General features: G+C 72.4%; 89 protein-coding genes and 5 pseudogenes (1 of these 94 cut by a window edge). 48 read left to right on the forward strand and 46 right to left on the reverse strand.

The window, feature by feature from the left end; genetic code table 11:
* On the forward strand, nt 1-1,050 hold the 3' portion of the coding sequence (locus ACZ4Z3_RS20185) for a family 43 glycosylhydrolase (protein WP_468502265.1). 69 nt of this gene lie to the left of the window's left edge; only the last 1,050 of its 1,119 coding nucleotides appear in the window; its start codon lies beyond the left edge, outside the window; its stop codon occupies nt 1,048-1,050.
* A gap of 1 nt (nt 1,051) precedes the next feature.
* Nucleotides 1,052-2,464, forward strand: coding sequence for an RICIN domain-containing protein (locus ACZ4Z3_RS20190; protein ID WP_468502266.1), 1,413 nt, complete (start codon nt 1,052-1,054; stop codon nt 2,462-2,464).
* Nucleotides 2,465-2,471: 7 nt separating this feature from the next.
* Here the strand turns inward: ACZ4Z3_RS20190 and ACZ4Z3_RS20195 are convergent, their stop codons facing one another.
* Nucleotides 2,472-4,154, reverse strand: coding sequence for a rhamnogalacturonan lyase B N-terminal domain-containing protein (locus ACZ4Z3_RS20195; protein ID WP_468502267.1), 1,683 nt, complete (start codon nt 4,152-4,154; stop codon nt 2,472-2,474).
* A gap of 188 nt (nt 4,155-4,342) precedes the next feature.
* Here ACZ4Z3_RS20195 and ACZ4Z3_RS20200 point away from each other — a divergent pair, with 188 nt between their 5' ends.
* The 3 genes from ACZ4Z3_RS20200 to ACZ4Z3_RS20210 all read left to right on the forward strand — a co-directional run bounded on the left by ACZ4Z3_RS20200 (nt 4,343) and on the right by ACZ4Z3_RS20210 (nt 7,702).
* Nucleotides 4,343-5,425, forward strand: coding sequence for a rhamnogalacturonan acetylesterase (locus tag ACZ4Z3_RS20200; protein ID WP_468502268.1), 1,083 nt, complete (start codon nt 4,343-4,345; stop codon nt 5,423-5,425).
* A gap of 76 nt (nt 5,426-5,501) precedes the next feature.
* The gene (locus ACZ4Z3_RS20205) at nt 5,502-7,292 is read left to right on the forward strand and encodes a DUF2264 domain-containing protein (protein WP_468502269.1); all 1,791 of its coding nucleotides are present in this window, start codon (nt 5,502-5,504) and stop codon (nt 7,290-7,292) included.
* A gap of 53 nt (nt 7,293-7,345) precedes the next feature.
* Entirely contained in the window at nt 7,346-7,702 is a 357-nt protein-coding gene (locus ACZ4Z3_RS20210) for a hypothetical protein (RefSeq protein ID WP_468502270.1), read from the forward strand.
* 49 nt (nt 7,703-7,751) lie between these two features.
* On the opposite strand, the gene ACZ4Z3_RS20215 is transcribed toward ACZ4Z3_RS20210, so the two are convergent.
* The 3 genes from ACZ4Z3_RS20215 to ACZ4Z3_RS20225 all read right to left on the reverse strand — a co-directional run bounded on the left by ACZ4Z3_RS20215 (nt 7,752) and on the right by ACZ4Z3_RS20225 (nt 10,493).
* A complete protein-coding gene (locus tag ACZ4Z3_RS20215; protein ID WP_468502271.1) occupies nt 7,752-8,366 on the reverse strand; it encodes a dihydrofolate reductase family protein in 615 nt (204 codons plus the stop codon).
* Nucleotides 8,367-8,476: 110 nt separating this feature from the next.
* Nucleotides 8,477-9,076 carry a TetR-like C-terminal domain-containing protein gene (locus ACZ4Z3_RS20220; RefSeq protein ID WP_468502272.1) on the reverse strand — a complete coding sequence of 200 codons (600 nt, stop codon included), beginning with the start codon at nt 9,074-9,076 and terminating at the stop codon, nt 8,477-8,479.
* Nucleotides 9,077-9,173: 97 nt separating this feature from the next.
* Nucleotides 9,174-10,493, reverse strand: coding sequence for a jacalin-like lectin (locus ACZ4Z3_RS20225; protein WP_468502273.1), 1,320 nt, complete (start codon nt 10,491-10,493; stop codon nt 9,174-9,176).
* Nucleotides 10,494-10,731: 238 nt separating this feature from the next.
* Between ACZ4Z3_RS20225 and ACZ4Z3_RS20230 the strand changes: the two genes are divergently transcribed.
* Complete coding sequence (locus ACZ4Z3_RS20230; RefSeq protein WP_468502274.1) at nt 10,732-12,438, forward strand: PHP domain-containing protein; 1,707 nt, start codon at nt 10,732-10,734, stop codon at nt 12,436-12,438.
* Nucleotides 12,435-12,947: a hypothetical protein gene (locus tag ACZ4Z3_RS20235; protein WP_468502275.1), complete on the forward strand. Its 513-nt coding sequence runs from the start codon at nt 12,435-12,437 to the stop codon at nt 12,945-12,947. Before ACZ4Z3_RS20230 ends, ACZ4Z3_RS20235 begins: the two co-directional genes overlap by 4 nt.
* A 77-nt stretch (nt 12,948-13,024) precedes the next feature.
* On the opposite strand, the gene ACZ4Z3_RS20240 is transcribed toward ACZ4Z3_RS20235, so the two are convergent.
* The 6 genes from ACZ4Z3_RS20240 to ACZ4Z3_RS20265 all read right to left on the reverse strand — a co-directional run bounded on the left by ACZ4Z3_RS20240 (nt 13,025) and on the right by ACZ4Z3_RS20265 (nt 22,065).
* Entirely contained in the window at nt 13,025-15,907 is a 2,883-nt protein-coding gene (locus ACZ4Z3_RS20240) for a glycoside hydrolase family 2 TIM barrel-domain containing protein (protein ID WP_468502276.1), read from the reverse strand.
* A 12-nt stretch (nt 15,908-15,919) separates the two neighbouring features.
* Nucleotides 15,920-16,813: a carbohydrate ABC transporter permease gene (locus ACZ4Z3_RS20245; RefSeq protein ID WP_468502277.1), complete on the reverse strand. Its 894-nt coding sequence runs from the start codon at nt 16,811-16,813 to the stop codon at nt 15,920-15,922.
* Nucleotides 16,810-17,775: a carbohydrate ABC transporter permease gene (locus tag ACZ4Z3_RS20250; RefSeq protein ID WP_468502278.1), complete on the reverse strand. Its 966-nt coding sequence runs from the start codon at nt 17,773-17,775 to the stop codon at nt 16,810-16,812. Before ACZ4Z3_RS20250 ends, ACZ4Z3_RS20245 begins: the two co-directional genes overlap by 4 nt.
* A gap of 23 nt (nt 17,776-17,798) precedes the next feature.
* Nucleotides 17,799-19,055: an ABC transporter substrate-binding protein gene (locus ACZ4Z3_RS20255; RefSeq protein ID WP_468502279.1), complete on the reverse strand. Its 1,257-nt coding sequence runs from the start codon at nt 19,053-19,055 to the stop codon at nt 17,799-17,801.
* Between the two features lie 318 nt (nt 19,056-19,373).
* Nucleotides 19,374-20,627 (reverse strand): ROK family transcriptional regulator, encoded by a 1,254-nt coding sequence (locus tag ACZ4Z3_RS20260; RefSeq protein WP_468502280.1) that lies wholly within the window; start codon nt 20,625-20,627, stop codon nt 19,374-19,376.
* 190 nt (nt 20,628-20,817) lie between these two features.
* Nucleotides 20,818-22,065 (reverse strand): FAD-binding protein, encoded by a 1,248-nt coding sequence (locus ACZ4Z3_RS20265; RefSeq protein WP_468502281.1) that lies wholly within the window; start codon nt 22,063-22,065, stop codon nt 20,818-20,820.
* Nucleotides 22,066-22,221: 156 nt separating this feature from the next.
* Here ACZ4Z3_RS20265 and ACZ4Z3_RS20270 point away from each other — a divergent pair, with 156 nt between their 5' ends.
* Nucleotides 22,222-23,238, forward strand: a complete 1,017-nt coding sequence (locus ACZ4Z3_RS20270; protein ID WP_468502282.1) for a hydroxyacid dehydrogenase — start codon at nt 22,222-22,224, stop codon at nt 23,236-23,238.
* A 292-nt stretch (nt 23,239-23,530) separates the two neighbouring features.
* Here ACZ4Z3_RS20270 and ACZ4Z3_RS20275 read toward each other — a convergent pair.
* Nucleotides 23,531-23,854 (reverse strand): annotated as a pseudogene (locus tag ACZ4Z3_RS20275) (alpha/beta hydrolase); the annotation flags it as partial.
* A gap of 420 nt (nt 23,855-24,274) precedes the next feature.
* Here ACZ4Z3_RS20275 and ACZ4Z3_RS20280 point away from each other — a divergent pair.
* The 5 genes from ACZ4Z3_RS20280 (at nt 24,275) to ACZ4Z3_RS20300 (ending at nt 31,412) form a co-directional block, all read left to right on the forward strand.
* Complete coding sequence (locus ACZ4Z3_RS20280) at nt 24,275-25,609, forward strand: radical SAM protein (protein WP_468502358.1); 1,335 nt, start codon at nt 24,275-24,277, stop codon at nt 25,607-25,609.
* A 214-nt stretch (nt 25,610-25,823) separates the two neighbouring features.
* On the forward strand, nt 25,824-27,338 hold the full coding sequence (locus tag ACZ4Z3_RS20285) for a cellulose binding domain-containing protein (protein ID WP_468502283.1): 1,515 nt from the start codon (nt 25,824-25,826) through the stop codon (nt 27,336-27,338).
* Between the two features lie 671 nt (nt 27,339-28,009).
* Nucleotides 28,010-29,122 carry a ribosome small subunit-dependent GTPase A gene (gene rsgA / locus ACZ4Z3_RS20290; RefSeq protein ID WP_468502284.1) on the forward strand — a complete coding sequence of 371 codons (1,113 nt, stop codon included), beginning with the start codon at nt 28,010-28,012 and terminating at the stop codon, nt 29,120-29,122.
* Nucleotides 29,123-29,334: 212 nt separating this feature from the next.
* Complete coding sequence (locus ACZ4Z3_RS20295; protein ID WP_468502285.1) at nt 29,335-30,831, forward strand: DNA-3-methyladenine glycosylase 2 family protein; 1,497 nt, start codon at nt 29,335-29,337, stop codon at nt 30,829-30,831.
* Nucleotides 30,832-30,884: 53 nt separating this feature from the next.
* The gene (locus ACZ4Z3_RS20300; RefSeq protein WP_468502286.1) at nt 30,885-31,412 is read left to right on the forward strand and encodes a methylated-DNA--[protein]-cysteine S-methyltransferase; all 528 of its coding nucleotides are present in this window, start codon (nt 30,885-30,887) and stop codon (nt 31,410-31,412) included.
* Between the two features lie 85 nt (nt 31,413-31,497).
* Here ACZ4Z3_RS20300 and ACZ4Z3_RS20305 read toward each other — a convergent pair whose 3' ends face one another.
* Nucleotides 31,498-31,980: a DUF456 domain-containing protein gene (locus tag ACZ4Z3_RS20305; protein ID WP_468502287.1), complete on the reverse strand. Its 483-nt coding sequence runs from the start codon at nt 31,978-31,980 to the stop codon at nt 31,498-31,500.
* Nucleotides 31,981-33,141: 1,161 nt separating this feature from the next.
* Here ACZ4Z3_RS20305 and ACZ4Z3_RS20310 point away from each other — a divergent pair.
* Nucleotides 33,142-34,641, forward strand: coding sequence for a protein phosphatase 2C domain-containing protein (locus ACZ4Z3_RS20310; RefSeq protein WP_468502359.1), 1,500 nt, complete (start codon nt 33,142-33,144; stop codon nt 34,639-34,641).
* A 539-nt stretch (nt 34,642-35,180) separates the two neighbouring features.
* Nucleotides 35,181-35,663 (forward strand): ATP-binding protein, encoded by a 483-nt coding sequence (locus ACZ4Z3_RS20315; protein ID WP_468502360.1) that lies wholly within the window; start codon nt 35,181-35,183, stop codon nt 35,661-35,663.
* 83 nt (nt 35,664-35,746) lie between these two features.
* Here ACZ4Z3_RS20315 and ACZ4Z3_RS20320 read toward each other — a convergent pair whose 3' ends face one another.
* Both ACZ4Z3_RS20320 and ACZ4Z3_RS20325 read right to left on the reverse strand, forming a co-directional pair.
* Entirely contained in the window at nt 35,747-36,808 is a 1,062-nt protein-coding gene (locus tag ACZ4Z3_RS20320) for a DUF2637 domain-containing protein (RefSeq protein ID WP_468502288.1), read from the reverse strand.
* A gap of 326 nt (nt 36,809-37,134) precedes the next feature.
* The gene (locus ACZ4Z3_RS20325; protein WP_468502361.1) at nt 37,135-37,953 is read right to left on the reverse strand and encodes a (2Fe-2S)-binding protein; all 819 of its coding nucleotides are present in this window, start codon (nt 37,951-37,953) and stop codon (nt 37,135-37,137) included.
* A 278-nt stretch (nt 37,954-38,231) separates the two neighbouring features.
* On the opposite strand from ACZ4Z3_RS20325, the gene ACZ4Z3_RS20330 reads away from it, so the two are divergent.
* Nucleotides 38,232-39,239 (forward strand): GntR family transcriptional regulator, encoded by a 1,008-nt coding sequence (locus ACZ4Z3_RS20330; protein ID WP_468502289.1) that lies wholly within the window; start codon nt 38,232-38,234, stop codon nt 39,237-39,239.
* A 133-nt stretch (nt 39,240-39,372) separates the two neighbouring features.
* Here ACZ4Z3_RS20330 and ACZ4Z3_RS20335 read toward each other — a convergent pair whose 3' ends face one another.
* Together ACZ4Z3_RS20335 and ACZ4Z3_RS20340 are read right to left on the reverse strand one after the other, a co-directional pair.
* On the reverse strand, nt 39,373-40,146 hold the full coding sequence (locus tag ACZ4Z3_RS20335) for a hypothetical protein (RefSeq protein ID WP_468502290.1): 774 nt from the start codon (nt 40,144-40,146) through the stop codon (nt 39,373-39,375).
* A gap of 186 nt (nt 40,147-40,332) precedes the next feature.
* Complete coding sequence (locus ACZ4Z3_RS20340; protein ID WP_468502291.1) at nt 40,333-42,048, reverse strand: PucR family transcriptional regulator; 1,716 nt, start codon at nt 42,046-42,048, stop codon at nt 40,333-40,335.
* Between the two features lie 399 nt (nt 42,049-42,447).
* Here ACZ4Z3_RS20340 and ACZ4Z3_RS20345 point away from each other — a divergent pair, with 399 nt between their 5' ends.
* From ACZ4Z3_RS20345 to ACZ4Z3_RS20375, 7 genes and pseudogenes are all read left to right on the forward strand, one after another.
* Complete coding sequence (locus tag ACZ4Z3_RS20345) at nt 42,448-43,338, forward strand: FAD binding domain-containing protein (protein ID WP_468502362.1); 891 nt, start codon at nt 42,448-42,450, stop codon at nt 43,336-43,338.
* Nucleotides 43,338-43,943 carry a (2Fe-2S)-binding protein gene (locus ACZ4Z3_RS20350; RefSeq protein WP_468502292.1) on the forward strand — a complete coding sequence of 202 codons (606 nt, stop codon included), beginning with the start codon at nt 43,338-43,340 and terminating at the stop codon, nt 43,941-43,943. Before ACZ4Z3_RS20345 ends, ACZ4Z3_RS20350 begins: the two co-directional genes overlap by 1 nt.
* Nucleotides 43,944-43,945: 2 nt before the next feature.
* Nucleotides 43,946-46,333, forward strand: a complete 2,388-nt coding sequence (locus tag ACZ4Z3_RS20355) for a xanthine dehydrogenase family protein molybdopterin-binding subunit (protein ID WP_468502293.1) — start codon at nt 43,946-43,948, stop codon at nt 46,331-46,333.
* 12 nt (nt 46,334-46,345) lie between these two features.
* Nucleotides 46,346-46,579 (forward strand): annotated as a pseudogene (locus tag ACZ4Z3_RS20360) (NCS2 family permease); the annotation flags it as partial.
* A 78-nt stretch (nt 46,580-46,657) separates the two neighbouring features.
* Entirely contained in the window at nt 46,658-47,815 is a 1,158-nt protein-coding gene (locus tag ACZ4Z3_RS20365) for an XdhC family protein (RefSeq protein ID WP_468502294.1), read from the forward strand.
* Nucleotides 47,816-47,876: 61 nt separating this feature from the next.
* Nucleotides 47,877-48,629, forward strand: coding sequence for a hypothetical protein (locus tag ACZ4Z3_RS20370; protein ID WP_468502295.1), 753 nt, complete (start codon nt 47,877-47,879; stop codon nt 48,627-48,629).
* 34 nt (nt 48,630-48,663) lie between these two features.
* Complete coding sequence (locus tag ACZ4Z3_RS20375; RefSeq protein ID WP_468502296.1) at nt 48,664-49,269, forward strand: TIGR03086 family metal-binding protein; 606 nt, start codon at nt 48,664-48,666, stop codon at nt 49,267-49,269.
* 70 nt (nt 49,270-49,339) lie between these two features.
* Here the strand turns inward: ACZ4Z3_RS20375 and ACZ4Z3_RS20380 are convergent, their stop codons facing one another.
* Nucleotides 49,340-49,843 carry an SRPBCC family protein gene (locus ACZ4Z3_RS20380; protein ID WP_468502297.1) on the reverse strand — a complete coding sequence of 168 codons (504 nt, stop codon included), beginning with the start codon at nt 49,841-49,843 and terminating at the stop codon, nt 49,340-49,342.
* 186 nt (nt 49,844-50,029) lie between these two features.
* Between ACZ4Z3_RS20380 and ACZ4Z3_RS20385 the strand changes: the two genes are divergently transcribed.
* The gene (locus ACZ4Z3_RS20385; protein WP_468502298.1) at nt 50,030-51,253 is read left to right on the forward strand and encodes a cytochrome P450; all 1,224 of its coding nucleotides are present in this window, start codon (nt 50,030-50,032) and stop codon (nt 51,251-51,253) included.
* 130 nt (nt 51,254-51,383) lie between these two features.
* On the opposite strand, the gene ACZ4Z3_RS20390 is transcribed toward ACZ4Z3_RS20385, so the two are convergent.
* Nucleotides 51,384-52,013, reverse strand: a complete 630-nt coding sequence (locus ACZ4Z3_RS20390; RefSeq protein ID WP_468502299.1) for a TetR/AcrR family transcriptional regulator — start codon at nt 52,011-52,013, stop codon at nt 51,384-51,386.
* Nucleotides 52,014-52,116: 103 nt separating this feature from the next.
* Here ACZ4Z3_RS20390 and ACZ4Z3_RS20395 point away from each other — a divergent pair, with 103 nt between their 5' ends.
* The gene (locus ACZ4Z3_RS20395) at nt 52,117-53,169 is read left to right on the forward strand and encodes an aldo/keto reductase (RefSeq protein ID WP_468502300.1); all 1,053 of its coding nucleotides are present in this window, start codon (nt 52,117-52,119) and stop codon (nt 53,167-53,169) included.
* A 90-nt stretch (nt 53,170-53,259) separates the two neighbouring features.
* Here ACZ4Z3_RS20395 and ACZ4Z3_RS20400 read toward each other — a convergent pair whose 3' ends face one another.
* A complete protein-coding gene (locus ACZ4Z3_RS20400) occupies nt 53,260-54,609 on the reverse strand; it encodes a Gfo/Idh/MocA family protein (RefSeq protein WP_468502301.1) in 1,350 nt (449 codons plus the stop codon).
* 66 nt (nt 54,610-54,675) lie between these two features.
* Between ACZ4Z3_RS20400 and ACZ4Z3_RS20405 the strand changes: the two genes are divergently transcribed.
* From ACZ4Z3_RS20405 to ACZ4Z3_RS20425, 5 genes are read left to right on the forward strand one after another with little or no spacing between them, the layout of a single operon-like run.
* Complete coding sequence (locus tag ACZ4Z3_RS20405; RefSeq protein WP_468502302.1) at nt 54,676-55,959, forward strand: ABC transporter substrate-binding protein; 1,284 nt, start codon at nt 54,676-54,678, stop codon at nt 55,957-55,959.
* Complete coding sequence (locus ACZ4Z3_RS20410; RefSeq protein WP_468502303.1) at nt 55,956-56,897, forward strand: carbohydrate ABC transporter permease; 942 nt, start codon at nt 55,956-55,958, stop codon at nt 56,895-56,897. The genes ACZ4Z3_RS20405 and ACZ4Z3_RS20410 overlap by 4 nt, the downstream gene beginning before the upstream one ends.
* Nucleotides 56,894-57,763, forward strand: coding sequence for a carbohydrate ABC transporter permease (locus tag ACZ4Z3_RS20415; protein WP_468502304.1), 870 nt, complete (start codon nt 56,894-56,896; stop codon nt 57,761-57,763). Before ACZ4Z3_RS20410 ends, ACZ4Z3_RS20415 begins: the two co-directional genes overlap by 4 nt.
* Before the next feature lie 11 nt (nt 57,764-57,774).
* Entirely contained in the window at nt 57,775-58,413 is a 639-nt protein-coding gene (locus ACZ4Z3_RS20420) for a hypothetical protein (RefSeq protein ID WP_468502363.1), read from the forward strand.
* A 41-nt stretch (nt 58,414-58,454) separates the two neighbouring features.
* Entirely contained in the window at nt 58,455-58,886 is a 432-nt protein-coding gene (locus ACZ4Z3_RS20425) for an ankyrin repeat domain-containing protein (protein ID WP_468502305.1), read from the forward strand.
* A 16-nt stretch (nt 58,887-58,902) separates the two neighbouring features.
* Here ACZ4Z3_RS20425 and ACZ4Z3_RS20430 read toward each other — a convergent pair.
* Both ACZ4Z3_RS20430 and ACZ4Z3_RS20435 read right to left on the reverse strand, forming a co-directional pair.
* Nucleotides 58,903-59,184: pseudogene (locus tag ACZ4Z3_RS20430) on the reverse strand (outer membrane protein assembly factor BamB family protein); the annotation flags it as partial.
* Nucleotides 59,185-59,251: 67 nt separating this feature from the next.
* The gene (locus ACZ4Z3_RS20435; RefSeq protein ID WP_468502306.1) at nt 59,252-60,256 is read right to left on the reverse strand and encodes a LacI family DNA-binding transcriptional regulator; all 1,005 of its coding nucleotides are present in this window, start codon (nt 60,254-60,256) and stop codon (nt 59,252-59,254) included.
* Nucleotides 60,257-60,387: 131 nt separating this feature from the next.
* On the opposite strand from ACZ4Z3_RS20435, the gene ACZ4Z3_RS20440 reads away from it, so the two are divergent.
* Nucleotides 60,388-61,539, forward strand: a complete 1,152-nt coding sequence (locus ACZ4Z3_RS20440; RefSeq protein WP_468502307.1) for a Gfo/Idh/MocA family protein — start codon at nt 60,388-60,390, stop codon at nt 61,537-61,539.
* A 61-nt stretch (nt 61,540-61,600) separates the two neighbouring features.
* Here the strand turns inward: ACZ4Z3_RS20440 and ACZ4Z3_RS20445 are convergent, their stop codons facing one another.
* The 5 genes from ACZ4Z3_RS20445 to iolC all read right to left on the reverse strand — a co-directional run bounded on the left by ACZ4Z3_RS20445 (nt 61,601) and on the right by iolC (nt 67,794).
* The gene (locus tag ACZ4Z3_RS20445) at nt 61,601-62,662 is read right to left on the reverse strand and encodes a sugar ABC transporter substrate-binding protein (RefSeq protein ID WP_468502308.1); all 1,062 of its coding nucleotides are present in this window, start codon (nt 62,660-62,662) and stop codon (nt 61,601-61,603) included.
* A 145-nt stretch (nt 62,663-62,807) separates the two neighbouring features.
* Nucleotides 62,808-63,617, reverse strand: a complete 810-nt coding sequence (locus ACZ4Z3_RS20450; protein WP_468502309.1) for a GntR family transcriptional regulator — start codon at nt 63,615-63,617, stop codon at nt 62,808-62,810.
* Between the two features lie 73 nt (nt 63,618-63,690).
* Complete coding sequence (gene iolD, locus ACZ4Z3_RS20455; RefSeq protein ID WP_468502310.1) at nt 63,691-65,580, reverse strand: 3D-(3,5/4)-trihydroxycyclohexane-1,2-dione acylhydrolase (decyclizing); 1,890 nt, start codon at nt 65,578-65,580, stop codon at nt 63,691-63,693.
* 136 nt (nt 65,581-65,716) lie between these two features.
* Complete coding sequence (locus tag ACZ4Z3_RS20460; protein ID WP_468502311.1) at nt 65,717-66,595, reverse strand: Cgl0159 family (beta/alpha)8-fold protein; 879 nt, start codon at nt 66,593-66,595, stop codon at nt 65,717-65,719.
* Between the two features lie 242 nt (nt 66,596-66,837).
* Entirely contained in the window at nt 66,838-67,794 is a 957-nt protein-coding gene (gene iolC, locus ACZ4Z3_RS20465) for a 5-dehydro-2-deoxygluconokinase (RefSeq protein ID WP_468502312.1), read from the reverse strand.
* Nucleotides 67,795-68,125: 331 nt separating this feature from the next.
* On the opposite strand from iolC, the gene ACZ4Z3_RS20470 reads away from it, so the two are divergent.
* Genes ACZ4Z3_RS20470 through ACZ4Z3_RS20480 form a run of 3 tightly spaced genes read left to right on the forward strand, consistent with a single transcriptional unit; the run spans nt 68,126 to nt 71,150 of the window.
* Complete coding sequence (locus ACZ4Z3_RS20470) at nt 68,126-69,145, forward strand: sugar ABC transporter substrate-binding protein (protein ID WP_055538008.1); 1,020 nt, start codon at nt 68,126-68,128, stop codon at nt 69,143-69,145.
* Nucleotides 69,146-69,150: 5 nt separating this feature from the next.
* A complete protein-coding gene (locus ACZ4Z3_RS20475; protein WP_468502313.1) occupies nt 69,151-70,227 on the forward strand; it encodes an ABC transporter permease in 1,077 nt (358 codons plus the stop codon).
* Between the two features lie 8 nt (nt 70,228-70,235).
* The gene (locus ACZ4Z3_RS20480) at nt 70,236-71,150 is read left to right on the forward strand and encodes an ATP-binding cassette domain-containing protein (protein WP_468502314.1); all 915 of its coding nucleotides are present in this window, start codon (nt 70,236-70,238) and stop codon (nt 71,148-71,150) included.
* 325 nt (nt 71,151-71,475) lie between these two features.
* Here ACZ4Z3_RS20480 and ACZ4Z3_RS20485 read toward each other — a convergent pair whose 3' ends face one another.
* On the reverse strand, nt 71,476-71,616 hold the full coding sequence (locus tag ACZ4Z3_RS20485; protein WP_468502315.1) for a hypothetical protein: 141 nt from the start codon (nt 71,614-71,616) through the stop codon (nt 71,476-71,478).
* Nucleotides 71,617-71,931: 315 nt separating this feature from the next.
* Between ACZ4Z3_RS20485 and ACZ4Z3_RS20490 the strand changes: the two genes are divergently transcribed.
* Nucleotides 71,932-73,419 carry a hypothetical protein gene (locus ACZ4Z3_RS20490; protein ID WP_468502316.1) on the forward strand — a complete coding sequence of 496 codons (1,488 nt, stop codon included), beginning with the start codon at nt 71,932-71,934 and terminating at the stop codon, nt 73,417-73,419.
* A 1-nt stretch (nt 73,420) separates the two neighbouring features.
* Here ACZ4Z3_RS20490 and ACZ4Z3_RS20495 read toward each other — a convergent pair whose 3' ends face one another.
* Nucleotides 73,421-74,086: a Pr6Pr family membrane protein gene (locus ACZ4Z3_RS20495; protein WP_468502317.1), complete on the reverse strand. Its 666-nt coding sequence runs from the start codon at nt 74,084-74,086 to the stop codon at nt 73,421-73,423.
* A gap of 132 nt (nt 74,087-74,218) precedes the next feature.
* Nucleotides 74,219-75,862: a serine/threonine-protein kinase gene (locus ACZ4Z3_RS20500; protein ID WP_468502318.1), complete on the reverse strand. Its 1,644-nt coding sequence runs from the start codon at nt 75,860-75,862 to the stop codon at nt 74,219-74,221.
* A gap of 219 nt (nt 75,863-76,081) precedes the next feature.
* Between ACZ4Z3_RS20500 and ACZ4Z3_RS20505 the strand changes: the two genes are divergently transcribed.
* Nucleotides 76,082-78,817 (forward strand): ATP-binding SpoIIE family protein phosphatase, encoded by a 2,736-nt coding sequence (locus tag ACZ4Z3_RS20505; protein WP_468502319.1) that lies wholly within the window; start codon nt 76,082-76,084, stop codon nt 78,815-78,817.
* Nucleotides 78,818-78,827: 10 nt separating this feature from the next.
* Here the strand turns inward: ACZ4Z3_RS20505 and ACZ4Z3_RS20510 are convergent.
* Nucleotides 78,828-79,609: pseudogene (locus tag ACZ4Z3_RS20510) on the reverse strand (DUF899 domain-containing protein).
* Nucleotides 79,610-79,852: 243 nt separating this feature from the next.
* Between ACZ4Z3_RS20510 and ACZ4Z3_RS20515 the strand changes: the two are divergent.
* Entirely contained in the window at nt 79,853-80,467 is a 615-nt protein-coding gene (locus ACZ4Z3_RS20515; protein ID WP_468502320.1) for a dihydrofolate reductase family protein, read from the forward strand.
* A gap of 64 nt (nt 80,468-80,531) precedes the next feature.
* On the opposite strand, the gene ACZ4Z3_RS20520 is transcribed toward ACZ4Z3_RS20515, so the two are convergent.
* The gene (locus ACZ4Z3_RS20520) at nt 80,532-81,683 is read right to left on the reverse strand and encodes a cobalt-precorrin-5B (C(1))-methyltransferase (RefSeq protein ID WP_468502321.1); all 1,152 of its coding nucleotides are present in this window, start codon (nt 81,681-81,683) and stop codon (nt 80,532-80,534) included.
* 17 nt (nt 81,684-81,700) lie between these two features.
* Between ACZ4Z3_RS20520 and ACZ4Z3_RS20525 the strand changes: the two genes are divergently transcribed.
* Nucleotides 81,701-82,447, forward strand: coding sequence for a cobalt-precorrin-6A reductase (locus tag ACZ4Z3_RS20525; RefSeq protein WP_468502322.1), 747 nt, complete (start codon nt 81,701-81,703; stop codon nt 82,445-82,447).
* 123 nt (nt 82,448-82,570) lie between these two features.
* Here the strand turns inward: ACZ4Z3_RS20525 and ACZ4Z3_RS20530 are convergent, their stop codons facing one another.
* On the reverse strand, nt 82,571-83,203 hold the full coding sequence (locus ACZ4Z3_RS20530) for a precorrin-8X methylmutase (protein WP_468502364.1): 633 nt from the start codon (nt 83,201-83,203) through the stop codon (nt 82,571-82,573).
* A gap of 204 nt (nt 83,204-83,407) precedes the next feature.
* On the opposite strand from ACZ4Z3_RS20530, the gene ACZ4Z3_RS20535 reads away from it, so the two are divergent.
* A complete protein-coding gene (locus ACZ4Z3_RS20535) occupies nt 83,408-83,959 on the forward strand; it encodes a GNAT family N-acetyltransferase (protein ID WP_468502323.1) in 552 nt (183 codons plus the stop codon).
* Nucleotides 83,960-84,318: 359 nt separating this feature from the next.
* Here ACZ4Z3_RS20535 and ACZ4Z3_RS20540 read toward each other — a convergent pair whose 3' ends face one another.
* From ACZ4Z3_RS20540 to ACZ4Z3_RS20550, 3 genes are all read right to left on the reverse strand, one after another.
* Nucleotides 84,319-84,651, reverse strand: a complete 333-nt coding sequence (locus tag ACZ4Z3_RS20540; protein ID WP_468502324.1) for a DUF3140 domain-containing protein — start codon at nt 84,649-84,651, stop codon at nt 84,319-84,321.
* A 6-nt stretch (nt 84,652-84,657) separates the two neighbouring features.
* Nucleotides 84,658-84,885, reverse strand: a complete 228-nt coding sequence (locus ACZ4Z3_RS20545; RefSeq protein WP_468502325.1) for a hypervirulence associated TUDOR domain-containing protein — start codon at nt 84,883-84,885, stop codon at nt 84,658-84,660.
* 109 nt (nt 84,886-84,994) lie between these two features.
* Nucleotides 84,995-85,876 (reverse strand): LysR substrate-binding domain-containing protein, encoded by an 882-nt coding sequence (locus ACZ4Z3_RS20550; protein ID WP_468502326.1) that lies wholly within the window; start codon nt 85,874-85,876, stop codon nt 84,995-84,997.
* Nucleotides 85,877-85,958: 82 nt separating this feature from the next.
* Between ACZ4Z3_RS20550 and ACZ4Z3_RS20555 the strand changes: the two genes are divergently transcribed.
* From ACZ4Z3_RS20555 to ACZ4Z3_RS20565, 3 genes are all read left to right on the forward strand, one after another.
* On the forward strand, nt 85,959-87,164 hold the full coding sequence (locus ACZ4Z3_RS20555) for a thiolase family protein (RefSeq protein WP_468502327.1): 1,206 nt from the start codon (nt 85,959-85,961) through the stop codon (nt 87,162-87,164).
* Nucleotides 87,161-87,856 (forward strand): 3-oxoacid CoA-transferase subunit A, encoded by a 696-nt coding sequence (locus ACZ4Z3_RS20560; RefSeq protein WP_468502328.1) that lies wholly within the window; start codon nt 87,161-87,163, stop codon nt 87,854-87,856. The genes ACZ4Z3_RS20555 and ACZ4Z3_RS20560 overlap by 4 nt, the downstream gene beginning before the upstream one ends.
* Nucleotides 87,857-87,930: 74 nt before the next feature.
* Nucleotides 87,931-88,569 (forward strand): 3-oxoacid CoA-transferase subunit B, encoded by a 639-nt coding sequence (locus tag ACZ4Z3_RS20565; RefSeq protein WP_468502365.1) that lies wholly within the window; start codon nt 87,931-87,933, stop codon nt 88,567-88,569.
* A gap of 7 nt (nt 88,570-88,576) precedes the next feature.
* On the opposite strand, the pseudogene ACZ4Z3_RS20570 reads toward ACZ4Z3_RS20565, so the two are convergent.
* A pseudogene (locus ACZ4Z3_RS20570) lies at nt 88,577-89,005 on the reverse strand (MFS transporter); the annotation flags it as partial.
* A gap of 165 nt (nt 89,006-89,170) precedes the next feature.
* Here ACZ4Z3_RS20570 and ACZ4Z3_RS20575 point away from each other — a divergent pair.
* Both ACZ4Z3_RS20575 and ACZ4Z3_RS20580 read left to right on the forward strand, forming a co-directional pair.
* The gene (locus ACZ4Z3_RS20575; protein ID WP_468502329.1) at nt 89,171-89,386 is read left to right on the forward strand and encodes a hypothetical protein; all 216 of its coding nucleotides are present in this window, start codon (nt 89,171-89,173) and stop codon (nt 89,384-89,386) included.
* A gap of 53 nt (nt 89,387-89,439) precedes the next feature.
* Complete coding sequence (locus ACZ4Z3_RS20580) at nt 89,440-91,248, forward strand: ABC transporter ATP-binding protein (protein WP_468502330.1); 1,809 nt, start codon at nt 89,440-89,442, stop codon at nt 91,246-91,248.
* A 98-nt stretch (nt 91,249-91,346) separates the two neighbouring features.
* Here the strand turns inward: ACZ4Z3_RS20580 and ACZ4Z3_RS20585 are convergent, their stop codons facing one another.
* Genes ACZ4Z3_RS20585 through ACZ4Z3_RS20605 form a run of 5 tightly spaced genes read right to left on the reverse strand, consistent with a single transcriptional unit; the run spans nt 91,347 to nt 97,224 of the window.
* Nucleotides 91,347-92,747, reverse strand: coding sequence for an MATE family efflux transporter (locus tag ACZ4Z3_RS20585; RefSeq protein ID WP_468502331.1), 1,401 nt, complete (start codon nt 92,745-92,747; stop codon nt 91,347-91,349).
* Nucleotides 92,748-92,791: 44 nt separating this feature from the next.
* The gene (locus ACZ4Z3_RS20590; protein WP_099967770.1) at nt 92,792-93,844 is read right to left on the reverse strand and encodes a cysteine synthase family protein; all 1,053 of its coding nucleotides are present in this window, start codon (nt 93,842-93,844) and stop codon (nt 92,792-92,794) included.
* A gap of 13 nt (nt 93,845-93,857) precedes the next feature.
* Nucleotides 93,858-95,225: an alanine racemase gene (locus ACZ4Z3_RS20595; RefSeq protein WP_468502332.1), complete on the reverse strand. Its 1,368-nt coding sequence runs from the start codon at nt 95,223-95,225 to the stop codon at nt 93,858-93,860.
* A complete protein-coding gene (locus ACZ4Z3_RS20600; protein ID WP_468502333.1) occupies nt 95,216-96,238 on the reverse strand; it encodes an ornithine cyclodeaminase family protein in 1,023 nt (340 codons plus the stop codon). Before ACZ4Z3_RS20600 ends, ACZ4Z3_RS20595 begins: the two co-directional genes overlap by 10 nt.
* Complete coding sequence (locus ACZ4Z3_RS20605) at nt 96,235-97,224, reverse strand: TauD/TfdA family dioxygenase (protein WP_468502334.1); 990 nt, start codon at nt 97,222-97,224, stop codon at nt 96,235-96,237. Before ACZ4Z3_RS20605 ends, ACZ4Z3_RS20600 begins: the two co-directional genes overlap by 4 nt.
* A 282-nt stretch (nt 97,225-97,506) precedes the next feature.
* Between ACZ4Z3_RS20605 and ACZ4Z3_RS20610 the strand changes: the two genes are divergently transcribed.
* From ACZ4Z3_RS20610 to ACZ4Z3_RS20625, 4 genes are read left to right on the forward strand one after another with little or no spacing between them, the layout of a single operon-like run.
* The gene (locus ACZ4Z3_RS20610) at nt 97,507-99,042 is read left to right on the forward strand and encodes an ABC transporter substrate-binding protein (protein WP_468502366.1); all 1,536 of its coding nucleotides are present in this window, start codon (nt 97,507-97,509) and stop codon (nt 99,040-99,042) included.
* A complete protein-coding gene (locus ACZ4Z3_RS20615) occupies nt 99,027-100,052 on the forward strand; it encodes an ABC transporter permease (RefSeq protein ID WP_468502335.1) in 1,026 nt (341 codons plus the stop codon). The genes ACZ4Z3_RS20610 and ACZ4Z3_RS20615 overlap by 16 nt, the downstream gene beginning before the upstream one ends.
* Nucleotides 100,049-100,864, forward strand: a complete 816-nt coding sequence (locus ACZ4Z3_RS20620) for an ABC transporter permease (RefSeq protein WP_468502336.1) — start codon at nt 100,049-100,051, stop codon at nt 100,862-100,864. Before ACZ4Z3_RS20615 ends, ACZ4Z3_RS20620 begins: the two co-directional genes overlap by 4 nt.
* Nucleotides 100,861-102,588, forward strand: a complete 1,728-nt coding sequence (locus tag ACZ4Z3_RS20625; RefSeq protein ID WP_468502337.1) for an ABC transporter ATP-binding protein — start codon at nt 100,861-100,863, stop codon at nt 102,586-102,588. Before ACZ4Z3_RS20620 ends, ACZ4Z3_RS20625 begins: the two co-directional genes overlap by 4 nt.
* Before the next feature lie 54 nt (nt 102,589-102,642).
* Here ACZ4Z3_RS20625 and ACZ4Z3_RS20630 read toward each other — a convergent pair whose 3' ends face one another.
* The 5 genes from ACZ4Z3_RS20630 to ACZ4Z3_RS20650 form a co-directional block, all read right to left on the reverse strand.
* Entirely contained in the window at nt 102,643-103,086 is a 444-nt protein-coding gene (locus ACZ4Z3_RS20630) for an RICIN domain-containing protein (protein WP_468502338.1), read from the reverse strand.
* A 79-nt stretch (nt 103,087-103,165) separates the two neighbouring features.
* Complete coding sequence (locus ACZ4Z3_RS20635) at nt 103,166-106,270, reverse strand: RICIN domain-containing protein (RefSeq protein WP_468502339.1); 3,105 nt, start codon at nt 106,268-106,270, stop codon at nt 103,166-103,168.
* 149 nt (nt 106,271-106,419) lie between these two features.
* Nucleotides 106,420-107,418, reverse strand: a complete 999-nt coding sequence (locus tag ACZ4Z3_RS20640; protein WP_468502367.1) for an aldo/keto reductase — start codon at nt 107,416-107,418, stop codon at nt 106,420-106,422.
* Between the two features lie 59 nt (nt 107,419-107,477).
* Nucleotides 107,478-108,239 carry an SDR family oxidoreductase gene (locus tag ACZ4Z3_RS20645; protein ID WP_468502340.1) on the reverse strand — a complete coding sequence of 254 codons (762 nt, stop codon included), beginning with the start codon at nt 108,237-108,239 and terminating at the stop codon, nt 107,478-107,480.
* Nucleotides 108,236-108,859 (reverse strand): zinc-binding dehydrogenase (locus tag ACZ4Z3_RS20650; protein ID WP_468502341.1); only part of this gene is annotated, 624 nt, incomplete at its 5' end. The genes ACZ4Z3_RS20645 and ACZ4Z3_RS20650, both read right to left, overlap by 4 nt.

Genomic DNA, 108,859 nt, shown 5'->3' on the forward strand with positions numbered 1-108,859 from the left:
GGCGCCCTCACCGCGCTGCCCGGTGTCGGTGCCGCCCACGCGGCGACCGGCGGGCCGGCCGCTCCCCCGGCGGGACCGGGTGCCGCCGCCCCGTACGTCAACCCGCTGGTCCGCAACCGGGCCGACCCGCACATCCACCGCCACCGCGACGGCTTCTACTACTTCACGGCCACCGCACCCGAGTACGACCGGATCATCCTGCGCAGATCCCGCACGCTGCGCGGCCTGTCGACCGCGTCGGAGTCGGTGATCTGGCGCAAGCACGCCACCGGTGTCATGGGCGCCCACATCTGGGCACCGGAGATCCACCACATCGACGGCAAGTGGTACATCTACTTCGCCTCCGCGCCCGCCGAGGACGTCTGGGCCATCCGGATCTGGGTCCTCGAGAACGCGCACCGCGATCCGTTCAAGGGCACCTGGGTCGAGCGCGGCCAACTGAAGACCGCCTGGGAGACCTTCTCCCTCGACGCCACCACCTTCACCCACCGCGGCACCCGCTATCTGGCCTGGGCGCAGCACGAGCCCGGCATGGACAACAACACCGCGCTGTGGCTGTCGAGGATGGCCGACCCGCTGACCCTGACCGGACCCCAGGTCCGGCTCTCCACCCCGGAGCTGCCCTGGGAGGTCATCGGCTTCAAGGTCAACGAGGGCCCGTCCGTCATCCGGCGCAACGGCCGCCTGTTCATGTCGTACTCGGCGAGCGCCACCGACTTCAACTACTGCATGGGCCTGCTGACGGTAGACGAGGACGCCGACCTGATGAACCCCGCGAACTGGTCGAAGTCGCAGACGCCGGTCTTCACCAGCAACGACACCACCAAGCAGTACGGGCCGGGCCACAACAGCTTCACCGTCGCCGAGGACGGCCGCACCGACGTCCTCGTCTACCACGCCCGCCAGTACAAGGACATCGTCGGCGACCCCCTGAACGACCCCAACCGCCACACCCGTGTGCAGCGCCTGGGCTGGAAGCCCGACGGCACCCCCGACTTCGGCGTCCCCGTCGCCGACACCCCCACCCCGGGTTCCCGGAAGGAGAGCTGAGATGAGACGTGCCCACGCGATCCTCCTCGCGCTCTGTCTCGCGCTGGCCGGCGCCCTGGTCACCGCGGGCCCGGCCCAGGCGGCACCCCAGACCGTCCCCAACGGCGTCCAGTTCACCGACAGCGGCGGCAACCCCGTGCACGCCCACGGCGGCGGGGTCCTCAAGGTCGGCTCGTACTACTACTGGTTCGGTGAGCACCGGAACCCCGACAACACCTTCAAGTACGTGTCGGCGTACCGCTCGACGGACCTGAAGAACTGGGAGTTCCGCAACAACGTCCTCACCCAGGCCACCGACCCGGAACTGGCGACCGCCAACATCGAGCGGCCGAAGGTCGTCTACAACGCGTCCACCGGCACGTTCGTGATGTGGATGCACAAGGAGAACGGCGTCGACTACAGCGAGGCCCGTGCCGCCGTCGCCGTCTCCGACACCGTCGACGGCGACTACAGCTGGCGGGGCAGCTTCCGTCCGCTCGGCCAGCACATGTCCCGTGACATCACCACCTTCGTGGACACCGACGGCACCGGCTACATGATCTCGGCGGCCCGCGAGAACTACGACCTCCAGATCTACCGGCTCACCGCCGACTACACGCGGGTCGCCGCCCTCGTCGCCGACCCCTGGCACGGCGGCCACCGCGAGGCCCCGGCCCTGTTCAAGCGGGGTGGCGTCTACTTCATGCTGACCTCGGGTGCGACCGGCTGGAGCCCCAACCAGCAGCAGTACGCCACCGCCACCAACATCGCCGGACCCTGGACGGCGATGGCGAACATCGGCGACTCGACCACGTTCGGCTCGCAGACCGCGTACGTCCTGCCCGTGCAGGGCACGTCGACCACCTCGTACCTGTACATGGGGGACCGCTGGGGCAACTCCTTCGGCGGCACCGTCAACGACTCCCGCTATGTGTGGCTGCCGCTGACCTTCCCGACCTCGACCACGATGTCCCTGTCCTGGTCGCCGGAGATCACGATCGACACGGCCGCCGGCACCGTCAGCGGCGTCAGTGCCACGTACAACACGCTGGTCGCGCGCCACTCCTCCAGGTGCGCCGATGTCACGAACCAGTCGCTGTGGGCGGGCGCCCAGATCAAGCAGTACGCCTGCAACGGCGGCACCAACCAGAAGTACTGGTTCAAGTCCGTCGGCGGCGGCTACTACCAGCTGGTGACGCGCCACAGCTCCCTGTGCGTGCAGGAGAACGCGAACACCGTCACCCAGGAGAACTGCGGTTCGTCGGCGACCAACCAGCAGTGGTCCCTGACCACCACCGGCTCCCACGTCAACGTCAGGTCCCGCGCGACCGGCGAGTGCCTGGACGTGAGCGGCGGGTCCACCGCCGACTCGGCCGCGATCATCACGTACACGTGCAACGGCGGCACGAACCAGCAGTGGACCCGCGGCACATGACAGGTCGTCAGCTCAGCAGGTCGATCGCGTCGATCGCCGTCCCGGCACTCAGATAGGAGGTCGTCCCCGACCCGCTCACCACGTTGATCCTCAGCACGTTGTACTGACTCGTGTCCGTCAGCCAGGCGGACGCCGGGACGCTGTAGGTGAACGTGTGGTTGTTGCCCCGGTAGGACCCGTTGGTCAGGGACCGCGTGTTCGGCTGGGTGGGCGGGGAGGGGATCGCCGACGTCCATCTGTCGTTGACGACGACCTGCGGCCGGCCGTTGGCGTAGGCCGTCGTCACCCCGATGCGCAGGGTGTGGGCGGCGGCGGCCTGCGCGGCGGTCAGCCTGAAGTACACGAGGATGCCGCTGTTGACGTCCTTCCACAGATAGCAGGGGAAGGCCGACGTCTCGGTGCCGCTGCCGATGACGACGTTGCCCGTCCAGGCGGCGGCCCGGACGTCGGAAGGATGCGCGTACGTCATCAGGTCGGCGTTCTTGAAGCCGCTCGGTGTGCCGTTCCAGTCGTTGATCCGCCAGATGGCGCTCGCGTTGGACGGGTCGTTCGACGACGGGATGGCGATCGTGTTGAGCGTCGTCGTGCCGCCTGCCGTGATCGTCACGGAGGTCGTGTACACCGCCAGCTCGCTCTTGTAGACGGTCAGCGTGTACGTCCCCGGCAGCACACGCGTGATGTTGAAGTAGCCGTCCGACGAGCGTACAGAACCCCAGTACTGCGCGGCCGAGTTGGCGAGCCCGACCGTGTACGGGTACGACGTGTTCCGCCCGGTGATGCCGACGCCCGCCACCCGGCCCCGGCCGCCCGCCCCGACGTACCCGGCGATGCCGAGCGAGTCCGCCCACGGGGTGGTCAGCGTGCCCGAATACAACGACGAGGAGGGCGCCCCGCCGTCGGTGAACGCGATCACGTACGGGCCCTGGAGGCCGAACCGCTGCTCCTCGGTCTGGTTCTGCCCGTAGTAGAGGATCTCGTACAACCCGCCGCCGTCCGCGCTCTGGTGGCGCAGCAGCGAGCGGTAGAACGGGCCGCCGGACGCCTTCTCGTGGTTGGAGCGCACGATCCACAGGCCGACGCCGTTCGCCGACCAGCCGACGTAGTCGTAGTCCATGACCCGCAGCCGGGAGAAGTGCTTCGAGCGGGTCTGGCCGTCGGACTTCCGGAACACGTCCGAGGCCTCGATGGTGGTGGGCGCGTACGTGTACGAGTCGGGCGCGTCGTTGAGGAACAGGCCGGCCCTGACGCGCAGGATGAAGCGGGTCGCCGAGACCGAGGTGTCGGCCTTGTTCGTCCACAGGTAGATGTTGTTCTCGCCGCTGCGGGCCGCGTAGTAGTGCCGCAGTGTGCCGTACGTGACGGAGACCAGGATCGTCGAACCGGACTGGCGGATCGTCACGGTGGAGCTGCCGAGGCCGGACTCGATGTGCGAGTTCTTGCCGCCGTAGCCCTGGTACTCCGTGCCCCGGTAGACGAGCGAGGCCAGGTCGCCGTTGCTCTTCCTGACCTTGAACACGAGGTTCGCGCCGGTGTCGACGACGTAGTGGGTGCCGTCGTCGCTCCAGCCGAACGCGGCGGCGCGGGCGGTGCCGGCGAGCGACCCGGCGAGCGCCGCGCCGGCCGCGGCGGCGGCCGTGCCGAGGACGAAGCCGCGGCGGCCGAGGGCCTGTTGGTCGGTGGCCTGGGACATGGGGGCCTCCTCGGGAGGGTGGGGGGAGTGCGGGTGATTCGGAAGAGTGACAGTTGAATCGATTTCGCGAAAGGGCTTTCGAGACAAGGGAGTTGGCAATCTTGTAAAAGCGGTTCGAGATCTAGAAAGCGCTTGCCAAAAGGGGTACGGTCCAGCCGCCGGGTCTTGTCATCCCCCGAGGAGCCGCAATGAGACGATTCACCGTCGCCGCGCTGACGGCGGCGACCCTGGGCACCGTCCTGGCGGCCGCACCGGCCCAGGCGCACCACGGCCGACCTGTCCTGGGCCCGGAGCATTGCACGGCGAACGCCTGCCACTTCGACGTCCCCGCCGGCACCTACGACGTGACCGTCCGGCTCGGCGGCGACAGCGCCGCGAGCACGCGCGTCACCGGCGAGACACGTCGTGCCCTCCTGCCCGAGACGGCGACCGCCGCCGGTGAACCGGTCTCCCGCAGCTTCACCGTGAACGTCCGCACCCCCGAGGGCGAACCCACCGGCCCCGACGGCACCCCCGGCCTCGACCTCGTCATCGGCGGCTCGGCCCCCGCGCTGGCCGACATCCGCGTGACCCCCGCCTTCCCCCGAGCTCTCGGCTCCGCTCGAGCAGGGGGGACCCCCATGGCCCGGCAGATCTTCCTCGTCGGCGACTCCACGGTCTGCGACCAGCCCGGCGACCCGTATTCCGGCTGGGGCCAGCAGCTCCCGCAGTACCTCCGCAAGGGCCTCTCGGTCGCCAACCACGCCGACTCCGGCGAGAGCACGGTGTCCTACCTGGCCGACACACGGCTGTGGGCCACCGTCCAGCCGCGGATCCGCCGCGGCGACCTGGTGCTGATCCAACTGGCCCACAACGACAAGCAGACCGACGAGACCACCTACCGCGCCAACCTGGAGACCCTGGTCGCGGGCGTCCGCGACCAGGGCGGCCGGCCGGTCCTGGTCACCCCGATCGTGCGCCGCTGGTTCAACGCGGACGGCACTCTCGACAACAACACGGCCCTCCTCGTCAACGGCCTCGGCGTCGACCACCCGGCCGTCGTCCGCTCCGTCGCCGCCGCCCACGACGTGCCCCTGATCGACCTCACCGCGAGGACGAAGGCCCTGGTCGAGTCCCTGGGCACCGAAGCCTCCAAGGCGCTCTACCTCTCCGACGAGAAGCGCGACAACACCCACACCTCCGTCCACGGCGCCACCGTGTACGCCGGCCTCGTCCGCGACGAACTCGTCGCCCTGGGGCTGGTGCCCGCCGGGCGGACCAGGGTGGGATGAGCCCCTGGGGCGCCCCGACCGGAACCGGGGCGCCCCAGGTTCCAACCGACAGCGACGACCCAGGAAGCGTGCGCCCATGCCCTCCCCGCCCGACGAGGACCGCAGCCTCAGCCCGTACACCGGCTACACCCGCGCCCACTGGGAGGTGGCCGCCGACGCGCTGCTGGCCGCCGTGGAGCCGTACGCGACCGCCGACGGCGCCCTGTACGACCTGCCCGGCGACCGCACGAGCTGGTCGGGCCGCCTCTCGGACGGCCTGGAGGGCTACGCCCGTACGCTGCTCCTCGCCGCGTTCCGCAAGGACGAGAAGGCCCTCGCCCGCTACGCCGACGGACTCGCGGCCGGTGTCTCGGGGGTGTGGCCGCGCATCGAGGACCGCGGCCAGCCGCTCGTGGAGGCGGCGTCCATCGCCCTCGCGCTCCGGCTGACGCGGCCGTTGCTGTGGGACCGCCTCGACGACGGGGTGCGCCAGCGCGCGGCGGCCTGGCTCGGCGACGCGCTCACCGCCGAACCCTGGCCCTGCAACTGGGAGCTGTTCCCGGTGACCGTCGGCGGGTTCCTCGCGGAGATCGGCCACGAGCCGGAGAGGTCCCGCCGGGTGATCGAGGAGCGGCTCGACCGCATCGAGCAGTGGTACCTCGGCGACGGCTGGTACACCGACGGCGATGGCCGCAAGTTCGACTACTACAACGGCTGGGCGATGCACCTCTACCCGGTGCTGCACGCCTGGCTCGCCGGCGACGCCCGCCTGCTGGACCTCTACGGCGGCCGCCTGTCCACCCATCTCGCCGACTACGCCCGCCTGTTCGGCGGTGACGGCGCCCCCCTGCACCAGGGTCGCTCCCTGACGTACCGCTTCGCCACCGCGGTCCCGTTCTGGCTCGGCGCGCTGACCGGCCGGACACCGCTCGGGCCGGGCGAGACGCGCCGGCTGGCGTCCGGCGCCCTGAAGTACTTCCTCGACCGGGGGGCCGTCGACGACCGGGGCCTGCTGTCGCTGGGCTGGCACGGCCCCGACCCGGCCGTCCTCCAGGGCTACTCGGGCCCCGCCTCCCCGTACTGGGCGAGCAAGGGCTTCCTCGGTCTGCTGCTGCCGCCGGACCACCCGGTGTGGACGGCGACGGAGGAGGCGGCGCCGGTGGAGCGCGCCGACGAACTGCGGCCGCTCGGCCCGCCCGACTGGCTGCTCCAGTCGACCCGTTCGGACGGTCTGGTCCGCCTCCACAACCACGGCAGCGAGGACGTCCGCTACGACCCGTACTACACCCGCCTCGCGTACTCCACGGTGACGGCGCCCGTGCCCCTGGCGGAACCCCCGGTGTCGTACGACAACAGCGTGATCGTCGACGGCGACGCGAGCCGGACCGGCATCGAACCGCTCGGCGTGGGCGAGGGCTGGGCGGCGTCCCGGCACACGGCGGCCGGGGGAGCGCGGGTGACGAGCCTCGTCCTCGCCCGTGGGGCGGTGGAGGTGAGGGCCCACCTGGTGGTGGGGGCGGCTCCCGGGACGCCGATCCACGTGACCGGCTGGGCGCCGACCGAGGGCGTACGCACCGACCTCCGACCGGCCCTCGGCCTCACGGACGCCGAGGCCGGCGACGGCGCGCCGGCCCTCACCGGCGAGACCACCGACGACACGGCACTCTTCGTCGCCCTGGCCCGCCTGACGGCCGACCCGGCCCCGCCCCCGCTGGAGGACACGGTGTCCGTGCGACTCGCCGCCTCGGGCGAACTGCACGTCCGCTGGACGGACGGCCCGGAGATCCGGCTCCGGCTGACGGACGGCGCGGTCGTCTCCGAGGACCTGGAACCGGTCCCTGTGCCCCGCGCAACGCGAGCTCGGCCCCAGGCTGCGGACACGACCTAGCCGTCCCCCTTTGAGAGCGGTTCCGCCCACGGCAACACAAGGAGGAGACCGAGGTGCGCGACGTGCGACAGGAGAGGACCGGCCGACCCCGACCCTGCCCACGGTCCCACGAGCGACTCGCCCGGCTGTGGGCGGAGCACCTGCGCGCACCGTTCCCGGGCGGCTGGCGCGGCGCGGACGTCGCGGGCGTGGATCTGGTCCTCGTGGATTCCGATGTCGCGGGCCTGGTGCGGACGGAACTGGACGACGGTGGGCTCGACGACGGTGACATCGCCGCCCTCTGGGCGCGCGCCGCCGACCTTGACAAGATCGTGCCGCTGATCGACGAGGAGTACTGCGCCGAGTACTTCGCGAGGCTGCGCGCGATGGCCCGCCTGGCGGCGGCACCTCATGTGCCCCCCGCGACGTGAGCGACCGTCGGGCCGAGGGCGGGACCCGCCGGTCCGGGTGCGGGGCCGGTCAGAGGATGTCGTACGTCAGATGGGTCGCGGTCGAGGTGGGGGTCGCGTCGCGCTGTACGAGGGCGTGGGGTGTCCTGCCGGTGAAGAGGGGTGTGCCGGTGCCCAGGACGACGGGGGCGAGGTGGAGGGTGAGGGCGTCGAGGAGGCCGGCGTCGAGGGCCGAGCCGACGGTGGCGCCGCCGCCCATCACGACCACGTCGAGGTCCCTGCCGCCGGCGGCCGACGCCGCCTCGGCGCGCTCGCGCGCGGCGGCGACGGCGTCGGCCACGCCGGTGGTGACGAAGGTCCAGTCGAGGCCGGTGAGCCGGACCGCGTCCGGCGGTGAGCCGGTCACGACCACGAACGCGGGTTTGCCGACCTCGCCCGCGCCGTAGCCGGTCTCGTCGTCCCAGCCGTACGGTCCGTCGACCACGTCGAAGAGACGCCGGCCGAGGACGACGGCGCCGGAGCGGGCCGTCGCCTCGCGCAGGATCCGGCGGTCCTCCGGGTCGTCGGAGAACGCCCAGGTGTGCAGGGCCTCGCCGCCGGTGCCCAGCCCGTTGTCCGGGCCGGGGTCGGGTCCGGTGACGAACCCGTCGAGGGAGACCGAGATGTCAGCGATGATGCGGGTCATACAGGGCGGACCGTCTCGACGCCCGGAACTCATCGGTCATCCCCGCGGCGATCATCCGTCGCGTGCGGCGCCGCCGGGGTGACCGGCGCGTGGCCGTCCGCCGCCCGGCATCACGACGGCGGCACGGACCCCGGTACGGCCGCCTCCCGGGGCCAGTTCTCCAGGGCCACGTGCAGGGCCTCGACCGCCCGGTCCCAGGACGTCCGCACGTCGCGTGACGCGCCGAAACCGCCGTCCGCCTCCAGGGCGCAGTAGCCGTGGAAGGTGCTGCGCAGCAGACGTACGGCGTCGGTGAGGTCGGGCTCCTCCAGGCCGTAGGCGCGGAGCATGCCGTAGGTGATCTCGGCGGTGCGGCGGAAGGCGGGCGAGGCGGCCACCAGGTCCTGGTCCATGCGGGCCTGGGTGGCCGCGTACCGGCCGGGCCGCTCCAGGGCGTACGCCCGGTAGGCCCCGGCGAACGCGGCCAGCGCGTCCTTGCCGGCCCGTCCGGCCACCGCGTCCGCGATCCGCTCGATCATCTCCTCGCCGGCCAGGAACGCGACCCGGGTCCGCAGGTCCTGGAGGTTCCTGACGTGGGAGTACAGGCTCGCGTCCTTCACCCCGAACCGCCGAGCGAGCGCCGACAGGGTCACGTTCTCGAACCCGACCTCGTCCGCGAGATCGGCCGCCGCCGCGACGACCCGCTCGGTCGTCAGGCCGGTTCTGGGCAAGGGCGACCACCTCGTGTTCCGCGTGCCTGGGATCTGTGGGGACAGCCTAGGTGAGGCGGTCGCCCTCGGATCCCGGCGCTCCTGGCGCGGCCCCGGGTCAGCCGATCGGTGCGTACAGGACGCCCAGCTTGTCGATCTCGGCGCCCGAGCGGCCGGTGAAGCCGACGATCTGCCGGCCGGCGGGGGCGGTGAAGGTGCGGGTGTCGGCGGTGGGCGTGCCGGAGGCGAGGGTGCGGCCCTGGTCGGTGGTGAAGGCGGCGGAGAAGATCCGGGTGCGGCCGTCCTTCTTGCCCTGGGTGAGCTTCACGGACGTGAGGTGCTCGCCGGGCGCCAGGGTCAGCGAGACGGCCGTGCCGCCGGTGCCGCCGTGGGCGAGCGTCGTACCTCCGTCGTGGGTGAGCGACACCGCGTCGAGGCGGGACGCGCCGCGCAGCGTGAGCGTGCGGGGCGTGACGGCCGAGGGGAGGTCGTCGGCGTCGCTGAACGCCGTGCCGTGCGGGCCGCCGAAGAAGTCGCTCGCCCCGAGCCGGGGGTTCACGCTCCAGGAGAAGTCGACGGTGTGCGGGAAGTGGTCGGAGAGGTTCTTCCCGCCCACGTCGAGGAACTTGGCCCACTCGTTGTGGTAGCGCGTGGCGGTGAGGTCCACCAGGGGGCTGCCCCGGTAGAGGACCTTGTCGACGACCTCGCAGTCCTGGGCCGGGGCCGTGGTGGCGCAGACCAGGGCGTCAGCGCCCTGGGCCGGCGGCCTGCCGCCCTTGACGAGGTCCACCCACGGGTCGCGCAGGCCGTTCTCCGACACGAGCGTGCGGATGTTGTCGCCCGCACGCGTGTAGCGGGTGTTGGTGTCGCCCATGACGATCACCGCGTTGCCCGCCGAGTTGGCCTTGATGAAGTCGGAGAGCTGGGTGATGTTCGCCCGGCGGGCGGCCAGGGCCGCGTCGTCGGAGTCGGCGTTGGTGTGCACGTTGTACAGGTCGACGAAGACACCCTCGGCGAGCCGCACCCGGGCCAGGGAGAAGCCCTTCGGGGTCAGGCAGTTGGTGCCGGTGCACTTGTTCCACTTCACCCGCTCGAAGTCCTCGAAGGGCAGGTCCGAGAGGGTGTTGAGGCCGTCCCCGAAGGGCACCCCGCCGCTGGTCGCCGTGCGGTGCGGGTGGTCGTCGCCCGCGTAGAGCGCCGCGTGGTAGTTGAAGTCCTCCTGGACGTTGACGAGGTCGTACGCGCCGAGGCGGGGCGAGATCAGGGGGGTGTTGGTCTTCGGGCTGCCGGAACTCAGCCCCTCGGGGAGGCCCGCGACGTTGTACGTCAGCACGTTGAAGGTGCCGGAGGCGGCGGCCGTCGCGGGCGCCGCGCCGGTGGTGGCGAGGCCCGTGACGGCCAGGGCGGCGGCAGTGAGGGTGCCGAGGAGTCGTCTCATGCGGGTACTCCGGGAGGGGGTGGGAAAGGTGAGCAGTGCTCAGGTTCTGTGTTCAACAGTGTGACGGGCAAGGGCAGTTGAGGAAACAGGGAGAGGCGTTGCGATTTGACGCGTCCATGGCACCTTGTGGTCACCCGGTACTCGTTCAACGTTCATGTTTCGCCTCGATCCTCCACGGGCGGCGCACTCGCGTCGCGGAGGGCAGCCGCGGAAGGCAGCGGCATCCAGGAGGCGTCACATGGGGCACGGGCACACGCACGGTCATCACCACCACGGACACGACCACGATCACGAACACCCGGCGGCGGACGGCCTCCCCGCCGCCTTCGACACCGCCGTGCCCGACGAGGCGCTGACCCCCGAGCAGCAGTCGCGCCGCACCCTGCTGCGCCGCGCCGGTCTGCTGGGCGCGGGCCTGACCGCCGCGAGCGTCCTCGCCCCGGCGGCGGCCACCCCCGCGCACGCCGCCGGCAGCCGCAAGCGCGGCGGTTTCCTGTGGCTGTCCGGCGACCACCACATCCACACCCAGTACAGCAACGACGGCAAGTACCGCGTCGTCGACCAGGTCCGCCAGGGCGCCCGGCACGGCCTGGACTGGCTGGTCATCACCGACCACGGCAACGCCACCCACGCCAAGATCGGCGTCGAGAAGGTCAACCCGGACATCCGTCAGGCCCGCGCCGCGTACGAGGACACCCTCGTCTTCCAGGGCCTGGAGTGGAACATCCCGGCCGCCGAGCACGGCACCGTCTTCGTCCACCCCGGCAAGAACGAGGTCGCCGTCCTCAAGCAGTTCGAGACCGACTACGACGGCGGCGTGAAGGGCGCGACCGACTCGACGCCCGCCAACGAGGCGCTCGCCATCGCCGGGCTGAACTTCCTGGCCGAGCAGGTCCGCCGCCGCAAGGTCAAGGACGTGCTCATGCTCGCCAACCACCCCGCCCGCAAGGGCATCGACTCGCCGCACGAGCTGCGCGCCTGGCGGGACGCCACCAGCCCCCGCCACCGCATCGCCGTCGGCATGGAGGGCGCCCCCGGCCACCAGGCCGGAGGCATCGCCGCGCCGCTCGGCATGGGCCGCGCCCGCGGCATCTACGACAACAGCCCCGGCGCCAACTCCTTCCCCGGCTACCCCCCGGAGTCCTATCGGACCTGGGGCGGCTTCGACTGGATGACCGCCACCGTCGGCGGCCTGTGGGACAGCCTGCTCGCCGAGGGCAAGCCGTGGTGGATCACCGCCAACTCCGACTCCCACAACGTCTACACCGACACCGCCGTACGCGGCGGCCCGGACAGCGACTTCACCGCCAACGGCAGGCACACCGACCCCGTCTACGGCGGGAAGATCGACCTGACGGAGGGCGACTACTGGCCCGGCCAGTACAGCCGCACCCACGTCGGCGCCGCAGGCTTCTCCTACGCCGCCGTCATGGACGGCATCCGCGCGGGCCGCGTCTGGGTGGACCACGGACAGCTCATCAGCGGCCTCGACATCCGGGTGTCCGGCGGCAGCCGCTGGGCCACCCTCGGCGGCGCCCTGCACGTCAGGAAGGGCACCAAGGTCACCCTGACCGTCGACGTGGCGCTCGCCGGCGGCCCCAACTGGGCCGGTTTCGTGCCCAAGCTGGCGCGCGTCGACGTCATCCAGGGCGATGTGACGGGCACACCCGCGGACAAGGACACCTTCACCGCGCCGACCGCGAAGGTCGTCAAGTCCTACGAGGTGAACAAGTCCACCGGCACCGTCCGGTTCACCCACCACCTCGGCCGCGTCGACCGCCCGCTCTACGTCCGGCTGCGCGGCAGCGACGGCAACCGCTCGGCCGTCGGCGCGATGGGCGCGGCGGTCGACCCGGAGGGCCCCGCCCTCGACGTCGTCGGTGACGCCGACCCGTGGCGCGACCTGTGGTTCTACTCCAACCCGGTGTGGGTGCTGCCCTCGTGACGCCGTACGCCCTCACCGTGGACGCCGGGCTCCGGGACCTGCGCACCGCCGACCGTCTGCTCCACGCGCTGGCCGCCGAACTCGCCCTCCCCGAGGACACGTTCGGGTGCACCCACCTGGTCCGAGAGGGCCGGCCGAGGGTCGCCCTGTCCCTCGCGGTGCCGTCCCGGCCGCTCCTGAGCACCGTCCGGGAGCGGCTGGCGGCCCACGACCACGAGGTGACGCCGGGCATCCCGGACGCCATGGGCCGTGCCGTGCTCTACCCCGGCGCCACGGCCCTGACCGGCACCCTGTCCGTCGCGGACGTGCTGGACCGCTCCGCGATCACCCGCGTGACCGTGCTCGGCGGGCCCGGCGAACCGGACCCGGACACCCCGCTGATGACGCGGGACCACGTACGCCCGCACTGGCACGAGGGTGAACTGGTCCTCACCGCGATGCCCGCCGTCGGCGGCACCCTCGTCCCCTTCGAGGTCCCCGAACCGACACCGTGCTGCGCCGACCACTGAGACGGGCCGGCGGACACACATGAGGGCGGCCGGGCCGTGAAGCCCGGCCGCCCTCACCGTCGGCGGACCGCCACCGCTCAGCGGAGCTCGGAGAACACGAACGAGAACTCCGTCGGCTCCGCCCGCAGGTGGTACTGCGGCAGCGCGCCCGGCCCGCACGACTGCGAGCCGATGCCCATCTGGCCGTGGTCCAGGTTGACCCACACCGTGTCACCGGCCCGGAGGTCGGTCAGGTGCTCGGCGGCGTCGAGCTGCTCGCTCGTCCAGCGCCGCGCGGTGAACCAGAACTCCGGGTCGCCGTCGATCCGCAGACCGCCGAGCTCCGCCCAGCGGACGTCGGAGCGGGCCCCGTTCTCCTGGGGGCGGAGGTAGGGGGTCTGGAGCTCGTCGACCGTGGAGTGCCAGCGGTACAGCATGGACGCCGACTTGGTGTCGGGGTAACCCTCGCCCGGGCCGCCGCCGTACCACTGCACGGCGTCCGCCGACGACAGCCCGAAGCGGATGCCGAGGCGGGGGAGCGGCACCGTCCAGTCGCCCTCCGGGTCCACCGACACGGTCAGCTTCAGCCGCGTCCCGTCCGACGTCCAGCGGTACGTCGTGCGCAGCCCGATCTCCCACGCCGCCGGCGCCACCCGGGTCCGTACCGTCAGCGCGTCGTCGCCGACCTCGACGGCGTCCAGCCGGTGGCGCATCCGGTGGAGGCCGAACTTGCGCCAGAGCAGGCCGTACTGCGGGTCCGGCTGCCAGTCCGCCCCGGCGTCGTTGTCGGTCGGCGCCCGCCAGATGTCGAGGCGCAGCCCGGTCACGTCGATGCCGCCGATGGTCTTCAGCGCGCCTGTGCGTACGTCGAAGGAGGCCGGGCCGAGGTAGATCAGCTTCTCACTCGCCGTGGGACCGTCGCCGGGCGTCACGACCGGCGACGGCCGCTCCACGACCGGCAGTTGCGCCCACGCCACCTGGTGGCCCTTGCGGCCCCAGGCGGTGTCCTCGGCCAGCAGCGCCCGTACGGTCCACAGCGCCTCGCCGGCCGGCCCGCCGGACGGCGGCTGCGGCAGCTTCACCTCGGCCGACTCGCCGGGCTTCAGGGAGGGCACGACCAGGGCGCCCGCCTCCAGCGTCTTCCCCTCGACCTGGTACGACCACTCGAAGGCCAGCTCCGACAGGTCCGCGAAGTCGTACGCGTTGCGCACCCGTACGGTCCCGGCGGCGCCGTCGCCGTCGATGCGGACCGGCTCGATCACCTTCTTGAACTCGACCAGGCCGGGGGAGGGCGTCCGGTCCGGGAAGACCAGGCCGTCGCAGACGAAGTTGCCGTCGTGCAGCTCCTCGCCGAAGTCGCCGCCATAGGCGTAGCCCAGCTCGGGGTGGGTGACGCCGTGGTCGATCCACTCCCAGATGAAGCCGCCCTGGACGCGGTCGTGCGCCTCGAAGATCCGCTGGTAGTCGGCGAGGCCCCCGGGGCCGTTGCCCATGGCGTGGCCGTACTCGCACTGGATGAAGGGCAGGCCGCGCCGCTTGTGGGTACCGCCGTCCAGGCCCTTGCCGATGCGCTCGACCTCGGCGTGGTCGGCGTACATCCGGGAGTAGACGTCGGTGTCGCGGCAGTCCCAGTCGCCCTCGTAGTGCACCAGGCGGGAGCCGTCGCGGCCGTGGATCCACTCGGCCATGGCGGTCAGACCGCGTCCGGTGCCGCACTCGTTGCCGAGGGACCACATCACGATCGACGGGTGGTTCTTGTCGCGCTCGACCATCCGGGCCGCCCGGTCCAGCAGGGCCGGGGTCCAGCGGTCGTCGTCGACGGGGTTGTCACGCCAGTTCTGCTCGGTGAAGCCGTGGGTCTCCAGGTCGCACTCGTCGATGACCCACAGCCCGTACTCGTCGCATAGGTCGAGGAAGGCGGGGTGCGGCGGGTAGTGCGAGGTGCGCACCGCGTTGACGTTGTGCCGCTTCATCAGGAGCACGTCCGCGCGCATCGTCTCCAGGTCGAGCGCGCGGCCCCGCTCCGGGTGCCACTCGTGGCGGTTGACGCCCTTGAAGAGGATCGGCCGGCCGTTGACCTTGATCAGGCCGTCCTCCAGCACGACGGTGCGGAAACCGATCCGCAGCGGGACGCGCTCGCCCTCCGTCACCAGCTCACCGTCGTACAGATGAGGGGTCTCGGCGGTCCACGGCTCGACGGGGACGGTCACCGGCTCGCCCGTCGCGACATCGATGTCCAGGGCGGGCACGAGGACCCGGCCGTCGACGTCGGAGTCCACGCGCAGGGTCCCGGTGCCGCCGACGTGGTCGAAGGAGGCGTGCACGAAGAAGTCGAGGACGGCGCCCGCCGGGCGGTGCAGCAGGGTGACGTCCCGGAAGATGCCGGGCAGCCACCACTGGTCCTGGTCCTCCAGGTAGGAGCCCGCCGACCACTGGTGGACCCGCACCGCGAGGACGTTGCCCGTGGGCTTCAGCAGGTGCCCGACGGCGAACTCGTGGGCGAGCCGCGAGCCCTTGAACTCACCGACGTCCGTGCCGTTCAGCCAGACGCGGGCACAGGACTCCACGCCGTCGAAGCGGAGCACGGCCCCGCCGTCCGCCGGCCACCCCTCGGGCAGGTCGAAGTACCGCAGATGGTCGCCGGTCGGGTTCTCCGTCGGCACCCGGGGCGGGTCCACCGGGAAGGGGTACAGGTGGTTGGTGTAGATCGGCGCCCCGAAGGCCCCGTCGCCCTGCAGCACCCAGTGCCCCGGCACGGACACCCGGGCCCAGTCCCCGGCGTCGTACCCCTCCGCGGCGAAGGAGTCGTCCTCGGCGTCGGCGGTCGGCGACAGCCGGAAGTGCCAGTCGCCGCCGAGGGACAGGGAACGGGCGTCGGAGCTCGCGTACCAGGCGCGGGGCGGCAGGGCCCCGCTGCCCGGCGACACGTCCTCGACGTAGTCGACGGACGAGGCGGTGGTGCCGGTGGTGCGGAAAGACATCGGTCTCCTAGCTCAGCCCTTGATGCCGGTCTGCGCGATGCCCTGCACCAGCCAGCGCTGGAGGAAGAGGAACACGAACACCAGGGGCAGGATGGAAATGGCCGTGGCCATGAAGATCAGGTGGTAGGTGATGGTCTGACCGGTCATGTAGTTCGAGAGCGCGACCTGGACGGTCCACGCACTGGGATCCTGACCGATGACCAGGGGCCACAGGAAGGAGTTCCACCCGCTGATGAACGTGATCGTCGCCATGGCGGCGAAGAAGTTCAGCGAGTTGGGTACGACCACCCGCCAGTACGCGCCCATGTAACCGAGCCCGTCCACGCGTGCCGCCTCCTCCAGCTCCTTGGGGAACCCCAGGAAGTACTGCCGGAACAGGAAGCAGGTGAAACCACTGAAGAGGCCCGGGATGATGAGACCGCGGTAGGTGTCGATCCAGCCGAGGGACGAGACCAGGACGAAACTGGGCACGAACGTCACGGCGGTGGGGACCATCAGGGTGCCGAGGACGGCGTAGAAGACCTTGTTGGCGTGCCTGTACGGGATGCGCGCGAGACCGTAGCCGGCCAGGGAGCAGACCAGCAGGGTGCCGAGGGTGTGCAGCACACCCACGACCGCCGAGTTCCACAGCGAGCGCGCGAAGTCGACCGAGGGGTCGTCGAAGGGCTTGCTGATGTTTCCCCACTGGATCTCGGAGGGGAACCACTTCCACTCCTCGCCGGTGATCTCCGGGTCCGTCATCAGCGCGTTGCGGACGATCAGATAGAACGGGATGAGGAAGAGGAGCGCGGCGATGCCGGTGGCGACGTAGAGACCGGTCGAGCCGATCACGCTGCCCCTGCGGGCCTTGCGCGGCCCGGCCGGTGCCTCGGCCCGCTCCGCCGGAGGTGTCGTCGTGGTGGTCACTTGGACTCCTCCCCCCTTCCGAATCCCATGATCTTGCCCTGGAGCAGGGTGACGAGGCAGATCAGCACGGTGAGGATCAGCGCGCCCGCGCTGCCCGCGCCGTAGTCCTGGCTCTCGCCGAGCGCCTTGTAGTACAGCTCCATCAGCGGCGGCCGGCCCCAGGTGGTCTTCGCCAGCAGGTTGAAGAACTCGTCGAACGCCTGGTAGGCGGCCACGAGGAGCAGCAGGATCACGGCGGTGGAGGTGGCCCGCAGCTGGGGCAGGGTGATGTGCCTGAACGTCTGCCAGCCGGGCTTCGCGCCGTCGATCGCGGCGGCCTCGTACATCTCCTGCGGGATGTTCTGCAGGGCCGCGATGAAGAGGATCATGTAGAAGCCGGCCTGGAGCCAGAGCCGTACGGTCACGATGACCAGCCAGTACCACGGCGGGTCGGGGTTGGCGAGCCACGCGGTGTTCTCGATGCCGAACATGCCGAGGAAGGTGTTCATCAGGCCGAAGCGGACACCGTTGAAGATGGACATCTTCCAGATCAGCGAGGCGGCGACGTAACTGACCGCCGTCGGCAGGAAGAACACCGAGCGGAAGAACGCCCGCATGAACCGCAGCCGGTTCACCAGCAGCGCGAGACCGAGCGAGGTCGCCCAGGTCAGCGGCACGATGAGCGCGGCGAAGACGGTGAAGGTGCCGAGTGACCCCACGAAGTCCTCGTCGGTCAGCATCACGACGTAGTTGTCGAGGCCGACGAACTTGTCGGGGGTGACCGTGAAGCGGGCCTCGAAGAACGAGAGCCACAGGCTCCACAGGATCGGCGCGTAGACGAAGACCGCCAGGCCGATCAGGAACGGCCCGGTGAAGAGCCAGAAGTTGAGGGCGGGGGAGCCCCGCAGCCCCCGCCGCGGCTTGGCCGGAGCGGCCTTCGCCGGGGCGGGGCTGGAGACGCCGTCCTTGGTGATGGTCGACATGTCGTGGCTACCTGTCCCCAGGCCTATCCGAACAGCTTCTTCAGCTCACGGTTGACCTTGGCGTCGGCCTTGGTCAGCTCCTTGTCCGGGTCACCGCCCTTGCGGACGCAGTTGGCCATGACGTCCTCCATGGCGGTCCGGCTCGCCTGGGTCCAGCCGATGTTGTCGAAGTTGCCGTACTCGTTGAACAGCTTGACGCCCTCAGCGGGCAGACCCGACTTCAGCTTGTCGGCGGTCTCCGCGATGGAGGTGCGCGGCGGGATGTGGAAGCCGTAGGAGAGCGCCCAGTCCTCCTGGAACTCCTTCTGGTCGATCCACAGCCACTTCACGTATTCCTTGGTCTCGTCGACGTTCTTGCCCTTGGCGTTGACGAACATCGACCAGCCGCCGTTGTACACCGAGAGCTTGCCCGCGTCGCCGACCTTCGGGAACGGGAAGATGCCGAGGTCGTCGCCGAGCGCCTCCTGCATCTGCGGCATCGCCCACATGCCGCACCACTGCATCGCGGCCAGGCCCTGGTTGAGCGCGGACGGGTCCCAGAAGTCGGTGGGGGCGTCGAGCAGCAGGTCACCGCTGGTGAACAGCTTGCGCAGCTGCTTGAAGCCGCCGACGACCGCGTCCGTGTGGTAGGCGATCTGGTTCTTGTCGTCCAGGTGCTGCGCCCCCGCCGACCAGATCAGCGGGTCGATGATCGAGTGCAGGGTGTTGCCGAGGTAGGCGCCCTTGACCTTGCTCGTGGTCAGCTTCGCGGCGGCCTCTATCAGCTCGTCCAGCGTCTGCGGGACCTCGACACCGGCCTTCTCGAACATCGACTTGCGGTAGAAGAAGAACTGCGGGTCGTCGATCATCCGGATGCCGTAGATCTTCCCGTCGACCGTGTGGGACTTGATGTCGGCCGGGTTGAAGTCGTCCTTGACCGGGTCGATCAGGTCGGTCAGGTCCGCCACCTGGCCGCTCTCGATCATCTGCAGCTGCGGGTGGAACTCGAAGCAGTCGGGGGCCTTGTCGGTGAGCAGCGTCGCGAACAGCTTGCTCTCGAAGTTGGAGCCGGTGATCCACTGCGTGGTGACGTTGCCGCCCTTGTAGGCCTTCGCGTAGCGCTTGATGGCCTGCTCGGTGCCGGCCTCGCCGTACGCGTGGAAGTACTGCGTCAGGGCCTTGCCGGACCCGGAACCGCCGCCTCGGCCGTTGTTGCTGCCGCACGCGGCGAGACCGCCGGCGGCGGCCAGACCCAGCGCGGCCCGCAGTGCGGTGCGGCGGTCGAAGTTCCTGTTGCTCATTGCCGACATGCTGACGTCCTTGTCTCGAGTGCGGCTCCCGGCGCTGCGCCGGTGCATGGCTCCGTGGCTCAGTGCCCGTGGCTCAAAGAGGCTTGCGGAGCGGGACGTTAACCTTCGGCTAAGGCTTCGGCAAGGGGTTGAACGAAGTCTGTTCGAAGAGTTGTACTCGGTCCGGGTGTCCGAACGTCCTTGTTCCGGGGCGGAGTTGAGACGGGTACGAGGGCCGCCGGGTCAGGGTCCGGCGGCCCTCTGCTCAGTGCGGTGCCACCGCCGCGACCAGGCCCGATGACCGGCCGGCGCGATGCGCACCCGTTCCCCTCACGACGCCGACGCGGTACGGCTCCTCGCGGGGGCACCGCGCCTGGTGGGCCGCTGACTGAACGACGACAGCGCCCCTTCGAGGGCGAAGGTCGCGGCGCCCAGGCACACCGGGTCGGTCGGGATGGGGGACAAGACGATCTCGGCGGCGTCCAGCGGCCGGCGCAGCGAGTGCCGGGCCACGGCCTCCCGCACCTCCGTAAGGAGCGGCTCGCCGAGCGTGGCCGCGACCCAGCTGCTGAGCACGACCACCTCCGGGTTGAGGAGGTTGACCAGGTCGGCGATGCCGGCACCGAGGTAGCGGGCGGTGTCCCTGACGACCTTGAGCGCGATGGGGTCCCCGGCGGCGACACCCCGGGCGAGGGCGTCGATGGTCGCGGTCTGGTCCTCGGGGTGCAGCAGGGTGCTCCGCGGCGCGAGTTCCCGCAGATGCAGCATGATGCCGGGCGCGCCGACATAGGTCTCCACACAGCCGTGGTTGCCGCAGTGGCACAGCCGCCCGTCGAGCACGAGCGTCGTGTGCCCCCACTCCCCGGCGCTGTTGCTGACCCCCCGGTGCAGCCCGCCGCCCAGCACCAGCCCGGCGCCCACGCCCGTGCCGAGGTTCACCACGACGGCGTCGCCCCGGCCCCGGGCCGCGCCGAACCACAGCTCGGCGACCGCGCAGGCCCGCAGCGGATTGTCCAGGTGGAGCGGGTAGGCGATGTGCTCGGCGAGCAGGTCGAGCAGCGGGACGTCGTGCCAGTCCCAGTTCGGGGCGTACTCCGACACCCCGCCCTCCCGGTCCACCTGGCCCGGCACGCTCACCCCCACGCCGAGCACGCGCGCGCCCTCGACCCCGGCCTGGGTGACCACCGAGCCCACGGCCGCCGCGACATGGCCGACGACCTGCTCCGGCCGGCTCTCCCCGGGGCGCATGTTCTCGTCCGCACGCGCCAGCACGTTGAGCGCCAGGTCGAACAGCTCGACCCGGACGTAGGTCTCCGCGATGTCGACGCCGATCAGCGCGCCACCGGTGGTGTTGACGGCGACGAGCCCCCGGGGGCGCCCGCCCGCGGAGTCCTCGAAGCCGACCTCGGTGATCAGCCGCAGATCGAGCAGTTCCCCGACCAGCGTCGCGACCGTCGCGAGGCTCAGCCCGGTGGCCGCCGCCAGCTCCTGCCGGGACGTGGGAGACTCGGCGATGATCTGGCGCAGCACCTCGTAGCGGTTCGCGGTGCGAATGTCGCGAGACGTGCGCTTCACCGACGCCATGTTCTCCTCGATCCCTCCGGGCCGTGGCCAGGCATGCGGCCCCGGCGCGGCGCAAGGCTATGACTAGGAGAGACTTTCGACAAGGGGTTAGGAAAGGGGGTTTACAAAGTCGCGCGGCAGGCGACGCCGCGTGACCGGAGAGCGGCGGGCCGCCGCAGGCCCAGGTGGGAGAGCCGCCCGCCGGTCCGGCTCAGTCGCCGAGCACCTCCCGGACGAAGGCATTGCGGAACGTACCCGCCGGGTCCAGCGCCTCGGCCAGCGCCCGGAACTCACCCAGTCGGGGGTACAGCTCCCGCAGCGCGGCCGCCGGAGCCGTGAACACCTTCCCCCAGTGCGGCCGGGCCCCCAGCGGCGCCAGCGCCTCCTCAACCCGCCCCACCACCGGCAGCACGGCCGCCGCGTCCGCGATCCACGTGAAATGCAGCGCGACCGTGTCCCGGCCGTGGGAGGGACTGAGCCACTGCTCGTCGGCGGCCACCGTACGGACCTCGCACACCTGGAGCACGGGCGCCACCGCCTCCCGCAGCTCGTCCAGCGCGCGCAGCGCCTGCCCGGCGTCCTCGCGCGGCAGCAGATACTCCGACTGGAGCTCCTCCCCGCTGCTGGGCGTGAACTCCGCCCTGAAGTGCGGCAGCCGCTCGTGCCACGGGCCGGGCACCCCCAACTGCTCGGTGCAGTTCACCGCGGGCATCCCCGGCACCGGGTGCACGGGCCCGGCCGCCGGCTCGGCCCACGGGAACTCCCGGAACGGCTGATCGGTGCGCCGCTTGATCCAGACCTGATCGAAGCCGGAGTGCCGCCACCGGGTGAACAGGCTCACGCTGTACGCCGCCGCCGAGACGGCCGCGAAGTCCAGCCCGGCCAGGGGGAGGGGGCCGTGGACGGTCTGGCTCACCTCGAAGACCGGCTCCAGATCGAGGGTGAGCGCCGTGACCACACCGAGGGCGCCGAGCGAGGTCACCGCCCCGCCGAAACGCTCGTCGCCCCGCCCCAGGACCAGCGTCGAGCCGTCCGCGAGGACCAGCTCGACCTCCCGGACGGCCGCCGCGAGCGGTCCGTTGCCGTCCCCCGAGCCATGGGTGCCGGTGGCCACCGACCCCGCCACGGAGATGTGCGGCAGTGAGGCCATGTTGTGCAGGGCGAGCCCGTGAGCATGCACCGTGCGGGCCAGCTCCGCGTACCGGACACCGCCCCCGACCCGTACCGAACGGGCCGCCCGGTCCACCTCGATCACCGGCGGCAGCGCGGACAGCGACAGCAGCACGCCGTCCGGGCCGGGCTCGGCGATCTCGTTGAACGAGTGCCCGCTGCCCAGCACCCGCACCCGCTCGCTGCCCGCGACCAGGGCCCGCAGCGCGTCGACGGAGTGCGGTCGGTGCAGCTCCTTCGCGTTGTACGTGATGTTCCGCGCCCAGTTGGTCAGGGTCTCGGTCGTCATGCCTGAAGTCCTCCACCGTCCGCGAGCCCGGGGGCCCGATCCCTAGGTGCGCTCATCCTCCCTGGTCCGGGCCGTCCGTTGACCTCCTCTCGCCCGCGCGCCTACGGTGTGAGAGCGCTTACTGCAGTCAATCGCCGCCACCGGAAGGCCACTTCCTTGCCCGAGCGTCCGCGCGCCGTGTTCGCCATGACCGCCGAGAACCTGCCGCGGATCTTCCCGCCTCAGGTGCTGTCGCGGCTGCGGGACGCGGTGGACGTCGATCCCGCGCTGGTCGTCGAGCGCGCCGAGGACTTCACCGACCCCCGCGTGCGGCCGGTGCTCGCCGGGGCCGAGGTGCTGATCACCGGCTGGGGCTGCCCCCGGATCGACGCGGCGGTCCTCGACGCGGCGCCCGCGCTGCGCGCGATCCTGCACGCGGCGGGCTCGGCGAAGGGATTCGTCACACCGGCCGTCTGGGAGCGGGACATCACCGTCTCCACGGCCGCCGACGCCAACGCCCTGCCCGTCGCCGAGTACACCCTCGCGATGATCCTGCTCGCCGGAAAGGACGTCCTCGGCCGGCGCGAGCGCCTGCGCGCCGAACGGAACCACCCCGGCTGGGGCCTCCTCCCCGGCATCGGCAACCACGGTCGCCGCGTCGGCGTCATCGGCGCCTCCCGCATCGGCCGCCGCGTCATCGACCTGCTGCGCCCCTTCGACCTGCGGGTGAGCCTCTACGACCCGTACGTCGACGAAGCGGGCGCCGCCGCCCTCGGCGTCCCCCTGCTGCCGCTCGACGACCTGCTGCGCACCAGCGACATCGTCACCGTCCACGCCCCCGACACCCCCGAGACCCACCGCCTGCTCGGCCGGCGCGAGCTCGCCCTCATGCCCGAGGGGGCCGTCCTCATCAACACCGCCCGCGGCGCCCTCGTCGACCACGACGCCCTCACCGGCGAACTGCGGGCCGGCCGCCTCTCCGCGATCCTCGACGTCACCGACCCCGAGCCGCTCCCCGCCGACTCCCCGCTCCTCGACCTCCCCAACGCCTTCGTCACCCCCCACCTCGCCGGCTCCCAGGGCAACGAGCTCGCCCGCCTCGGCCTCGCGGTCACCGAGGAGGCCGAACGCCTCGCCGCCGGTGTCCCCCTGGCCCACGCACTCGACCGCGCCGTGCTGGAACGCACCGCGTGACGCGGAGGCGAAACGGACAATTCCGGTCGCGGCCGTTCTCGCACGTCGGACAGAACGACGGCCGCCCCCGCCGACCGGGGGCGGCCGGGGCCGGGAGGACAGGTCAGGCGAGCGGGTTCCGCGAGTTGGGGCCCGTGTAGCAATGGTCAACGCCGGTGCGCTTGCTGTACTGGAGCCCGTGTGCTGCCCCGGCTGTCGTACGACCGGGCCCGCGCCCCGCTCACGCCCGGAGACGGCAGACGCCGAGGTCTGGCCAAGGCTGGAGCGTACGACCGGAACTCGTCGACTTCACCTAAGCGGCGGGGTTCGTGGCCAGGAGTCGGGCGAGCCAGTCGGTGCGGGTTCGGCGGGCCGCGGCCGAGATGTGTGCCTGCGGGTACAGAGCGTCGAATCCGTGGAAGCCGCCCGCCCAGACGTGGAGTTCGGCCTGGCCGCCGGCCGCCCAGATGCGGGTGGCGTAGTCGGTGTCCTCGTCGCGGAAGACTTCGGCGGAGCCGGTGTCGATGTAGGTCGTCGGCAGGCCCGCGAGGTCGTCGGCCAGGGCGGGTGAGACGTATGCGGGTATCTCGGCGTCGGTGAGGTCGCCAAGGAGGCAGCGCCATCCGAATCCGTTCAACACCGCCAAGCGCCGCCCGCCAGGCGGTGAACTCACCCTCTCCTGAACATGCTGGCCTACCCCTCGATCCCCGAGATCTGGGCCTCGGCGACCACAGGGAGGCGATCAGCTGCTTCCGGGCCGCCCTGCGGCTGCGGCAACGAGCGCGGCTACCTCGCCGAGGTGGCGGACACCCTCTGCCACATCGCCGGGACGCACTGGTCCGCCGGCGGCCACCGCACGGCCGTCCTCCTGTGGCGGCGGGCCCCGGCCGTCCTGGACCGGCTCGACCACGTCGACGCCCAGCGGATCCGGGGCCGCCGGTCCCGTGGCCGCCCCGAGCTGACCCGACGGGCCCGGCGCGACCCGCTCGGGGGCCCCGCTCCCACCTCCGCCGGGCCGGAGGCATACCGTGAGGAGTCGAACGAGAGGAGAAACGGCATGGGCAGCCGCACCGCGCTGGTGGAGGACCTGATGGAGAGGTTCCCGCACGTGCCACGGGAAGCCGTCTTCAAGGAGGACCTGCTCAGGGGCGGCGTGGCCTTCGACGCCTCCGCCCTCAGCGACAACGAGAACGGCGAGGTCAAGCCGAAGTCGTACTTCATCTTCTCCTTCGACCACGGCACCCTGCCCGAACTGGGCGAGGCAGCCCTGCGCCGCCCGCCCGAGGAGATCATCCTCACCGGCGGCCCCTACGACCTGCGGCGCACCGTCGTGTCCGTACGGGTCAACCCGTCGTCGCCGTACCGCGTCGCGGCCGACGCCGACGGCCTCCTCGGCCTCTACCTCGACGGCCGCCGCATCGCTGACGTCGGCGTGCCGCCGATGCCCGAGTACTACCGGCACACGCTCTCCAACGGGAAGTCCGTGATGGAGGTGGCCCCCACCATCCAGTGGGGCTACCTCATCTACCTGACCGTGTTCCGCGTCTGCCAGTACTTCGGCGCCAAGGAGGAGTGCCAGTACTGCGACATCAACCACAACTGGCGCCAGCACAAGGCGGCCGGGCGGCCGTACACGGGAGTGAAGGACGTCGACGAGGTCCTGGAGGCCCTGGAGATCATCGACCGGTACGACACGGCGAAGACCTCCACCGCGTACACCCTCACCGGCGGCGCGATCACCAAGACGGTCGCCGGGCGCGACGAGGCCGACTTCTACGGCCACTACGCCAAGGCCATCGAGGAGCGCTTCCCCAACCGCTGGATCGGCAAGGTCGTCGCGCAGGCACTGCCGCTCGACGACGTCAAGCGCTTCCACGACTACGGCGTGAAGATCTACCACCCCAACTACGAGGTGTGGGACGAGTACCTCTTCAAGATGTACTGCCCGGGCAAGGAGCGCTACGTCGGCCGCGACGAGTGGCACAAGCGCATCCTCGACTCGGCGGAGGTCTTCGGCGCGCGCAACGTCATCCCCAACTTCGTGGCGGGCGTGGAGATGGCGGAGCCGTTCGGGTTCAAGACGGTCGACGAGGCCATCGCGTCCACCACCGAGGGCCTGCGTTTCTTCATGTCGCACGGCATCACGCCCCGCTTCACCACCTGGTGCCCGGAGCCCACCACCCCGCTCGGCAAGGCCAACCCGCAGGGCGCGCCGCTGGAGTACCACATCAGGCTCCTGGAGGCCTACCGCGCGACGATGGACGACTTCGGTCTGTCCTCGCCCCCCGGTTACGGCCCGCCCGGCCCCGGTCACGCGGTGTTCTCCGTCAGCTCCTTCATGGACAGCCTCCCGGCGGCGCAGGAGACCACCGAAGAGGTTACAGTCAAGTAACTTCCGCGACCCGTGAGTCGAATGGGGCTCCGGTACGTACAACTCCACAGTGAAAACCGACGTTAGGCACATCTGAACACGCGGCTTGTCAGTTGTGCGGGAAGCGTGAAAAGCTCGGGGCCGCCACCCGGTGGTCCCCTCAACACCCTTACTTCAAGGGTCAGTTGACCTTTCTGTTGGACTTCCCCCCTCGCTCTGTGGATGCAGGAGACCCATGCCTGACCTGCCGAAGCCCCAGGACGCCGTCGAAGCCGCGCTGTTCTCGGAGTGCTGGGACGCGGTCCTGTCGTACGCCGATCTGTGCACCTCCGGCTCGACCGCGGCGACCCAACTGGCCACCCAGGCCTTCAGCGGCGGCATGCGGGAGGCCGAGGTCCTGGAGTTCGAAGCGGGCGTCGGCCGCGGTGCGGGACGGCGGGCCCTGCGCCTGCCCCGCATACCCTTCCTCCTGACCTGGGTCAGGACCACCGCCGCCACCTGGGAGTCGGGCGGACAGGGCCACCGGCTCGACCCCGACCTGCGACTGTGGCTCAACTCGGACAAGGCGTTCCGCTACGCCGGTCCGCCGCTGCACCGCCCCCTCGCCCTGCGCGCCCTCAGGGACATGCAGGAGCCCGACGCGGCGCTGCTGTGGCTGGCCGAGGTCGAGGCGCTGCCGCTGACCTCGGTGGCCCGCCGGCTCGGCCTGGACCCGGCCGTCGCCCGCGCCGAACTCGACCAGGTGCGGGGCCTGTTCCGCGACCGGTGCCAGCGCAACCTGGTCGACACCCCCATGGACGCCGACTGCCGCCGCTACGCGCGGCTGCTGGACGCGGTCACCCGCTCGCCCGGCACGGACACCCCCGACGACCTGTCCCGGCACCTCGCCACCTGCGTGGAGTGCGCCGAGGCTGCCGCCTGCCTCGGTCTGCACGGCGGCGGACTGCCCGCCGCCCTCGCCGGCGGCGTCATCGGCTGGGGCGGACTCGCCTATCTGGAGCGCCGCCGCCGCGCCGCCGAGGCGGGCCTCCTGCCCGGCCGTGCCGACTCCACCGGCACCGACCGGGGACTCTCGCCGGGCAAGGAACCCCGCCCGAGGATCGGCCGCACCGGGATGCTGGTCGGCGCCGCCGTCGTCTCCGTGCTCGCGCTCGCCGTCTCCCTGATGCAGTTCGGCGACGACGACACGGCCGTGGCCGAGGGCGGCAGGACGAGCGAGTCACCGGTGGTCCAGCGGGACCCCTCCTTCCCGGACGCCCAGCCCAGCCCGTCCGGCGCCTCGTCCGGACTGCAGAGCACGACCCGCCCGCAGGAGACCGGCACCGACGACGAGGGCGACGGCGGCAACAGCAACGAGGAACCCCAGGGCGACTCCTCGACGCCCGCCAAGGTGTCGCACGAGCCGGTCGAGCCCGGCAAGCCGTCCTCCGTGACCTGCCACGTCCGCTACCAGGTCGACAACGAGTGGCCGGGCGGCTTCCAGGCCACCGTCACCGTCACCACCACCAAGGCCCTCGACGGCTGGCGCGTCGGCTGGTCCTACGAGGACGGCCAGCGCGTCACCCAGATGTGGGACGGCACTTTCGACCAGAACGGCTCCCGTGTCACGGCCACCGCCGCCGACTACAACAAGACGGTCGCCAAGGGCGGCACGTTCGGCGTCGGCTTCCTCGGCGCCCGGGAGAGCGACGCCAACACGGTCCCCGACGACTTCACCCTCAACGGCCGCCCCTGCAAGACGGCCGACTAGCGGGGCGGGACGGATCAAACGGGCGGGGCCCGAGGACGTGGCGACAAGCTGGGCAGGCGGGGAGGCCGGGCACAACGGCGGACTGGGCATGCCGAGCACGGCATACGCCACCACCGGACAGGTGTGGCCGGAGGCCGGAGGCCGGTGCGGTGCGGGTCGGGCGGCATGGGCAGGCGGGCACCCCGAGAAGCCGGGCAGGTCGGCTGCCTGGCGGCTGGCGTGCGGGAAGGCCGGGCCTACCGGCAGAGCGGGAGGTCGGGCCTACCGGCAGAGCGGCAGGTCGGGCCTACCGGCGGACCGGTGAGTCGGCCCTGCCGGCGGACCGGCAGGTCGGGCGGCTCGGCGCCCCCCGAGTCGGCGCCCCGGCTGCGCCGTCTGCCCCGGTCGGCGGGCGGATGCGCGGCTGCCGGTTAATTCGATTGACGGGGCCCCGCCGGCCCCCGCTAGGGTGTGACCACTCCGCACCGCGGCCCCTTCGGCCGCCCGGTGCCGACGACGAGCAGAGAACAGGAGGTGTCGACCGATGGCTGTCACGGTGACGAGCGCTGCCCTCATCCAGGAATCCATCCAGTCCACCTCCGTGGTCTCCGGCTGACACACCCACACCTCACCCCGCGCCGCCCCTGACGGGCTCGCGCGGCCGCCGGGACCACCCTTGTGAAGGGTCTCCCTTGACTTTCTCCGGTTCTCCTTCCGGTTCCGCCTCCTCTCTCTCCGCTCTCACCCCCTACGGCTGGGACGACGCCTGGGCGGACGCCTTCGCCCCGTACGACGCCGAGGGCCTCGTCGCCGGGCGGGTCGTCCGGGTCGACCGGGGGCAGTGCGACGTCATCACGGCCGACGGCCCACTCCGGGCCGACACCGCGTTCGTCACCCCCCACGACCCGCTGCGGGTCGTGTGCACCGGCGACTGGGTCGCCGTCGAACCCGCGGGGGACCCCCGCTACGTCCGCACCTACCTGCCCCGCCGCAGCGCGTTCGTGCGTTCCACCTCCTCCAAGCGCGCCGAGGGCCAGATCCTCGCCGCCAACGTCGACCACGCCGTCGTCGCCGTGTCCCTCGCCGTGGAACTCGACCTCGGCCGCGTCGAACGGTTCCTCGCGCTGGCCTGGGAGTCCGGGGCGCAACCGGTGGTCGTGCTCACCAAGGCCGACCTCGTACCGGACGCGGCGACCCTCGCGTACCTGGTGCAGGACGTCGAGACGACCGCGCCCGGCGTCCCCGTCATCCCCGTCAGCTCCACCTCCCGCGAGGGCCTCGACGTCCTCGGCGCGGTGCTCTCCGGCGGCACCTCCGTGCTGCTCGGGCAGTCCGGCGCGGGCAAGTCGACCCTCGCCAACGCGCTGCTCGGGGAGGACGTCATGGACGTCCAGGCCACCCGCGACGTCGACGGCAAGGGCCGGCACACCACCACCACCCGCAACCTCCTCGCCCTTCCCGGCGGCGGAGTGCTCATCGACACCCCCGGGCTGCGCGGCGTCGGCCTCTGGGACGCCGAGACCGGAGTCAACCAGGTCTTCGCCGAGATCGAGGAGCTCGGGGCGCGCTGCCGCTTCCATGACTGCGCGCACGTCGCCGAGCCGGGCTGCGCGGTGCTCCTGGCCGTGGACACGGGCGCCCTGCCCCCACGCCGCCTGGAGAGCTACCGCAAGCTCCTCCGCGAGAACCAGCGCATCGTCGCCAAGAGCGACGCCCGCCTGCGCGCGGAGATCCGCAAGGAGTGGAAGCGCAAGGGCGCGGAGGGCCGCGCGGCGATGGAGGCGAAGCGCGGCGGCCGCCGCTAGTCCCCACGGTGGGCACCCCCCGAAGGGGCGGGGGGCCTGTCCTGTCGGGGGCGCGGGGAACTGCGCGAGCAACCACGAACCGCCCGCACTCGCCGACCCCCGCATCCCCCGCGCCCCCCTGAGCGACCGGACGCCCGGCGCTGTCGGCACCCGCCGAGAGTCGTGTCCGAATCCCGCCAGCCGAACCGTCCGCCGTCACCGAGACTGGAACCGTGGAGGACATCGAGGACACCAGGTACGAGGCCGTGCGAAGTCGGGACGCCCGCTTCGACGGCACCTTCTTCTTCGCCGTCACGACCACCGGCATCTACTGCCGCCCCAGCTGCCCCGCGGTGACCCCGAAACGGCACAACGTCCGCTTCCACCCCACCGCGGCCGCCGCCCAGCAGGCCGGGTTCCGGGCCTGCCGCCGCTGCCGCCCGGACACCACCCCCGGCTCGGCCGAGTGGAACGTCCGCGCGGACGCCGTGGCCCGCGCCATGCGCCTCATCGCGGACGGTGTCGTCGACCGGGAGGGCGTCGCCGGCCTCGCCGGACGTCTCGGCTACAGCACCCGCCAGATCCAGCGGCAGCTCACCGCCGAGGTCGGCGCGGGCCCCGTCGCGCTGGCCCGCGCCCAACGCGCCCACACCGCCCGCGTCCTCCTGCGGACCACCGGCCTGCCGATCACAGAGGTGGCCTTCGCCTCCGGTTTCGCGAGCGTCCGCCAGTTCAACGACACGATGCGCGCGATCTACGCCGCGACCCCCACGGATCTGCGCGCCGCGCCCCCCGCGGGCCGACGCCGGGCGACCCCCGCCCGCCCGCGCCCCACCGCTCCCGGACGAGGCATCCGCACCCCTTCCGCCGAAGGCACCGGCATCCCGTCCGCGGGCATCCCTCTGCGCCTCGCCCACCGCGGCCTCCACCAGTCCACCGCCCTCTTCGACGTCCTCGACGCCGAGGCGATCCCCGGCGTCGAGGAGCTGAGCGGCCCCCGGGGCCGCCGCACCTACCGCCGCACGCTGCGCCTGCCGTACGGCACCGGAATCGCCGAGGTGGACGAACGCCCGGGCACCGGCGCCCGCGGCCGCACGGCCCCCGCACCCGGCCGACCCGGCGGCCACCCCGGCGGCTGGCTGGACGCCCGCCTCCACCTCACCGATCCCCGCGACCTCACCACCGCCGTCCAGCGGCTGCGCCGCCTCCTCGACCTCGACGCCGACCCGTACGCCGTCGACGAGCGCCTCGGCGCCGACGAGCGGCTCGCCCCGCTGGTCGCCGCCCGGCCGGGCCTGCGCTCGCCGGGGGCGGCGGACCCGGAGGAGTTCGCGATCCGCGCCCTCGCCGGACCCACCGAAGCCGCACGGCTCGTCCCCGCGTACGGCAAGACCCTGGACGCCCCGTACGGGACGCTCACCCACCTGTTCCCCGAGCCGGCCGCGCTGGCCGACGCCGACATCGGCGGGCCCTTGCGCGCACTCGCCACGGCCCTCGACGACGGCGCCGTACGCCTCGACGTGGGCGCCGACCGCGACGAGGCGGAGGCCGCGCTGCTCGCCCTGCCGGGCATGGACCCGCGCACCGTCGCCGAGATCCGCACCCGGGCCCTCGGCGACCCGGACGTGGCCCCGCCGGACACGCCCCTGCCCGACGCCTGGCGGCCCTGGCGCTCGTACGCCCTGCGCCACCTGGGCCCAGCGACCCGGAACACCCGGAGCACCGGATGACAACGCCTCCACCTGAAGCGACGACCAACACAGCGGCACCGAGGAGTTCAACCGTGAGCGCCGGACAGCGGACCTACTGCACCACCGTCGACAGCCCCGTCGGCCCCCTCCTCCTGACCGCCGACGCGTCCGGCGTGCTCACCTCCCTCTCCGTGCCGGAGCAGAAGGGCGGCCGGGTGCCGCTCGCGGGCTGGCGCCACGACCCCGCGCCCTTCCGGGAGGCCGCGGAACAGCTCGCCGCCTACTTCGCCGGGGAGCTGAAGGAGTTCCGGCTGGAGTCGCGTGCCGAGGGCACGGAGTTCCGGCAGCGGGTCTGGGCCGCCCTCGACGACGTCCCGTACGGCGCGACCACCACGTACGGCGCCATCGCCTCCCGTATCGGCGCGCCCAGGGCCGCCGTCCGGGCCGTCGGCGGCGCGATCGGCGCCAACCCGCTGCTGATCCTGCGACCCTGCCACCGGGTGATCGGCGCGGACGGCTCCCTCACGGGATACGCCGGCGGCCTCGACCGCAAGCGTCTGCTGCTCGGCCTGGAGGGAGTGCTCCGGGCCGACGGACGGGACGGCGGCGTGACCCCGTGACGCGGGGCATCAGCACGCCCCCCGAACGTCACCGACCCGGCGGCGCCCTGGCCGTCATGATGGTGGCGGGCGGTCGGGGTGCCGCTCAGCGGCCGAGCACCGCCCCGACCCAGGCCCCCGCGACGAGCAGGCAGGCGAAGAGTTCCGCCAGCACGCTGGAGCCGCCGGACCGCATGGCCGTGCGCACGGCCGCCGCCGCCTCGCGGTGCCGGCCGAGCCGGAGCCGCTCGGAGAGGTAGACGCCGCCGACGAACCCGGGGATCGCGCCGACCACCGGGACGAGGACGAAGCCCAGGAGCGCCCCGACACCGGCGTACACCGCCATGCGGGGGGAGGCGCCGCTCAGCGCCAGGCGCCGGGGAGGCAGCATCCAGCGGGCCGCCCGGGCCAGCAGCAGGACGGTCGTGGAGCCGACCAGCACCCACCAGGCGACCGGGCGGGGCTCCTCCAGCGCCCACCACATGACCCCGGCCCACACCAGCAGGGACCCCGGTACGCCGGGCACCAGCACTCCGCACAGGCCGAACAGTACGACCACGCCGACCAGCAGGAGTTCCCACACTCCCATCTGCCCAGGGTGCAGGACCGCGCGAGAAGACGCAGGTCAGGGAGGCCGCCCCGGCGCCCGTTCCATGAGAACGCACGGCTGCGCGCGGACACGGGGGACGTCCCCCTCCCCCCGTCCCAGGTACGGAACAACACGCATCCCCGGAGGATCCTCCGGCCCCTCGACTCCCTGTTCTCGCACCGGAGTTCGACGTGTAGTCCGACACGCCGTGCGGTCGTCGGCTCTGCGGGCTGATTTTCCGGATGCCCCGTTTTCATACGGCTGTTGAGGTGGACAATTAGGGGCATGAGCCAGCAGGGGGAGAGGCCGACCGGTCATGAGGACGACTGGTGGCGGCAGTTGTACGACGACGCCAGTGGGGACACGGGCCCCTCGGTCGCGGCCGATTCCCTCGACGACCGGTTCGCCTCGGCGGCGAACACGGTCGCGAATCGGCCGACGGCATCGTCGAACGGGACGAGCGTGACCGGCCCGCCGGGCACGCCGGGCGCGCAGGGACCTCGGGGAGCCGAACCGGACGGGCAGGACGGTCCGAGCGGTACGGGTACCAGAAGCACCGGCCTCGGCAACTCCGCCTCCGCGGGCTCGGCGGCCCCGTCGGGCCCCTCGGCCGCCAGGCCCCTTTCGGACAGGGTCCCGCCCCAGGGTTCGCGCGACCACCGGGCACCTGCCCCGGCCCCGGCGCCTGAGCCGCCTCCTGAGCCCCCGTCCGTCGACCCCGCCACCGAGGCCCTGCGCCGCAGTGGTCTGCACCCCCAGCCTGCCCCGTGGGAGCCGACGCCCACCGCGTCAGCACCGCCCGACGCCGCCTCGCCCACCCAGCCGACCCCGACGAACCGGACCCCGCCCGCCGAGCGGCCCCCCGTCGGCCGGCAGCCCCGCGTCGGCGGCCAGCCCCCGACCGGCGATCAGCTCCCGTCCGACGGTCGGCTCCCGTCCGGTGGCCAGCCTCCGTCCGCCCCACCGTCGGCCGCCGCGCGGCCGTCTTCCGCCGACGAGCCGCCGTCCGCCGGGCAGCCCCCGTCCGCCGCCGCACCGGAGCCCGGGGTCTTCCCACCCGGGCCGAGGCCCCCAGGGTTCCGTGCGGCTTCGTCGGGTGGGCGGCCGTCCGGTGAGGCGGCTCCGGGCGGTGGCGCGGGCTCGCCGTCCCGGCCGGATGCCCTGCCCGGCTCCGCCTCACCGTCGTCGAGGCGGTCGCGGCCGTCCGGCTCGCTCTGGCCCCCGGGGCCCTGGGCGCGCCCGGCCGGGCCGACCCGCTCCGGAACCGGGCCGCTGAGCTCCACCCCTTGGTCGCCCCCCGCCACGCCTCCGCGCACGGACGCCGTCCCGCCCGCCCCCGCGGACGCCGTCCCGCCCGCCCCCGCGGACGCCGTCCCGCCCCCGTCGGCCCCTGCCGTGCCGCCCCCGCCCTCCGCACCCGTGCCGCCCGCCCCGGCCCACCCCGCACCGACCGGCCCCGTCCCACCGCCCCCGCCCACCGGCGCCGTCCCCTCCGCCCAGCCTCCCGCCGGCCCTCCGTCGCCCCCCACCCCACCCGACATCCCCTCCCCAGGCCCGGTTCTCGGTGCCTCGGCGGGAGCCGCCGTGCCGTCCGGTCCCGCCGTCCCCGAGCCCTCCGGCGCGCGGCCCGGCGCGGACCTGGACCCGCGGACCCTCCAGGCGCAGGAGGTCAGGCTGGTCACCGGGAGTCAGCCGGTGCACGTGGACCACGTGGGGTCCGGGCCCCCCACGTACGACCCCGAGCCGACCGCGCTGCCACCGGCCGACCCGGACGATCTCGGCGACCTCGTCGCGGACACGGTGCTGGACGGTGCGCGCTACGGGGCCTGTACGTTGCGTGCCGTCTCCCTGCGCGGGGACTCGTCGCGCTACCGCGGCGAACCGCGCCGGGACTCGCTGCTGACCGCCCGGTTCGGCGTGGGCGAGCAGGCGCTGGTGCTGGTGGCGATGGCGACCGGCGTCCGGGCGACCCCGGGCGCGCACCGGGCGGCGGCCGAGGCGTGCCGGTGGATCGGGCAGGCGATCGGGCGCAGCCACGCCCGCCTCGTGGAGGACATCAGGGCCGCCCGGCGCGGCGACCTGAAGTCGGGGCTGCACCGGCTCACCGACCGCAGCCTCGGCAGACTCCGCGCGAGCGCGGCCGAGCAGGGGCTCGACCCGGAGGAGTACACCGCGAGCCTGCGCTGTCTGCTGCTCCCGGCCGACCCCCGGTGCCGTACCCGCGTGTTCTTCGGGGTCGGCCCCGGCGGACTGTTCCGGCTGCGGGGCGGGGAGTGGCAGGACATCGAGCCGCGGGTCGCCGAAGCCGCCGGTGAGCCGGTGGTCGGATTCGGCTCGCTGCCGCACGAGACCCCCGAGGGCGACCGGCTCACCATGGACCTCGGCATCACGACGCCGCCCAGCCCGTACGAACCCGCCCCCGCGCCGCCCCGTGAACCCTTCCGGTTCCGTGCCTCCGTGGCCCGCGAGGGCGACGTCCTGCTGCTGTGCACCCCCGGCCTCGCCGATCCCCTGCGCGGCGAGGAACAGCTCGCCGACCACCTCGCGGCCCGCTGGCGTGCCGACGAGCCGCCCGGTCTCGCCGCCTACCTCGCCGACACCCAGGTCCGGGTCAAGGGCTACGCGGACGACCGCACGGCGGCGGCCGTCTGGGAGGCGTGACCACCTCCCTCAGGGCGCCCGGGCCGTTGGTGTACGAGAGCTGGGCAGGTCAGCCGGGTGAACCGGGCGGACCGGGGTAGACGGAGGGCGACGCGCACGGTCCCCCGCCCGGTGGCCGCTGTCAAGCCGTCGTACCGGCCGCCCGGTTGGCCTGTACCAGCGCTTGAATTCAGCCAATGAACATCATCGTCGTCGAGCGGCCCGCCCCCGCCGCCGGTGCGGGCCTCGTCCGCCCGTCCCGTGCCGTTGCGACACGGCCGGATCCCCAGTCCCACGTGGGGGGTTGGCCGAGACCGCGGGGTCGGGTACCGGCCGCCCCGCCGGTGGCGCGCCGTCGGGTTCGTCGGCGTGTGAGGGGGTTTTCCGGGGCGGGAAGCGCTGTCTTCCGGTACTGATGGCTGGCTTGACCCTGTGCGTTTGAAGGCGTACGGAGGGTCGTTGACGATTCGACATGAGTGCCGCGATCCGGACCGGGCAAGGATCCCCGTGTGCGTGTTCGAGCAGGAGGGGAATCGGTCATCGGCGCGTGGGCGGGGGTCATGAAGAGGCAGGCACGAGGAGGCGGTCCCGTGGCGATCGGGGCGTCCTCGGCGGAAGCGGTGGAGGAAGAGACCGACGATGTGCCGGCGCAGCCCGGTGCCGGTCAGCTCAGGCGCAGACTCGGGCGGGCGGATCTCCGGGCGGTGCCCGAGTCCCGCAAGGCCCTGCGGGATTTGCTGCGGCAGTGGGGGCGGCCGGGGAGATCGGAGATAGCGGAACTGCTCACCAGTGAGCTGGTCACCAACGCACTGATCCACACCGACGACGACGCGGTGCTGACCGCCACGGTCTCACCCCGCGGACTCCATGTGGAGGTGCGGGACTTCGTGGCTCGCAGGCCCAAGCCGAGGATGTCGCAGACCGACGACAGCACCCATGGCCGCGGTCTCCTCCTCGTGCAGTCCCTCGCCGACTCCTGGGGGGTACGGGCGCACGGGGTGGGCAAGTCGGTCTGGTTCGACCTCGACGGTGGCCTCACCTAGACACAGGCAAACGGACCTGGACACAGGCAAACGGACAGGGGCGCGGCTGATGCCGCGCCCCTGTCCGATGGTGTGGTCCGGACTCAGCCGAACTGCTGCTCCAGATCCTTGAGCTTGCGCTCCAGGGAGTCCAGCCGAGGCAGGGCCATCGTGTCGTCCTCCGCGGTGAGATCCACGGTGATCGACTTGTCAGAGCCGTTGCGCACGGGCTGCAGGGAGGGGCGGGTACGCACGGGCAGGGGCTCCGGCGCCGATATGGCAGGCTCCGAGACCGCCTGTGCAGGGACGCGTTCCACGGTGGTGTCCATCTGGCGCTGGCCACCGCCGCCACCACCGCCGCCGCCACGGCCGGGCAGACCCCGGTGGCCCCGGCTGATGGCCTTGAGGTGGGCACGCTCCAGACGCTCGTGCTCCCGCTTGCGCGCGCGGTTCTCCTCCTTGAGGCGCTTGTCCTCGCGCACCTCGTCCACGGCCTCGTCCAGGCTGCGCACACCCTCCAGGAGCATCAGCGACCAGGCCTTGTACGTCTCACGCGGAGCCCTCAGCCAGCGGACCACACGGATCTGCGGCAGCGGACGCGGCACCAGACCCTGCTCGCGCAGCGCCGCACGGCGGGTCTGCTTCAGCGCGCGGTCGAACAGCACCGCGGCGGACAGGGACATGCCGGCGAAGAACTGCGGGGCGCCGTCGTGGCCGAGGCCACGGGGCGCGTGCACCCAGTTGAACCAGGCGGCGGCACCCGCGAACGTCCACACGAGTATGCGGGAGCCGAGAGCCGCGTCACCGTGGCTGGCCTCGCGGACCGCGAGCACCGAGCAGAACATGGCGGCGCCGTCCAGGCCGAACGGAACCAGGTACTGCCACCCATTGGTGAGGCCCAGGTTCTGTTCACCGAACCCGACCAGGCCCCGGAAGGAGAGCGCCGCGGCGACCGCGGCACAGCAGAAGAGAAGGATGTAGGAAGCGGTGCCGTACAAGGCTTCCTTGCGCCGGCGGCGCTCCTCACTGCGTTCCCACGAATCCTCGGTCTTAGCGTGCTCCCCGGAGCGCTTGCCGCGCGCGAGCACCGCCACCGCCGCCAGCATGCCCAGGAGCAGTACGGCGCCCGGAAGCAGCCAGTTCAGCGATATGTCGGTCAATCTCATCAGGGGTCCCTTGCATTGGGATAGGGCGTAACGCCCGCCATAGTGGCCCAATCCTCGCGGCCCTCAGGGGGTTTCGGGGCAAGAGACCGCCAAGGAAGTGCAATGAGTGACGCCAGGCGGCATTCTGCTCGAACTACCGCGCGAGGGACGGGAGTTGAGTGCGAGTGAGATTACCCGTTCGAGTGGTTCCACGGAAAGTTCCCGCGAGGAGTGAGGAATTTGTGAACCACCTGTAACCCAACGAGGGTCCCACCCGGAGTGGATCTTACGGCACAGGCCCCCGGCTCTCCCCGGGGGGTCCTGGTCGCCCCGCGGGAGACGGCCCGTCAGGCGGCCGCGGGTCCCGTGAGCTTGGCGATCCGTTCGGCCTCGCGGCTCCGTGGGCAGGTGGCGCAGGTGTCCTCGGGGGCCAGCGTGTAATACATGCAGCAGCTCGCCCGGTCCCGCGTCGACAGCCGCTCACCGCCGGGCCCGGCCAGTTCACGGAAGCCCGCGGTGCCCACGTACGGCCGGGTCGCGCCCGGCAGCAGCAGCTCCAGCTCGCGCCGGCACCGCTCCCGCTCGTCGGGGCCGAGCAGTTCGGCGATGTACCAGACGCCCTCCACGACCTCGTCGGTCGCCATGCCCCACAGGGCGCGGCCGCGTCGCCGCATCCGCGGGCCGAAGCCGCCGAGGACCGGTTCTATGTGCTCGGCGATGGCGGCGCGCACCTCGGCCCGCAGCGCCTCCGCGTCCGGGACCACGCGGGCGCCGGGCGCGGTGGCGGCCGGATCGCCGGGCAGGCAGCTGAACGTTTCCCCGCGGACCGTCAGCCGGTTCCGCTCCCGCTGGAACGCCACGTGCTCCGCCGGGAAGCGCGGCACCCGGCGCTCCAGGAACCAGGGGACGGTGAAGAGGAGGCACGCGTACCAGGAGTAGCGGTGCAGTCCGAAGGTCGCCACCACGTCCGGGCGCCCCTCCCGTCCGTGGTCCCGGAGGATCTGGTCCTCGTCCCACGCCAGGAACGCGTCCAGCTCCGCGCCGCCCGCCGCCAGCCCGGCGGCGCCGACCCAGCCCTCACCTTCGGGCAATGGATCCGCGAGGGAGAGTTCTGTCACGCTCATCACGGGGAGGATCTCGGTCAACCGCGCGTAGGCGGGTGTCATGGGCGACGTGCGCGGAGAGGAGACCGGTGCCGGTGCGGGGAGGGGCATGCGGGAACCACCGTTTCACCATCGCTGCCAGGTAAGGCTGACCTTACCCGAGGCTTGCTCTGGGTAGTCCGGGTTTGAACTGAGGGCATGTGCGCCTATGGTGCTTAACGACCGGTAACAACCCCAGTAGTGACCAACCGCCCCCCGGTGCCGGTGGCCGTACCGGCGGCCGCACCGCTGGACACACACGACACACACGTGGACCCATGACTCGGCTCGGAGGAGGACCTGTGGACCAGGCCGGACCGCGTTCGCGCCAGGCCCCTGCCGCGAGTGCGCCGGATGCCGCCCGTCCGGCCACGGCCTACCGAGTGCCCGCACAGCCGGGAGTGACGGACGTCGACCGGGTTCGGGGCCTCACCGCGGACGCCGCCGGGAGCGCCGGCCGCCGACAGGCCGGTCGCCGTGACGCCGGCCACGGTGATGGCGCGCCGGCCGGTGGGGAGGGCCGCCGCGACGCCGTGCCGTCGGCCGACGCGGGCCGTCGTGGCACCGTGCCGCCTGCCGACGCCGCCCGTGGTGAGCACACCCACAGTGAGACACCGATCCCCCTCCCCCGCAGTGGCGGGACCGGGGACGAGGCAGGGTTCGACGGGCTCCGCCCGCCGGGGCGCCCCGTCGTGCAGCGGGCCTCCGTGCGCGGTCAGATCCTCGACGCCCTGCGGGCCGCGCTCGCCGCCGGTGAGCTGACACCCGGCGAGGTGTACTCGGCGCCCGCGCTCGGTGAGCAGTTCGGGGTCTCGGCGACCCCGGTCCGCGAGGCGATGCAGCAACTGGCGATCGAGGGCGCCGTCGAGGTCGTCCCCAACCGGGGCTTCCGCGTCGTGCGGCGCGGCGCCCGTGAGCTGGCCGAGCTGGCGGAGGTGCGGGCGCTGCTCCAGGTGCCGGTGATCCTGCGGCTCGCGCGGACCCTGCCGGCCGACAGCTGGGCCGAGCTGAGGCCGCTGGCCGAGGAGACGGCGCGGGCGGCGTCCGCCGGGTGCCGGGCGACGTACGGGGAGGCGGACCGGGCCTTCCACCGGGGGATGCTGTCGCTGGCCGGCAACCAGCAGTTGGTGCAGATCGCGGACGACCTGCACCGCAGGAGTCAGCTGCCGCTGACCGCCGGGTCGGCCGGCTCGCGGTTGGAGCTGATGGCCGACGCGGCGGAGCACATCGCGCTGCTGGACGCGTTGGCCGCGGGGGATCTCGAGGCCGTGGAGTGCCTCATGGGGAACCATTTCGGTGGGGCGGGCTAGCGAGGTAGGGGTGCCGGTGGTTCGCCGGGTGTCCGTGGTCTGTGGCCGGTCGCGCAGTTCACCGCGCCCCCAAAAGCCGCACAGTTCCCGCGCCCCTGGAAGCAGGGCGGCGTCCCGTGTCCTTTCCCCGCCCTCACGCCGTGGCCGCCGGTGGGGCCAGTTGGCGGGAGAGCCAGGTCGGTACGCCGCCCAGGAGGCGGAAGAGGCGGCGGGCCTCCTCGCGGAGGCGGGACGCCTCCGGTTCGGGCTCGGTGTCGGCGAGCGACGCGAGCGCGGGCGCCGTACCCACGAGATAGCCCAACTCCTCGCGGATGCGCAGGGATTCGGCGAAGCCGTGGCGCGCCTCGGCCAACTCGCCGTCACGCAGCGCGAGGCCCGCCAGATGGCGCCAGGTGAACGACTGCAACAGCAGGTTGTCGTGCGCGGTGGCGCCCGCGTGGGCGCGGCGGTAGGCGGCGCGGGCGGCCTGCGGGGCCTGGGCGAGGTTCTCCGCGAGGAGCCCCCGGCGGAAGTCGAGCAGCGCCCGGCCGGGCGCTCCCGGCGCGATCAGCGCGGCGGCCCGGCCCAGCGCGGCCCGCGCCTCGTCCGAGCGGTCGCGGACCCCGAGCAGCGTGGCCGCGTACGCCAACTGGCCGCGCTCACAGGCCGCCGCACCCCGCTCGTCGTCCGTCCGGGCCTGCGCCTCGGCCGTGCGCAGCGCGTCCTCGGCCTCCTCCCAGCCCTGCTCGGTGTAGAGGCAGCGTTCGACGAGGAGCGCGGTGCGCTGCAGCGCGGCCTGTGGGGTGACGGGCTCGATGAGGGCGGCCGCGTCGACCCAGCACGCTCGTGAACGCAGGCGCCATACCGCGGTCTGGAGTGGATCGTCGCCGGCGGTCGTTCCGTTACCAGACATGGCGGTATGCGCCACGTTGCCCTCCCCGAGCACACCGTTGAGCTTTGAGTTGGTGGCGGCATCTCAGCACGAATGGCCGGGCTGGCCAAGAGGGTGGGTGAAAGAATTCACAAAGTCATGGGGTGCGGAGGGGGCACATCGATCTTGGTCCACCACCCCCCGGACTCCGCGCTCCCGGCACCAACTCGCCGCCCGTGGGCGCTACCTCATCCGCAGCGCCAGGAAGAAGTCCAGCTTGTCCTCCAGGCGGGACAGGTCCCGGCTCGTCAACTGCTCGATACGGCCCACCCGGTAGCGCAGTGTGTTGACGTGCAGGTGGAGGCGGGCAGCGCAGCGGGTCCAGGAGCCGTCGCACTCCAGGAACGCCTCCAGGGTGGGGATCAGCTCGGCGCGGTGGCGGCGGTCGTAGTCGCGCAGCGGGTCCAGGAGGCGGGCGGTGAAGGCGCGGCGGACGTCGTCGGGGACGAAGGGCAGCAGCAGGACGTGGGAGGCCAGCTCCTGGTGGCCGGCCGCGCAGACCCGGCCGGGGCGGGCCGCCGCCACCCGGCGGGCGTGCCGGGCCTCCTCCAGGGCGCCCCGCAGCCCCTCCGCCGAGTGCACGGCCGCGCTGACACCGAGGGTGAGCCGCCCGTCGCCGTCGAGGCCGGCCGACAGCGGGCCCCGTACGGCGGCGAGCAGGGTGTCGGCGTGGAGGCCGGCCTCGGAGCCGTCGTGCTCCGTCGAGACGGCGGGCAGCGGGACGAGCGCGATGGCCTCGTCACCCGTGTGGGCGACGGCGATCCGGTCGGAGTGCTCGGGGCCGGTCGCCAGCGGGTCCACGAGGATCTCCTCCAGCAGCGCCTGCGCCACCGGCCCCCCGTCGATCCCCGTCGCCCGTCGCCCGCCGCCGTTGTCGGCCGCGTGGCCCTGCTCCTCCCACTCGACCCGCGCCACGACGACCTGCCAGTGGGGGGCCGCCCCGAGGCCGGGCAGGAGCACCGGCGCGGCGACCCGCAGCCGGGCCGCGATCTCGGCGGGCGCCGAACCCGCCTGCACCAGCTCCAGGACCTCCTGGGCGAGCCGACGCCGTACCGTGCGGGCCGCGTCGCGGCGGTCCCGCTCGACGGCGATCAGCTGGGTGACGCCGTGCAGCAGGTCGAGCCGCTCGGCGGGCCAGTCCCCGGCGTCGGCCTCGACGGCGAGCAGCCAGTCGGACAGCACCGTCTCGCGCACATCACGTGCGGCGGCGTTCCCCGTACGGCCGGCGCCGCTGATCGGGAACAGCGAGTACATGGTCGTGCCGACGCCCACCCGGCAGGGCCCGCGCCGCCCCGTGCGCGCCGCCGCCAGGTGTTCGCCGGCCAGCCGCGCGCACAGCTCGGCGGGCAGGGCAGGGCCCGCGACCTTGGGGCCCGCGATGAGGCGGCCGGTGGGGGAGAGGACCCACGCCCGCAGGTCCAGGTCGGAGCCGAGCAGATCGAGGACCACGTCCGGGCCGCCGCCCGCCGGGCCGGACGTCATCATCCGGCGGTGGCGGTCCACCACGGCCGCCAGGTCCCCGGCGCGCTCACCGGAGACCTGCCGCACGACGTGCTCGGTGATCGTCGCGAAGGCCACCGACTCGTTGACCGCCAGCAGCGGCAGCCGGTGCCGGGCGCAGGCCACGACGAGGTCCTCGGGGACGTCACCCAGCTCGGCCTCACCGGCCGCCAGGGCGGTGACACCGGCGGCGACGAGAATCCGTACGAAGGGTTCGGAGTCGGTGGCGCCACGGCGCCAGGCGAGGCCGGTGAGCACCAGCTCGCCGCCGGAGAGGTAGCGGCTGGGGTCCCGCAGGTCGGTGGTCATCACACCCCGTACGGTGCGGTCCAGCTCGTCCTCGCCGCCGAGCAGCCGCAGACCCAGCGCGTCGGTGTCCAGCAGTGCGCGCAGGCGCATTCTCGTCGCCGCCGTTCCTGTCTCGAAATCTGTGGTCGGTTCGCCCGGCGGGCGCCCCGGTGGCTTCCGGAGGAGGGTGGTTACGGAAGGCCGGGACACGTCCGGGGCGTGGCCTGGGACTTTCGAAAACCGACCCGCCCGGCTCCGGGTGTGTGCTGTGTGTTTCCAGAGCAAAACGAGGAGGTTGCTGATGGCCTCCGTTCATACGAATCTACAAGATGCGCCCCCTGGCCAGGCAACTCCTTCATGGTTTCCGTGACTGACCGGGGCGGAGGAGAGCGCTGTGTACTGGCGTCGACCCCTCATGAACAGCACATGGACGAGCCGGGCCCGCCGCACACGATCTGGCTCAAACGGCACCACTCCGAGACGACTGAGACGAAGAAGAGAGCCGGTCAGATGGACTTCCTTCGCCCCGCCAGCTGGGAGGAGGCGCTCGCCGCGAAGGCCGAGCACCCCACCGCTGTGCCGATCGCCGGCGGCACCGATGTGATGGTCGAGATCAACTTCGACCACCGTCGGCCCGAGTACCTGCTGGACCTGAACCGGATCGGCGACCTCTACGAGTGGGAGGTCGGCGAGGAGACGGTTCGCCTGGGAGCGTCCGTCCCCTACACCCGGATCATGGAGCACCTCCGGCCCGAGCTGCCCGGCCTCGCCCTGGCCTCGCACACGGTGGCCTCCCCGCAGATCCGCAACCGCGGCGGCGTCGGAGGCAACCTCGGCACCGCCTCCCCGGCCGGCGACGCCCACCCGGCCCTCCTCGCGGCGGGCGCCCGGGTGGAGGTCGAGTCCGTACGGGGCTCCCGGCTCATTCCCATCGACGACTTCTACACCGGCGTCAAGCGCAACGCGCTCGCCCCCGACGAGCTGATCCGCGCCGTCCACATCGACAAGGCCGACGGACCCCAGCAGTACTCCAAGGTCGGCACCCGCAACGCCATGGTCATCGCCGTGTGCGCCTTCGGACTGGCCCTGCACCCCGCGACGCGCACCGTCCGCACCGGCATCGGTTCGGCCGCGCCGACCCCCGTCCGGGCCAAGACCGCCGAGGAGTTCCTGAACGCGGCGCTCGACGAGGGCGGCTTCTGGGACAACGGCAGGATCATCACCCCGTCGGTCGCCAAGCAGTTCGCCGAGCTGTGCTCCGCCGCCTGCAACCCGATCGACGACGTCCGCGGCACCGCGAGCTACCGACGGCACGCCGTCGGCGTCATGGCCCGCCGCACGCTCATGTGGACCTGGGAGTCGTACCGCGGCGACGCCGCCCGCACGGAGGGAGCCGCCTGATGCGGGTCAATTTCACGGTCAACGGACGTCCGCAGGAGGCCGACGACGTGTGGGAGGGCGAGTCCCTGCTGTACGTCCTGAGGGAACGCCTGGGGCTCCCCGGCTCCAAGAACGCCTGCGAGCAGGGCGAGTGCGGCTCGTGCACCGTCCGCCTGGACGGCGTGCCGGTGTGCGCGTGCCTGGTCGCCGCCGGACAGGTGGAGGGCCGCGAGGTCGTCACCGTCGAAGGGCTCGCCGACTACGCCAAGCAGCGCGCCGAGCACGGCGGTTGCGCCTCCGGCGCGTGCGGCACCGCGGACACCCCGGCCGGCACCCCGCTCGACGAGGCCCGGCACTGGGCCGTCCGGGGCGCCGACTCCCAGACCGGCGAGGGCACCGAACTCTCCCCGATCCAGCAGGCCTTCATCGACGCCGGCGCCGTCCAGTGCGGCTTCTGCACCCCCGGACTGCTCGTCGCCGCCGACGAGATGCTGGAGCGCCACCCCAACCCGACCGACGCGGACATCCGCGAGGCACTCTCGGGCAACCTGTGCCGCTGCACCGGCTACGAGAAGATCATGGACGCGGTCCGCCTCGCGGCCGCCCGGCAGTCCGAAGGGGTCTGATCATGGGAACCACCGGCCTGCCCACCAACATCACCCAGGGCTCCCGCACCAAGGGCGGCATCGGCGAGTCCACCCTCCGCCCCGACGGCACCCTCAAGGTCACCGGAGAGTTCGCCTACTCCTCCGACATGTGGCACGAGGACATGCTCTGGGGCCAGATCCTGCGCTCCACCGTGGCCCACGCCGAGATCGTCTCCATCGACACCGGCGAGGCACTCGCCACCCCCGGTGTGTACGCCGTGATGACGTACGACGACCTGCCGACCGACGTGAAGAACTACGGCCTGGAGATCCAGGACACCCCGGTCCTCGCCCACGGCAAGGTCCGCCACCACGGCGAGCCCGTCGCGATCGTCGCCGCCGACCACCCGGAGACCGCGCGCCGCGCCGCCGCCAAGATCAAGGTGGAGTACCGCGAACTGCCCGTCATCACCGACGAGGCCTCCGCGACCGCGCCGGACGCGGTCCTGATCCACGAGGGCCGCGACGACCACCACGCCGGCCATGTCCCGCACCCGAACATCGTCCACCGCCAGCCCGTCATCCGCGGTGACGTGGCGGCGGCCCGCGAGCGCGCGGACGTCATCGTCGAGGGCGAGTACGTCTTCGGCATGCAGGACCAGGCCTTCCTCGGCCCCGAGTCCGGCCTCGCCGTGCCCGCCGAGGACGGCGGTGTCGACCTCTACATCGCCACCCAGTGGCTGCACGCCGACCTGCGCCAGATCGCCCCGGTCCTTGGCCTGCCCGAGGACAAGGTCCGTATGACGCTGGCGGGAGTGGGCGGCGCGTTCGGAGGCCGTGAGGATCTCTCGATGCAGATCCACGCATGCCTGCTCGCCCTGCGCACCGGCAAGCCCGTCAAGATCGTCTATAACCGCTTCGAGTCCTTCTTCGGCCACGTCCACCGCCACCCCGCGAAGCTCCACTACGAGCACGGGGCGACGAAGGACGGCAAGCTCACCCACCTCAAGGCCCGCATCGTCCTCGACGGCGGCGCGTACGCCTCCTCCTCCCCGGCCGTCGTCGGCAACGCCGCCTCCCTCGGCGCGGGCCCGTACGTCATCGACGACGTCGACATCGAGGCCATCGCCCTCTACACCAACAACCCGCCCTGCGGCGCGATGCGCGGCTTCGGCGCGGTCCAGGCGTGCTTCGCGTACGAGGCCCAGATGGACAAGCTGGCGGCGAAGCTCGGCATGGACCCGGTGGAGTTCCGCCGGCTCAACGCCATGTCCCAGGGCACCGCCCTGCCGACCGGGCAGGTCGTCGACTCCCCGGCCCCGGTCGCCGAACTCCTGCGCCGCGTCAAGGCGATGCCCATGCCCCCCGAGCAGCAGTGGCTCGCGGCGGGCGAGGCGGCGGACGTACGGGAACTGCCGGGCGGCCTGTCCAACACCACCCACGGCGAGGGCGTCGTCCGGGGCGTCGGCTACGCCGTCGGCATCAAGAACGTCGGTTTCTCCGAGGGCTTCGACGACTACTCCACGGCCCGGGTGCGCATGGAGGTCGTCGGCGGCGAACCGGTCGCGACGGTCCACACGGCCATGGCGGAGGTCGGCCAGGGCGGCATCACCGTCCACGCGCAGATCGCCCGCACCGAGCTGGGCGTCACCCAGGTCACCATCAACCCGGCGGACACGCGGGTCGGTTCGGCCGGTTCGACGTCCGCGTCCCGCCAGACGTACGTCACCGGCGGCGCCGTGAAGAACGCCTGCGAACTGGTCCGGGAGAAGGTCCTGGAGCTGGGCCGCCGCAAGTTCGGCACGTACCACCCCGCGTGGGCGACCGCCGAGCTCCTCCTGGAGGGCGGCAAGGTCGTCACCGACGCCGGTGAGGTCCTCGCCGACCTGGTGGACGTCCTCGGAGACGAGGCCGTCGAGATCGAGGAGGAGTGGCGGCACCGGCCGACCGAACCCTTCGACCTGCGCACCGGGCAGGGCTTCGGCCACGTCCAGTACTCCTTCGCCGCGCACCGCGCCGTCGTCGAGGTCGACACCGAGCTGGGCATGGTCAAGGTCGTCGAACTGGCCTGCGCGCAGGACGTCGGCAAGGCCCTCAACCCGCTGTCCGTGCTCGGCCAGATCCAGGGCGGCACGACACAGGGCCTCGGCATCGCCGTCATGGAGGAGATCATCGTCGACCCGAAGACGGCGAAGGTCCGCAACCCGTCCTTCACGGACTACCTCATCCCCACGATCCTCGACACGCCGACCATCCCCGTCGACGTGCTCGAACTCGCCGACGGCCACGCGCCGTACGGGCTGCGCGGCATCGGCGAGGCCCCCACCCTGTCCTCCACCCCGGCCGTCCTCGCGGCGATCCGGGCGGCGACGGGCTTGGAACTGAACCGCACGCCGGTACGCCCCGAGCACCTGACGGGCACGGCGTAACTCCGTTGAGCCGTTCCCGGCGCGATCCTGCTCGGCATCGTCGGCGGCACTCTCCTCGCCGTCGTCCTCAACGCCCTCGGTGTCGTCGACTCGAAGCAATGGGCGGGCGGGCACCCGCGTTGCACGGCAGCGCGGTGTCCGATGCCGGACTTCTCGCTGTTCGGGCAGGTCGAGTTCGGCGGCTGGGGCGACGTCGGCGCGATGACGGTCGGCATGATCGTCTTCACCCTCGTCCTCGCCGGGTTCTCTCCGAACGACAGGCCCCGGGTCGGTCCCGCCGCCGAGTATCGTCCGCGCAACCGTGAACCGTGAGGAGACCGAGAGATGCTGGACATCGCCGACGAGCTGCACCGGTGGGTCGGGCAGGGGCGCGACTTCGCCGTGGCCACCGTGGTGGCCGTCGGCGGCAGCGCCCCCCGGCAGCCGGGCGCCGCCCTCGCGGTGGACGCCGACGGCACGGCGATCGGCTCGGTCTCCGGCGGTTGCGTGGAGGGCGCCGTCTACGAGCTGTGCCGACAGGCGCTGGAGGACGGCGAACCGGTCCTCGAACGCTTCGGCTACAGCGACGAGGACGCCTTCGCCGTCGGCCTGACCTGCGGCGGGGTCGTCGACATCCTCGTGACACCGGTGCGGGCGGGCGACCCCGTCCGTCCGGCGGTCGCCGCCGCGCTCGCCTCGGCGGCGGGCGGCAAGGCGGCGGCGCTGGCCCGGATCGCCTCCGGCCCGGCTCAGCTGCGCGGCCGGGCCCTGCTGGTCCGCCCGGACGGCTCGTACGACGGCGGCTTCGGCGCCCACCCCGAACTCGACCGCACGGTCGCCGCCGAGGCCCGCGCCCTCCTGGACACCGGCCGCACCGGCACCCTGGAGATCGGAGAGCAGGGCTCACGTTGCGGAGCGCCGCTCACGGTTCTGGTGGAGTCCTCCGTCCCACCACCCCGGATGATCGTCTTCGGTGCGATCGACTTCGCGTCCGCGCTCGTCCGGATCGGCAAGTTCCTCGGCTACCACGTGACCGTCTGCGACGCCCGCCCCGTCTTCGCCACCCGCACCCGCTTCACGGAGGCGGACGAGATCGTCGTCGAGTGGCCGCACCGATACCTGGAGCGCACGGACGTCGACGCCCGGACCGTGCTGTGCGTCCTCACCCACGACGCCAAGTTCGACGTACCGCTGCTGCGCCTCGCCCTGCGCCTCCCCGTCGCCTACGTCGGCGCGATGGGCTCCCGCCGCACCCACCTCGACCGCGAACGACGCCTCCGCGAGGAAGGCGTCACCGACCTGGAGCTGGCCCGCCTCCGCTCACCCATCGGCCTGGACCTCGGCGCCCGCACCCCCGAGGAGACGGCCCTGTCCATCGCCTCCGAGATCGTCGCCCACCGCCGCGGCGGCACCGGGGTCCCCCTGACGGGCGCGCACACGCCGATCCACCACGACGGCCCGTCGTCGAACCCGGCGAACGTGCCGAGCCTGAGGGTTTCCTGACGCCCCTTCAGGCTCCGCCCGACTTGTGACTTGACCGCCCGGGCGGCAGGGTTGACCGTCGGTGACACGACAACAGCACGACGGGGGCGGACAGTTGAGCACGGTGAGCGTGGAGCACGGCGCGGGCGAGGGCATGGACGAGGGCCCCGACGGCGCCACCGGCCTGGACGGCGGCGACGGCGGCACGGGCGCGGGCCCGGTCGACGACGAGGCCGGCGGGGGAGCCGACGGCACCCGCGACGAGCGTCGGCTGTCGACACCAGCGACCACCCTGCTCGGCCTCTTCCTCCTCGTCGACGTTGTCTTCGTCTGCGGCGCCCTGGTGACCCTGTGGCCGGTGGTCCTGGCGACGGTCGAACCGGGGGCGGACCCCGCGGCCACCGCCCGCTGGTCACCGTTCGGCTTCGGCGACTGGGCGCTGACCGCGGACACGGCGATGCTGCTGGCCGTGGTGGTGTGCAGCGCGCTCGGCAGCTTCGTCCACGCGGCCACCTCGTTCGCGACGTACGTCGGCAACCGGCGGCTCTACGCGAGCTGGCTCTGGTGGTACCTGCTGCGCGCCGGCATCGGCGTGGCCCTCGCGCTCCTCGTCTACCTGCTGCTGCGCGGCGGCCTCTTCGCCGGCAGCTCCGGCGCCGGCGCCACCAACCCGTACGGCTTCTCCGGCATAGCCGGTCTCTGCGGCCTGTTCTCCAAGCAGGCCACCGACAAGCTGCGCGAGATCTGCGACACCCTCCTCAGCACCACGGGCGACGGAGACCGCGACCGCCGGGACGGCCTCGCCACCCCCCGCGACAGCACCCCGCACCACTGACCACGATGACGGCACCACGAACGGGGAACCTCTGATGAGCGATGACATGACCTCCAGCGGCTGGGACGTCCTGGACGCCTCCCACGAGGCACTGCGCACGGCGGTCCGCGCGGTCCCCGCCGACGGCTGGCACCTGCCGACGCCCTGCGCGGGCTGGACCGTCACCCACGTCTTCCAGCACGCCGTCGGCGACCAGATCGGCTACGCCGCCGCGCTGACCGGCGAACCCGGCCCCGACTTCAACCCGTTCGCCCCTACGGGCGACCTGGAGGGAGTGGACCCGACGGAGTACCTGAAGGCAGCCCTGGCCCGCGCGGCGAAGGCGTGGGCCGGAGTCGACCGGGACGCCGCCGAGGTGCCCGTGCCGGTACCGCCGCACAAGTTGTCCCCGTGGTCCGGCTCGGCGGCGTGCGGGCTGGACGCGGCGGTCCACGCCTGGGACATCGCCCGGGCGACGGGCCGACCCTCACCGCTCACACCCGAACTGGCCCGTCCCCTCCTCGAAGTCGCCAGGGAGATCGTCGAGCCACTCCGCCCCTACGGCGCGTACGCCGCGGCCCTGACCCCCGACGAGGGCGACGACGACGTGACGGCCCTCCTGCGCTACCTCGGCCGCGACCCCCACTGGAGCGCCTCTTGACCCTGCTCGCGGCGAGGTGGGACACCTCCGGCAGCTGGGCGCACGGTCGAGTACCGACCGATGGAGGTGCTCAGCGCCCGGAGGGCGTCTCCCCCAACAGTCCGTCCATCGCGCGCCCGAACATCCGCCGGGACAGCCATCCGAGGGGCCGGTCGCAGAAGCCCGGCAGCCGGTGGACGCGCAGTTCCTCGCGCCACAGGGCACGCGAAGCGACGGGGGTGCCGGCGTGGTCGCTCTGGTCGCCTTGACCCTCCCCTCGGCCTCCGCCGACGTACGGATGGACCTCGATCTCCGCCCACCCCTGGACGAGGGACCCGTGCTTGACGAGCCGACACCGCCCCACCCCTCCGCTCTCCGGCGGCTGCCACATCACCACCTCCATCGGATCGTCGAAGGAGAAGGGGCCGATACCGCTGCGGGCGACGAAGACCGTGCCCTCGGCGGTCGGGGGAGGCGTGCGGACGGTGACCCGGGTCAGGGGGACGACGTCGGCGTGGCGATGCCAGTCGGTGAGACGCTGCCAGGCCAGGTCGGTGGGGAGGTGGGAGAGGCGTTCGAGGGAGAAGAGGACCACGAAGCCGATCGTAGGTGAACAATCGGGGACACGGCGGGCGCGTCGAGCCGTCCCCGCCCTACGAACGATCCCTGCACGCGCTATCGGGCGCGGCCAGGCCAGTCGCGCGGGATCTACCGTCGCCACCCCGCGTACGGCAGCATGAACCCCGTCCGCACGTCCCGCCCCGGCCGGAAGGTGCACCCCGTGGATCGTGAACTGCACGCCAGGCTCGACGAGTTGCAGCGGGATCCGTATCCGCACTACGCGCGGGCACGGGCGGCGGAGGGGCTCACCCATGTGCCGGAGCTGGACTCGTGGCTGGTGGTCCGGGACGCGGACGTGCGGGAGGTGCTGCGACGGCCGGAGGACTTCTCGTCGGCCAACGCGCTGCGCCCCGACGTGATGCCCGCGCCCGCCGCCCTGGCCGTGCTGGCCGGCGGCTTCGGCGGCCGGCCGGTCGTGGTGACCGCCGACGGGGCCCCGCACCAGGCGCTGCGGGCGCCCATCGTGCGCGGTCTGTCGCCCGCGCGGGTCGGCGCCGTCCTCCCGTACGCGGCCGAGCGGGCCGCCGCGCTCATCGACGGCTTCGAGAAGGACGGCCGGGTCGAGCTGATGGCCGCCTACGCCGGGAAGCTGCCCGGCGACGTCATCGGACGCCTCGTCGGGTTCGACCCGGCGGACGTACCGGCCTTGGTGCACGGCGGTCACCGGCTCGAAGAACTGCTCTTCCGGCCCCTGACGGAGGCAGAGCAGATCGCCGCCGCCGAGGACGTGGTGGCGATGTCCCACCGCGTCGACGCGTTCGTCCGCGCCCGCCGCGCCGACCCCCGCGAGGACCTGGTCACCGACCTCATCACCTCCGTCGCCGGGCCGGGCGACGGCGAACTGACGCTCGATCAACGCCATGAGCTGGTCGCCCATCTGCAGAACCTGCTCATCGCCGGGCACCTGACGACCACCGCCCTCATCGGCACGACCCTCCTGCACCTCCTGCGCCACCCCCACCAGTGGGAGCTGCTCTGCGCCCGCCCCGACCGCATCCCGGCCGCCATCGAGGAGGCCGCCCGGTACGACACGGCCCTGCAGGGCTTCCGCCGGGTCACCACCCGGGCGGTCACCCTCGCGGGCACCGAACTGCCCGCCGGATCACCGGTGTTCCTCGCCTTCGGCGGCGCCAACCGCGACGCCTCCCGCCACCCCGACCCCGACGACTTCGACATCACCCGCACCGCCGCCGCCCGCCACCTCTCCTTCGGCCTCGGCGTCCACGCCTGCCCCGGCTCCACCCTCGCCCGCGAACAACTCCGCATCACCCTGGAGCTCCTGACCCGCCGCATGCCAGGCCTGCGCCTCGCGGACGACCAACGGATCCTCATGCGACCGACCCTGATCCACCGCTCCCCGGAGACCCTCGACCTCGTCTGGTGACCGCTGCGGCGTACGGCGACGGCTTGGGCGAATCGCCCGGCCAGCCGAGAGGCCGGAGGGGCCCGGAAAAGCCATACCCCCGGAAACCCCGCACACCGACCCGGCTCGGTGCGCGCGTGCGGGAAGCCCGTCACGCACGACCTCCGCCACCCCGCAGGTAGGCTCCCGCGCGCGCTGCGGCCACCGCGGCCTCGGCGGCCTGGTCCGCGGCGGCTTCGTCGAGCGGGTCGCCGCTGGTCAGCAGGCGGTAGTAGAGGGGGGCGGAGACCGCGCGGATCACCTCGCAGACGTCGGTACCCTCGGGCAGCTCGCCCCGGTCGATGGCTTGTTGGACGCAGGGTGCCCACTCCTCGACGCGGATGTCGTAGAAGCGATGCAGTGCCTCGGCCGTCTTCGCCTCGCAGGTGGCGGCGGCGATCACCGCCTTGAACAGCGCTCCTTGCCGCGGGTCTGCCAGGGTGCGCTGCACGAGCCGGGCGTTTGCCTTGAGATCACCGAGTAGTGAGCCGGTCTCGGTACGCGCCAGTGACTGCTCGGCCATGTCCAGCAGCAGGTCGGCCACCAGGCCGGTCACCGTTCCCCAGCGGCGGTAGACGGTGGTCTTGCCCACCTCGGCACGGCGTGCGATGTCAGCGAGGTCCAGGTGGGCGAAGCCGTGCTCCGCCAAGGCATCCCCAGCCGCCTGTAGCACCGCCGCCCGCACCCGCGCCGTGCGCCCGCCGGGACGGACGGTCCCCGGATCCGTACCCTCAAACCCCATAACGGGACTCCAGTTTCATTTATCGCTCGCGCCTGCTACGTTGAGAACAGGCTAACGGAACTCGGGAACCATTAGCGAGTCGGGCGATGAGAGAGGAACAGTCATGGAATACAGGCGACTGGGCGCATCCGGTCTCAGGGTCCCCGCGCTGAGCTTCGGCGCCGGCACCTTCGGCGGCAAGGGGCCCCTGTTCGGCGCCTGGGGCAGCACCTGTGCGCGAGAAGCGCGCCGTCTCGTGGACATCTGCCTCGACGCCGGGGTCACGATGTTCGACACCGCCGACGTCTACTCCGGCGGAGCCTCGGAGGAGGTGCTGGGCGAAGCGATCAAAGGCCGCCGGGACCAGGTGATCGTCTCCACCAAGACCGGCCTGCCGATGGGCGACGGCCCGGGTGACGCGGGCTCCTCTCGCTCGCGCCTGATCACCGCGTGTGAGGACGCCCTGCGCCGGCTCGGCACCGACTACATCGACCTGTTCCAGCTGCACGCCTTTGACGCCGGCGCGCCGATCGAGGAAGTCCTGTCCACGCTCGACGGTCTCGTGCGAGCAGGGAAGGTTCGCTACCTCGGCATCTCCAACTTCTCCGGCTGGCAGGCGATGAAGTCCCTCGCGAGCGCGGAGAGATACGGCCACCCCCGCTATGTCGCCCATCAGGTCTACTACTCGCTCATCGGCCGCGACTACGAGTGGGAGCTGATGCCCCTGGGGCTCGATCAGGGGCTGGGAGCCCTTGTCTGGAGCCCGCTCGGCTGGGGGCGGCTCACCGGCAAGGTCCGCCGCGGCCGGCCGCTCCCGGCCAACAGTCGACTGCACCGCACAGCGGAGCTCGGCCCGCCGGTCGAGGACGAACACCTTTACCGCGTGGTCGACGCCCTCGACGAGGTCGCCCGGGAGACCGGCAGGAGCATTCCACAGATCGCCATCAACTGGCTGCTGCAGCGACCGACCGTCTCCTCCGTCATCATCGGTGCCCGCGACGAGAACCAGCTTCGCCAGAACCTCGGTGCCGTCGGTTGGACACTCACGCCCGATCAGATGGCGAAACTCGATGCGGCGAGCGGCAGGACAGCGCCCTACCCGTACTTCCCCTACCAGCGCCAGGAGGGCTTCGCTCGCCTCAATCCGCCGGTCGTCACACCTCCGCCCGCCGCATGACACCGGGGTTCATCCTGCCCGGCACGTCCGGTGACCCTGGGCCACATGAGGGCCCCGGGCCACTCGTGACCGGGGATCCGGAACAGGTGCTCACACGTCCAGCACTTCTCTCGCGGCCACCGAAGCCCCCGTCTCCAACGACCGGTTCGCCGCCAGCCCCGTCACCAGGGACCTCGCCCCGTCCGTCGCGTCCGCGGCGCGGCCCAGCTCGTCGGGGACGCGGTCCCCGAACAGGTCGGCCAGCATCCGTACGTCCCCGCCGCCGTGCCCGCCCTCGCCCGTGGCGACCTCCACCTCACGAGGCCGCTCCCAGAACCGCCGTACGAGCAGTTCGGTCCGCCCGGCCTCGTCGCCGGTCTCCGTGCCGTGCAGGACCGGGCTCGCCCCGGTGACCCGGACATGCGGGCGGGTCCACGTCGACTCCTCCACCAGCAGCTCCAGACGGCCCTCGCTGCCGTTGAAGGCGATGCGGTAGCCCTCCCAGGGCGCGTACGCCGTCAGGTGGTACGTCAGAGTCGCGCCGGACGCGTACCGCACGAGGACCGCCATGTCGTCCTCGATGGTGACGCCGGGGCCGAAGACGTTCCGGTCGCGGTGGTAGCCGTCCTCCCGTTCTGCGTCCAGGTAGAGCGCGCTGAGGACGGGGGAGTCCCTGAGGTGCAGCGCGAAGGGGTCGCCCTCGGCGGCCCGGGAGCCGTGGGCGCGCTCGTAGTCGCGGGCGAGTCCTCGACGCCGGCCCGCCTCGTCGCCGTAGAAGAAGAGGCCGCCCTGGGCGAAGACGGTCTCGGGGCGGGTGCCGAGCCACCAGTTGACCAGGTCGAAGTGGTGGGTCGACTTGTGGACCAGCAGCCCGCCGGAGTTCGCCTTGTCGCGGTGCCAGCGGCGGAAGTAGTCGGCGCCGTGCCGCAGATCGAGCAGCCACTCGAAGTGCACCGACCCGACCTCGCCGATCTCACCGCTCGTGAGCAGCTCCCGTACGGTCGAGTGCACCGGGTTGTAGCGGTAGTTGAAGGCGACCCTCACCTCGCGGCCTGTCCGGCGGCGCGCGTCCAGGATGCGGCGGGCGCGCTCGGCGTCGGTGGTCATCGGCTTCTCCGTGACGACGTCGCAGCCCGCCTCCAGGGCCCGCACGATGTAGTGGTCGTGGGACCGGTCCACACCGCACACCACCACCAGGTCGACGCGCTCGCGCCGCAGCATCTCCTCGAACTCCCCGGCGGCGTACGCGGGCACGGGCGCGCGGCCGGGGTGGTCGGCGGCGATCCAGGCGTTGTGGACGGCCATGCGGTGCGCGTTGGTGTCGCAGAGGCCGACGAGGTCGATCCGGCCCGCGAAGGAGCCCGTCAGCGCCTCGGTGAACATCCGTGCGCGGGCGCCGAGTCCGACGACGGCGGCACGGCGGCGGCCCACCGGGACGGTGCAGGGGTCTTGTTGTGACATCCGGACCTTCCCTAGGGTCTCATGCGGGGGGTGGAAGCGCTTTCTAGTGAAAGAGGTGACCCACTCATGCCCGGAAACAGGACAAGGAAGTCCTCCGCGACGGCCGTGGCCCTCGCTCTGTGCGTGGTGCTCGGCGGCTGCTCGGGCCCCCAGGAGTCGGGCGGCGGCAAGGTCGTCCTGCGCTACACCTGGTGGGGCAACCCCGACCGGGCGGCGAGAACCCAACAGGCCGTCGACCTCTTCGAGAGGAAGCACCCCGGGATCGAGGTGCAGACCTCGTTCTCCGGCTACGACGCCTACAAGCAGAAGCTGGCGACCCAGGCCGCCGGCGGTGACGCGCCCGACGTCATGCAGCTCGACTACCGGATGATCGACCAGTACGCCTCCGGGGGCGTCCTGCTGGACTTCGCCGAGCAGCGGGCCGCCCTCGACACCGACGCGTTCGACACGGGACTCCTCGCCACCGGGAAGGTCGACGGCAGGCAGTACGCGATCCCCCAGGCCCGCGGCACCGAGACCGTCGTGTACGACGCGAAGCAGTGGAAGGCGGCCGGGGTCGCCCCGCCCCGCGAGGGCTGGACCTGGAACGACTGGGCCGACACCATGCGGGAGTTGGCGCGGAGGACCGGGAGGCCGGGCGGTACGGACCCCGGCTGGAGCGAGGACGCCTTCGAGGTCTGGCTGCGCGGCCGCGGCAAGGCCCTCTACACCGAGGACCGTCAACTCGGCTTCACGGCGCACGACTTGACCCGCTACTGGACGTTCACCGACCGGCTCCGCCGGGAGGGCGCCGTCTCGCCCGCCGAGGAGACCACCCAGCTCGACGGCACGGTGGAGAACACCCCGCTCGGCCGCGGCAGAGCCCCCTCCGACAACAACTGGGACGCCCCGGCCAGCGGCTACCTCGGCCTCCTCCCCGACGGCGAGATCACGCTCGCGCCGATGCCCTCGGGCGAGGACGGCACACCGGGCCAGTACTTCAAGCCGTCGATGTTCATGGGCGTGGCCGCCGACACGAGTCATCCCGAGGAGTCCGTCCGCCTCGTCGACTTCATGCTGAACGACCCCGAGGCCGCGAAGATCCTCGGCGCCACCCGCGGCATCCCCGTCAACGAGACCCTCCGCGAGGAGATCGCCCCGGACCTCAAGGACTTCGACCGGACGATCTACGACTACCAGGCGTCCCTGGAAGGCGAGTTGCAGCCGCCGCCCCAGGCGCCCCCCTCCGGCGACAGCGCCCTGCAGACCACTTTCCAGCGCGACTACGACCAGGTGTCGTACGAGCGGATGTCCCCCCGAGAGGCCGCCGAGAACTACATCACCGAGGCGAAGGCGGAGCTGAGGTCATGACCACCACACACATGCCGACGACCGTACGGGGCGAGGGCGCCGCACCCCCCACCAGGCCCGCCCGCAGGCCCCGACGCGAGGGAGCCGCCTGGGTGTTCCTCTCCCCGTGGGTACTGGGCGCCTGTGTCCTGACCCTGCTCCCGATGGCCGTGTCGCTCTACCTCTCCTTCACCGACTACGACCTGTTCGCCGCGCCCAGCTGGGTGGGCCTGCGCAACTACACGCAGATGTTCACCGAGGACCCCCGCTACTGGCGTTCCGTCGGGGCGACCCTGACGTACGTCGTCATCGCCGTGCCCCTGCAACTGGCTCTCGCGCTCGTCGTGGCGCTGGCCCTGAAGACCATGCGGCACGGCAAGGCCTTCTACCGTTCCGCGTTCTACGCCCCGTCCCTCCTCGGCGCCTCCATGTCCATCGCCCTCGTATGGCGGGCGCTCTTCAACGACGGCGGCACGGTCGACCGTCTCCTCGGCACCGGCGGCTGGGTCAACAAGCCCGGCTGGGCGCTGCTCGCGGTGGCCCTGCTGACGGTGTGGCAGTTCGGCGCCCCGATGGTCATCTTCCTCGCCGGACTCCAGCAGATCCCGGGGGAGTTGTACGAGGCGGCCGAGGTCGACGGCGCCGGGCGATGGCGCCAGTTCCTGTCGATCACCGTGCCGATGCTGTCACCGGTGATCTTCTTCAACCTGGTCCTCCAGACCATCCAGGCCTTCCAGGTCTTCACCCCCGCCTTCGCGATCAGCGCGGGCAAGGGCGGCCCCGCCGACTCCACCCTCTTCTACACGCTCTACCTCTACGACCGCGGCTTCGTCGCCTCCCACATGGGTTACGCCTCCGCCATGGCCTGGGTCCTGCTGCTCGCCATAGGCGTGGTCACCGCCGTCCTGTTCCGCACGTCCCGCTCCTGGGTCTTCTACGCCTCCGAGGGGGACCGATGACCACCACGACAACGCCCGCCACCGCACGCAGGCCCTTCGTCTGGCGGCGCCTGGCCCTGCACGCCGCGTGCCTGGCCGCCCTGCTGGTCATGCTCTACCCGCTGGCCTGGCTCCTCGCGACCTCGGTGAAACCGGCGGACGAGGTCATCGCGAGCCTCGACCTGCTGCCCGGCCGCCTGGAATGGTCCAACTACGAGACGGCCCTGGAGGGCGTCAACGACGTCTCGGTCGGCAGACTGCTCGGCAACTCCCTGCTGATCGCGACCGGCGCGGTCCTCGGGAACGTACTGTCCTGCTCCCTCGCGGCGTACGCCTTCGCCCGCCTGCGATTCCGCCTCCGTGGACCGCTGTTCGCCTTCATGATCGCGACGATCATGCTGCCGCACCACGCGGTGCTGATCCCGCAGTACATCATCTTCAACCAGCTCGGCATGGTGAACACCTACTGGCCGCTGATCCTGCCGAAGTTCCTGGCCACGGAGGCGTTCTTCGTCTTCCTCATCGTGCAGTTCATGCGGGGACTGCCGAGGGAACTGGAGGAGGCGGCCCGGATCGACGGCTGTGGACCGTTCCGAAGCTTCTTCCTGGTGATCCTGCCGCTGACGCGCCCGGCCCTGATCACCACCGCCATCTTCACGTTCATCTGGACCTGGAACGACTTCTTCACCCAGCTGATCTACCTGTTCTCCCCGGAGAAGTTCACACTGACTCTGGCGCTCAGGTCGTTCGTGGACGCGTCGAGCACCTCGGCGTTCGGCCCGATGTTCGCCATGTCGGTCATCGCGCTGCTGCCGATCGTGCTGTTCTTCCTCGCCTTCCAGCGGTTCCTGGTGGAGGGCATGGCCAACTCGGGGATCAAGGGGTGAGCGTGAGCGCGATGCGGACCGACCGGGAGCCGGGCGAGGTCTTCGGACCGAGGATGTCGCTGTTCGCCGATGTGCTGAGCGTCGGTGTCGCCGTGGCGGTGGTGAGCCTGCCGCTGGTGACGCTGCCCGCCGCGCTGTCCACCGCGTGCGAGGTGCTGCGGGGCGTACGGGACGGGCGGCCGGTGACCGCCCGGCGGTTCCTCGGCGGGCTGCGGCGACGGCTGCGCTCCGGTGACGTCGCGGCCGGGCTCGTCACCGTCGCCGGTCTCGGTCTCCTCCTCGTCGACCTGGCGCTGGTCTCCGCGGGCCTGCCCGGTGGCCCCGCCCTCGGCCTGGCGGTCGCCGCCGTCGGCGTGTGCGCCGCCGTGGTCGGCCTGCGGGCCTGCGCCCGCCCCGAGTCCGCCGTCGACTGGCCCGGCGCGGTGCGCGGGGCCGCCCACGACGCCGTGCGCGACCCGGGCGGCAGCGCCCTGGTGGTGCTGGCCCTGCTGACGGCCGCCCTGTGCGCGTGGATGCTGCTGCCCCTCGCGTTCCTCGTCCCCGGACTGCTGGCCCTCGCCCTCACCGCGATCGACGTACGCGGGGCGACCAGGGGGACCGGGGTGACGGGAGGGCGCGGAAAAGAGGTCGCCTCCCAGGAGGGCGTGTGATGGGGTGAGGCCCGAAACTCGTCGCGCGGGACTGGGGAGCAGTGAACAGAAGGCGGCAGAAGAAGCTGTCCGTACGTCTCGTCCGGGCCGCGTCCGTCGGTGACACCGCCACGGTCGACGCGCTGCTCCGGGCCGGGGCCTGCCCCGCGACGGCCGACGCCGACGGCACGACGCCGCTGTATGCGGCGTCCGTGCACGGGGCGGCCGACACGGTCCGCCGGCTGCTGGCCGCCGGCGCCCCGCCCGACACCGAGAGCGGGCACGGCACGGAAGGCACGCCGCTGTGCGGGGCCGCCTGCTGGGGCCACACGGACACGGTGCGCGAACTCCTCGCACACGGCGCCGACCCCAACCTCCGCGAGGACCACGGCACTGGCCGCCCCCCGCTCTACTGGGCGGAGCGCGGCCCCCACCCGGAGACGGCGGCACTGCTGCTGGCCGCGGGGGCCCACCCGCTCGACGGGACCGCGTGACGCTCGGGGCCGCGGCTCAGACCGCTATCGCGTACACCTTGCCCGCGTGACTGCCGATGTAGAGCACGCCGTCGGACACCACAGGCGAGGAGGGCGTGAAGAAGCTGTCGCCCGCCGAGAACCGCCACTTCTGTTCGCTTTCCTTGACGTCTACCGCGTACAGGTTGCCGACGACCCCGTCGACCACGGCCGGCGTGGTGTCCACATAGCTGGGCGTGAGCGCCGTCCAGCGCTTCTTGCCCGTGCCCGCGTCCAGCGCGTACACCCATGCCGCCCTCGCGAGCGCGTACGGCGTCGGCTCGTCGGCGGGCCGGTGGGTTCGTCGCGCGGCTCACCGGCCCCGGGGCGCGCGCGTGTCGTGCGGCTCAGCCGCGCGCCGGGGGGCTCGTCGTGCCGCGGATCTCCAAGGTCGGTGTGGTCAGGACGACTTGGGCCGGGCGTGTGGGGTCGGCGATGCGGTCCAGGAGGCACTGGGCGGCGCGGCGGCCGACGTCGTGGCTGGCGTTGTCCACGGTGGTGAGCCACAGATGGCGCAGCCGGGAGACATAGGTGTTGTCGTAGCCGACGAGGGACAGGTCGCGCGGCACGCTCAGGCCCAGTTCCTCGGCGGCGGAGAGGGCGCCGACGCAGGCCATGTCGTTGAACGCCAGTACCGCGGTGGGGCGTTCGGGGGCGCTGAGGAGTCGGACCGTGGCGCGGTAGCCGCCCTCCTCCGTCAGGTCGCCGCGTTCGACGGCCGCCAGGTCGGACAGGCCGTGCTCGCGCATGACCGTCTCGAAGCTGCGGCGGCGCAGTGCGCCGACCACGCCGTCCCCCGCGATGTGCCCGATCCGCCGGTGGCCGAGGGCGATGAGGTGCTCGGTGGCGAGCCGGGCGCCCGACTGGTCGTCGCCCGCGACGACATCGACATGGGGGAGCGTCGGCTCACGGGCCCCGGCGACCACGGTGGGCACCTGCGCGGCCGCCGCGCGCAGGGCCTCCGACGGGGGCAGGGTGCCGACCGCGATCAGACCGTCGACCCGCAGCTCGGTGAAGGTCCGGGTGAGGTCCTCCCCGAGACGCCGGTTGAGGTGGCCGTCGGCCAGCAGCATGCGCAGGCCGTTGTCGTGCAGCCGGGAGTTCAGACCGTCCAGCAGCTCCACGAACCAGGGGTTGCGCATGTCGTTCAGGAGGACGCCGACCGTACGGGTGCGGCGCTCGCTCAGGCTGCGCGCGGCCGCGTTGGGCCGGTAGCCCAGCTCGTCCACGGCCGCCAGCACGGCCTCCCGCTTCTCGGGGCGCACCTGCTCGGAGCCACGCAGCACCAGCGAGACCAGCGACTTCGACACGCCGGCGCGCTCGGCGACATCGCGGATCGTCGGAGGTCTCATGGTGTGGACCGTTCCACAGGGCGGGCGCGGTTGTCAAAGGGCTTGACAGCTGCGGAGGCTCGCTCCAAGGTGAGCGACGTATGTTCTGGAACGGTCCAAAGCCGGTCCGGTGGGTCGGAAGAAGGGCAGTCATGGTGAGTGCGCTCGGTGTCGCCGTCGTGGGGTTCGGCTGGATGGGACGGGTGCACACCCAGGCGTACGCCCGCGTGCCGCACCACTTCCCGCAGCTTCCCGTACGCCCCGAGCTGGTCACCGTCGTCGAGGACGTGCCCGGCCGCGCCGAGGAGGCCGCCGAACGGTTCGGGTTCGCGACCACCGCCCGCGACTGGCGTGAGGTCGCCGCCGACCCGCGCGTCCACGCCGTGAGCATCACCGCGCCGAACTTCCTGCACCGCGAGATCGGCGTCGCCATGGCCGAGGCCGGCAAGCACATCTGGATCGAGAAGCCCGTCGGGCTCACCGCCGCCGACGCCCGCGCCGTCGCCGACGCGGTCGCGAAGGCCGGCGTCCAGGGCACCGTCGGCTTCAACTACCGCAACGCCCCCGCGGTCGCGTACGCCCGCGAACTGATCGTCGCCGGTGAGATCGGCACCGTCACCCATGTCCGCGTCCGCCTCTTCAGCGACTACGCCGCCCACCCCGAGGGGGCCCTGACCTGGCGGTACGAGCGTGAGCGGGGCGGCAGCGGCGTCCTCGGCGACCTCGCCTCGCACGGCGTCGACCTCGCCCGCTTCCTCCTCGGCGACATCACCGCCCTCACCGCCGACACCGCGATCTTCGTCCCCGAACGGGCCCGCCCCACCGGCGCCACCGCCGGCCACACCCGCGCCACCGGCGGGGAACTCGGCCCCGTCGAGAACGAGGACTACGTCAACTGTCTGCTCCGCTTCGCCTCCGGCGCGAGGGGCGTCCTGGAGGCGAGCCGCGTCGCCGTCGGCGAGCAGAACAACTACGGCTTCGAGGTCCACGGCACCAAGGGCGCCGTCCTGTGGGACTTCCGCCGCATGGGCGAGCTGGGCGTCAGCCGGGGTACGGCCTACCAGGACCAGTCCGTCAGCACCGTCTTCGTCGGCCCGGACCACGGCGCGTACGCGGCCTTCCAGCCGGGCTCCGCCAACGCCATGGGCTATGACGACCTCAAGGTCATCGAGGCCCACCACTTCCTGCGCTCGATCGCCGAGGGCACCCCGCACGGCGCCACCCTGACCGACGCCGTGCACAGCGCCACCGCCCTCGACGCGATGAGCCGCTCCGCCGAGTCCGGTGCGTGGGTGAGCCTCTGAGCCGGCCGCCGGCCGAGGCTCCTGAGCCGAGAGGTGGTCGGCGCGGGCGGGCCGTACGCGCTCAGTCCAGGTTGTTGCCCCAGAGGGACTCGTCGTCGCTCCTGAGGCTGGGCACCCCGTCGTAGGTCCCGCCGTCCGCGGTCACCAGGGGTGCGGAGAGCTGGTCCTCCAGCACACCGTCGCGGATCCGCACGATCGTGCTGTCGTGGTCCGTCCCGCCGGGCTTGAACGTCTTGCCCTCGATCGCCGCCTGCAGGTAGTAGAGGGCGTATTTGGCGTAGAGGTCTGCGGGCTGGGAGACCGTGGCGTCGATCTTGCCCTCGGCGATCTCCCTGAGCTCTCGGGGGGTGCCGTCGTTGGCGACCACGAACACATGCCTCTTGTCCTCCGGGCCGACCAGCAGACCCTGCTGCTTGAGCACCTGCAGGCTGCCGGAGAGCGCCAGACTGGACTGCATGTAGATGCCCTTGATGTCGGGGTTGGCCGTGAGATTCGCCTGCAGTTTCTGCGCCGCGATCGTCCCGTCCCAGTTCGTCGTCTCTCCGAAGACCTTGATCCGGGGATAGTGCTCCTTCATGCACGCGTTGAACCCCTCGGTGCGATCGCGGCCGTTGACGGAGGCGAGGTCTCCCTGGAGCATGACGACCTTGCCCTCGCCCCCGAGCTTGGTGCCGAGGAACCGGCAGGCCTTCTCCCCGTACGCGCGGTTGTCGGCACGCACCACCATGTAGACGTCGCCGGTGTCGGGACGGGTGTCCAGGGTGACCACGGGGATCTTCTGCTCGGCCAGCTGCCGCAGGATGGGCGCGGTCGCGGCGGTGTTCTGGGGGGCCATGGCCACGCCTTCCACGCCCTCGATGATGAGGCTCTGTGAGTTGGTGGCGAGTTTCGCGACGTCGTTGCGCGAGTTGGTGGTCTTCAGCTCCAAGCCGAGTTCCTCGGCGAAGCCAGGGGTGTACTGCGTGAACGCGTTCCAGAAGTCGGTGTCCGAGCGGGGGTAGTCGACACCCACCAGCGTGGCGCCACCCGGGTCGGAACCGGAGCCGCCGCAGGCGCCGAGCACGGTGACGACGAGAGCACTGACGGCACCGAGGCTGATGCGGCGGACGCGTCGGGTCTTCACGGCTTGTTCTCCCTTGCGAACGGTTGCGTGCGGGAGATCAGGCGGGGCCGCCCATGCTGCGGCCTCTGTTGTCCAATCTAGTACTCCCGCAGGTCTTCCTGCCTGACCTGCGGTTTTCGGGGAGCTGGGCGCCGTGGTCCGGGCGTCAGCCGCGGACGAGCAGCTGGAAGTCGAAGGAGTAGCGCGAGGCCCGGTAGATGTGGCTGCCGTACTCGACGGCCCGGCCCGTGTCGTCGTACGCGGTGCGCTGCATGGTGAGGAGGGCGGCCCCCTCGGGCTCGCCGAGCCGCTCGGCCTCCTCGGGGGCGGCGATCCGGGCGCCGACCGTCTGGTGGGCGCTGTGCAGGGTGATGCCGGCGTTGCGCATCATCCGGTACAGGCCCGTCGCCTCCAGCCGCTCGGGGTCGAGGTCCAGCAGGCCCGCCGGGACGTAGTTGGACAGGAACGCCACCGGCTGGCCGTGGGTGAGGCGGAGCCGTTCGAAGAGGTGCACGTCCGCGCCCTCGGCGAGGCCCAGGGCCGCCGCGACCCCGGCGGAGGCGGGCCGTATCTCGCTCAGCAGCACCTGGGTCGTGGGCTGCTGGCCCGCCGCCTCCAGGTCGTCGTAGAGACTGCTCAGCTCCAGCGGACGCTTGACCTGGCTGTGCACGACCTGCGTGCCGACGCCCCGGCGGCGGACGAGGAGGCCCTTGTCGACGAGGGACTGGATGGCCTGCCGCACGGTCGGCCGGGACAGGCCGAGGCGGCCCGCGATCTCGATCTCGTTGCCCAGCAGGCTGCCCGGGCCCAGTGCCCCGTGTTCGATGGCGGACTCCAGCTGTCGGGCCAGCTGGTAGTACAGCGGCACCGGGCTGCTCCGGTCGACACGGAGGTCGAGCTTCTCTGTACTCCCTGTGGTCGCGCTGGTCACGGTCCGAGGGTAACCGCCCGTCCGGATGACAGGAAGCCCTGTCATTTCGTTGTCCTGACAAGCCCGGCACCCGTCGCGGGTGCCGGGCGGCTCCCGGGCCGGCCGCTGGCCGTGCCGCTCACACCCCCGGGTGGAGGTGCCGGCGCCGGGCGGCGACCTCCCGGTCGTACGTCGCGCGGGCCTCGACCGCGGCCGGGCGGGCGGCGGTCTCCGCCACCGGAACGTCCCACCACGCCTCCGCCGGGGGAGCGGTGGGCGTCGGGTCGGTCTCCACGTACACGCAGGTCGGCCGGTCCGAGGCGCGGGCCGCGGCCAGGGCGTCGCGCAGCTCCCGCACGGTCTTGGCGCGGATCACGTCCATGCCGAGGCTGGCCGCGTTGGCGGCCAGGTCCACCGGCAGAGGGGCCCCGGTGAAGGTGCCGTCCGCGACGCGGTAGCGGTAGGCGGTGCCGAACCGCTCGGCGCCCACCGACTCCGACAGCCCGCCGATGGAGGCGTAGCCGTGGTTCTGGACGAGGACCAGATTGACGGGCAGCCCCTCCTGGACGGCGGTCACGATCTCCGTCGGCATCATCAGATACGTGCCGTCGCCGACCAGCGCCCACACAGCCGTGCCGGGCGCCGCCTGCTGGACGCCGATCGCGGCGGGGATCTCGTAGCCCATGCAGGAGTAGCCGTACTCCAGGTGGTACTGGCGGGGGCCGCGGGCCCGCCACAGCTTGTGCAGGTCGCCGGGGAGCGAACCGGCCGCGTTGATGACGACGTCGTCGTCCCCGACGACCGCGTCCAGGGCGCCCAGCACCTGCGTCTGCGTCGGCACGGCGTGCTCGTCGGCCGGCGTGTACGCCGCCTGCACCACCTGCTCCCAGCGCGCCTTGCCGCTCCGGTACTCGGCCTCGTATGCCTCGTCGACGCGATGGCCGGCGAGGGCGTCCGTGAGCGCCTCCAGACCGGTCCGCGCGTCGCAGACCACGGTCCGGGCCGCCAGTTTGTGGGCGTCGAACGCGGTGATGTTGAGGTTGACGAAGCGGACGTCGGGGACCTGGAAGAGGGTGTGGGAGGCGGTGGTGAAGTCGGTGTAGCGGGTGCCGACGCCGATGATCAGATCGGCGGTACGGGCGATGTCGTCGCAGACGGCGGTGCCGGTGTGCCCGACGCCGCCGAGATCGGCCGGGTGGTCGTGACGCAGCGAGCCCTTGCCGGCCTGGGTGGACGCGACCGGGATGCCGGTGGCCTCCACCAGCGCCCGCAGCGCCGCCTCCGCCTCGCTGTGGTGGACGCCGCCGCCCGCGACGAGGAGCGGCCGCCGCGCCGCGCGGATCGCCCGCACCGCCTGGGCCAGCTCCACCGGGTCGGGCGCCGGACGCCGCACCCGCCAGACACGCTCGGCGAAGAACTCCTCCGGCCAGTCGTACGCCTCCGCCTGTACGTCCTGCGGCAGGGCGAGGGTGACGGCGCCCGTCTCGACGGGGTCGGCGAGGACCCGCACGGCGTTGAGCGCGGCCGGGATCAGCGCCTCGGGGCGGGTGATCCGGTCGAAGAAGCGGGAGACCGGCCGCAGCGTGTCGTTCACGGACACATCGGCCTCGGTGGGGTGCTCCAACTGCTGGAGCAGCGGGTCGGCGGTGCGGGCGGCGAAGTAGTCGCCGGGCAGCAGCAGCACGGGCAGCCGGTTGATGGTGGCGAGGGCGGCGCCGGTGACGAGGTTGGTGGCGCCGGGCCCGATGGAGGTGGTGACCGCCTGCGCGGAGAGCCGGTTCAGCTGGCGCGCGTACCCGACGGCCGCGTGCACCATGGACTGCTCGTTGCGGCCCTGGTGGAACGGCATGGTCTCCTCGCCGGCCTCCAGCAGCGCCTGGCCGACCCCCGCGACGTTGCCGTGGCCGAAGATGCCCCAGGTCCCGGCGATCAGCCGGTGGCGTACGCCGTCGCGCTCGGTGTACTGCGCGGACAGGAACCGCACCAGCGCCTGGGCGACGGTCAGCCGGCGGGTGGAGGGGGTGCTCATCGGGACCTCACTGGGACGAAGGGGTTGTTTGGGGGCTCGGCGAGGGTCATGTTGCTGGGGCTGGGGCTGGGGCTGGGGCTGGGGCTGGGGCTGGGGCTGGGGCTGGGGCCGGGGCCGGGGCCGGGCGTGGGTTGACTCAGAGCAGCCCGACCGCCGTGTCGACCGCGGTCTCCACGCTGCCCTCGGCGGGGTAGAGCAGGGAACGGCCGACGACCAGGCCCTGGACCGTGGGCAGCCGCAGGGCCTTGCGCCACTTCTCGTAGGCGCCGTCCTGATCCTTCCCCACCTCGCCGCCGAGCAGTACGACGGGCAGGGTGGAGGTCTCCAGGACCTCGGCCATGGCGTCCGCGTCGTCGGTGACGGGCAGCTTCAGCCAGGTGTACGCGGAGGTGCCGCCCAGGCCCGCCGCGATGGCGATGGAGCGGGTGACGGCCTCGGCGCTCAGGTCGTTGCGGACCCGGCCGTCCACGCGGCGCGAAATGAACGGCTCGACGAACAGCGGCAGTCGGCGCGCCGCCATGTCGTCGACCGCGCGGGCGGTGGAGTGCAGGGTCCGCAGGGAGCCGGGGTCGTCGTAGTCGACGCGCAGCAGGAGTTTGCCCGCGTCGAAGCGGAGGCGCTCGATGTCCTGCGGGCGGTGGCCGGTGAAGCGGTCGTCCATCTCGAAGGACGCCCCGGCGAGCCCGCCGCGGTTGAGGGAGCCCATGACGACCTTGTTCTCCAGGACGCCCAGGAGGAGCAGGTCCTCCAGGATGTCGGCGGTGGCGAGCACGCCGTCCACGCCGGGCCGCGACAGCGCGGTGCACAGGCGCCGCAGGAGGTCGGCCCGGTCGGCCATGGCGAGGGGGCGGCCGCCGACGCCGAGGGCGCCGCGGGCGGGGTGGTCGGCGGCGACGATCATCAGACGGCCGCGGTCACCGATCAGCGGGCGGCGGGCGCGGCGTGCCGCCGCCTCGGCGACGGCCTCGGGGTGGCGTGCGCGCACGGCCACCAGGTCGGGGATGGTGAGGGTCAACTCGGGCTCCGATCCAGGGGCGGTGCCCCTTCGACCCCCTCGGGCGCCTCATGGCTCGGGGGTGCGGGTGGTTCTGGCGGGTGCGGGCGGATGGGGGCCGTTCGCGCAGTTCCCCGCGCCCCTGGAAAAGCAGGGGCCTGCGGCCCGTGCTTTTCCGATGAAGGGCGGGCCGCAGGCCCGTTCCCTTCGGGGCGCGGGGAACTGCGCGAGAAACCCCCACCCGCCCGCAGACGACATGCCGGTCACCCGGCCCCCAGCAACTCCTCCACCTCCCCCGCCGTCGGCATCGCCGAGGAGCAGGCGAGGCGGGACGCGACGAGGGCGCCCGCGGCGTTGGCGTACCGCATGATCCGCTCAAGGTCCCAGCCGCGCAGCAGCCCGTGGCAGAGCGATCCGCCGAAGGCGTCGCCCGCGCCGAGCCCGTTGACGACCTCGACCGGTACCGGCGGCACCTCGGCGACCGTGCCGTCGCGGTGGACGGCGAGGACGCCCTTGGGGCCCTGCTTGACGACGGCCAGCTCCACCCCCGCCTCCAGCAGCGCCTCCGCACAGGCCCGGGGTTCCCGGAGCCCGGTGGCGACCTCGCACTCGTCGAGGTTGCCGACGGCGACCGTGGAGTGCCGCAGGGCCTCGGCGTAGTACGGGCGGGCGGTCTCGGGGTCCTGCCAGAACATGGGGCGCCAGTCCAGGTCGAACACGGTGGTGCCGGCCTTGTCGCGGGCCTTGAGCGCGGCGATGGTGGCGGAGCGGCTGGGCTCCTCGCTCAGTCCGGTGCCGGTGATCCAGAAGACGCGGGCGGCGCGGACGGCGAAGAAGTCCAGCTCGTCGGTGTGGATCTCCAGGTCGGGGGCCTTGGGGCGCCGGTAGAAGTAGAGCGGGAAGTCGTCCGGCGGGAAGATCTCGCAGAACGTGATCGGTGTGGGGTGGGCGGCGACGGGCGTGACGAACCGGTCGTCGACGCCGAACTCCTTGAGGGCTTCGTGCAGGAACACGCCGAAGGGGTCGTCTCCCGTCCGCGTGATCACGGCGGAGGTGTTGCCGAGCCGTGCCGCGGCCACCGCGACGTTGGCGGCGGACCCGCCGAGGAACTTGCCGAAGGACTCGACGCGGGCGAGCGGCACACCGGTCTGCAGCGGATACAGATCCACTCCGATGCGACCCATGGTGATGAGATCGAAGGACTCGGCTGACTCGGGCATGCGCGTCGCTCCTCGGGTAGGGGATGCGGGCCGACCGGGAGACCCGGGGCGCGCCTGGGATGCACGCACGGGAGCCGGAGGTATCCCAGGTGTAGGGCCCCGAGTGAGCTGCTGTCAAGACTTTGTACTGACATTCGGACCTGCTCGTGAAATGATGTCTTAACAAAGTCTTGACAGCTGGGTGTGCCAGGGGTTTGATCCCGTCCCAACGAAACAGCGCAGCCGGCCTACCGGCACAATGATCCGGACTTCAGGTCCGGGCCCGCGCGGGCACACCGCCCGACGCTGTCCCGTTCCCTTTCCCCCTGTCGCACAGTGAGGTGCAGGAAAGATGGACCGCACGTTTCAGCCCCGCTCACGCCGAGTGGCTCCCTTTTTCGCCATGGCCGCGGCCTCCGCGATGTTCATAGCCGGATGCTCCAGCAGCTCCGGCGGCAAGGAGGCCGAGGAGGGCGGGGCGAACGCCTCCGCGGGCAAGGCCAACACGCCGCAGATGACGGTGGCGCTGGTGACCCACGCCGGGCAGGGCGACACCTTCTGGGACATCGTCCGCAAGGGCGCCCAGACGGCCGCCGACAAGGACAACGTCAAGCTGGTCTACTCGAACGACCCGAACGCCGCGAACCAGGCCAACCTCGTCCAGAACGCGATCGACCAGAAGGTCGACGGCATCGCCGTCACCCTCGCCAAGCCCGACGCGATGAAGGACGTCATCGCCAAGGCGGAGAAGGCGGGCATCCCCGTCGTCGGCCTGAACTCCGGCATGGACGTGTGGAAGGAGCAGGGTCTGCTCTCCTTCTTCGGCCAGGACGAGACCGTCTCCGGTGAGGCCTTCGGCAAGAAGCTCAACGAGACCGGTGCCAAGCACGCGGTCTGCGTGATCCACGAGCAGGGCAACGTCTCCCTCGAGGCCCGCTGCGCCGGTGTGAAGAAGACCTTCAAGGGCAAGACCGAGAACCTCTACGTCAACGGCACGGACATGCCCTCGGTGAAGTCCACCATCACGGCCAAGCTGAAGCAGGACTCCTCGATCGACGAGGTCGTCACGCTCGGCGCGCCCATCGCCCTGACCTCCGTGCAGTCGGTCGACGACGCGAGCAGCAAGGCCAAGGTCGCCACGTTCGACCTCAACAAGGAGCTGACGGACGCCATCAAGGCGGGCGACATCGAGTTCGCCGTCGACCAGCAGCCCTACCTCCAGGGCTACCTGGCGATCGACTCCCTGTGGCTCTACAAGAACAACGGCAACTACAGCGGCGGCGGTGAGGCGCCGGTCCTGACGGGCCCGGCCTTCGTGGACAAGGACAACGTCGACACGATCGCCAAGTTCGCCGCGAAGGGCACCCGGTGATCTGAATGTCCCAAGCAACGGCACCGGCGGCGAGCTCCCCCTCGCCGCCGGCTCCGCCGGCCGCCCAGAAGGACGGCCGTACCGTCGAACGTTCCCTGGGCCGACGCCTGTTGGCCCGCCCCGAGGTCGGCGCACTGATCGCCGCGATCGGTGTGTACGTCTTCTTCTTCGCCGTGGCCCCCTCCTTCCGTGAGGCCGGCTCGCTGGCGACGGTGCTCTACCAGGCGTCCGTCATGGGCATCATGGCGCTGCCGGTGGCGTTGCTGATGATCGGCGGGGAGTTCGACCTGTCCGCCGGTGTCGCGGTCACCACCTCCGCCCTGACCGCCGCGATCCTCAGCTTCCAGCTGACGGTGAACGTGTGGACGGGTGTGATCGTCGCGCTGGTCGTCTCGCTGGCGGTGGGCGCGTTCAACGGCTGGCTGCTGATCAGGACCGGCCTGCCGAGCTTCCTGGTGACGCTGGGTTCCTTCCTGATCCTCCAGGGCTCCAACCTGGCCGTGACGAAGATCTTCACCGGCAATGTGGCGTCCGACTCGATCGCCGACATGGACGGCTTCGACCAGGCCAAGAGCCTCTTCGCCTCCGAGGTGACCATCGGCGGCGTCGACTTCAAGATCACGATCTTCTACTGGCTGGTGTTCGCGGCGATCGCGACGTGGCTGCTGCTGCGCACCAAGTTCGGCAACTGGATCTTCGCGGTCGGCGGCAGCCAGGACAGCGCGCGGGCCGTCGGCGTGCCCGTGAACTTCACCAAGGTGGCCCTCTTCATGGGCGTGGGCGCCGGGGCCTGGTTCGTGGGCATGCACCTGTTGTTCTCGTTCAACACGGTGCAGTCCAACGAGGGCGTGGGCAACGAGTTCCTGTACATCATCGCGGCGGTGATCGGCGGCTGCCTGCTGACCGGCGGCTACGGCTCGGCGATCGGCCCGGTCATCGGCGCCTTCATCTTCGGCATGGTCAACCAGGGCATCGTCTACGCCAACTGGAACCCCGACTGGTTCAAGGCATTCCTCGGCGTGATGCTCCTGATCGCCGCCCTCGTCAACTTGTGGGTCCGCCGCCAGGCGACCCGGAGGTGAACCACCCCATGACACCCACGAACACGACCGCCGCCTCGTCCGTCGCGACGCCCGCCACCGACACACCGGTGGTGGAACTGCGCGGCGCGGGCAAGGCGTACGGCAACGTCCGTGCCCTGCACGGCGTGGACCTGACCGTGCACCCCGGCAAGGTCACCTGCGTCCTGGGCGACAACGGTGCCGGCAAGTCCACCCTGATCAAGATCATCTCGGGTCTGCACCAGCACACCGAGGGCGAGTTCCTGGTCGACGGCACGCCGGTCCGCTTCACCACCCCGCGCGAGGCGCTGGACGCCGGCATCGCGACGGTCTACCAGGACCTGGCCACGGTCCCCCTGATGCCGGTGTGGCGGAACTTCTTCCTCGGATCGGAGATGACGAAGGGCCCCTGGCCGATCCGCCGCCTCGACATCGAGAAGATGAAGCAGACGGCGGACGCCGAACTGCGCAACATGGGCATCGTCCTGGACGACCTGGAGCAGCCCATCGGCACACTCTCCGGCGGCCAGCGCCAGTGCGTCGCGATCGCCCGCGCCGTCTACTTCGGCGCGCGCGTCCTCATCCTCGACGAACCCACCGCCGCCCTCGGCGTCAAGCAGTCCGGCGTGGTCCTGAAGTACATCGCCGTCGCCCGAGACCGCGGCCTCGGCGTCATCTTCATCACCCACAACCCCCACCACGCCTACATGGTCGGCGACCACTTCAGCGTCCTGCGCCTCGGCACGATGGAACTCTCCGCCGCCCGCGACCAGGTCACCCTGGAGGAACTCACCAACCACATGGCGGGCGGCACGGAACTCGCGGCCCTCAAGCACGAACTGGCCCAGGTCCGCGGAGTGGACGTCGACGAACTCCCGGAGGAGAAGGACCTGACGGTTCCGGGGGCTCCTCCGGCGAAGACGACGAAGGAGGGGACGGCGTAGGCGTACCGCCGACCCGTCCGCGGACCTGCACGACGACAACGGCCGTGTCGTCAGGACGACTCTCCTGGCCCGCCGGCTCCTCCGCATCGAGGTGCCGCCAGGAGGGACCTCCTGACGATCACGGCCGTCCTCCTTGCCGCGAGGAACTTGGCCTCCTCCGGGCACCGCGTCCTGGTGGTCGACTGGGACCTGGAGGCACCGGGCCTCGACCGCTTCCTCCATCCGTTTCTCTCCGAGAGCAAGCTCCGCAGCGGCCTGCCCGGCAGTTGCGGCGGCGCGCGTGAACAGCCGTCACGAGACGAGAGTGCCGTGCAGATGCTCGAAATTAACGGTAAGGCAACCGAGTGGTCGAACAGGAGACGCGTACGGCGTTGCCGAGGGTGACGGTGCCGCGGACCGCGGTGAAGGGGGACGAGGCGTCGCCGAGGCGGAGGTGGTCGGGGTGGACCGCCGCCGACTCGGCCACGCGGCACCGTTCGCCGGCCTCGCTGGCGCCGCCCGAGGACTGTTGCCGCTCGCGTTGCGCGGTGCGCTGTTCCTCCGACGCCTCTTTTCTCGAACCAGGCAGAGCGCCCAGGAGGACGGAGGAGGGCGAGGCGGCCGTACGGGGGACGGGCGCGTGAAGCCGTCGGGTGCGGGCGGGTGACGGCGCCTGGGGCAGCCGGGTGATGGTCTCCGTCGCTCGGTGCGGCGTGCCCGGATGGTCCCGGACGGTGACTGATCCTTTCGTCGGTCAAGAGGATCTTCGGCTCTCTGTTGTCTCGTGCCACCGGGATGGGTCATGCGCATCAGCTCCAACGCCCCGCCGCTCCTCGCACCCGTCACCGCGCCGTCCGCCGCATCGCCGGTCCTCGCTCCGCTGGCCGCCGTGGCCGCCGCGTTCACGCTCGCCCAACTCGTCCTTGTCCCACCGGGGATGGGGCTGGGCTGGGACGAGTCGGTGTACGTCAGTCAGGTCAGCCCGCACGCCCCGGCCGCCTTCTTCAGCGCGCCCCGCGCCCGCGGCGTCCCGCTGCTCGTCGCACCGGTCGCCGCGTGGTCGTCGTCCACCGAGTTGCTGCGGGTCTATCTGGCGGTGCTGTCCGGGACGGGGCTCTACCTCGGACTGCGGGTGTGGCACGGGCTGTTCCCCCTGCGGGTGCTGGCGCTCGCGGGGGCCCTGTTCGCCACCCTGTGGGTGACCCTCTTCTACGGGCCCCAGGCCATGCCCAACTACTGGGTCGCCATCGGCGCCCTCGTCACCGCCGGATGCTTCCTCCAGGTCAAGGCCATGACCAAGACCAGGGCCAAGGTCAAGGCCCAGGTCCTCTGGGGCGCCGCCGCCGGTACCGGGCTGATGGCCTGGATGCGGCCCACGGACGCCGTGTGGGTCTGCCTGCCGTTGCTGATCCTGCTGGTCGCGGCGCGTGGGTGGCGGCAGCCCCGACTCGCGGCGGCGATGGCGGCCGGAGTCGGTACCGGCGCGGGGGCCTGGGTGATCGAGGCGTACGTCCAGTACGGGGGGCTCGTCCGGCGGCTGGACGACGCGTCACGCGTCCAGGGCGGCCTGGGCTGGAACATCGCCGTCGACGATCAGCTGCGCAGCCTGGTCGGGCGCACGCTGTGCCGGCCCTGCACCGGGGAACTGCCGCACGTGGCGATCTACGCCTGGTGGTTCGCCCTGCCGGTGCTCGCCGCGCTCGGGGCGGCCGTGGCCGTCCGGGCCCGGCGCCGGACACCCACACTGGTCCTGCTGGCCTGCGCCACGACCGCCGCCCTGCCCTACCTCTTCTTCATCGGATACGCCGCGCCCCGGTTCCTGCTCCCCGCGTACGCCCTGCTCGCGATTCCCCTCGCCGACGGCCTCCTGAGCCTGGTCACCGGGCCGGGCGGGGCGTGGCGGCCGGTGGCGGGGACGCTCGTGGCACTGGCGCTGGTCGCGCATCTCGGGGTGCAGTACGCGGTGCTCAAACGGACCGTCGACCGCACCACCGCCTGGCACCGGGACTGGGACCGGGTCGCCGCCGACCTGCGACGGCTGGGGGTACGGCCGCCGTGCCTGCTCACCGGCGACTACGCCATCCCCATCGCGTTCTACGCCGGCTGTGCCTCCGCCGCCATCCGCGGCAACAACGCCAACATCACCCGCGACGGCATCCTGCGCACCGCCGAGCGCATCCCGGTCGCCGCCCTCGTGGCACCGGACGGCACCACGCCCGCGTACGCCCGCTCCTGGCCCGCCCACGAGGTCGCCGGATTCCGGCTGCACGTGGCGCCGAGGGGGCGCTAGGTCACCGGGGCCCCGTCCGGCGGTGGGATCCGCCCCGGAACTCCCGCGGGCGGCGGAGCGCCCCGGCGGTGTTGCCCGCCTTGACCACCAGCGCGCCGAGCACCACGAACAGCACCGCCAGCAGCAGACAGGCCACGGTGACCCGGCCGTAGCCGCCGACGCCCCGGTCCGGGTCCAGGAACGGGTACGCGTACCACTCGGTCACCGCCCCCCGGACCAGGCTGTAGCCGACGTAGAGGAGGGGGAGGAGCAGCCAGGACGCGGCGCTCGGGTAGCGGACGCGGCGGCGCGGCGGGTCCACCAGCCAGTCGGCGATCATGACCAGGGGCAGTGCCTGGTGCAGCACATGGTCCGCCCACGACGGCATCAGCGTGTCGTGGAACTCGGTGTCGACCATCCCGTACACGAACCCGCTGACTGCCATGTACAGCACCACCGCACCCCGCGCCATGTCCGGCACCCCGCGCCCGCCCCGCGTTTCGCGCAGGCCCGCGGCGCCGGAGACCAGCAGGACGACGCACGCCGCCATGGCGCTGAGGATCGTGAAGTGGCTGAAGAAGTCCGCGAGGCCGGTCGCCGACGTCGCGGCGTCGTGGCCCGCGAAGCCCAGGGCCACGGCCGACAGGACGGCCAGGGCGATACGTGACAGGGAGAGAGCGAGCGTCATGCGCCCAGAGGTACGGGCGGACGGGGCTCCCGGCCCGCATTGGTCCGTACGAGGGCGCCGCCCCCGGACGTCCCCAGCCGCCCCCAGCCGCCCTGGGTCGCTCCCGGCCGCCGGCGCGGTGGGCGGCCGGTCTCAGGACGCGGAGGTGAGGAAGCCGTCCCTCACCCTGTCGAAGACGGGACGGTACGTGTCCCACTCCAGGTCCGGCGCGGAGAGGTAGATGTCGTACTCCCGCTCGCCCTCGCGCCCGAAGCCGAGGTCGATGGCGCGGAAGGCCCGTGCACGGCCCTGGAAGGTGAACTCCCAGACCGCGGCCGGCTGCCCCCGCAGCGTCGTCTTCTGCATGCGCAGCCTGCGGTACGAACCGGGGTAGTTGAGCTTGGTGTTCGCCTCGATGTCCTTGAAGTGGGCCATGGGGTGCGAACCGGCGGGGTCGACCACCCCGATGTCGAGGCGGACGAGGCCCCTCCCGTCGATGTAGACGACGCTTTCCGAGGTCCGCTGAGCGACCTTCCAGCCGTCCGGGACGGGGAAGGACACGTCGAGGCTCTTGTCCTTGACCAAGTGGTAGCCGGCGGGCACGGGCGGGGCCGAGTAGGACGGGGTGGGGGAGCCGTCCGCGTCGTCAGGAGTGGTTTTCGCAGCCGGCTTCGACGCCGCGTAGAGGGTGGCCCCGATCACCGTCGCGGCAACGGTCACGGCGACGGCGAGCGTGACGAGGACGCGACGCCGCGTTCGACGGCCACGGCGCGCGGGGGCCTCCGGGTCCCGGTGCGGCCCCTGCCCCGGCCCTGATCCCGGCACCGGCTCCGGTGCCGGTTCGGGTCCCGGTCGCGTCAGGGTGCGGCCTCCCGCCGTGGTGGTCTGCCCGCCCGTGTCACCGTGCGGCCCGTGGGGTCCCGAGGCGCCCGTGGCGGACGGCCTGGGCAGTGTGGTCGTCGTCGTGCCGGACAGCACGGCTCGCAGCGCCTGCTCCGTCTGCTCCGCGGTGGGCCGTTCCTCGGGGTCCTTGACCAGCAGGGCCTCGATGAGGGGTTCCAGGGCGCCGCCCTGCTTCAGGGGCTCCAGCGGGTCGACGGCGATGGCGTACGCGGCCTCCATCGCCGTCAGACGGCGGAACGGCGGGCGGCCCTCCACCGCCTGGTACAGCGTCGCGCCCAGCGCCCACAGGTCCGAGGCGGGGCCGGGCTTCTGGCCGCGAATGCGTTCCGGGGCCATGTAGTGGATGGAGCCGACCATCTCGCCGGTCTTGGTGAGCGTCGAGGCGTCGGCCGTCATGGCGATGCCGAAGTCGGTGAGGACGACACGGCCGTCCGCGCCGAGCAGGACGTTCCCGGGTTTGACGTCCCGGTGCAGTACGCCGGCGGCGTGCGCGGCGCGCAGCGCGGCGATCATGCCGAGGCCGATCCGGGCCGCCTCCTCGGGCGGCACGGTCCGGCCGTCGGTGAGGAGGTCGGCGAGGGTGGGTGCCGGGACGTACTCCATGACGATGCAGGGCCGGCCGTCGCCGTCCACCTCGTCGTCGACGACGTCATGGACGACGATCACATTGGGGTGCGCGACGCGGGCGGCGCTGCGGGCCTCGCGGCGCGTGCGCTCGTACAGCCTGGCCAGCTCGTCGGGGGCCAGGTGCGGCTGGACGTGGAGTTGCTTGAGGGCGACCTGACGGCCGAGGACCTCGTCCTCGCCCCGCCACACCGTGCCCATGCCGCCGCGGCCGATCTGCTCCGTGAGCCGATAGCGCCCGGCGACGAGCCTCCCTACGTCCGACACCACGTGCCTCCGCCAGCCCTGCGTACGTTCGATTCGCGCGTCACCCTATCCGGCCGAATGTGGGGGCCCGGTGGCCGGTTCCGGTACGGGCACGTCACCCCGGTGAGCCAGGGAGCGCCAAGCGGGCCGGGGGGCTCCGCCGGTGCGGCGTTCCGGGGGCGCTGGGGCCCCGGGAGCGCCAGGACGCGCACCCCCTCGGCGTTCCGGCGTAACGTCGAGAAGGTGGACCCCACGGCTGACGGTCTTGTGTCCCGTGTCGCGCGCGAGCTCGGTTCGAAGGCGGACGAGCTGATCGCCGAGGTGGAGCGGTGCCTGCGCAGTGAGCTGCCCGACCTCTGGGAGCACTCGGACGCCATGACGTCGGAGAACGTCGCGCAGCACGTGGTCGTCGTCCTCTCCGCCCTCGAACACGGTGTCGATCCCCGTGCCCTGGAGCAACCGATCGCGGAACTGACCCGCGTACGCCGGCTCGCCCGGCACGGGGTACCCGTCAGCGTGGTGCTGCGGGCCTTCCGGCTCGGGCAGGGCGTCATGCTCGACCGGTTGCTCGAAGGGATGGCCCGGCTCACGGACGACGCCACGCTGATCAGCGAGGCCGCCCGGCGACTGATCGTCACGGCCACCGGTTACGTGGACCGCTCGTCGGCGCAGGGAGTGGTGGCGTACGAGGAGGAACGGGAGCGGCGGCTGCGGGGGCGGCTGTCCTTGGTGAACGAGGCGAGCGTGCGCATCGGTACGACCCTGGACATCGCCCGCACCACCCAGGAACTCGCGGACTTCGCCACGCAGCCGCTGGCCGGCCTGGCCGACCGTTCCTTCGCCGACCTGGTCACCGTCGACCTCATCGACTCCGCGCTGCACGGCCACGACGCCCCGCCGGAGGACCCGTTCGTCCTGCGCCGCCTCGCTCGGAGGACGTCGGCCGGGCTGGACGAGCAGTCCGAGTCCGGAGCCTCTGGGACCTCTGGGACCTCTGGGACCCCTACGGCCGGGGCCGGGGCCGGGGCCGGGGCCGAGTCCGTCGGGTCCGAGGTCGGGCGGGGGGCCGCCTTCGAGAAGGGAGCCGCCGTCGACTCGGCGACGAAGGTCGCGCTCCCGAAGCCGCACACCTTCCCCGCCGGTTCGCTCCCGGCCCGCGCCCTCGCCACGGGGCACCCCTTCCGGCACCGCCTCGACGGCGAGCCCCCCGGCCTGGTCCATCCGGCCCGACCGGTCCCCCGGGGGACGTCGGACCCTCCCGTCCCGTCGCCCCCGTCGGCGCACTCCATGCTGGTCGTGCCGCTGCGCGCCCGGGGCGCCACGTTGGGGGTGGCGCAGTTCTTCCGCGGCCCCGCGTCCGACCCGTTCGACGACGAGGATTTGCTCCTCGCCCAGGAGATCGCGGCGAGGGCGGCGATCGCCGTCGACAACGCCCGCCGGTACACGCACGCCCGCGCCACCGCGATCAGCCTCCAGCGCAGCCTTCTCCCCTCCCGTACGCCACCGCAGTCCGCCGTCGAGGTGGCCTGCCGCTACCGGCCCGCCGGTGACAGGGCCGGCGTCGGCGGCGACTGGTACGACGTCATCCCGCTCTCCGGGGCCCGCGTCGCCCTCGTCGTCGGCGATGTCGTCGGCCACGGGATCCACGCCGCCGCCACCATGGGCCGCCTCCGCACCGCCGTACGCACCCTCGCCGACATCGACCTGCCCCCCGACGAACTCCTCACCCACCTCGACGACGTCGTCATCCGTCTTTCCGCCGAGGCGGAGGGGGAGGAGGGGGAGGAGGGCGAAGAGGGGCCGGAGCAGAAGCGGCGAGGGGCGCGGCAGGGGGAGGCGGGCGACGTCGACGCCGACGGCGACGCCGAGGCAGGGGCCGGGGACACGGGCGACGCGCCGTCGCCCGCAAGGGGCGGCCGGTCGGAGGGGGCTGGGGCAGGCGCGCGGGGGGCGGGTCGTGGGTTGCCGGGCCGTGGGTTGCCCGCGGAGGGAAACCACGCCGCGGGCCTCGGGAGCGGGTCCGCCGCCTCCGGTGGCGGCAGGGCCGGCGAATCAGCGCTGCCGGTGACCTCGGGAGCCCTGCCCTCCGGGCCCGCCGCGGCTTTCCCGTCTGCCTCAGGATCCCCGTCCCTCTCCCCGTCCCCAGCCACCTCCCTGGCCCCCGTCGGCGCCGAGTCCGTCGGGGTCATCGGGGCCACGTGCGTCTACGCCGTCTACGACCCGGTGTCGCGGTCGTGCACGCTCGCGCGGGCGGGGCACGTGCTGCCCGTCGTGGTCACCCCGGACGGCGTCGTGGACGTTCTCGATCTGCCGCCGGGGCCGCCGCTGGGGCTGGGAGGGCTGCCGTTCGAGGCGGTGGAGTTCGAGTGGCCGGAGGGCACGGTGCTCGCCCTGTACACCGACGGCCTGCTGGAGGCGCGGGGCCACGGCATCGACGAGGGGCTCGCCCGGCTGCGCGATGCCCTCGTACGGCCGGCCGCCTCCCTGGAGGCCACCTGCGACGCCGTACTGGGATCACTGCTCCCCGCGCGTCCACCGGACGACGTAGCCCTGTTGCTGGCCCGTACCCGTGCTCTCGGGGCCGCGCAGGTCGCCGACTGGGACCTGGAGCCGGATCCGGCCGCCGTGGGCCCGGCCCGGGCGAACGTCGCGCGTCAACTCGCCGTGTGGGGTCTGGAGGATCTGGACTTCCTGGCGGAGCTGGTCGTGAGCGAGCTGGTCACCAACGCCATCCGCTACGGCAGGCCCCCGATCAGACTGAGGCTGATCCACGACCGCACGCTCCTGTGCGAGGTCTCCGACGCCGGCAGCACCACTCCCCATCTGCGCCGGGCCAGGGTCTTCGACGAGGGGGGACGCGGTCTCCTCCTCGTCGCCCAGCTCACGGAGCGCTGGGGCACCCGCCACGCCCGTCACGGCAAGACGGTCTGGGCCGAGCTGAACGCGTCCGCCGCTCTCCCGGACATGGCCTTCCTTTGAAGCCTTGGGCTCAGTGGTGGGGGCCGTGGCGGCCGAGCGTGTCCACCGGGGTCGCTCCCGGGCGGGACCACTGGGGGACGGGGGGCTGGTCGGGCCCCAGGTGGGGTTGCCGTCCGCGTCCGACCGCCAGGACCAGCAGGGGCTGCCGCCCTCGGGCCACCCCGCCGGCTTGTCCTCCCAGGCCTCGCCGCGGCCGTACGGCGTCATGTCGAGCAGGCCCAGGGACCCGTTGACCCGCTCGTTGCCGCGGCCCGTCGTGGAGTACGTGAGGAACGCGCGGTCGCCGTCGCGCAGGAAGCAGGCCAGGTAGCCCATCTCACCGCCGACCGGCTCACCCAGGCCCCGCACCGAGTACCAGGGCTGGGTGTAGCCCATGAACGCGACGTACGCGGCCACCTCGTCCCAGGGGCCCGTGGTCAGGACGGCGAACGAGACGCCGCGGGCGTTGAGGTAGACGGCGTCCTTCAGATGCCAGGCCGTGGTGGTGCAGCCCTCGCACTGCCCCTGGTGGGGCGCGCCGTCGTACCACATGTGCTTGTAGACCACGAGTTCCTCACGGCCCTGGAACAGCTCCAGGAACGGGACCGGGCCGTCGGGACCGACGACCTCGACCGTCCCGTCGAACTCCACCATCGGCAGCCGGCGGCGGGCGGCGGCGAGCGCGTCGCCCTCGCGGGTGTGGGCCTTCTCGCGGACCAGCAGCGCGTCGCGGGCGGCCTGCCAGGTGGCCGGATCGGTGACCGGCGGGCGGCCCGGCTGCACGGTGGTCGAGTCGTCCGGCGTGCTGGTCATGGTGTCCTCCTGGTCTCGCGTGCCGGGCCCGCCGGGGCGAGGCCCGACGACGGTCACCAGAACAGACTCCCCGCCCGCGCGGAACTCATCGCACCACGACCGGCTCACGCGGCGGCGGACATCCCGGAGGACGAGCAGGACATGCCGGAGGACCCGGCGGACTTCCCGACGGATGTCGAATGCGGTGGCTCCCGATCGACGTGAGAGTGAACCAGTACTCCCACGACCCCAGGAGCACCCACCGTGACCGTGACCGCGGATATGGCCATCTCCCTCGACGGCTACGTCGCCGGCACCGACGTCCGTCTCGACAACCCGGCCGGCGACGGCGCCGAGCCCCTGTTCGAGTGGATCCACGACCTGGCGAGCTGGCGGGAGCGCCAGGGCATGACCGGCGGCCGGGAGAACCGTGACTCCGAGCTGATGCGGGAGTGGTTCGACGCCACCGGGGCGGTCGTGATGGGCCGGATGATGTACGACACGGGCGAGGAGTTCTGGGGCGACAACCCGCCGTTCCGAACGCCGGTGTTCGTGCTCACCCACCGCCCCCGGCCGACCCTGGTGAAGGAGGGCGGCACCACCTTCACTTTCGTCACCGACGGCCTCCACAGCGCCCTCGACCGGGCCAGGGCCGCGGCCGGGGACCGCAACGTCGACATCGCGGGCGGCGCGGACACCGTACGGCAGTGCCTCAGGGAGGGGCTCATCGACGAACTCCAGCTCCACGTGGTGCCCGTCCTCCTCGGCGACGGCCTGCGCCTCTTCGGGGACCTGGGCGCCGTACGACGGGACCTCCGCCCCCTCCGCGTCGTCGACACCCCGCTCGCCACGCACCTTAAGTACCGCGTCCTGAGGTGACCAGGTCGCCCCGGTCGTCACCCGACCGTGCTACCGGTCGTCGCCCGACCGTGCTCCCCGCTCGTCAGGCGACCGTGCTGCGGCCCACCACCGTGCCCGCCCGGTCGACGCAGATGACGTCGACGGCGACCGGTGCCCCGCGCAGGACCGCCAGGGCCTCGTCGCGGGCCGCCGTCGCCACCAGGTCGCCCAGCGGTACGCCGACCGCCGCGCACAGCTGGAGCGCGGCGAGCCCGGTGTTGGCGGCGGCCACCTCCGCGGCCAGCGTCTCGTCGGCGCCGCCCCGCCGGGCCAGCTCGGCGAGGAGGCCCTGGTCGACCTGGGAGCGGCCGGAGTGCAGGTCGAGGTGGCCGGCGGCGAGCTTCGAGAGCTTGGCGAAGCCGCCGCAGATCGTCAGGCGGTCGACCGGGTGGCGGCGGATGTACTTGAGGACCGCGCCCGCGAAGTCGCCCATGTCCAGCAGCGCGTCCTCAGGAAGCCCGTACTCGGCGACGACCGTCCGCTCCGACGTGGACCCCGTGCACCCGGCGACATGCGTACGGCCCGCCGCCCGCGCCACGTCCACGCCCCGGCGGATGGAGTCGATCCACGCGGAGCAGGAGTACGGGACCACGATCCCGGTGGTGCCGAGGATGGACAGACCGCCGAGGATGCCGAGCCGGGGGTTCCAGGTGGAGCGGGCGATCTCCTCGCCGTGGTCGACGGAGACGGTGATCTCGACGTCGCCGCTGCCGCCGTACCGCTGCGCGACCTCGGCGACGTGCTCGCGCATCATCCGGCGGGGGACGGGGTTCACGGCCGGTTCGCCGACGGGCAGGGGCAGACCGGGGCGGGTGACCGTGCCGACGCCGGGGCCGGCTCTGAAGACGACCCCGGCCCCGGCGGGCAGCCGCCGGACCGTGGCCCGGACCAGCGCCCCGTGGGTGACGTCCGGGTCGTCGCCCGCGTCCTTCACGACGCCCGCCATGGCGTACGCGTCCGTCAGCTCCTCGGCGGCGAGCGCGAACGACGGGGTCTGCCCCTTCGGCAGGGTGATCGTCACCGGGTCGGGGAACTCCCCGGTCAGCAGTGCGGTGTACGCGGCCGTCGTCGCCGCCGTCGCGCAGGCACCGGTGGTCCAGCCGGGCCGCAGCCCGGTGTGCTTGAGTTGGGCCGCGCGACCGCCCTTCGCCGTACCGGCCGGCCCATCGCCGCGCTGCTCGTCACTGCTGTTCATGAACGGACCGGACCCCCATGCACGTACTGATACTCGGCGGAACCACGGAGGCCCGCCGCCTCGCCGAACTCCTCCACGGCACGCCCGGCCTGACCCTGACCAGCTCCCTCGCCGGACGGGTCGCCGGCCCACGGCTGCCCCCGGGCGAGGTCCGCGTCGGCGGCTTCGGCGGAGCCGAGGGCCTCACCGCGTGGCTGCGGGAGCACCGGGTGGACGCGCTCATCGACGCCACCCACCCTTTCGCCGGGACCATGAGTTTCCACGCGGCGACGGCCGCCGCCGACACCCATGTTCCCCTGCTCGCCCTGCGCCGCCCCGGCTGGGTACCGGCGGACGGCGACGACTGGCACGAGGCCGCGTCCCTGGCGGACGCCGCGACCCTGCTGCCCGCACTCGGCCGGCGGGTGTTCCTCACCACCGGGCGCCTGGGCCTGGGCGCCTTCGCCGGCCTCGACCAGCTGTGGTTCCTCGTACGGTCCGTGGAACCGCCCGAGGCTCCGCACCCGGCCCGTATGGAGGTCCTCCTCGACCGGGGGCCCTTCACCCTCGACGGGGAGCGCGCGCTGCTGCGCCGCCACCGCGTCGACGTGCTCGTGACGAAGGACAGCGGGGGAGCGGTCACCGCACCGAAGCTCACCGCCGCGCGCGAGGCCGGCCTGCCCGTGGTCGTGGTCCGCAGGCCCCCGGTGCCCGAGGGCGTCCCCGTGGCGACGGACCCCGAGACCGCGGTCCGCTGGGTCGAGGAACACCTGACGGGCCGCTGACCGGGGGGCGGCACGGCCGAGGCCACCACGGCCCCCACGCAGCCCGTGCCCTCCACGCAGCCCGTGCCCTCGGCGCCGGCGGTGCCCTCCGTCACGTTCGCGGCGGGGCCACCCCGGGCCCCCTCACTCCTCCTCGCTCGCGAGCGCGTTGAGCGCGGCGGCGGCGATGGCGCTGCCGCCCCGCCGGCCGCGTACGACGAGGTACTCCAGCCCCGAGGCGTTCGCGGCCAGCGCGTCCTTGGACTCGGCGGCGCCGACGAAGCCGACCGGGACGCCGATGACGGCGGCGGGCCGGGGCGCGCCCTCCTCGATCATTTCCAGGAGGCGGAACAGGGCGGTCGGCGCGTTGCCGACGGCGACGACCGAGCCCTCCAGCCGGTCCCGCCACAGTTCGAGCGCGGCGGCACTGCGCGTGGTGCCGAGTTTCGCCGCCAGCTCGGGGACGGCGGGGTCGGCGAGCGTGCACACCACGTCATTGCCGGCGGGCAGCCGCTCGCGGGTCACTCCGCTGGCCACCATCCGGACGTCGGTGAACACGGGCGCCCCGGCGCGCAGCGCTTCGCGGGCGCGGGCCACCACGCCCGGCGAGTACGCCAGGTCCCGCACGAGGTCGACCATGCCGCAGGCGTGGATCATCCGGACGGCGACCTGGCTCACGTCGGCGGGCAGGGCCGCGAGGTCGGCCTCCGCGCGGATGGTGGCGAAGGACTGGCGGTAGATCTCCGCCCCGTCCTTCTCGTAGTCGTACGTGGTCACGGTGTGGTTCTCGCTGCCTTCGGTCGTCCTGCGGGCGACGGCGCCGGGGTCCGGGCCGCGGGCACTTCCGGCCGGGCCGGGGCGCCGGACGGCGAGCATATCCACGGCCGCCGCGACGTCCCGCACTCGGGCGGTGACCCTCAGGCGTGCCCCTTTCTCGCGCCTCACCCGCGCATCGCACGTGGCTCTGCCACGCTGACGGACATGACGGTGCAGAGATCCCCCCGGTTCGCGCAGTTCACCCGGCCCGACGACGTCACCCCGAGCCTGCGGAAGGAACTCACCGACTGCTGGGAGGTCGTGGCCAACGCGGGCGGCGCGGTGCTCGCCACGGAGTTCCCGCCGCTGCCGGTGAGCACGCACGACGTCGCGCCCGTCGTCGACGGCCTCGTCGGCACCCTGCATCCGGGGCGCGGCAGGCTCCTCGTCGCCACCCTCGGCGGCTCGCTCGCCGGCTGGCTGGTCCTCCGCCGCGAACCGCACCCGCTCGGCGCGCACTGCGGCACGGTCAACCACGTCCAGACCCATCCCCGCTTCCGGGGCCTCGGCATCGGCGCCGGGCTGATGCGCCGCGTCCATGACATCGCACGGGACGAGATGGGCCTGGAGCGCCTGCAACTCTCCACCCGCGGCGGGGTGGGGCTGGAGGACTTCTACCGCAAGGTGGGCTGGGAGGAGGTCGGCCGCTGGCCCGGCGCGCTGCGCATCGCGCCCGGCGACGACAGGGACGCGATCCTGATGAGCCTCGTCCTGTGAACCTCGTCCTGTGAACCCCTCGCCCTTCTGACGGGTCCCCGCCGATCGCCTCCTCAGCGGCACCGGACACCCCGGCCGCCCGGTGCGCGACATGGCGTTCCGGGGACTGACGTTCGCCCACGCGACCTGGCTGGCGCCCAACGAGCCGGCCGACTTCGTCGCCGCGTGGAGCATGTACATGAGGCCCGGCCGCGGGGCGGGCGGGGGCACCGGCCGGCGTCCCGCCTGCCGGTGGGCGTCCCACATCGGCGGCCACCGGGCCCACTTGCCACCTTGGCCGCCCCGGGTCGGCCGCCACCGGTTGCCGCTCCGCGTCGGCCGCCACCGGTCGGTGTGCCGCCTCGGCTGCGCGAGGCCGGTCAGGCCAGTGGGTCGTGGCCCCAGTTCATGAGCGAGTACCTCCATCGGGTGTCCCTCGGGTCACCCGAGGGCCGTTGGGCGAGGTGGCGCCGGATGTAGCCGACGACCTTTCGCATGTGCCGGTAGTCGTCGTCCGAGAGGTCGCCCTTCGCCGTGCGCAGGATGCCCACGATCCGGCGCCCCGAGGCGTGGCCCGTGGACTCGCCGCCGTCCTTGTGCTGTCCGGCGCCGCGCGACTCCTCCGAAGCCAGCCACTCCTCCAGCTCGGCCGGCCTCATGTTGACCAGCTCGCGGAACTCGTCCCAGGTCTCCTTGCGCTCGGTGCCCTCCACGCGGCGTCACTTCTTCCTCAGCGCGGACGGCTTGTGCACCGCGGAGCGGCCGGACTTCTCGCTGCGGACCTGGTACTGCGGGTCCTCGGGCGAGGCGTCCACCGTCCTGCCCGCCGCTTCCGTCCGCTCGGTGATCTCCTTCTCCACCTCGCCCTCGACCTGGCCGCCGTGACTGCTCCAGGCGACCTTGTCGCCCTCCTCCAGCCTCCTGCCCTTGCCCCGGTCATTCGCCATGGTCGGCCTCCTTCCCCCGCCCCGTGGACAGTGGCCCCCCGATCTCCAGCGTGCGGGCATCTCGTCCACGTCGCAGCTCCGACAGCCACCCCGCCCCGGAAGGGTCCCCTCAGAACGCCGCCCGGATGATCCCCACCGTGCGTTCCAGGTGCGGCTCCGCGCGGTCGGCGCGGTGGGCGACGGCCAGCTCCACACGCGCGTCCGCCCCGGTCAGCGGCAGGTACGCGACACCGTCGAGCGCCAGCGCGGTCACCGGTTCGGGCACCACCGCCACCCCGAGGCCCCCGGCCACCAGCGTGACCAGTGTCGACGTCTCGCCGACCTCGTGCCGGACGTGCGGCTCCACCCCGGCGCCGCGCAGGAGGGTCATCACGACGTCGTACATCACCGACCGGCGGTCGGCGGAGTGCACGATCAGGTCGGTCCCGGCCAGGTCCGCCACGCGTAGCCGCTTCCGGCGGGCGAGTGGATGGTCGACCGGCACGGCGACGACGAGCCGGTCCCGGCGCAGGGCGTGCACGGTGAGCGAGGGATCGGCCGACGGAGGGCGCAGCAGCGCGACATCGATCGCGCCGGTGCGCAGCGCCTCCACCTGGTCGGGTGCGAGCATCTCGCCGCGGAAGGAGAAGTCGACACCGGGCAGCGCCTCCGACAGCCGTCGCGAGAGCGCGGGCAGGAGGCTGTACGTCGCCGAGCCCACGCACCCGATCGCGAGGTGCCCCACCGTGCCGGCGGCGACGCGCCGGGCGTGATGGCCGGCCTCGTCGACGTCGGCGAGGATCGCCCGGGCCCGCGCGAGATAGGCGCGTCCCGCCTCGGTGAGGTCCACCCGGCGCGTGGTGCGGCGGAGCAGCTCGACGCCCAGTTCGGCCTCCAGCTGCCGGATCTGCTGGGAGAGCGGCGGCTGGGCCATGTGCAGCCGCTCGGCGGCCCGCCCGAAGTGACGCTCCTCGGCCACCGCCACGAAGTACCTCAGGTGCCGCAGATCCATACGCCATCCATATGTCGTCCATATCAATCGGGTCGAATATGAGTACTTCAGAATATCGCGGGCCTGGATTAGCGTCGCTCCCATGAGTGCTTTCATCTACGCCGCGACGCGGACGCCGTTCGGCCGCTTCAACGGCGCGCTGGCCGGTGTCCGCCCCGACGACCTCGCCGCCGCCGCGATCACCTCGACGCTCGCGACGGTGCCCGGGCTCGACCCGGCCGCGATCGACGACGTGGTGTGGGGCAACGCCAACGGCGCCGGCGAGGAGAACCGCAACGTCGGCCGGATGGCCGCGCTGCTCGCCGGGCTCCCGGTGAGCGTGCCCGGCAGCACGGTCAACCGGCTGTGCGGATCCAGCCTCGACGCGGCGATGACGGCCAGCCGGCTGATCGAGTCCGGCGACGCCGAGGTGGTGCTGACCGGCGGCGTGGAGTCGATGACGCGGGCCCCGTGGGTGCTGCCCAAGCCGGCGAAGGGGTTCCCGGCCGGCGACGTCACCGCGGTCTCCACGACGCTCGGCTGGCGGCTGGTCAACCCGCGCATGCCGAAGGAGTGGACGGTCAGCCTCGGCGAGGCCAACGAGCGGCTCCGGGAGCGCTTCGGCATCACCCGTGAACGGCAGGACGAGTTCGCCGCCCGCTCCCACCGACTCGCTCACGCCGCGTGGGAGTCGGGCTTCTACGACGACCTGGTGGCGCCGGTCGAGGGCGTCGACCTCACCCGTGACGAGGGCATCCGCGCCGGATCCACGCCGGAGGTGCTCGCCGGGCTGAAGCCGGTGTTCCGCGCCCCGGAGCAGGGCGGCACCATCACCGCGGGCAACGCGAGCCCCCTCAACGACGGCGCCTCCGCGGTGCTGCTGGGCAGCGAGGGGGCCGCGGCGGCGATCGGGGCCGACCCGGTCGCCCGGATCGCCGGGCGCGGGGTGATGGCGCTGGAGCCGCAGGACTTCGGCTACGCGCCGGTCGAGGCGGCGAACCGCGCGCTGGCCCGGGCCGGGATCGGCTGGGACCAGGTGGGCGCGGTCGAGATCAACGAGGCGTTCGCCGTGCAGTCCCTCGCCTGTCTCGACGCGTGGAAGGTCGACCCCGCCCTCGTCAACCAGAAGGGCGGAGCCATCGCGATCGGCCACCCCCTGGGCGCCTCGGGCGGCCGGGTCCTCGGCACGCTGGCCAAGGTGCTGCGGGAGACGAGGCAGCGCTACGGCGTCGCCGCGATCTGCATCGGGGTCGGCCAGGGCCTGGCCGTCGTCCTGGAGAACTGCGATGTGACAGGGGTGGACGCATGAGCAGGGCGGAGATCCTGGGGAGCGCCGACGAGGCGGTCGCCGGCATCGAGGACGGGTCCACCGTGCTCGTGGGGGGCTTCGGCCTGGCGGGCATGCCGTTCGACCTGATCGACGCGCTCATCCGGCAGGGGGCGAAGGACCTCACCATCGTGTCCAACAACGCCGGCAACGGCGATGTCGGGCTCGCCGCGCTCCTCGCCGCCGGCCGGGTGCGCAAGGTGCTCTGCTCCTTCCCGCGCCAGGTCGACTCCTGGGTCTTCGACGACCTCTACCGTGCCGGGAAGGTCGAACTGGAGGTCGTGCCGCAGGGCAATCTCGCCGAGCGGATGCGCGCGGCCGGGGCCGGCATCGGCGCGTTCTACTGCCCCACCGCGGTCGGCACGCCGCTCGCCGAGGGCAAGGAGGAGCGGGAGATCGACGGCCGGAAGTATCTGCTGGAGTACCCGATCAAGGGCGACTACGCGCTGATCAGCGCCCACCGCGCGGACACGATGGGCAACCTCGTCTACCGGAAGACGGCCCGCAACTTCGGACCGGTCATGGCCACGGCAGCGACGACGACCATCGTCCAGGTCGACCAGGTCGTCGAGGCCGGGCAGCTCGACCCCGAGGCCGTGGCCACCCCGTCCATCTACGTCGACCGGATCGTCCAGGTCGAGGCCCGTCACTACACCGTGCAGGGGGCGCGATGACCACCACACCGACGACCGGGTACGCGACCGCGGCGGGGAGCCCGGCGGGTGGCCGGGCGGACGCCGTGCCGCCGATGACCGCCGACCACCGGCTCTCGATGGACGAGTTGGCCGCCGTCATCGCACGCGACATCCCGGCGGGTGCCTTCGTCAACCTCGGGATCGGCCAGCCCACCAAGATCGCCGACCATCTGCCGGCCGACTCCGGGGTGGTGCTGCACACCGAGAACGGCATGCTCAACATGGGGCCGAAGGCCGAGGGCGACGCGGTCGACCCCGACCTGACCAACGCCGGGAAGGTCCCGGTGACCGAGCTGCCGGGCGCGGCGTACTTCCACCACGCCGACTCCTTCGCGATGATGCGCGGCGGCCACCTCGACGTGTGCGTCCTCGGGGCGTACCAGGTGGCGTTCGACGGCGACCTCGCCAACTGGCACACCGGTGAGCCCGACGCCATCCCCGCCGTCGGCGGCGCCATGGACCTCGCCATCGGCGCCAAGGACGTCTACGTGATGATGACGCTGTTCACGCGCTCCGGTGAGCCGAAGCTCGTGCCCCGCTGCACCTATCCGCTCACCGGCGTCGGCTGCGTCAGCCGCGTCTACACGGACTGCGGTGTCTTCGACGTCGGCCCCGACGGCGTACGGATCCGGCAGACGTACGGCGTCGGGGCCGACGAACTGGCGGAGCGCCTCGGCATCACGCTCCCTTAGCGAGAGATCACGCCCGCTCCTCCGTGCCGCGGGCCGCGACGGCGGTACGGAGGGGGAGCGCGACGAGCAGCGCGACCGCGACGAGAACTCCGCTCGCCCACAGCGGCCCGAGGGCCCCGGCCCGGGTGCCGAGGGTGGTCGCGGCGACGACGGGACCGGCGGCGGCGCCGATGTTGAGCGCCGCCGTCGCGTACGAGCCGGCCATGGTGGGTGCTCCCGCCGCCTCGTGGAGGACCCGTGCGATCAGCGTGCCGCCCAGCGCGAACGACAGGGCGCCCTGCACGCACACGAGGACCAGCAGCGCGACCGGCTCGTCCGCGAGCAGCGCCAGGGCCGGCCAGCCGAGGAGCAGCAACGGTCCGCCGACCGCGAGGACTTCGACCGGGCGCCGGTCGGACAGCCGGCCGGCGACGCCCACGCCCATGAAGCCGCCGCTCGACATGCCCCGCACGCTACGCGACCCGAGCGGAGCCCGGCAGCCGCATTTCTGTCCGCCCCGGCCCGTGTGCGACCTGGTGATGACCTCCTTCCGCCACTCGGCGGGGGTCGACCCGACGGGTGCCGGATGGGCGTGCGGAGGCAGGTCTTCCAGGCTGGAGGCATGACACACCGTGCGCGGCACGAGGAGCCCGACACCCCCCTCGCGTCAGCGGCCGACGTACCCGGCCGTGATGTCGTCCCCCGCCGGGGCGACTTCCTGGAGTTCCTCGGACTGATGCTGGCGGTGGGCGCCCTCGTCCTGGTCGTTCTCCACCCCGAGGTCCCCGATGCGCTGGTACGCGCCCTCGCCACGGGAACGGCCGGACTCGTCCGCTGAGCCGGCACATGAGCACCCCCGGTCCGCAACGGACCGCCGAGGAAAGGAACCCGGTGAACACGGCATCCGCTCCGACGACGGAGGAGTCCACCGAGACGTCCCTGTCCGCCCGGGAGACGGTCAGGGCGCTGTACGCGTATGTCCGGCCCCACCGGTGGGCCGTCGTCCTCGGCCTGCTGTGCGCCCTGGTCGGGGCCGCCGGGGCGCTGTCGCAGCCGTTGGCCACGAAGGCGCTGGTGGACCGGATGTCCTCCGGTGGGACGATCACCGGGATACTGATCGGGCTCACCGTGCTGGTGGTGGTGGGCACGGCGGTCGAGGCGTTCGGCGCGTACACGCTGGAACGGGCGGCGGAGTCGGTGGTCCTGGCCGCTCGACGCACCGTGGTGGGGCGGCTGTTGCGGCTGCGGATCGCGGAGTTCGAGCGGATCCCGCCGGGTGATCTGATGTCCCGCGTCACCTCGGACACGACGCTGCTGCGGGCGGTCAGCACGCAGGCGGTCGTCTCCGCGGCCACGGGCGCGGTCGCGTTCGTCGCGGCGATCGTGATGATGGCGTTCCTCGACGTCGTGCTGCTGGGTGTGACGCTCGGCGTGGTCGTGCTGGTCGGCGGGGCCGTCGCGCTGGTGATGCCGCGGATCGCGCGGGCCACCGAACGGTCGCAGCGGGCGGTCGGGGACATCTCCGTCGCGTTGGAGCGGGCCTTCGGGGCGTTCCGTACGGTGAAGGCGTCCGGCGCCGAGGGCCGGGAGACCGCCCGCGTGGAGGCGGCGGCGCGGCGGGCCTGGCGGCACGGCGTGAAGGGCGCGAAGTGGGAGGCCGCGGCGGGCTCGGCCGACGAACTCGCCGTCCAGCTGGCCTTCCTCACGGTACTCGCGGTCGGTGGGGCGCGCGTGGCGTCCGGGCAGATCCCGGTCTCCACCCTCATCGCCTTCCTGCTGTACCTCTTCTATCTGATGGAGCCGGTGTCCCGGCTGGTCGACGCCGCGTCCTCCTACCAGGAGGGAGCGGCGGCCATCTCCCGGATCGCGGCCGTGGAACGTCTGGCGACGGAGCCGGTCATCGGGCGGCAGGACACCCCGCCCCGGCGGGAGGCGGCGGTGCCGGGCCCGGCGTCGGTCCGCTTCGAGGAGGTGTCCTTCCGTTTCCGGCCCGGTCTGCCCTACGTCCACCACCAGGTCAGCTTCGAGGTGCCGGCCGCCGGGACGACGGCCTTCGTCGGTCCCTCCGGTGCGGGCAAGTCGACGGTGTTCGCGCTCATCGAGCGGTTCCACGAGGTCACCGGCGGCCGGGTCCTCGTCGACGGCGAGGACGTACGGCACTGGTCGCTGCCCCGGCTGCGGGCCGCGATCGGCTATGTCGAGCAGGACGCCCCGGTGCTGGCCGGCACGCTCCGCGAGAACCTGGTCTTCGCGGCGCCCGGCGCGAGCGACGACGACATCCGCGACGTCCTGGCCCGCACGAAGCTCGACACCCTCGTCGAGCGCCTGCCCTACGGCCTGGACACCCCGGTCGGACACCGCGGCTCCAAGCTGTCCGGCGGTGAGCGGCAGCGCGTCGCCGTCGCCCGCGCCCTGCTGCGCAGGCCCCGCCTGCTGCTCCTGGACGAGGCGACCTCACAGCTCGACGCCGTCAACGAGCTGGCGCTGCGGGACGTCCTCACGGAAGTGGCCCGCGAAACCACCGTGCTGGTGGTGGCCCACCGCCTGTCGACGGTGACGGAGGCCGAGCGGATCGTCGTGATGGAGGCCGGACGGGTCCGCGCCGTCGGCACCCACGAGGAACTGGTGACCGAGGACGAGCTGTACGCGCGGCTGGCCGCCACGCAGCTCCTGGCCCCCACCGGAGCGGCCGACGCGTGAGCTGAGGTACGCCGGCCGCCGCACGGCCGAGTGACGCGAGGCCGGTGACGCCGTGAGCGCCGTAGCCCCCGGCGACCTGGTCGTCGTGCCGCCGTCGGTCAGGCCTGGGAGGGCTCCGCTTGCGTGGGCCGGGGCAGTCGGCCGAGGCCCCGGTCGAAGCGACGCAGAAGGAGTACGGCGGTGGTGGCGAGGCCGGTGAGGAGGCCGAGCCAGATCCCGAGGGTGTCCAGCCCCACGGCGAAACCGAGCAGGGCAGCGGCGGGCAGGCCCACGAGCCAGTAGCCGACGAGGGTGACGCGGAAACCGCCCTTGGTGTCGTCGAGGCCGCGCAGCAGGCCCACGCCGATGTTCTGCGCGCAGTCGAAGAACTGCAGCACCGCCGCGACCAGCAGCAGTTGGGTGGCGATGTCGACCGCCCTGGTGTCACCGGTGTCGAAGAACGGCGCGAGCACCAGGCCGGGCGCGGTCACGTACACCAGTCCGACCACGGCCATCACCGCCGCCGCGCAGGCCAGGGCGGTGGCCTTCAGCCGCTGGGCGGCGGCCAGGTTGTGCAGCGCCAGCTCCCGGCTGACGCCGATGGACGCGGCGTGGGAGAGGCCGACGGCGATCTGGAAGACGATGTAGACGAGCTGGTTGACGGCGGTGTGCGCGGCCAGCGCCGCCGTGCCGAAGCTGCCCGCGAACAGGGCGACGACGAAGAAGAAGCCCGCCTCGGAGCCGTAGGTGGCGGCGATCGGCGTACCGAGTCCGGTCAGCCGGCGCAGTGTGGCGGGGCGGGTCTTCCAGACGCTGAGGGACAGGACGGGAGCCAGCCGGGGGTCGCGCCGGGCGGACAGGTACAGGGCCAGGCAGGACAGCGCGTACACCAGGCTGGTGGCCAGGCCGATGCCGGGCAGGCCCAGCTCCGGGAGGATCCAGGTGCCGTGGATGAAGGCCCAGTTGAGGCCGGCGTTGACGGCGATCGAGACGAGGGTGATGCGCAGCAGGGCCTGCGGGCGGCGCATGCCGACGGTGAACTGGCGTATCGCCTGGAACCACAGGCAGGGGATCAGGCCGGGCGCCATCGTGTAGAGGACGGGCTTCGCGGCGTCGACCACCTCGGGGTCCTGGCCCAGCCAGATCACGGCGTGCCCGATGAGCACCATCAGCACGGCGCCGACGACCCCCACGAGGGTCGAGAGGAGCAGGCTCGCCCGGACCAGGTCCCGGACCTCGTCCTGGGCGACCTCCGGCGCGTCGGCCGACTCCGCCCGCGCGTCGGCCGCCGCGACCTGGTTGCCGACGGCGGTGACCATGCCGACGCCCATGGTGCGCAACTGGTTGAAGATCACCATGGCGAGGCCGCCCGCCGCGAGGGCCTCGGTGCCGATCAGGCCCATCATGATGGTGTCGGTGGTGGTGAGGGCGACCTGCGCGAGCTGGGTGAGCGCCAGCGGCACGGCCAGCGTGGCGAGGGCGCGGCTGTCGCCGAGGAGGCGGGCGAGGGCGGGCGGCATCGACTTCCGTTCCTGAGGTGGGGGGACGCTGACGACGGGACGAACTACCCCTGGACGTCCGGCGCGACGCGGCGGAGCTTGGCGAGCAGCTCGTCCACCTCGCGTTCGGTGTCGGGGGAGAGCAGGTCCCGGGCGCCCATCCAGTCGTCGTCGAAGACCGTGTCCAGGTACTTCTCCCCGCCGTCGTTGATCAGGGCGACCATAGTCGTCCCCGGCGCGAGGGACGTCATCCGGGTCAGGGCCTCGTACACCACTCCGCCGGCCGAGCCGCCGAGCATGAGCCCGGTGCGGCGGGCCACCGCGCGGGCCGTGGCGAACGCCTCGACGTCACCGACCTTCGCGCCCTCGTCCAGCAGGCTGTAGTCCACCATGGCGCCGATCGTCGCGCCCTCCGGTGTGCCGGTGCCCGACTGGTGGTAGTCGTGCGCGGGCGGCCCGAAGGCGATGGACCCCTTGGGCTCGACCCCCACGATCCGCACGTCCGGCACGGTCGCGCGCAGCGCGCCCCCGGTCCCGAACAGCCCGCCTCCGGTGCCGACGGCGCCGATCAGGATGTCGATACGGCCGTCCAGCGCGGCGTCCAGCTCCCGGGCCACCGGGTGGTAACCGACGCCGTTGGCCATGTTGTTGTGCTGCTCGGTGAAGTACGCGTTGTCCGACTCGGCGGCCATCCGCTCCGCCAGCTCCTCGCGCGCGGCCGTGGCGAGGTCCTCGTCGCCCTCGGCGGCCACGTAGACCAGTTCGGCGCCCATGGCCTTCATGGCGCGCAGCTTGTCCTTGGACGCGTGGTGGTCGACGACCGCGGTGAACGTGTAGCCGCGCTCGGCGGCGACCACGGCGAGCCCGAGCCCGGTGTTGCCGGAGGTGGACTCGATGATCCGCCCGCCGGGGCGCAGCAGCCCGCGCTCCTCGGCGTCGACGACCATCTGCCGGGCCATGCGTATCTTCGCCGTCCCGGTCGGGTTGAACTGCTCCAGCTTCAGCAGCAGCCGGGCGTCGCTCTCCGTGCGGCACAGCTCGAACAGCGGTGTTGCGCCGATGAGTTCGGAGACCTGGCGGACGACGGGCGGACGGTGCAGGGGGTGGGGGTGGCTCATGGCGGGGAACTCCCTACGGGTGGCGGTCGAGACGCCAGTGGGGGCGGACTGAGGGGGAGTCGGGGGCCGGCGGTTCGACGACGACCTTGGGCGGCAGCGGCAGCTCGTGGAACGGGGACTCGTTGGAGTCCATCTGGTAGCCCGCCGTGTTCAGGTACACCAGCAGGTCGCCGGTGGCCGGGCGGACGGGGAAGGGGATCTTGCGCCAGGTCAGCAGGTCCGACTCCAGGCAGGTGGCGGCGCCCACACAGGCCGGGTACGGGCCCGCGTCGGCGAGGTCCGCCCGGTCGGCGGGGACGACGACCGGGTCGGGCAGGAACTCGCTCTCGAACCACTGCTCGGACAGGCTGAGGCTGCTGCCGTCCACGGTGAGGATGTCGTAGCCGTCGCGTTCCTTGACGCCCTGGACCCGGAAGACGCTGCATCCCGCCTGGTCCAGCAGTGCCCTGCCCGGCTCGACGAGCAGCGTCACCCCGGCCTGACGCACCAGGTCGGCCAGGCTCGACGTCTCGTCCGCCGGGGTCGAGGCGAGCAGGGCGGTGAGGGCGTCCGCGCCGGCGACGGGGGAGTGGTACGGGTAGTAGCCGGAGAAGGTCTTGTGCCGGTGGAAGTGCTCGGGCCGGGTGCTCTCGTGGAAGCGGCGCCAGTCGTCCGCGCCCACGTAGTCCACGGCGAAGCCGCCGCCCACGCTGACCCTGTCGGCGCGCAGCCCGAGGGTGCGGGCGTGCGCGCACAGTCGTACCGCCCGGGCGGCCAGGTCGGCCCGTTCCTGGATGTCGTAGCCGGAGAGGTGGAAGCTGAACCCCGCCATGTCCACGTGCTCGGTGCGGCAGCGGCCGAGGGCCGTGGCCGTCTCGGTGTCGTCCAGGCCGAAGCGGCTGTGCGGTTGCCCCGGCGGAAGGAGGCGCAGCAACACCCGGGCGGTGCGGTCCAGTTCGCGTGCCAGGGCGAGGACGCGGCCGAGTTCGTCGAGGGCGTCCACGGCGATCAGTGCCCCGTGCAGCACGGAGACCCGCAGCAGATGGTCGTCCTTGGCCGGGCCGGTGATCACCAGGTCGGTGCCGCGCACCCCGGCCGCGAGCGCCTCGCGCAGCTCCCCGTGGCTCGCCACGTCCACGCCCAGGCCCGCCACGGCGGCCCGTTCCACGAACACGGACGCCTTGTTGGCCTTCTTGGCGTAGTACACGCGCCCGTCCACGCCCGCCGCGGCGAACGCCGCCCGGAACGCTGCGGCGTTGGCGTCGAACCGCCGCGGGAACAGCACGTGGTAGGGGCCGCCGAGGCCGTGGCCCAGCTCGTGCAGGAGTGAGCTGCCGGGCTGTTCGAGGAGCGCGCGCACCTCCTCGGTGGTGTGGGAGGGGAGGGCGGTCGTCACGTCCACAGCGGCACCGCCGTGCCCAGGCCCTGGGCGAGCGCGAGCTGGGCGAACCGGTGGCCGAGGGCGATGTCGGTGACGACCAGCCCGCTGTTGTAAGCGAAGATCCGCTGCCCCGGCTCCGTGCGGCCCTCGGCGCGGCCCGCGAGCACCTCCGGGAACTCGGCGTGCACGGCCCGGATTTCGCCGTCGGCGTCGGCCATGTCCGTGCCGGTGACCCGCATCTGGGCCTCGCTGGTGGCGATCACGCGGTCGGCGGTGTGCAGGGTGGAGGGCGCGATGCCGTAGCCGATCAGCACCGACAGGGCGGACGGCCTCAGCCACTCGGCCTCCACGGACGCGGGGGTGCCCGGTCCGGCGGTGGCGAGGACGATGTCCGCGTCCGCGGCGGCGGCCCTGAGGTCCGTGACGATCTCCAGCTCCCGGTCGGGGAAGTACGCGTGGAGCTGCTCGCGCACGGCCCGGATGCCGTCCGGGTGGGTGCCGAAGAGCATCAGGCGCTCCAGGTCCGGCAGGGTGGTCAGCAGGAACGGCAGCGCGAGCCGGCCCTGGGTGCCCGTGCCGATGACGAGGGCGCTGCGGCTGTCCGGGGCGGCGAGCTCCCGGGCCAGCAGGGCGGAGACCGCCGGGGTGCGCAGGGCGCCGATGCGGCCGCAGTCGAGCATGGCGACCGGCAGGCCGGTCTCGTCGTCGTAGAGGGTGAGCGTCGTGTAGTAGTGCTGCTTGTCGCGGTCCTCGTGGAGGCCGTACTTGTAGGAGGTCTTGATCGCGACGACCCCGCGCACCCCGTCCCGGCCGAGCATCGCGTACGCGACGGAGTGGCCGTCCTCGGGCTTGACGGTGAGCTTGCGCGGGTTGTCGGAGCGGCCGTCCGCCAGGGTGCGGTACGCCTGCTCCACCACGGAGACGACATCGGTCAGCGTGATGTCGATGCCGGCCACGTCGCTGGTGCTGAGAATCCGCAGTGTCTTGTCGTCGGGCGCCACGGCCGTTCCTTCCGGGGTGTCGATGCGGGTCATGCGTACGCCTCCACGGCGGTCTGGCCGTAGCCGTGCTCCGACTTCTCGGCGGGCGGCCTGGTGGCGCGGCCCCCGACCCGCACGGAAGAACGTTTCAGCCAGCGGTCCGTGCCGTCGTAGCGGGCCTGGAAGGGGACCCGGCCGTGGACGACGAGGTCGTTGTCGACGACCAGGACCTCGCCGGGGTTCAGGCTCACCGCGACGCTCACGCGGGCGAGTTCCTCCTCCAGCCGGGCGTAGGCCGCGCGGTGGTCCTCGGGTGCCTGGTCCAGCGGGGTGTAGGCGGGGTCGAAGCGCAGGGTCAGCCCCTCCTCGGACGCCCAGAGCGTGGGCACGGCCGGTGGCTCGCCGGCGTAGCCCTGAGCCTCCTCGTAGGCGTCGTCGGGCAGGATCGGCAGCACCGGACGGCTGAGCAACTCCACCTCGCGGTCTTCGAGTTCGACCTGGCGGATGCTGGCGGCGGTGGTGGCGACGGAGTCGTGGTTGCGCATGCAGCCGAGGACCAGCAGATGGGCCCGGCCGGGGTGGAAGGCGTCCTCGGTGTGCGGGCTGAGCAGCACACTGCTGCTGGCGCCGGTCTGCTCCTCCTCGTGGCCGGGGGACGGCACGATGTTGTGGACGAAACGGCCCTCCTGCTGGCCCTCCCAGGCGATGGGAGTGCCCATCACCGTCGAGAGGAGCAGCAGGACCACGTCGTATACGGCGCCGGCGTCGCCGGCCGTCGACCAGTGGCCCGGTGTGGGGCCGATCTCGGTGTCGTCGACGGGCAGGCCGCGCAGCACGAACAGGCCCTCGGCGGTGTCGACGGGGCGGCAGGCGTGGCGTATCGCGTCGCTCAACGAGGCGGTGGCGGTGGGGATTTCGGCCAGCAGGTCGGGGTGGGTCGACGACCCGTCGTACCTGGCCAGGAGGGTGCGGGCGGCGGCGGTCAGTTCCGCCACCGAGTCGGAATCGAGCAGGCGTACGGGTGCGGTTCCCGTGGGCATGGTGACTGTCCGTTCCAGTGCGGGGGGTGCGGGGCGGCGCGTTGCTGGTCTACGGGCATGGAGAAGAAGGCCCTCCGGAGCGGGCCGCGTGGTCGGTGCGGCGCCGGGAAGCCCTGGTGAAACATAGCCAGGCTCCAGATGACAGGCAAGGCTTACCTAAGTAAGATCTGGATCACGCGAAGTCGGTCTTGTCACACGGGAGTTGTGCAAGGTAGGTAAGGCTAAGCAAATCTCGGTCAACTGCGGGAAAATGAGGAACACGTGGAGCTGACGCGACGTCACATGCTCTGGCTCGGCGGCGCCATCGGCGCGGGCGCCCTGCTCACCGCTTGCGGTGGGGGCGGCGACGAGGAGCCGAACGCGGCCGCCGGCGGCGGCTCTGCCGAACCCGTCAAGGGCGGCACCCTGCGGGTCGGCGCCCTCGGCAGGGCCGGCGCCATCACCCGGGACCCCCACGGCAGCCAGGCCAACGAGAGCGACTACCTCATTCTCAGCCTGATCTACGACACCCTGACCGTCCCCGGCACCAAGCCCAACACCGAGCCCCGCCTCGCCGCGAGCTGGAAGGCCTCGGACGACCTGAAGACCTGGCGGTTCACGATCGCCAAGGGCGCGAAGTTCCACGACGGGTCCCCCGTCACCGCCGACGACGTCGTCTTCTCGCTCAAGCGGCTGCGCGCCACCCCCGCCGGTGCCTCCCGGCTGCCCGGCATCCAGGAGAAGAACATCTCCGCCGACGGCACCGACACGGTCGTGATCGTCTCCGACTACGCCAACGCCGAACTGCCCCTGCTGGTCCGCCTCACCACCTTCGTCGTCCCCAAGGGCACCACCGACAAGAACATCGCCAAGGCCCCCGGCACCGGCCCCTTCAAGCTCGACTGGTTCCGCGGCGGCAACGCCCGCCTCGTCCGCAACGACGACTGGTACGGCGGCGACGTCCACCTCGACGCCATCGAGGTCAAGATCTTCGAGAGCCCCCAGGCGATGGCGAGCGCCCTGCTCGCCGGCCAGATCGACCTCGCCTCCAACGTCGGCGCCGTCGCGGCCCGCACGGCAGAGAGCCGCAAGGACATCAAGACCGTCCGCCGCCCCAACGACATGGCGATGCCCATCGTCCTGCGCACCGCCGACGGCCCGTTCGCCGACGCGAAGGTCCGCGAGGCGCTGCGCCTGGCCGTCGACCGCGAGGCCATGGTCAAGCAGGTCCTGTCCGGCTACGGCACCGTCGCCAACGACATCCTCGGCACCGGCGACCCGGCCTACGACAAGAGCATCCCGCAGCGCACCCGCGACCTCGCCAAGGCCAAGGAACTCCTGAAGGAGGCCAAGTTCGACACGTCGAAGACGTACGAGCTGTACACCACCGAGGACATCGCCGGCCTCGCCGAGTCGGCCACCCTCTTCGCCACCCAGGTCCGCGAGGCCGGCGTGAAAGTGAAGGTCGTCAAGCAGGAGTCCGGCACCTTCTGGGACAAGACCTGGCTCAAGGGCGACCTCTACACCACCTACTGGGGCACCAACGACTCGGTGGTCTTCTTCGCCAGCAAGACCATGGTCTCCGACAGCGGCCAGAACGAGGCCGGCTGGAAGGACGAGGAGTTCGACACGGCCTACCAGAAGGCCATCGGCACCGCCGACGCGAGCGAGCGCACCGCCCTGCTGAAGCGGCTCCAGCGGATCGAGCACGACAGCTCCGGCTACCTCCTGTGGGGCATGGCCGACGGCATCGACCTCGCCGGATCCAAGGTCAACGGGCTGCCCACACTGCCCGGTTACGGCCGCGTCCAGCTCGAGCGGGCATGGCTGGCCCGTTGACCGCTGACACGGCCGCACCCGCCGGGCCCTCTCCCCACGGGGAGAAGGCCCGGCGATCGCGTGCTCCCCTCGCCCCGCTCGCCGCCCGGGTCGGCCTCGTCGTCCTGAAACGGGCGACGCTTCTCGCGGTGCTCCTCGCGCTGGTCTTCGTCACCGTCGAACTGCTGCCGGGCGACGCCGCCGACGCCACCTCCGAGCGCGGGGAGAGCGCCGCCGACACCGAGGCCCGACGCAGACTCCTCGGCCTCAACCGGCCCGTCCTCGAACGCTTCTGGGACTGGATGAGCGGCCTGCCCACCGGCGACCTCGGGGTGTCGGCGCGCGGCGAGAAGGTGAGCGACCTGCTGTCCTCGGCGTTCCCCAACACCCTCCTCCTCGGCGGCCTCGCCCTGCTGCTGACCGCCGTCATCTCCCTCGCTCTCGGTTGCTGGGCAGCGCTGCGGCCCGGCGGACGCGTCGACCGCGCCGTCTCCGGCGCCGCCACCGCGGTCCTCGCCCTGCCCGAGTTCGTGGTCGCCGTCGCCCTCGTCCTGCTGCTCTCGCTGTGGACGGGCTGGCTGCCCGCGGTCACCCTCACCGACGCCGACGGAACCCCCGCCGACTGGACCATGCTGATCCTGCCCGTGCTCGCCCTGACCGTCCCGCAGGCCGGCTGGAACGTACGCATCGTGCGCGCCGCCCTCGCCGACGAGGCCCGCGCCCCCCATGTGGAGACCGCCGTCCTCGACGGCCTGCCCCCGCACCGCGTCCTCACCCACCACGTCCTGCCCGGCGCCCTGCCCACCATCACCGCCGGCCTCGCCACCTCCACCGGCATGCTCCTCGGCGGCGCGGTCGTGGTCGAAACCATCTTCAACCACCCCGGCATCGGGTCGGTCCTGGCCTCCGCCGTGACCGACCGCGACAGCCCCGTCATCGCCGGCGTGACGGCCCTGTCGGGCGCGGTCATCACCGGCGTCCTGCTGCTCGCCGACCTCGTCCGGGACATGACGGCGGGAGGACGCCGATGAGCCCCCGCACCCGCGCCGTCGCCCTCCGCGTGCTGCCCGCCCTGCTGCTGCTCGCCCTCGCCCTCGCCGGGCCCTGGCTAGCCCCCCATCCCATCGACGCCCCTGTCGCCGCCCCGTACGCCGAACCCGGCGGCGACGCTCTGCTCGGCGGTGACCAACTGGGCCGGGACGTGCTGAGCCGGCTGCTCGCCGGCGGCCGCGACCTGGTGCTCTCCTCGCTGCTCGTCGCCGCGCTGGTCACCGGCGGTGCCGCGGTCCTCGGCGCGGTCGGCGCGCTGCGCCCGCGCGTCGGACGCCTGGTGGAACGGATCGCCGACGTGCTGATGCTGTTGCCGGCGGTGCTCGGCATCCTCCTCGTCACCCTGTCCTGGCCGGACGGCGGACGGTTCGCCGTGATCGCCGCCGCCGTCGTCCTCGGCGTGCCGTACGCGGTACGGCTCACCGCCGGAGCCGCCGCCCCGGTGGCCGCCTCCGGCTACGTCGAGGCCGCCGCGGCGGGCGGCGAACGGCTGTGGCACCTCGTACTGCGGGAGGTCCTGCCCAACCTGCGCGCCACCCTGCTCGCCCTCTTCGGCCTGCGTTTCGTCGCCGCCGTCTACCTCGTCGCCACCGCCGGGTTCCTCCAGGTGGGGCCCCAACCCCCCGCCGCGGACTGGGCGTTGATGATCCGTGAGAACTCTTCCGGCATCCTCCTCAACCCCTGGCCCGTGGTCGCCCCCAGCCTCGCCATCGGCCTGCTCGCCCTCTGCGTCAACCTCGCGGCGGCGGCCCTCGCACCCCAGTCCGGCCGGAAGGCGGTGACCGTCCTGTGAGCCACACACCCGACAGGTACCGGGAGGACGGCCCTCCCGCGCCCGCCGCGACCCCCGCGGCCCGGATCACCGACCTCACCGTCACCGCCCACGACGGGCGGATCCTCCTCCAGGACGCCCGGCTCACCCTCCGCCCGGGCCGGCTGACGGCCCTGACCGGCCCCTCCGGCTCGGGCAAGACCACGCTCCTGCGCGCCCTCACCGGACTCCTGCCCCCCGGCACCGAGCGCGCCTTCGGACACGTCGAGGTCCTCGGCCACGACGTGTTCGCCCTCTCCGAACGGGACCTGCGCACCCTGCGCCGCGAGCGGCTCGCCTTCGTCGGCCAGGACCCCGGCTCGGGCCTCAACCCCCGGATGCGGGTCCGCTCGCTCCTGCGCGAACTCAGCGACGACCGGACCCCGCAGGCGGTGCGGGCCCTCCTCGAAGAGGTACGGCTCCCCGACGACGGCACCCTCGTCACCCGGCGCCCGGCAGCCCTGTCCGGCGGACAGCAACGCCGGGTGGCCCTCGCCCGCGCCCTGGCTCGCCGACCCCGGCTCCTCCTCCTCGACGAGCCGACGGCCGGCCTCCACCCCGAACTCCGCGACGACATCGGCGACCTGCTGCGCCACCTGGCCCGCGAGCACGATCTGGCGGTGGCGCTCTCCTGCCACGACCCCGAACTCGTGGAACGCGTCGCGGACGAGGTGGTGGAACTCCGGTCGGGGACGCCCGCACCCGGTCCGTCCCAGCGGGGTGGTGTGTCGGGGTGTCCGCCTGAGGGGCGGGCCGAGGACCGGGCGGGGAACCGCGCGGGGGACCCGGCGGAGGGTCGAGTGGCGCGCCGGGCGGGGGGCCCGGTGGGGTCCTCGACCGGGCGTTCGCGGGGGGACCTGGCGAAGGACCGGGCCGGGGACGCGGAGCAGGGCCCGATCGAGGGCCGGACGCGGCACCGGGGGGCCGGGACCGGATCGGCGGACGTCCCCGTACTGGACGTGCGCGGTCTCTGCGTGGTGTTCGGCCGGCGTTCGGACGTTCCCGCGCTGGACGGTGTCTCGCTGACCGTCGGTCCCGGGGCGGCGACCGGCATCGTCGGCGCCTCGGGCTCCGGCAAGACCACGCTCGTCCGCGCCGTGGTCGGGCTGCAGCCGATCACCGCCGGCACGATCCGTCTCGACGGGGCGCCGCTGAGCACCGGCCTGCGCGGGCGCAGCCGCGAACAGCGCCGCCGCGTCCAGTTGGTCACCCAGAACCCGCTCGGCGCGCTGAACCCCAGCCGCACGGTCGCCGCCGCGCTCGGCAGACCGCTGCGCCTGCACCGGCGGTGCGCGTCCGGCGCGGTGCCGGCCCGGGTGGCGGAACTGCTCGAACAGGTCGGTCTGCCCGCCGAGTTCACCTCGCGCTACCCGCACGAACTCTCCGGCGGACAGCGTCAGCGCGTGGCCATCGCGCGGGCCCTGGCGGCCGACCCGGACGTGCTGATCTGCGACGAGGTGACCTCGGCACTGGACACCGGCACCGCGGAGTCGATCATGGACCTGTTGGTCAGGCTGCGGGAGGAGCGCGGCACGGCCCTCGTCCTCATCAGCCACGATCTCCCGCTGATCGCCGACCGCACCGACACGGTCACCGTCCTCGAAGCGGGCCGCAGCGTGGAGTCCGGCCCCACGGCGACGGTCTTCACCGCCCCCGCCCACGAGGCGACCCGCGCGCTTCTGCGAACACCGGCGGGGGTGGCCTGAGGTCGGCGCCGACAGGACCCGGGGGAACAGAGGGCGGCGCTGCCCCCTCGCAGCTCAGTACGGCTGCAGCGTCCAGTGCTGGAGGGGGCTGCCCGTCTCGTTCCAGATGCCGACCGGGTTGCCGTTGAGGCCGCCGCTGCTGGCGTAGGCGTCCATCGGCGCGGTCCCGTTGCGATGCACGTAGATCTTGTAAAAGTTGCCGTAGAGCACCAGCTTGAGGTTCTGCGACGCCGAACGGTTGCAGTCCCACAGCTTGAACTGCCGGCCGACGGCGCCCCCCGACTCGGCGGGATAGTCCAGGCAGCGCCCCTTGGGCGCGTTCACGAGGGCGTAAGGGTAGCCGGGGTTGCCCGAGGAGACGAGCCGCCACTGCTCGCTGATGCCGCCATTGCAGTCCCACAGCCCGACGGCCTTACCGTTCTCACCGCCGCCGGAGTAGAAGGCGTCGAGACAGCGCCCGGTTCCGCGGTTGACGAGATGGTGGATATCGGCGAGCAACGCCGCATCGGTCGTGACGGACCGAGCCGGTGCCGGCCGCAAGAGCCGGCACCGTCGCCGCGGCGCGGTGGCTGACGGGTCAGTCCACGTTGACCACCTTCCACAGCTGGCTGTCGGCGTTCGTGTCCGTCGTCTGCGCGAGCTGCGTGCCCGCCGTCGAGTTGGGCACCGAGAGCAACTTGCCGCTGTTCACGTTCCTGATCTTGTAGTAGCCGTTTCCGTCGGCGACCAGAGTCCAGCGCTGGTTCGCGGCGTTGGTGTCGGACGACTGGATGACGGTCGCGCCGTCCGCGGTGGAAGCACCGCTGACGTCCATGAGCAGGCCGCTGTTCCGGCTGACGATCTCGTAACTGCCGTCACCCACCGGGGCGAAGCGCCAGTTCTGGTTCCCGGCTCCGGTGTCGTTCCACTGGATGACGTTGGCTCCGGCGGTCAACGATCCGCCTGACACGTCGATGGCCTTGTTGCTGCTCTTGTTGACCAGCTTGTAGTTGGCGTTCTTCGCGGGGAACTGGATCGAGGCGAACGCGTCCAGGGCGCAGACGGTGTTGGACGAGGAAGCGTTCTTGGTGCCGGTGCACACGACCTTGATCGTGTGCGGGCCCGCGGCCAGGTTCGTCTTCTCGAACAGCGGCACCTGCTTCGTCACCGTCGAGGCGTACGCGTCGATGCCCGCCTGGGCCAGGGTGCCGTCGATGTAGACGTCCACCTTGCCCATGTTCGGCTGCGTCATGCTGAGGTACCGCACGCCCGTGCCGGTGAACGAGAACTCGGCGGAGTTGCCCGCGGTGCCCGTGAACTTCTCGGACCCGTTCATGTCCTTCGTGTCGTTCCAGTTCGACCAGGTCCCGGAGTAGGTCACGCCCGCGGCCTTGTCGTCGACGTGGTTCCAGCGCTGCCGCACGAGGGCGTTCGACGCGGGAGACGCGTTCCCCTGGGCGTTCACGACGTAGAGCCGGTAGTCACCCGCCGTCTGCGGGACGCGGATGCTCGTCGCGGTGCCGCTCGCGCTGGTCATGGTGGGACCGGCGGCGAACGTCGTCGTACCGGCGGGAGCCAGCCACAGCGTCTTGGTCGCGTCCTTGGGGCTGCGCACCGGAACGGTCATCACGCCCGTGCCGGCGAACGTGCTCGCGGGCAGCGCGTAGTCCTGCGCAGCCGTGGCCGCGGCGGGCAGGAGGTCCTTGTAGGCCTCCTCCACACCCGCGTTCAGGGCGATGCCGTACGCCTGCGACGGCCACACGTTGTCCCCGTAGCCCTTCACGTCCGTGATCGTGCTGTTCGGGACGTTCCTGCCCGCGATCTTGTTGAGGGTGCCGTAGTTGTTGGTGATGCTCAGGTCGTGCTGCCGGCCCCAGGTGCCGGAGTTGACGGTGTACGCCAGGCCCGGGTCGACGTCGAACACGTTGTCGTGGTAGTTGATGAAGGCGGAGCCTTCATCGGGGTGCAGGCCGTACTTGTGGCCGGCCGGGACGCCCTTGATGTAGTTGCCGCTGATCTCCGTTCCCGGCTGGCTGCCCAGCGTGTAGATGGGAGCGGAGTCGCCGAGCACCTGCATCGTGTCGAAGATCTCGTTGTACTTGATGGTGTTGTTCTTCGCCGTGGTGGTCGGGTTCCCGGGATTGATGGAGTTCGTCGAACCGTCGAAGTTCCACCATCCCCAGCCGAGGGTGATGCCCGCCCACGGGGACTTCTCGATCCGGTTGTGCTCCACGGACAGGGAGTCCACGAAGTACGCCGAGACGGGGCTGGAGGCCTCGAACAACACCGCGCTGTCGTGGAGGTAGTTGTTCGTGATCGAGATGTTCTTGCAGATCCCCTCGACGTTCACCGGGTACTTCTCGTTGTTGGTCGAGGTGTAGTCCCCGATGTACACGTGCTGGGGGTGCCCCACGGTGATCGCGGAGCCGCCTATGTCATTCGTGACGTTGCCGGTCAGCTGCGAGTCCGTCACGTCGTTGGCCAGGGTGATCCCGTCGGCGCCGGTGTGCTGCACCGTGTTGCGCCGTAGGGTGATGCCGTCGGCGTTCTCGATCTGGACGGCGGCCGGCGGCAGGTCGACGTTGCGGTAGGTGTACGCGTGGAAGTTCTTCTTCGCGTACACGGTCGAGATGGTGTTGCCCTGCGTTGACTGCCGGAAGACTGAGCCCGCGACATCGACCAGGTTCCAGTCGGAGTGCTCGACCGTGAGCCCGGAGAACGTGATGTTCCGCGCGTGGTCGGTCCTCGACGTGCCGGCGATCTTGAGCAGGGTGGACACGTTGTTCGGCGCGAAGACCTTCGCCGTGGTCATGTCCTCGGAGCCGGACTTGTAGTAGTACAGCGTGTGGGTGGTCTTGTTGAAGTAGAACTCGCCCGGCTTGTCCAGGAACTCGTACGCGTTCATGAACGTATGACTGCCGCCGGCTTTGAACGGGCCGTACGGCGGTGCCTGGGCGATGGCCGCACCCGGCTGCTGGAACAGGGCCACGCGGTTGGCGCCGTCCGAGCCCGTGGTGATCTGACGGACGCCCACGATGGCCGTGGTCCACGTCGTGGCCGACTTGATCTCGACGTCGTCCTGGTTGGCCGCGACGGCGGGCAGGTCGGAGAGGCTGTACTTGGCCCCGTCGCAGTGCGAACCCGACTCCCAGGCCCAGGGGGCCTGGCCGGCCGTGACGGAGTAGGACCCTTGGCATCCGGCCGAGTCGATCGTCTTCGAGGCCATCTGGGCACGCTTGCCGTCGACGTAGAGGGCGCGGAGCTTGTCGTCGCGGTTCAGCGACGCCTTCCAGATGTTCCCGCTGTGCTGGGTCCAGCCGGCCACCGGGACGCCACCGTTCAGCACCGGCTTCTCGTTCTGGTAGGCGGCGTACACGACACGGTGGCCGTTCGTCCCGGAGTCGGCCGACGTGAAGTCGACGGTGCTGCTCACGGGGTAGTTGCCGCCGCGCAGGAAGACGTTGATGTCGCCGGTCATGTCGTCGTTGACCGTGCGTACGACGTCCCGTGCGTGCCGCAGGGTCTTGAACGGCGCGGAGATCGTCCCGGCGTTGGTGTCGCTGCCGTCGGGGGCGACGTAGTAGGTGGCCTGGACCGCTGCCGCGGCCGGGGTCGACAGGGTGAGGGAGGCCAGCGGCGTCGCGCAGAGGGCCGTGGCAAGTACGGCCGAGAGCCTGCGGACGGTGGAGGGGAAGGGATTCATCGTCTGCCCCTCCTGCTGGATCGGTCGGTCGGGAGAGCGTTCATGCGGCGGCTCCAGGGGTGCGGTCGGTGCGATTTCGCGAACGGGTCGACTTCCTCAGTGCTTCTCCAGTGGCAGCGGATGTGGTGCGCCCTCGCACCTCAGCGGCATCAAGGGACACCGCCGACGGTGATGGGGACGTCCTGCCTGATCAGCCCTCGTTCACGGAGGTCGTCCCAGAGCGCCCGGGGTACGGCGCTCCGCTGGAGTGCCACGTTCTGCGTCACCTGTGCGCGGTCACGCATGCCCAGCGTGACGTTGACGGTGTTGGGATGGGTTGTGGGGAAGGCGATGGCGGCGGCGGGAAGGCTGGTGCCGTGTTCCTCGCAGATCTCCGCGATCGCCCGTGCGCGGGCGACCAGTTCCCGGGGAGCGTCCCGGTAGTCGTACTTCATGCCTTCGGCGGGCCGTGGACGCGAGAGCAGCCCGGAGTTGAAGACACCGGCCGCGACGACGCTCTTGCCCGCTTCCCGCGCGGCGGGCAGCACGTCGTCCAGCGCCGACTGGTCGAGGAGGGTGTAGCGCCCGGCGAGCATGACCACGTCGGCGGCGGTCTCCCGCAGGAAACGGGCGAGCATGGCCGACTGGTTCATGCCGGCGCCGATGGCCCCGACGACCCCTTGGTCGCGCAGCTCCGCCAGAGCGGGCAGGGCCTCGTCGGCGGCCTGCCGCCAGTGGTCGTCGGGGTCGTGCACGTAGACGATGTCGAGCCGGTCGAGGCCGGTGCGGCGCAGGGAGTCCTCGATGGAGCGGAGCACGCCGTCGCGGCTGAAGTCCCACTGCCGGCGCAGGTCGTCCGGGACGACGAAGCCCTCACTGTCGACGCCCTGGGGACGCTCGTTGGGGACGAGGAGCCGGCCCACCTTGGAGGAGACGACGTACTCGTCCCGAGGGCGCTGCCGCAGGGCCGCCCCGAGGCGCTGTTCGGAGAGTCCGAGGCCGTAGTGCGGCGCGGTGTCGAAGTACCGGATGCCCGCGTCCCAGGCCGCGTCGACCGCGGCCGACGCGTCGGCCTCCGAGGTGGTGCGGTACAGGTTGCCGATCACCGCCGCGCCGAACCCGAGGGCGGTGAGTTCGACGGACGTGCGGGCGACCCTCCGGCGTCGCATGACGTCCTCCTCGTGGACGCGGACGTCGACGCGGACCGGTACGGAGTCGGGGCCGCCGGTCATCGGCCGAGCCATCCGCCGTCGACGGGCAGGGTGGTGCCGTGGATGTAGGCGGCGGCGTCGGAGGCGAGGAAGACGGTGGCGCCGGCGAGGTCGTCGGGGCTGCCCCAGCGTCCGGCGGGGATGCGGTCCACGATCGCTTTGCTGCGGACGGGGTCGTCCTGGAGGGCTTGGGTGTTGTCGGTGGCGATGTAGCCGGGGGCGATGGCGTTGACGTTGACGCCGTGCGGTGCCCATTCGTTGGCGAGGGCTTTGGTGAGTCCGGCGATGCCGTGTTTGGCGGCGGTGTAGCCGGGGACGGTGATGCCGCCCTGGTAGCTGAGCAGGGAGGCGGTGAAGATGACCTTGCCGTGGCCGCGGGCGACCATGGTGGCGCCGACGGCGCGGGTGAGGACGAACTGGGCGTTGAGGTTGACCTGGAGCACCAACTCCCAGTCGGCGTCGCTGTGCTGGGCGGCCGGGGAGCGGCGGATGGTGCCGGCGTTGTTGACCAGGATGTCCACGGGGCGTTCGCGTCCGGCGAGGGCGGCGCCGAGGGCGTGGACGGCGTCGGGGTCGGCGAAGTCGGTGCGGATGGCTTCGAAGGTGCGGCCTGTGGCGGTGACGTCCTTCTCGATGTCGCTGCCGGATTCCTCCAGGCCGGCGCTCACTGCGATGATGTCGGCTCCGGCGGCGGCGAGGGCGCGGGCCATGGCCCGGCCGATGCCGCGGCGGGCTCCGGTGACGACGGCGAGTTTCCCGGTGAGGTCGAAGGCGCTCATACGGCCGCTCCCTGGGTGTCGTCGGAGTGGTCGGCGGTGTCGTCGGAGTGGTCGGCGGTGTTGTCGGTGCAGTCGACGAGGATCTTCATCACGTCGCCGCCGCCCTCCAGCGCCTCGAACGCGGCGGGTGCCTGGGTGAGGGGGACGACCTTGCTGATCAGCCGGTCGGCGGGGATGGTGCCGTCGGCGACCAGGGCGACGGCGTTCTCGAAGTCGCAGCGGTCGTACAGGCGGGCGCCGACGAGGGTGAGTTCGCGCCAGAAGAAGCGGTGCAGGTTCACCTCGCGCGGGCGGGGGTGGATGGCGACCAGGCACAACCGCCCCCGCACACCGAGCACCTCGACGGCGGTGTCCACGCCGCCGGCCGCACCGGACACCTCGAACGCCACGTCCGCGCCCGCGTCGGCGGTCCATGCGCGGACCAGGGCGCCGATGTCGTAGGCGGCCGGATCCCAGACGGTCAGGCCCAGTCCTTGGGCCAGCGCACGGCGGTGGGCGCTGAGCTCAACCACTCGCACCTGGGCTCCGGCGGCCCGGGCGACCAGGGCGATGAGTACGCCGACCGGTCCGCCGCCGACGACCACGGCCTTCTCGCCCTTGGTGACCTGTGCCCGGCCGAC

This window comes from Streptomyces sp. NPDC030296 (genome assembly GCF_055572815.1).

Bases quoted from the DNA above. Each gene is read 5' to 3' on its own strand.
- ACZ4Z3_RS20190 (WP_468502266.1), top strand. From the start codon at position 1,052: ATGAGACGTGCCCACGCGATCCTCCTCGCGCTCTGTCTCGCGCTGGCC.
- ACZ4Z3_RS20195 (WP_468502267.1), bottom strand. From the start codon at position 4,154: ATGTCCCAGGCCACCGACCAACAGGCCCTCGGCCGCCGCGGCTTCGTC.
- ACZ4Z3_RS20200 (WP_468502268.1), top strand. From the start codon at position 4,343: ATGAGACGATTCACCGTCGCCGCGCTGACGGCGGCGACCCTGGGCACC.
- ACZ4Z3_RS20205 (WP_468502269.1), top strand. From the start codon at position 5,502: ATGCCCTCCCCGCCCGACGAGGACCGCAGCCTCAGCCCGTACACCGGC.
- ACZ4Z3_RS20215 (WP_468502271.1), bottom strand. From the start codon at position 8,366: ATGACCCGCATCATCGCTGACATCTCGGTCTCCCTCGACGGGTTCGTC.
- ACZ4Z3_RS20225 (WP_468502273.1), bottom strand. From the start codon at position 10,493: ATGAGACGACTCCTCGGCACCCTCACTGCCGCCGCCCTGGCCGTCACG.
- ACZ4Z3_RS20230 (WP_468502274.1), top strand. From the start codon at position 10,732: ATGGGGCACGGGCACACGCACGGTCATCACCACCACGGACACGACCAC.
- ACZ4Z3_RS20240 (WP_468502276.1), bottom strand. From the start codon at position 15,907: ATGTCTTTCCGCACCACCGGCACCACCGCCTCGTCCGTCGACTACGTC.
- ACZ4Z3_RS20250 (WP_468502278.1), bottom strand. From the start codon at position 17,775: ATGTCGACCATCACCAAGGACGGCGTCTCCAGCCCCGCCCCGGCGAAG.
- ACZ4Z3_RS20255 (WP_468502279.1), bottom strand. From the start codon at position 19,055: ATGAGCAACAGGAACTTCGACCGCCGCACCGCACTGCGGGCCGCGCTG.
- ACZ4Z3_RS20260 (WP_468502280.1), bottom strand. From the start codon at position 20,627: ATGGCGTCGGTGAAGCGCACGTCTCGCGACATTCGCACCGCGAACCGC.
- ACZ4Z3_RS20265 (WP_468502281.1), bottom strand. From the start codon at position 22,065: ATGACGACCGAGACCCTGACCAACTGGGCGCGGAACATCACGTACAAC.
- ACZ4Z3_RS20280 (WP_468502358.1), top strand. From the start codon at position 24,275: ATGGGCAGCCGCACCGCGCTGGTGGAGGACCTGATGGAGAGGTTCCCG.
- ACZ4Z3_RS20285 (WP_468502283.1), top strand. From the start codon at position 25,824: ATGCCTGACCTGCCGAAGCCCCAGGACGCCGTCGAAGCCGCGCTGTTC.
- ACZ4Z3_RS20305 (WP_468502287.1), bottom strand. From the start codon at position 31,980: ATGGGAGTGTGGGAACTCCTGCTGGTCGGCGTGGTCGTACTGTTCGGC.
- ACZ4Z3_RS20315 (WP_468502360.1), top strand. From the start codon at position 35,181: ATGAAGAGGCAGGCACGAGGAGGCGGTCCCGTGGCGATCGGGGCGTCC.
- ACZ4Z3_RS20320 (WP_468502288.1), bottom strand. From the start codon at position 36,808: ATGAGATTGACCGACATATCGCTGAACTGGCTGCTTCCGGGCGCCGTA.
- ACZ4Z3_RS20325 (WP_468502361.1), bottom strand. From the start codon at position 37,953: ATGACACCCGCCTACGCGCGGTTGACCGAGATCCTCCCCGTGATGAGC.
- ACZ4Z3_RS20340 (WP_468502291.1), bottom strand. From the start codon at position 42,048: ATGCGCCTGCGCGCACTGCTGGACACCGACGCGCTGGGTCTGCGGCTG.
- ACZ4Z3_RS20345 (WP_468502362.1), top strand. From the start codon at position 42,448: ATGGACTTCCTTCGCCCCGCCAGCTGGGAGGAGGCGCTCGCCGCGAAG.
- ACZ4Z3_RS20350 (WP_468502292.1), top strand. From the start codon at position 43,338: ATGCGGGTCAATTTCACGGTCAACGGACGTCCGCAGGAGGCCGACGAC.
- ACZ4Z3_RS20355 (WP_468502293.1), top strand. From the start codon at position 43,946: ATGGGAACCACCGGCCTGCCCACCAACATCACCCAGGGCTCCCGCACC.
- ACZ4Z3_RS20365 (WP_468502294.1), top strand. From the start codon at position 46,658: ATGCTGGACATCGCCGACGAGCTGCACCGGTGGGTCGGGCAGGGGCGC.
- ACZ4Z3_RS20375 (WP_468502296.1), top strand. From the start codon at position 48,664: ATGAGCGATGACATGACCTCCAGCGGCTGGGACGTCCTGGACGCCTCC.
- ACZ4Z3_RS20390 (WP_468502299.1), bottom strand. From the start codon at position 52,013: ATGGGGTTTGAGGGTACGGATCCGGGGACCGTCCGTCCCGGCGGGCGC.
- ACZ4Z3_RS20395 (WP_468502300.1), top strand. From the start codon at position 52,117: ATGGAATACAGGCGACTGGGCGCATCCGGTCTCAGGGTCCCCGCGCTG.
- ACZ4Z3_RS20400 (WP_468502301.1), bottom strand. From the start codon at position 54,609: ATGTCACAACAAGACCCCTGCACCGTCCCGGTGGGCCGCCGCCGTGCC.
- ACZ4Z3_RS20405 (WP_468502302.1), top strand. From the start codon at position 54,676: ATGCCCGGAAACAGGACAAGGAAGTCCTCCGCGACGGCCGTGGCCCTC.
- ACZ4Z3_RS20410 (WP_468502303.1), top strand. From the start codon at position 55,956: ATGACCACCACACACATGCCGACGACCGTACGGGGCGAGGGCGCCGCA.
- ACZ4Z3_RS20415 (WP_468502304.1), top strand. From the start codon at position 56,894: ATGACCACCACGACAACGCCCGCCACCGCACGCAGGCCCTTCGTCTGG.
- ACZ4Z3_RS20420 (WP_468502363.1), top strand. From the start codon at position 57,775: ATGCGGACCGACCGGGAGCCGGGCGAGGTCTTCGGACCGAGGATGTCG.
- ACZ4Z3_RS20435 (WP_468502306.1), bottom strand. From the start codon at position 60,256: ATGAGACCTCCGACGATCCGCGATGTCGCCGAGCGCGCCGGCGTGTCG.
- ACZ4Z3_RS20440 (WP_468502307.1), top strand. From the start codon at position 60,388: ATGGTGAGTGCGCTCGGTGTCGCCGTCGTGGGGTTCGGCTGGATGGGA.
- ACZ4Z3_RS20450 (WP_468502309.1), bottom strand. From the start codon at position 63,617: ATGACAGGGCTTCCTGTCATCCGGACGGGCGGTTACCCTCGGACCGTG.
- iolD (WP_468502310.1), bottom strand. From the start codon at position 65,580: ATGAGCACCCCCTCCACCCGCCGGCTGACCGTCGCCCAGGCGCTGGTG.
- iolC (WP_468502312.1), bottom strand. From the start codon at position 67,794: ATGCCCGAGTCAGCCGAGTCCTTCGATCTCATCACCATGGGTCGCATC.
- ACZ4Z3_RS20470 (WP_055538008.1), top strand. From the start codon at position 68,126: ATGGACCGCACGTTTCAGCCCCGCTCACGCCGAGTGGCTCCCTTTTTC.
- ACZ4Z3_RS20475 (WP_468502313.1), top strand. From the start codon at position 69,151: ATGTCCCAAGCAACGGCACCGGCGGCGAGCTCCCCCTCGCCGCCGGCT.
- ACZ4Z3_RS20480 (WP_468502314.1), top strand. From the start codon at position 70,236: ATGACACCCACGAACACGACCGCCGCCTCGTCCGTCGCGACGCCCGCC.
- ACZ4Z3_RS20490 (WP_468502316.1), top strand. From the start codon at position 71,932: ATGCGCATCAGCTCCAACGCCCCGCCGCTCCTCGCACCCGTCACCGCG.
- ACZ4Z3_RS20495 (WP_468502317.1), bottom strand. From the start codon at position 74,086: ATGACGCTCGCTCTCTCCCTGTCACGTATCGCCCTGGCCGTCCTGTCG.
- ACZ4Z3_RS20520 (WP_468502321.1), bottom strand. From the start codon at position 81,683: ATGAACAGCAGTGACGAGCAGCGCGGCGATGGGCCGGCCGGTACGGCG.
- ACZ4Z3_RS20525 (WP_468502322.1), top strand. From the start codon at position 81,701: ATGCACGTACTGATACTCGGCGGAACCACGGAGGCCCGCCGCCTCGCC.
- ACZ4Z3_RS20535 (WP_468502323.1), top strand. From the start codon at position 83,408: ATGACGGTGCAGAGATCCCCCCGGTTCGCGCAGTTCACCCGGCCCGAC.
- ACZ4Z3_RS20545 (WP_468502325.1), bottom strand. From the start codon at position 84,885: ATGGCGAATGACCGGGGCAAGGGCAGGAGGCTGGAGGAGGGCGACAAG.
- ACZ4Z3_RS20550 (WP_468502326.1), bottom strand. From the start codon at position 85,876: ATGGATCTGCGGCACCTGAGGTACTTCGTGGCGGTGGCCGAGGAGCGT.
- ACZ4Z3_RS20555 (WP_468502327.1), top strand. From the start codon at position 85,959: ATGAGTGCTTTCATCTACGCCGCGACGCGGACGCCGTTCGGCCGCTTC.
- ACZ4Z3_RS20560 (WP_468502328.1), top strand. From the start codon at position 87,161: ATGAGCAGGGCGGAGATCCTGGGGAGCGCCGACGAGGCGGTCGCCGGC.
- ACZ4Z3_RS20565 (WP_468502365.1), top strand. From the start codon at position 87,931: ATGACCGCCGACCACCGGCTCTCGATGGACGAGTTGGCCGCCGTCATC.
- ACZ4Z3_RS20575 (WP_468502329.1), top strand. From the start codon at position 89,171: ATGACACACCGTGCGCGGCACGAGGAGCCCGACACCCCCCTCGCGTCA.
- ACZ4Z3_RS20585 (WP_468502331.1), bottom strand. From the start codon at position 92,747: ATGCCGCCCGCCCTCGCCCGCCTCCTCGGCGACAGCCGCGCCCTCGCC.
- ACZ4Z3_RS20590 (WP_099967770.1), bottom strand. From the start codon at position 93,844: ATGAGCCACCCCCACCCCCTGCACCGTCCGCCCGTCGTCCGCCAGGTC.
- ACZ4Z3_RS20600 (WP_468502333.1), bottom strand. From the start codon at position 96,238: ATGACCCGCATCGACACCCCGGAAGGAACGGCCGTGGCGCCCGACGAC.
- ACZ4Z3_RS20605 (WP_468502334.1), bottom strand. From the start codon at position 97,224: ATGCCCACGGGAACCGCACCCGTACGCCTGCTCGATTCCGACTCGGTG.
- ACZ4Z3_RS20610 (WP_468502366.1), top strand. From the start codon at position 97,507: ATGCTCTGGCTCGGCGGCGCCATCGGCGCGGGCGCCCTGCTCACCGCT.
- ACZ4Z3_RS20615 (WP_468502335.1), top strand. From the start codon at position 99,027: ATGGCTGGCCCGTTGACCGCTGACACGGCCGCACCCGCCGGGCCCTCT.
- ACZ4Z3_RS20620 (WP_468502336.1), top strand. From the start codon at position 100,049: ATGAGCCCCCGCACCCGCGCCGTCGCCCTCCGCGTGCTGCCCGCCCTG.
- ACZ4Z3_RS20635 (WP_468502339.1), bottom strand. From the start codon at position 106,270: ATGAATCCCTTCCCCTCCACCGTCCGCAGGCTCTCGGCCGTACTTGCC.
- ACZ4Z3_RS20640 (WP_468502367.1), bottom strand. From the start codon at position 107,418: ATGCGACGCCGGAGGGTCGCCCGCACGTCCGTCGAACTCACCGCCCTC.
- ACZ4Z3_RS20645 (WP_468502340.1), bottom strand. From the start codon at position 108,239: ATGAGCGCCTTCGACCTCACCGGGAAACTCGCCGTCGTCACCGGAGCC.